This window comes from Shewanella frigidimarina (assembly GCF_003797125.1).
Lineage (GTDB): Bacteria > Pseudomonadota > Gammaproteobacteria > Enterobacterales > Shewanellaceae > Shewanella > Shewanella frigidimarina.
The window spans coordinates 115,343-230,685 of the sequence record NZ_RKKE01000003.1 but is presented as its reverse complement, the minus strand read 5'-3'; the positions used below and the strand labels follow the sequence as shown (position 1 = coordinate 230,685).

Annotated in this window: 98 protein-coding genes, 2 tRNA genes and 4 pseudogenes (2 of these 104 running past the window's edge); 52 read left to right on the top strand and 52 right to left on the bottom strand. The window is 41.5% G+C overall.

Annotation, left to right across the window (positions count from 1 at the left end; genetic code table 11):
* From EGC86_RS10540 to EGC86_RS10505, 8 genes are all read left to right on the top strand, one after another.
* On the top strand, positions 1-321 hold the 3' portion of the coding sequence (locus EGC86_RS10540; RefSeq protein WP_123777519.1) for a patatin-like phospholipase family protein. 744 nt of this gene lie to the left of the window's left edge; the window shows 321 of its 1,065 coding nt (coding positions 745-1,065); its start codon lies off the left edge, out of view; its stop codon occupies positions 319-321.
* An 84-nt stretch (positions 322-405) separates the two neighbouring features.
* Positions 406-1,404, top strand: a complete 999-nt coding sequence (locus EGC86_RS10535) for an NADP-dependent oxidoreductase (RefSeq protein ID WP_123777518.1) — start codon at positions 406-408, stop codon at positions 1,402-1,404.
* 83 nt (positions 1,405-1,487) lie between these two features.
* A complete protein-coding gene (locus tag EGC86_RS10530; RefSeq protein WP_123777517.1) occupies positions 1,488-2,108 on the top strand; it encodes a hypothetical protein in 621 nt (206 codons plus the stop codon).
* Between the two features lie 41 nt (positions 2,109-2,149).
* Positions 2,150-4,264, top strand: a complete 2,115-nt coding sequence (locus tag EGC86_RS10525; protein ID WP_123777515.1) for a molybdopterin-dependent oxidoreductase — start codon at positions 2,150-2,152, stop codon at positions 4,262-4,264.
* A 73-nt stretch (positions 4,265-4,337) separates the two neighbouring features.
* The gene (locus tag EGC86_RS10520) at positions 4,338-5,171 is read left to right on the top strand and encodes an AAA family ATPase (protein WP_123777513.1); all 834 of its coding nucleotides are present in this window, start codon (positions 4,338-4,340) and stop codon (positions 5,169-5,171) included.
* A 6-nt stretch (positions 5,172-5,177) separates the two neighbouring features.
* The gene (locus EGC86_RS10515) at positions 5,178-6,350 is read left to right on the top strand and encodes a vWA domain-containing protein (RefSeq protein WP_123777511.1); all 1,173 of its coding nucleotides are present in this window, start codon (positions 5,178-5,180) and stop codon (positions 6,348-6,350) included.
* Between the two features lie 141 nt (positions 6,351-6,491).
* Positions 6,492-7,400, top strand: a complete 909-nt coding sequence (locus EGC86_RS10510; RefSeq protein WP_123777509.1) for a haloalkane dehalogenase — start codon at positions 6,492-6,494, stop codon at positions 7,398-7,400.
* Between the two features lie 87 nt (positions 7,401-7,487).
* Positions 7,488-8,282, top strand: coding sequence for an SGNH/GDSL hydrolase family protein (locus EGC86_RS10505; protein ID WP_123777508.1), 795 nt, complete (start codon positions 7,488-7,490; stop codon positions 8,280-8,282).
* Between the two features lie 678 nt (positions 8,283-8,960).
* Here the strand turns inward: EGC86_RS10505 and EGC86_RS10500 are convergent.
* On the bottom strand, positions 8,961-9,299 hold the full coding sequence (locus EGC86_RS10500; RefSeq protein WP_123777506.1) for a cytosolic protein: 339 nt from the start codon (positions 9,297-9,299) through the stop codon (positions 8,961-8,963).
* Between the two features lie 624 nt (positions 9,300-9,923).
* On the opposite strand from EGC86_RS10500, the gene EGC86_RS10495 reads away from it, so the two are divergent.
* Entirely contained in the window at positions 9,924-10,889 is a 966-nt protein-coding gene (locus EGC86_RS10495) for an acyltransferase family protein (RefSeq protein ID WP_123777505.1), read from the top strand.
* A 170-nt stretch (positions 10,890-11,059) separates the two neighbouring features.
* Positions 11,060-11,884, top strand: a complete 825-nt coding sequence (locus EGC86_RS10490) for a DUF2971 domain-containing protein (protein WP_123777503.1) — start codon at positions 11,060-11,062, stop codon at positions 11,882-11,884.
* Between the two features lie 519 nt (positions 11,885-12,403).
* On the opposite strand, the gene EGC86_RS10485 is transcribed toward EGC86_RS10490, so the two are convergent.
* The 9 genes from EGC86_RS10485 to EGC86_RS10445 all read right to left on the bottom strand — a co-directional run bounded on the left by EGC86_RS10485 (position 12,404) and on the right by EGC86_RS10445 (position 22,642).
* A complete protein-coding gene (locus EGC86_RS10485) occupies positions 12,404-13,501 on the bottom strand; it encodes a PQQ-dependent sugar dehydrogenase (protein ID WP_123777501.1) in 1,098 nt (365 codons plus the stop codon).
* Positions 13,502-13,572: 71 nt separating this feature from the next.
* Complete coding sequence (locus EGC86_RS10480; protein WP_123777500.1) at positions 13,573-14,358, bottom strand: alpha/beta fold hydrolase; 786 nt, start codon at positions 14,356-14,358, stop codon at positions 13,573-13,575.
* Positions 14,359-14,448: 90 nt separating this feature from the next.
* Positions 14,449-15,303: a crotonase/enoyl-CoA hydratase family protein gene (locus EGC86_RS10475; protein ID WP_123777499.1), complete on the bottom strand. Its 855-nt coding sequence runs from the start codon at positions 15,301-15,303 to the stop codon at positions 14,449-14,451.
* A 10-nt stretch (positions 15,304-15,313) separates the two neighbouring features.
* A complete protein-coding gene (locus EGC86_RS10470; RefSeq protein WP_123777498.1) occupies positions 15,314-16,006 on the bottom strand; it encodes a crotonase/enoyl-CoA hydratase family protein in 693 nt (230 codons plus the stop codon).
* Between the two features lie 35 nt (positions 16,007-16,041).
* Complete coding sequence (locus EGC86_RS10465) at positions 16,042-16,953, bottom strand: bile acid:sodium symporter family protein (RefSeq protein ID WP_123777497.1); 912 nt, start codon at positions 16,951-16,953, stop codon at positions 16,042-16,044.
* Positions 16,954-17,040: 87 nt separating this feature from the next.
* Positions 17,041-18,231 (bottom strand): DUF2855 family protein, encoded by a 1,191-nt coding sequence (locus tag EGC86_RS10460; protein ID WP_123777496.1) that lies wholly within the window; start codon positions 18,229-18,231, stop codon positions 17,041-17,043.
* 144 nt (positions 18,232-18,375) lie between these two features.
* Positions 18,376-19,362 (bottom strand): alpha/beta fold hydrolase, encoded by a 987-nt coding sequence (locus EGC86_RS10455; RefSeq protein WP_245423138.1) that lies wholly within the window; start codon positions 19,360-19,362, stop codon positions 18,376-18,378.
* A 25-nt stretch (positions 19,363-19,387) separates the two neighbouring features.
* Positions 19,388-20,050, bottom strand: coding sequence for a nitroreductase (locus EGC86_RS10450; protein ID WP_123777494.1), 663 nt, complete (start codon positions 20,048-20,050; stop codon positions 19,388-19,390).
* Between the two features lie 141 nt (positions 20,051-20,191).
* Positions 20,192-22,642 carry a TonB-dependent receptor gene (locus EGC86_RS10445; protein WP_123777493.1) on the bottom strand — a complete coding sequence of 817 codons (2,451 nt, stop codon included), beginning with the start codon at positions 22,640-22,642 and terminating at the stop codon, positions 20,192-20,194.
* A 576-nt stretch (positions 22,643-23,218) separates the two neighbouring features.
* Between EGC86_RS10445 and EGC86_RS10440 the strand changes: the two genes are divergently transcribed.
* Positions 23,219-25,015 carry an acyl-CoA dehydrogenase C-terminal domain-containing protein gene (locus EGC86_RS10440; RefSeq protein WP_123777492.1) on the top strand — a complete coding sequence of 599 codons (1,797 nt, stop codon included), beginning with the start codon at positions 23,219-23,221 and terminating at the stop codon, positions 25,013-25,015.
* Between the two features lie 270 nt (positions 25,016-25,285).
* Complete coding sequence (locus EGC86_RS10435) at positions 25,286-27,025, top strand: DUF885 domain-containing protein (protein WP_123777491.1); 1,740 nt, start codon at positions 25,286-25,288, stop codon at positions 27,023-27,025.
* Between the two features lie 127 nt (positions 27,026-27,152).
* On the opposite strand, the gene EGC86_RS10430 is transcribed toward EGC86_RS10435, so the two are convergent.
* The gene (locus EGC86_RS10430; protein ID WP_123777490.1) at positions 27,153-27,761 is read right to left on the bottom strand and encodes a flavin reductase family protein; all 609 of its coding nucleotides are present in this window, start codon (positions 27,759-27,761) and stop codon (positions 27,153-27,155) included.
* A gap of 555 nt (positions 27,762-28,316) precedes the next feature.
* Here EGC86_RS10430 and EGC86_RS10425 point away from each other — a divergent pair.
* Together EGC86_RS10425 and EGC86_RS10420 are read left to right on the top strand one after the other, a co-directional pair.
* Positions 28,317-28,604, top strand: coding sequence for a sll1863 family stress response protein (locus tag EGC86_RS10425; protein WP_011637496.1), 288 nt, complete (start codon positions 28,317-28,319; stop codon positions 28,602-28,604).
* Positions 28,605-29,396: 792 nt separating this feature from the next.
* Positions 29,397-29,867: a hypothetical protein gene (locus EGC86_RS10420; protein ID WP_011637495.1), complete on the top strand. Its 471-nt coding sequence runs from the start codon at positions 29,397-29,399 to the stop codon at positions 29,865-29,867.
* A 132-nt stretch (positions 29,868-29,999) separates the two neighbouring features.
* On the opposite strand, the gene EGC86_RS10415 is transcribed toward EGC86_RS10420, so the two are convergent.
* Positions 30,000-30,212, bottom strand: a complete 213-nt coding sequence (locus EGC86_RS10415; protein ID WP_011637494.1) for a hypothetical protein — start codon at positions 30,210-30,212, stop codon at positions 30,000-30,002.
* 1,238 nt (positions 30,213-31,450) lie between these two features.
* Here EGC86_RS10415 and EGC86_RS10410 point away from each other — a divergent pair.
* The 9 genes from EGC86_RS10410 (at position 31,451) to nhaA (ending at position 47,703) form a co-directional block, all read left to right on the top strand.
* Positions 31,451-32,608, top strand: coding sequence for an iron-containing alcohol dehydrogenase (locus tag EGC86_RS10410; RefSeq protein ID WP_123777489.1), 1,158 nt, complete (start codon positions 31,451-31,453; stop codon positions 32,606-32,608).
* 256 nt (positions 32,609-32,864) lie between these two features.
* Positions 32,865-34,247, top strand: coding sequence for an NAD-dependent succinate-semialdehyde dehydrogenase (locus EGC86_RS10405; protein WP_123777488.1), 1,383 nt, complete (start codon positions 32,865-32,867; stop codon positions 34,245-34,247).
* Positions 34,248-34,984: 737 nt separating this feature from the next.
* Entirely contained in the window at positions 34,985-35,443 is a 459-nt protein-coding gene (locus tag EGC86_RS10400) for a hypothetical protein (RefSeq protein WP_101088299.1), read from the top strand.
* Between the two features lie 514 nt (positions 35,444-35,957).
* Positions 35,958-39,791: a bifunctional proline dehydrogenase/L-glutamate gamma-semialdehyde dehydrogenase PutA gene (gene putA, locus EGC86_RS10395; protein ID WP_123777487.1), complete on the top strand. Its 3,834-nt coding sequence runs from the start codon at positions 35,958-35,960 to the stop codon at positions 39,789-39,791.
* Between the two features lie 677 nt (positions 39,792-40,468).
* Positions 40,469-40,939, top strand: coding sequence for a Dps family protein (locus tag EGC86_RS10390; protein WP_123777486.1), 471 nt, complete (start codon positions 40,469-40,471; stop codon positions 40,937-40,939).
* 96 nt (positions 40,940-41,035) lie between these two features.
* Positions 41,036-42,142, top strand: a complete 1,107-nt coding sequence (locus EGC86_RS10385) for an efflux RND transporter periplasmic adaptor subunit (RefSeq protein ID WP_123777485.1) — start codon at positions 41,036-41,038, stop codon at positions 42,140-42,142.
* 2 nt (positions 42,143-42,144) lie between these two features.
* On the top strand, positions 42,145-45,231 hold the full coding sequence (locus EGC86_RS10380) for an efflux RND transporter permease subunit (protein WP_123777484.1): 3,087 nt from the start codon (positions 42,145-42,147) through the stop codon (positions 45,229-45,231).
* Between the two features lie 296 nt (positions 45,232-45,527).
* Positions 45,528-45,776 (top strand): DUF2171 domain-containing protein, encoded by a 249-nt coding sequence (locus EGC86_RS10375; RefSeq protein ID WP_123777483.1) that lies wholly within the window; start codon positions 45,528-45,530, stop codon positions 45,774-45,776.
* Positions 45,777-46,356: 580 nt separating this feature from the next.
* On the top strand, positions 46,357-47,703 hold the full coding sequence (nhaA, locus tag EGC86_RS10370) for a Na+/H+ antiporter NhaA (RefSeq protein WP_123777482.1): 1,347 nt from the start codon (positions 46,357-46,359) through the stop codon (positions 47,701-47,703).
* A 226-nt stretch (positions 47,704-47,929) separates the two neighbouring features.
* Here the strand turns inward: nhaA and EGC86_RS10365 are convergent.
* A pseudogene (locus tag EGC86_RS10365) lies at positions 47,930-48,900 on the bottom strand (patatin-like phospholipase family protein).
* 236 nt (positions 48,901-49,136) lie between these two features.
* A complete protein-coding gene (locus EGC86_RS10360) occupies positions 49,137-49,331 on the bottom strand; it encodes a YgaP family membrane protein (protein WP_101088290.1) in 195 nt (64 codons plus the stop codon).
* Positions 49,332-49,801: 470 nt separating this feature from the next.
* Here EGC86_RS10360 and EGC86_RS10355 point away from each other — a divergent pair, with 470 nt between their 5' ends.
* Both EGC86_RS10355 and EGC86_RS10350 read left to right on the top strand, forming a co-directional pair.
* Positions 49,802-51,496 carry a thiamine pyrophosphate-dependent enzyme gene (locus EGC86_RS10355; RefSeq protein ID WP_123777481.1) on the top strand — a complete coding sequence of 565 codons (1,695 nt, stop codon included), beginning with the start codon at positions 49,802-49,804 and terminating at the stop codon, positions 51,494-51,496.
* 490 nt (positions 51,497-51,986) lie between these two features.
* Entirely contained in the window at positions 51,987-54,533 is a 2,547-nt protein-coding gene (locus EGC86_RS10350) for an excinuclease ABC subunit UvrA (RefSeq protein ID WP_123777480.1), read from the top strand.
* Here EGC86_RS10350 and EGC86_RS21225 read toward each other — a convergent pair.
* Both EGC86_RS21225 and EGC86_RS10340 read right to left on the bottom strand, forming a co-directional pair.
* Complete coding sequence (locus EGC86_RS21225; RefSeq protein WP_425376038.1) at positions 54,523-54,735, bottom strand: zeta toxin family protein; 213 nt, start codon at positions 54,733-54,735, stop codon at positions 54,523-54,525. The two genes, EGC86_RS10350 and EGC86_RS21225, sit on opposite strands and share 11 nt — an antisense overlap.
* 192 nt (positions 54,736-54,927) lie before the next feature.
* Positions 54,928-55,233 (bottom strand): hypothetical protein, encoded by a 306-nt coding sequence (locus tag EGC86_RS10340; protein WP_123777479.1) that lies wholly within the window; start codon positions 55,231-55,233, stop codon positions 54,928-54,930.
* A 236-nt stretch (positions 55,234-55,469) separates the two neighbouring features.
* Between EGC86_RS10340 and EGC86_RS10335 the strand changes: the two genes are divergently transcribed.
* The 8 genes from EGC86_RS10335 (at position 55,470) to EGC86_RS10300 (ending at position 62,685) form a co-directional block, all read left to right on the top strand.
* A complete protein-coding gene (locus EGC86_RS10335) occupies positions 55,470-56,129 on the top strand; it encodes a DsbA family oxidoreductase (RefSeq protein WP_123777478.1) in 660 nt (219 codons plus the stop codon).
* A 352-nt stretch (positions 56,130-56,481) separates the two neighbouring features.
* Positions 56,482-56,916 carry an OsmC family peroxiredoxin gene (locus EGC86_RS10330; RefSeq protein WP_123777477.1) on the top strand — a complete coding sequence of 145 codons (435 nt, stop codon included), beginning with the start codon at positions 56,482-56,484 and terminating at the stop codon, positions 56,914-56,916.
* Between the two features lie 374 nt (positions 56,917-57,290).
* Positions 57,291-57,431, top strand: a complete 141-nt coding sequence (locus tag EGC86_RS10325; protein ID WP_242445210.1) for a PRC-barrel domain-containing protein — start codon at positions 57,291-57,293, stop codon at positions 57,429-57,431.
* A gap of 45 nt (positions 57,432-57,476) precedes the next feature.
* On the top strand, positions 57,477-58,826 hold the full coding sequence (locus EGC86_RS10320) for an APC family permease (RefSeq protein ID WP_123777476.1): 1,350 nt from the start codon (positions 57,477-57,479) through the stop codon (positions 58,824-58,826).
* Between the two features lie 105 nt (positions 58,827-58,931).
* A complete protein-coding gene (locus EGC86_RS10315) occupies positions 58,932-60,575 on the top strand; it encodes an FAD-dependent oxidoreductase (protein ID WP_123777475.1) in 1,644 nt (547 codons plus the stop codon).
* A 109-nt stretch (positions 60,576-60,684) separates the two neighbouring features.
* A complete protein-coding gene (locus tag EGC86_RS10310) occupies positions 60,685-60,972 on the top strand; it encodes a sll1863 family stress response protein (protein ID WP_123777474.1) in 288 nt (95 codons plus the stop codon).
* Between the two features lie 55 nt (positions 60,973-61,027).
* On the top strand, positions 61,028-61,282 hold the full coding sequence (locus tag EGC86_RS10305) for a GlsB/YeaQ/YmgE family stress response membrane protein (RefSeq protein ID WP_123777473.1): 255 nt from the start codon (positions 61,028-61,030) through the stop codon (positions 61,280-61,282).
* Between the two features lie 50 nt (positions 61,283-61,332).
* Positions 61,333-62,685, top strand: coding sequence for a DUF2254 domain-containing protein (locus EGC86_RS10300; RefSeq protein ID WP_123777472.1), 1,353 nt, complete (start codon positions 61,333-61,335; stop codon positions 62,683-62,685).
* A gap of 422 nt (positions 62,686-63,107) precedes the next feature.
* On the opposite strand, the gene EGC86_RS21065 is transcribed toward EGC86_RS10300, so the two are convergent.
* A complete protein-coding gene (locus EGC86_RS21065; RefSeq protein WP_245423137.1) occupies positions 63,108-63,419 on the bottom strand; it encodes a hypothetical protein in 312 nt (103 codons plus the stop codon).
* Positions 63,420-64,027: 608 nt separating this feature from the next.
* Here EGC86_RS21065 and EGC86_RS10290 point away from each other — a divergent pair.
* Together EGC86_RS10290 and EGC86_RS10285 are read left to right on the top strand one after the other, a co-directional pair.
* Positions 64,028-65,116, top strand: a complete 1,089-nt coding sequence (locus EGC86_RS10290; RefSeq protein ID WP_123777470.1) for an alkene reductase — start codon at positions 64,028-64,030, stop codon at positions 65,114-65,116.
* Between the two features lie 81 nt (positions 65,117-65,197).
* Complete coding sequence (locus EGC86_RS10285) at positions 65,198-66,580, top strand: NAD-dependent succinate-semialdehyde dehydrogenase (protein WP_123777469.1); 1,383 nt, start codon at positions 65,198-65,200, stop codon at positions 66,578-66,580.
* Positions 66,581-66,957: 377 nt separating this feature from the next.
* Here EGC86_RS10285 and EGC86_RS10280 read toward each other — a convergent pair whose 3' ends face one another.
* On the bottom strand, positions 66,958-67,656 hold the full coding sequence (locus EGC86_RS10280; RefSeq protein WP_123777468.1) for a Crp/Fnr family transcriptional regulator: 699 nt from the start codon (positions 67,654-67,656) through the stop codon (positions 66,958-66,960).
* A 583-nt stretch (positions 67,657-68,239) separates the two neighbouring features.
* Positions 68,240-68,425, bottom strand: coding sequence for a hypothetical protein (locus EGC86_RS10275; RefSeq protein ID WP_123777467.1), 186 nt, complete (start codon positions 68,423-68,425; stop codon positions 68,240-68,242).
* Between the two features lie 172 nt (positions 68,426-68,597).
* On the opposite strand from EGC86_RS10275, the gene EGC86_RS10270 reads away from it, so the two are divergent.
* The 3 genes and pseudogenes from EGC86_RS10270 to EGC86_RS21220 form a co-directional block, all read left to right on the top strand.
* A complete protein-coding gene (locus EGC86_RS10270; protein WP_123777466.1) occupies positions 68,598-69,383 on the top strand; it encodes a PRC-barrel domain-containing protein in 786 nt (261 codons plus the stop codon).
* Positions 69,384-69,640: 257 nt separating this feature from the next.
* On the top strand, positions 69,641-70,150 hold the full coding sequence (locus EGC86_RS10265) for a hypothetical protein (protein ID WP_123777465.1): 510 nt from the start codon (positions 69,641-69,643) through the stop codon (positions 70,148-70,150).
* A gap of 52 nt (positions 70,151-70,202) precedes the next feature.
* Positions 70,203-70,486, top strand: a pseudogene (locus EGC86_RS21220) (YgjP-like metallopeptidase domain-containing protein); the annotation flags it as partial.
* A gap of 451 nt (positions 70,487-70,937) precedes the next feature.
* Here EGC86_RS21220 and EGC86_RS10255 read toward each other — a convergent pair.
* From EGC86_RS10255 to EGC86_RS10245, 3 genes are all read right to left on the bottom strand, one after another.
* Positions 70,938-71,014 (bottom strand) — tRNA-Val (locus EGC86_RS10255).
* Between the two features lie 49 nt (positions 71,015-71,063).
* Positions 71,064-71,140 (bottom strand) — tRNA-Val (locus EGC86_RS10250).
* 165 nt (positions 71,141-71,305) lie between these two features.
* Entirely contained in the window at positions 71,306-72,676 is a 1,371-nt protein-coding gene (locus EGC86_RS10245; RefSeq protein WP_123777464.1) for an MATE family efflux transporter, read from the bottom strand.
* Between the two features lie 29 nt (positions 72,677-72,705).
* Here EGC86_RS10245 and EGC86_RS10240 point away from each other — a divergent pair, with 29 nt between their 5' ends.
* Positions 72,706-73,320, top strand: a complete 615-nt coding sequence (locus EGC86_RS10240) for a riboflavin synthase (protein WP_011637490.1) — start codon at positions 72,706-72,708, stop codon at positions 73,318-73,320.
* Positions 73,321-73,383: 63 nt separating this feature from the next.
* Here the strand turns inward: EGC86_RS10240 and EGC86_RS10235 are convergent, their stop codons facing one another.
* Positions 73,384-73,584, bottom strand: a complete 201-nt coding sequence (locus tag EGC86_RS10235; RefSeq protein ID WP_123777463.1) for a CPXCG motif-containing cysteine-rich protein — start codon at positions 73,582-73,584, stop codon at positions 73,384-73,386.
* Positions 73,585-74,077: 493 nt separating this feature from the next.
* Here EGC86_RS10235 and thrS point away from each other — a divergent pair, with 493 nt between their 5' ends.
* The 5 genes from thrS (at position 74,078) to EGC86_RS10210 (ending at position 78,949) form a co-directional block, all read left to right on the top strand.
* The gene (gene thrS / locus EGC86_RS10230) at positions 74,078-76,006 is read left to right on the top strand and encodes a threonine--tRNA ligase (RefSeq protein WP_123777462.1); all 1,929 of its coding nucleotides are present in this window, start codon (positions 74,078-74,080) and stop codon (positions 76,004-76,006) included.
* A 3-nt stretch (positions 76,007-76,009) separates the two neighbouring features.
* Positions 76,010-76,552, top strand: a complete 543-nt coding sequence (gene infC, locus EGC86_RS10225) for a translation initiation factor IF-3 (RefSeq protein ID WP_081430133.1) — start codon at positions 76,010-76,012, stop codon at positions 76,550-76,552.
* Positions 76,553-76,635: 83 nt separating this feature from the next.
* Complete coding sequence (rpmI, locus tag EGC86_RS10220) at positions 76,636-76,830, top strand: 50S ribosomal protein L35 (RefSeq protein ID WP_011496149.1); 195 nt, start codon at positions 76,636-76,638, stop codon at positions 76,828-76,830.
* Between the two features lie 16 nt (positions 76,831-76,846).
* A complete protein-coding gene (gene rplT, locus EGC86_RS10215; RefSeq protein ID WP_011637486.1) occupies positions 76,847-77,206 on the top strand; it encodes a 50S ribosomal protein L20 in 360 nt (119 codons plus the stop codon).
* A gap of 549 nt (positions 77,207-77,755) precedes the next feature.
* Entirely contained in the window at positions 77,756-78,949 is a 1,194-nt protein-coding gene (locus EGC86_RS10210) for an amino acid aminotransferase (protein ID WP_123777461.1), read from the top strand.
* Positions 78,950-79,148: 199 nt separating this feature from the next.
* Here the strand turns inward: EGC86_RS10210 and yvcK are convergent, their stop codons facing one another.
* Positions 79,149-80,105, bottom strand: a complete 957-nt coding sequence (gene yvcK, locus EGC86_RS10205; protein WP_123777460.1) for a uridine diphosphate-N-acetylglucosamine-binding protein YvcK — start codon at positions 80,103-80,105, stop codon at positions 79,149-79,151.
* A gap of 269 nt (positions 80,106-80,374) precedes the next feature.
* Here yvcK and EGC86_RS10200 point away from each other — a divergent pair, with 269 nt between their 5' ends.
* Both EGC86_RS10200 and EGC86_RS10195 read left to right on the top strand, forming a co-directional pair.
* Positions 80,375-81,193, top strand: coding sequence for a glucosaminidase domain-containing protein (locus tag EGC86_RS10200; protein WP_011637483.1), 819 nt, complete (start codon positions 80,375-80,377; stop codon positions 81,191-81,193).
* Positions 81,186-81,839, top strand: a complete 654-nt coding sequence (locus EGC86_RS10195) for a DUF2987 domain-containing protein (RefSeq protein ID WP_123777459.1) — start codon at positions 81,186-81,188, stop codon at positions 81,837-81,839. The genes EGC86_RS10200 and EGC86_RS10195 overlap by 8 nt, the downstream gene beginning before the upstream one ends.
* A gap of 79 nt (positions 81,840-81,918) precedes the next feature.
* On the opposite strand, the gene ttcA is transcribed toward EGC86_RS10195, so the two are convergent.
* The 11 genes and pseudogenes from ttcA to ccoN all read right to left on the bottom strand — a co-directional run bounded on the left by ttcA (position 81,919) and on the right by ccoN (position 92,337).
* The gene (ttcA, locus tag EGC86_RS10190) at positions 81,919-82,857 is read right to left on the bottom strand and encodes a tRNA 2-thiocytidine(32) synthetase TtcA (RefSeq protein ID WP_123777458.1); all 939 of its coding nucleotides are present in this window, start codon (positions 82,855-82,857) and stop codon (positions 81,919-81,921) included.
* A 90-nt stretch (positions 82,858-82,947) separates the two neighbouring features.
* Positions 82,948-83,877 (bottom strand): universal stress protein UspE, encoded by a 930-nt coding sequence (gene uspE / locus EGC86_RS10185; protein ID WP_011637480.1) that lies wholly within the window; start codon positions 83,875-83,877, stop codon positions 82,948-82,950.
* Positions 83,878-83,975: 98 nt separating this feature from the next.
* Positions 83,976-84,728 (bottom strand): electron transport transcriptional regulator EtrA, encoded by a 753-nt coding sequence (gene etrA / locus EGC86_RS10180; protein ID WP_041412942.1) that lies wholly within the window; start codon positions 84,726-84,728, stop codon positions 83,976-83,978.
* A 329-nt stretch (positions 84,729-85,057) separates the two neighbouring features.
* Positions 85,058-85,747 (bottom strand): sulfite exporter TauE/SafE family protein, encoded by a 690-nt coding sequence (locus tag EGC86_RS10175; RefSeq protein WP_123777457.1) that lies wholly within the window; start codon positions 85,745-85,747, stop codon positions 85,058-85,060.
* 155 nt (positions 85,748-85,902) lie between these two features.
* Positions 85,903-86,067: pseudogene (gene ccoS / locus EGC86_RS10170) on the bottom strand (cbb3-type cytochrome oxidase assembly protein CcoS); the annotation flags it as partial.
* On the bottom strand, positions 86,064-88,457 hold the full coding sequence (locus EGC86_RS10165) for a heavy metal translocating P-type ATPase (protein ID WP_123777456.1): 2,394 nt from the start codon (positions 88,455-88,457) through the stop codon (positions 86,064-86,066). The gene EGC86_RS10165 and the pseudogene ccoS, both read right to left, overlap by 4 nt.
* A 57-nt stretch (positions 88,458-88,514) precedes the next feature.
* Positions 88,515-88,994 carry a FixH family protein gene (locus tag EGC86_RS10160; RefSeq protein WP_123777455.1) on the bottom strand — a complete coding sequence of 160 codons (480 nt, stop codon included), beginning with the start codon at positions 88,992-88,994 and terminating at the stop codon, positions 88,515-88,517.
* A gap of 116 nt (positions 88,995-89,110) precedes the next feature.
* Positions 89,111-90,079, bottom strand: a complete 969-nt coding sequence (gene ccoP, locus EGC86_RS10155; RefSeq protein WP_123777919.1) for a cytochrome-c oxidase, cbb3-type subunit III — start codon at positions 90,077-90,079, stop codon at positions 89,111-89,113.
* A 5-nt stretch (positions 90,080-90,084) separates the two neighbouring features.
* Positions 90,085-90,261, bottom strand: a complete 177-nt coding sequence (locus EGC86_RS10150) for a cbb3-type cytochrome oxidase subunit 3 (RefSeq protein ID WP_011637473.1) — start codon at positions 90,259-90,261, stop codon at positions 90,085-90,087.
* Between the two features lie 9 nt (positions 90,262-90,270).
* Positions 90,271-90,897, bottom strand: a complete 627-nt coding sequence (gene ccoO / locus EGC86_RS10145) for a cytochrome-c oxidase, cbb3-type subunit II (RefSeq protein WP_011637472.1) — start codon at positions 90,895-90,897, stop codon at positions 90,271-90,273.
* A 12-nt stretch (positions 90,898-90,909) separates the two neighbouring features.
* Positions 90,910-92,337: a cytochrome-c oxidase, cbb3-type subunit I gene (ccoN, locus tag EGC86_RS10140; RefSeq protein ID WP_059743407.1), complete on the bottom strand. Its 1,428-nt coding sequence runs from the start codon at positions 92,335-92,337 to the stop codon at positions 90,910-90,912.
* Positions 92,338-92,607: 270 nt separating this feature from the next.
* Here ccoN and EGC86_RS10135 point away from each other — a divergent pair, with 270 nt between their 5' ends.
* From EGC86_RS10135 to EGC86_RS10125, 3 genes are all read left to right on the top strand, one after another.
* A complete protein-coding gene (locus tag EGC86_RS10135) occupies positions 92,608-93,060 on the top strand; it encodes a hypothetical protein (protein WP_123777454.1) in 453 nt (150 codons plus the stop codon).
* A 441-nt stretch (positions 93,061-93,501) separates the two neighbouring features.
* Entirely contained in the window at positions 93,502-93,789 is a 288-nt protein-coding gene (locus EGC86_RS10130) for a hypothetical protein (protein ID WP_123777453.1), read from the top strand.
* 79 nt (positions 93,790-93,868) lie between these two features.
* Complete coding sequence (locus EGC86_RS10125) at positions 93,869-95,176, top strand: tyrosine-type recombinase/integrase (protein WP_123777452.1); 1,308 nt, start codon at positions 93,869-93,871, stop codon at positions 95,174-95,176.
* A gap of 429 nt (positions 95,177-95,605) precedes the next feature.
* Here EGC86_RS10125 and EGC86_RS10120 read toward each other — a convergent pair whose 3' ends face one another.
* Complete coding sequence (locus EGC86_RS10120) at positions 95,606-95,986, bottom strand: hypothetical protein (RefSeq protein WP_123777451.1); 381 nt, start codon at positions 95,984-95,986, stop codon at positions 95,606-95,608.
* A 41-nt stretch (positions 95,987-96,027) separates the two neighbouring features.
* Positions 96,028-96,485, bottom strand: a pseudogene (locus tag EGC86_RS21215) (IS91 family transposase); the annotation flags it as partial.
* Positions 96,486-96,746: 261 nt separating this feature from the next.
* Between EGC86_RS21215 and EGC86_RS20875 the strand changes: the two are divergent.
* Both EGC86_RS20875 and EGC86_RS10110 read left to right on the top strand, forming a co-directional pair.
* Entirely contained in the window at positions 96,747-96,935 is a 189-nt protein-coding gene (locus EGC86_RS20875; RefSeq protein ID WP_165872400.1) for a hypothetical protein, read from the top strand.
* A 185-nt stretch (positions 96,936-97,120) separates the two neighbouring features.
* Positions 97,121-97,849: a HEPN domain-containing protein gene (locus EGC86_RS10110; RefSeq protein WP_059743494.1), complete on the top strand. Its 729-nt coding sequence runs from the start codon at positions 97,121-97,123 to the stop codon at positions 97,847-97,849.
* Positions 97,850-98,281: 432 nt separating this feature from the next.
* Here the strand turns inward: EGC86_RS10110 and EGC86_RS20870 are convergent, their stop codons facing one another.
* The 9 genes from EGC86_RS20870 to EGC86_RS10070 form a co-directional block, all read right to left on the bottom strand.
* The gene (locus EGC86_RS20870; RefSeq protein ID WP_160327542.1) at positions 98,282-98,431 is read right to left on the bottom strand and encodes a hypothetical protein; all 150 of its coding nucleotides are present in this window, start codon (positions 98,429-98,431) and stop codon (positions 98,282-98,284) included.
* 7 nt (positions 98,432-98,438) lie between these two features.
* Positions 98,439-100,376 (bottom strand): helicase C-terminal domain-containing protein, encoded by a 1,938-nt coding sequence (locus tag EGC86_RS10105; RefSeq protein WP_123777450.1) that lies wholly within the window; start codon positions 100,374-100,376, stop codon positions 98,439-98,441.
* 23 nt (positions 100,377-100,399) lie between these two features.
* Positions 100,400-101,053, bottom strand: a complete 654-nt coding sequence (locus EGC86_RS10100) for a DUF6361 family protein (protein WP_123777449.1) — start codon at positions 101,051-101,053, stop codon at positions 100,400-100,402.
* A 389-nt stretch (positions 101,054-101,442) separates the two neighbouring features.
* Positions 101,443-102,156 carry a hypothetical protein gene (locus EGC86_RS10095; protein ID WP_123777448.1) on the bottom strand — a complete coding sequence of 238 codons (714 nt, stop codon included), beginning with the start codon at positions 102,154-102,156 and terminating at the stop codon, positions 101,443-101,445.
* A 166-nt stretch (positions 102,157-102,322) separates the two neighbouring features.
* On the bottom strand, positions 102,323-103,348 hold the full coding sequence (locus tag EGC86_RS10090; protein ID WP_123777447.1) for a helix-turn-helix transcriptional regulator: 1,026 nt from the start codon (positions 103,346-103,348) through the stop codon (positions 102,323-102,325).
* 43 nt (positions 103,349-103,391) lie between these two features.
* A complete protein-coding gene (locus tag EGC86_RS10085; RefSeq protein WP_123777446.1) occupies positions 103,392-104,381 on the bottom strand; it encodes a hypothetical protein in 990 nt (329 codons plus the stop codon).
* Entirely contained in the window at positions 104,368-105,300 is a 933-nt protein-coding gene (locus tag EGC86_RS10080; protein ID WP_123777445.1) for a hypothetical protein, read from the bottom strand. The genes EGC86_RS10085 and EGC86_RS10080 overlap by 14 nt, the downstream gene beginning before the upstream one ends.
* Before the next feature lie 476 nt (positions 105,301-105,776).
* The gene (locus tag EGC86_RS10075) at positions 105,777-106,268 is read right to left on the bottom strand and encodes a GNAT family N-acetyltransferase (protein WP_245423136.1); all 492 of its coding nucleotides are present in this window, start codon (positions 106,266-106,268) and stop codon (positions 105,777-105,779) included.
* A 301-nt stretch (positions 106,269-106,569) separates the two neighbouring features.
* The gene (locus EGC86_RS10070; protein WP_011637465.1) at positions 106,570-106,839 is read right to left on the bottom strand and encodes a hypothetical protein; all 270 of its coding nucleotides are present in this window, start codon (positions 106,837-106,839) and stop codon (positions 106,570-106,572) included.
* Positions 106,840-107,172: 333 nt separating this feature from the next.
* Here EGC86_RS10070 and EGC86_RS10065 point away from each other — a divergent pair, with 333 nt between their 5' ends.
* Positions 107,173-107,415 carry a hypothetical protein gene (locus EGC86_RS10065; RefSeq protein WP_123777443.1) on the top strand — a complete coding sequence of 81 codons (243 nt, stop codon included), beginning with the start codon at positions 107,173-107,175 and terminating at the stop codon, positions 107,413-107,415.
* Between the two features lie 423 nt (positions 107,416-107,838).
* Here EGC86_RS10065 and rnk read toward each other — a convergent pair whose 3' ends face one another.
* The 6 genes from rnk to EGC86_RS10035 form a co-directional block, all read right to left on the bottom strand.
* On the bottom strand, positions 107,839-108,252 hold the full coding sequence (gene rnk, locus EGC86_RS10060; RefSeq protein WP_011637464.1) for a nucleoside diphosphate kinase regulator: 414 nt from the start codon (positions 108,250-108,252) through the stop codon (positions 107,839-107,841).
* Between the two features lie 429 nt (positions 108,253-108,681).
* Positions 108,682-108,942 (bottom strand): hypothetical protein, encoded by a 261-nt coding sequence (locus EGC86_RS10055; RefSeq protein WP_123777442.1) that lies wholly within the window; start codon positions 108,940-108,942, stop codon positions 108,682-108,684.
* A gap of 1,057 nt (positions 108,943-109,999) precedes the next feature.
* Entirely contained in the window at positions 110,000-110,941 is a 942-nt protein-coding gene (nrfD, locus tag EGC86_RS10050; protein ID WP_123777441.1) for an NrfD/PsrC family molybdoenzyme membrane anchor subunit, read from the bottom strand.
* Positions 110,938-111,510 carry a 4Fe-4S dicluster domain-containing protein gene (locus tag EGC86_RS10045; protein WP_102036995.1) on the bottom strand — a complete coding sequence of 191 codons (573 nt, stop codon included), beginning with the start codon at positions 111,508-111,510 and terminating at the stop codon, positions 110,938-110,940. The genes nrfD and EGC86_RS10045 overlap by 4 nt, the downstream gene beginning before the upstream one ends.
* Positions 111,511-111,538: 28 nt before the next feature.
* A complete protein-coding gene (phsA, locus tag EGC86_RS10040; protein ID WP_123777440.1) occupies positions 111,539-113,821 on the bottom strand; it encodes a thiosulfate reductase PhsA in 2,283 nt (760 codons plus the stop codon).
* A gap of 253 nt (positions 113,822-114,074) precedes the next feature.
* Positions 114,075-115,343, bottom strand: partial view of a sensor histidine kinase gene (locus EGC86_RS10035; protein WP_123777439.1) — the 3' portion only. 585 nt of this gene lie beyond the right edge of the window; only the last 1,269 of its 1,854 coding nucleotides appear in the window; its start codon lies off the right edge, out of view — the gene reads right to left on this strand; its stop codon occupies positions 114,075-114,077.

Sequence of the window (115,343 nt, the reverse complement as noted above, 5' to 3'; positions counted from 1 at the left end):
CAAAATGAAGGGTTAACTCTGTATCCACATTTCAGTTCTACATTAAAGCCTGGTTGGTTTGATAAAAACCTGTCTCGTAAAGCGCGTGTACAACACTACAACAAAACCGTGCTTTTATGTCCATCTGCTGAGTTTGTTGCATCACTGCCGTTTAATAAAATTCCAGACCGTAGCGATTTTGTCGAAATGAAACCGGAGCAGCGCTTACAGTATTGGCAACAGGTATTTGTTGAAAGTGAAAAGTTAGCTGAACATTTTAAAGGTTTTTATCAACAGCAGAATATCCACAGCATTAAAAGCATCGAGCCGTTACTCGCTTAAAGACAACAATGTTTCATTTTGAGTATCAATTAAAAAGTCGTCATCACTGTGTTGACGTTAACTCATTAAAAAAAGGATTTGAACATGACAACATACAAAGCAATTAACTTAATCGCCCGTCCAACCGGTGGCCCAGTCGGTCCTGAATTATTCGAAGTGGTCCAAAAAGTGATGCCAAAAGTGGCAGAAGGGCAATTTTTGGTAAAACAAACACACATGTCACTCGATCCAGCCATGTTTGGTTGGATGAGCCCAGATACCGAAAGCTATATTCCACCTGTTGAATTAGGTGATGTGATGCGCAGCTCAGGCATTGGTGAAATTGTTGAAAGTAATCACCCTGATTTTAAAGTGGGCGACCGCGTAATGGGCATGATGGGCTGGCAAGAATACTTTTTAAGTAATGGTGCAGGGTTAAATAAAGTCACCGCGCCATTACCAGACGAAGCTATTTTATCGGTATTCGCCTTACCGGGCTTAACTGCAACACAAGGTCTTTTCAACGTAGGTAAACCACAAAAAGGTGAAACTATTGTGGTTTCTGGCGCGGCAGGTTCAGTTGGCTCTATTGTCGGTCAACTTGCTAAAGCGGATGGCCTAAGAGTAATTGGCGTTGTCGGCAGCGACGAAAAAGCAGATTGGATAGTAAACGAGCTTGGTTTTGACGGCGCAGTTAATTATAAAACCGATGATATTGCAGCAAAGCTTGCCGAGTTAACCCCAGATGGTGTTGATGTGTATTTTGAAAATACCGGCGGCCCAATTCAACATCATGTATTTGCCAGAATGAATGCCCATGGGCGTATTGTGGTGTGCGGCATGATTGCGGATTATCCGAAAGCGGTACCTGATTTAGGCCCAAGTTGGATCCAAGTGATTAAAAAACGTCTGATTATTCAAGGTTTCACCATGCCAGATCATTTCGGTGATGTGCCTGCATTACTCGAAAAATTAACCCCTTATGTGATGAAAGGGCAAATTAAGCATCGTGCTCACGTATTAAATGGACTTGAGTCTGCAATGACCGGCTTGAATTTGTTTTTCAGTGGTAAAAACAAAGGCAAGTTAATCGTCAAATTATAAAACAACCCATTCAATACCACGATGGTTCAAATAATCTGGTGGTGACAAGTTAATCACCACCAGACTGCTAAAGGGAATTCACCATGAACAAGAGAAATAAACTGATTGTTATTGGCATTAGCTCGGTGCTATTTACGGCCTCAGCATTTTCAATTAATGCTGCGACCAATGCCGTCAATATTGATGACAACAGCTTTAATTGCATCAGAGACATGACACCAGTTCGCCATTTTTATGTCGATAATCTCCTTGGTAATATTGAAGGTACTTTAGCAGTAGCTGATAACCCAGAGGGATCGGTTTATCCTGAGGGATCTGTGGTTCAGTTAGTGCCAACTGAAGTGATGGTAAAGCGCGAAGCTGGAACATTTCCAGCTACAGGAGACTGGGAGTTTTTTGAATTAGTCGTCGATGAAAAAGGCTCAACTATCGCTAAACGTGGTTTCACTGATGTGAATAACCGCTTTGGTGGTAATTGCTTCACTTGTCATTTACCTGCGCGTGAAAAGTGGGATTTTATTTGTGAATCAGATCATGGCTGCGAGCCTATCCCAATTGATCACAGTATGACAGGTGCATTACAACGCTCTGATCCTCGGTGCGGTGAACCAGAATTGCAAGATGGCGATACATTTGCCTTGTTTAAACTTAAATCAATGGTTGTACTTGGCAGTGCCAAGAAATGGCTTGAAGACTTATTTTAATCTTTAACATTCTTTTTACTAATCCAAGTCAGGCGATATATATGAGCGACATAAAAACCCATTATAGAAATTGTAATATTTGTGAAGCCATGTGTGGCTTGGAAATCAGCTATCAAGACAAACAGATTTTGTCGATCAAAGGCGATCAACTCGATCCCTTTAGCCAAGGTTACAACTGCCCTAAAGCATTGGCGCTGGAAGATTTTTATACTGATAAAGATCGCTTAAAAACCCCAATCAAACGTACCGATTCAGGTTGGCAAGCCATTAGTTGGGATGACGCATTTAGTGAAATCACCGCTAAGTTTAAAAGTATTCAACAGCAACATGGCAAAAATGCATTAGCGGTGTATTTAGGTAACCCTAACGCCCACAGCTTAGGCAATGCGTTAGTGCTTAAACCTTTTATGAAGTCATTGGGCACGGTCAATCGCTTTAGCTCAGCCTCTGCGGATCAATTACCCCATCATGTCGCGTCTAACTTTATGTTTGGCGCGGGTATGTTAATTCCGGTCCCGGATATTGATAGAACTGACTTTATGTTGATCATTGGCGCTAATCCGGTGGTATCAAACGGCAGCATGATGTCCGCGCCCAATGTGATAGGGCGAATGAAATCGATTCAAAAACGCGGTGGAAAAATTGTCGTAGTCGATCCGCGTAAAACCCGCACCGCTAAAATTGCCGACCAGCATTTATTTATTCGACCTGAAAAAGATGCACTGTTGTTACTGGCATTAATTCATTGTGTATTTGCCAATGATAAGGTCAATTTACGTCATTTAGATAACATGGTTGAAGGACTTGATGAGGTAGCCAATCTTGCCAAGGCCTATTCGCCAGAAGCCATAGCAGAATTTGTCGGTATTGATGCTGTGAGTATTCGCACGTTGGCTAATGACATGGCAGCTGCAGACTCTGCGGTGTGTTATAGCCGCATGGGCGCGTCAACTCAATCATTTGGCGGCTTATGTTTATGGCTCACCAATGTGCTCAATATTATTACCGGCAATTTTGACCGTGCCGGTGGGGCGATGTTTCCACAACCTGCGTTTGATTTATTACGCAATCATAAACGTGGCCATAAAAGCTCATTTGGTCAACATCAAACTCGTGTTCGTCAATTGCCATTCTTTAATGGCGAGTTTCCGGTAGCAACCTTAGCAGAAGAAATACAAACCGAGGGTGAAGGGCAAATTAAAAGCCTCATCACTGTCGCGGGCAATCCGGTGTTGTCAGCGCCCAGTGGCCATAAATTGGCACAAGCTTTTGCAGGCCTTGAATACATGGTGTCGGTTGATATCTATTTAAATGAAACCACTAAATACGCAGACATTATTTTACCTGGCACAACAGGAGTAGAGAACTCCCACTTTGATATTTTCTTTAATTCATTTTCGGTGCGCAACACGGTGAAGTACTCAGCACCATTATTTGAAAAAGAGCCTGACCAACGTAGCGATTGGCAAATATTAAAAGAGATATCAGCCAGAATGCTAAACCTGCCTGCCGATGACCCAATGCAAAACGTTACCCCAGAAATGATACTGGATATGGAACTTAAAAAGGGCCCGTATGGCGAGCAAGGCATCAGCTTGCAAGCGTTAATTGATAATCCACATGGTATTGATCTTGGCCCATTAATGCCTTGTATCGAACAACGCATTAAAACCGAAAATGGTAAGGTTAATTTATTCCCACAAGTGTATGTTGATGACTTGCCACGCTTAAATGCCGTGATGACTCAAGCTGCTCGTGATAACACATATCCATTTGATTTAATTGGTCGCCGATTAGTGAAAAGCCATAATACTTGGACACAAAACTCTGAGCGGTTAACTAAGGGTAAAAATCCGTGTACTTTAGAAGTGCATTCTGAAGATGCTAAACAGCTTGGGATAACACAGGGGCAAATCGTGTCAGTCAGTTCTGCCGTTGGCCAAATCAAAATCGAAGTGACAATTACCGACGATATTCAACAAGGTGTTGTGAGTATGCCGCAAGGGTGGGGCCATAATCAGCAAGGCATCAATATGTCGGTGGCTTCTGCCCAACCTGGTGTGAGCATTAATGATTTAACGGATGCGGCTAGAGTTGATATGCTAACGGGAAATGCAGCATTTAATGGCACTCCAGTGGCCATTCACGTGGCTTAAAGCCTAATATTTGCACAAGCTAATACATAACAAGCTTTGCGACGACAAAGTGACATAAATGAAAAGGTTGACCATGTTTAAAAGTACAGATAACTACATTGCCTCAAACGAGCTTACTTTAGCGGTAAATGCGGCCATAGCCTTAGAAAAACCGTTATTAATTAAGGGCGAACCGGGCACGGGCAAAACACAGTTAGCAGAAGAACTGGCTCGGTCACTTAATTGTAAACTGTATCAATGGCACATTAAGTCGACTACCAAGGCGCAACAAGGCTTATACGAATACGATGCAGTATCACGCCTACGCGACAGCCAGTTAGGTGATGTCCGCGTGCACGACATTGGTAACTACATCGTTAAAGGTAAATTGTGGCAGGCGTTTGAAGAAGATCAGAGATCGATTTTATTGATTGATGAAATTGACAAAGCCGACATCGAGTTTCCTAACGATTTATTGCAAGAACTCGATAAAATGGAGTTTTATGTGTATGAAACTCAACAGGTTATCAAGGCTAAACAACGTCCTATTATCATCATTACCTCTAACAACGAAAAAGAGCTGCCAGATGCATTTTTAAGACGCTGTTTTTTCCACTACATTAAGTTTCCAACCAAAGATGAAATGGCTAAGATCATCGACGTGCATCATCCTAATGTTAAGCAGGACTTGTTACAGCAAGCATTAGAAGTGTTTTTCGATTTACGTGACGTCAATGGGATTAAGAAAAAACCCTCGACATCAGAATTGATCGACTGGCTTAAGCTACTGATATCAGACGATATTTCTCAAGACACTTTGCTCGATAAAAAATCAGACATTATTCCTTTGTTTGGTGCATTGCTTAAAAATGAACAAGACGTTTCATTAATTGAAAAGCTGGCTTTCATGAGCCGCAGAAACAGGTAGAACATTGTGTTTATTGATTTTTTTCTGACCCTAAAAAAGCACAAAGTACCGTGTAGCTTACGTGAGCTACTCGACTTAATTGCGTTATTAAAATCTGGGGTTGTGTTTGCAGATGTGGAAGAGTTTTATAACCTTGCGAAAATTGTCATGGTTAAAGATGAAATCCACTACGATAAATACGACAACGCCTTTGCTGAGTATTTTAAAGGCATCGAAAGTATTGATATTTTTGATAAAATTCTACCTGAAGATTGGCTAAGAAAGGAGTTTGAAAAGCATCTTTCTCAAGAAGAAAAAGACAAGCTTAAATCCTTAGGTGGGCTTGAAGCATTAATGAAGGCGTTAAAAGAACGTCTAGAAGAACAGAAAAAACGCCATGCTGGCGGTAACAAGTGGGTTGGTACGGGTGGCACTTCGCCCTTTGGTGCCTACGGCTATAACCCTGAAGGGATTAGAGTCGGCCAAGATAAAAACCGTAACAACAGTGCTGTGAAAGTATGGGATAAACGCGAGTTTAAAAACTTTGACCAAGACCGTGAACTCGGTACCCGAAATATTAAATTAGCACTTAAAAAGCTGAGAAAATTTGCCCGCACTGGCGCCAGCGAAAAGCTTGATATCAATACGACTATCCGTTCCACTGCACAAAATGGCGGCATGTTAGATGTGCACATGGAACCGGAACGTCACAACGCCGTTAAAGTGTTGATGTTTTTCGATATCGGCGGCTCTATGGATGATTATATTCACACATGTGAAGAGCTCTTTTCTGCGGCACACAGCGAGTTTAAACATTTAAAATTCTTTTATTTTCATAACTGTGTGTACGACAAAGTCTGGCAAGACAATAACCGCCGCTTTGATAAAGTGATTGATTTAGAAGAAGTCACCAGAACATTTGGTGCAGATTACAAAGTCATATTTGTCGGCGATGCGACCATGGGACCTTACGAGATAATCGCTAAAGGTGGCAGTGTTGAACATTGGAATGAAAAGCCCGGCATTGAATACATGAATCGATTGCTGGTACATTTCAATAAAATCGCCTGGCTCAATCCACAACCTGAAAGTCGCTGGCCAATACATCACTCTATTTCCATTATTCAGCAGTTAGTGAACAACAAAATGTACCCGCTGACAGTTGATGGCATAGGCCGAGCGATTAAAGATCTTAGTTAATAGCAGTTCGTTTTATTGATGACCGATCCAGTGAGGTAAACACTCACTGGATCAGTGACCGTAAGCCATGTGGTTTAGTTCGCGTGAGGTTAAATTACTCAGACAATATTGATAGAAAACATAATAAGGAAGAGCAGTAATATGGAATTTTTACGCACCGACGACAGTTGTTTTGCCAATTTGCCTGACTACCACTTTACAGCGCATTACTTAAATGTTGATGACACAGAAGGTGGTGAACTGAGAGTTTATTATCTTGATGAAGGCCCTAAGGATGCCGCACCAATATTGTTATTACATGGTGAGCCGACTTGGAGCTTTTTGTATCGCAAAATGATCCCAATTCTTGTTAACGCTGGTCATCGTGTTATTGCCCCTGATCTTATTGGTTTTGGCCGTTCAGATAAGCCGACTAAACGTCTCGATTATACCTATCAACGTCATGTTAATTGGATGAAGTCATTTATGCTGCAACTTAATCTCACCGACATTACCTTGGTTTGCCAAGATTGGGGCGGGTTAATTGGTTTACGTTTAGCCGCCGAAGAAAGTGAGCGTTTTGCACGAATTGTGTGCGCTAACACCATGTTGCCTACCGGTGACCATCCGCCGGGTGAAGCCTTTACAAAATGGCGTCAGTTTTCACAAGACGTTGAAATATTCCCAACGGGCAACTTAATTAACAGTGCCTGTGTATCGACTTTAACGGCTGAGATTATTGCCGCATACGATGCGCCGTTTCCAGACGAGCGTTACAAAGAGGGCGCGCGTCAATTTCCGTTATTAGTGCCAATCACCCCTGACGATCCTGCAGCTGCTAAAAACCGCGCAGCATGGAAAGTATTGTGCCAATGGCAAAAGCCATTTTTAACAGCCTCTAGTGATTCAGACCCGATTACTGCGGGCGGCGATGCCTTGATGCAAAAACTCATTCCTGGAACAAAAGGGCAAAAGCACTCCACTATCGTTGCTGCAGGGCACTTTTTACAAGAGGACAAAGGCGAAGTATTAGCGGATGTTGTAGTGAATTTTATTGCTGATAATCGTTAATGGTCGATTTTGCATTTAATGAACATCTAGTGTTGAGCAAGTCGAAATTAGGGTTCGATTAATCGTCATTGGTATTAAGGATAAACAATGTTGTATCAGGGAGTGTCACTCATTTTAGCCCCGTTGTTGGTGTTTCAGGGGCTTAAAGTTCGCCGCACTACGCCAAGATTACCGGAACCTGAAGGCGAACGAGTGGGGCAAACTGGCGCTAATCCTGCTCTTAGCTTATTAATTTTAGGTGACTCAGCGGCGGCTGGCGTTGGAGTGGCATTTCAACAGCATGCATTGTTAGGGCAGGTTATTGAGCAATTAAGTCCTCAGCTCGAGTTTAGTTATGGCTTGTTTGCTAAAACAGGCTCGACTACATCGACCACTTTGCATGCCTTACAAGAGCAGATTGATAACGCACATCCCATACTCGGGCAAAGGCATTTTGACGTCATCGTGACATCGTTAGGGGTGAATGACATTACCTCATCTATCAGTTGCGAGAAGTGGTTGCTGCAACAAAAAACGTTATTTGAACTGATTACAAAGCGATACAGACCCAAATTGATATTGGTCACAGCGTTACCGCCTTTGGGGCTATTTCCTGCATTGCCACATCCACTTCGTTGGAGTTTAGGCCAGCGAGCAAATCAATTTAATCGCCAATTACAGCAATTACTTATTAAGTTAAATCATCAAGTCGACCAATCCACAGATTTCAGATTAATTAAATTACCATTAGAAAACCCACAACCCGACATCACTATGCTCGAGTTTATGCGACAAGTAATGGCCACCGATGGGTTTCACCCAGGAGCACCGATTTATAATGCATGGGCAAAGTTAGTGGTAGAACAGATAGTTGGTGGTATTAAATCTGCAGCTATTGAATGAAATAGCTGTTTGTCATGCGTTGCTACCTATTATAAGTCGTATATATGGCCTGCGGCCACTAACGTCGTGGCGCTTCACCCACACCAGACCAAAAGGAAACCAACGGCTGTTCCCTCTTTACTCTTTATAAAAGAATTGGCCCAGCCGCCCCGCAACATTTCCTCTATTTACAAAACAACAGCTGCGAAAAGATCGCCATGGGATTTATCTAGCTTTGGACTTCGTTTGTAGACTGCTTTGGCCCATCTTGTAATAAGGAGTGAAAATGCTAACGCTTCCGATGGTACATCTGATGTGAATGGATTCACGAATGTCGTGATGGCAAGGTCAATGATGTTCCCGACATCATAATGACATTCCCCATATCCATATGGGTCAGATGCCAAAGAACGACCTGTACCTCGAAAGCTAAGCTCACATCTGATAGGCAGGATGCCTGAATGCCTTGTAGCACATGGTCAATGATGTTCCCTACATCCTAATGACATTTCCAATATCCTTATCGGTCAGATGTGCGAGGAAGGCCATGTGAGCATCACGCATTCTTGTATAAAGAGTCTTCAACGCCCTCAAGTTGAGAGTTGATTCACACCCTTTGAAAGTAAAGTATTTAACTTATTTATGCCCCATTCCTTGCTAGGGATGCCAATTCGCCAATTTCAACTTACTGAATAATTTTCAGTCTATTCGGGTAATAAAGGTTTGCTCGTCATCCACAAAAGCTACAAAGCCGCCGTGATAGATAAATACCCGACCATGCCCCTCAACTAAGCAGGCAAGCTGTGGGTCCAAATCTTCTTCGTTACCCTGTCTTTGATATGTACCGATATCGGTGATTACGCCGCTGAGAGTAGGCAAATATCTATAAGTTCGCTTTGCCTGATCAACTAGGTTCAATTCGCTGGCGGTAGAGAAGCAAGAGGGTATCGTACCTGCTTCTTCGATAAACATAGTTTTCAGTTCTTCAAAAGCTGTGATAACTAGCCAGTCGATGCCGTTAACATGATGGATAAACATTGAGTTTCTCGGTAATTCTGATGCGGAGATTTTAACATGATCAGGGGCAGAACGTAGTAGAGATTTAGTAATTCAGTGCAATTTACGGTCATTCACTAGGCCACCTTGAAACACGTCTTTGCCCCAAAGTTTGTTTCAAATATGAACCTTTGGCCACATCATCCCAGACGAAAAATGCTAAAAAGTCCATAATTTTCGATGGGGATCGTACTGCTTAACACTTCATCAGTATCTGGCTTATAAATATCGGATAAGTATCCTGTGTAAGCCATATTTCCCACCTTTATGTTGTGTGTACTGTATACAAAAACAGTTGTAATGGTTTTTAGTGTTTTTTTAAGTTAAATCGGCTAATAAGTAAACTAAAGTAGTACGATAAATAATTTGTATATTTTGTAATACATTGAAATAAATGTGTTTTTTTCCTGTTGAATATTGAGTCCACTTTTAACGTGCAACCTCGCTTTTATTTGTCAGTGGAGTTAAATAAAACTGCTTTACATCAAGAAGATAGTAAATGTAGGATGAAATTAATCAATAACTTAAAAGGGCGACTTTAATTTTTTTTGCCCTTCAATAAGCTGTTAGTTGCCTATTTATCATCTTTCTTTGGAGTCTTAAATTTTGAGTAGAAACATATCATTAGATCTTTTAAAACTATTAATGGCATTAATGGCATTAATGGTTGTCGGTCTTCATGCTGGATTTTTAAGCGAATTTAGTGAGTTAGGTTCATTTTTGTTTTCACAGGGAGTCTTTAGGATTGCTGTTCCTGTGTTTTTCATAATTAATGGGTATTATTTTTACTCTGCTTTGCTCAAGAACTCTCAACTTTTGTGGCTTAAAAGGGTTACTATATTATATTTAGTCTGGATGGCTTTTTATTCGTTCTTTTGGTTTTCGCTACCAGATATGTCTGCAATAAGTTTTTTGAAATTATTCATCAAATTTCTAATTGGATACCATCATTTATGGTATATATCCGGAATGATTGGAGCCGCCATTGTGGTCATTATATTACGTAAGCAAGGACCGAAATTTACAATAGCTTGCGTTGGAATAACATTTATATCTGGCGTATTGATCCAATATATTGGAAATTATCATCTATTTCCTGGAACTATATTTGATAAAGCCTTCAACATTACTTGGATCCACCGTAACTTTTTATTCTTCTCATTTCCATTTTTCTGTATTGGGTTTCTAATCCATAAGTATTCATTCGAAAAAGAAATATCGGTTAAGGTCGCATTGTTCGCCACTATTTTGGGGATCTTCTTGCTATGCATAGAGTCTTATTTAAATTTTATTCAGCCTCAAAGGGATGTAGGCTTCGATAATTATTTAAGCTTAATCTTAGTTTGCCCTGCAATATTCATACTGTTTTTAAATCAAAAAGTAAGCGGTAGTAGTAAAAATATTGCACTTTACTCCTCTGCAATATATTTCATACATTCTTTTGTTTTAAGTGTGTTGAGAAAGTTTACCGAATTTGAGGGAACTAATTTAACACTTGTAGCAATAATTACGTCAGCTATAGTTTCTATATTTATAATTAGTTTAAATAAAAGAATTAAGTTTATCCTGTAAGCAACTAACAAGGCATTTAAACGCAACAAAAAACAGTTGGTTACGTTTCGCCTCGCTACACATTTTAACCCACTATTTTTGTCCGCTTAATGCGGCGTTATATTTTACTCTAAATTTGTCGTAACCTGATAGAAAAAAACGTCAAAGTTAACTTTCAATAAGGGAATACATTGATTTTATATAAGTATGTTAGCTTTGAAAATGCTTTAAAAATTATAGAAAGTGCAAGCATATCTTTTACCAAAGCAAATCAATTTAATGACCCTTTTGAAATGCAAGCGATTAGTAATTATTCTTATATTATTGATGACAGTGATCCTTCGCTAACTCTGTTAGAAACAGCCCCATCTAAATTAAAAACAGGAGTAAATATGTCCTATGGCGTTTTATCCCTTACCCGTGCACCTCTCAATAATTTAATGTGGAGTCATTACGGAGATGAACATAGAGGCGTTGTTCTTGGGTTTGATGTTAATGAAGCTGGACTTTGCAATAAAGAGACAAATGTTATCCCAGCAAATTTTGGGGATATTATTTATACAAAAACATTTCCTACACATTTAAAAAATGAATCGAACTCTCAACGGTTTGATGAACTTCGCTCTACAGCCAGCTATTCACAACATTCTTTTGATTTCTTTAAATATGCTTATTTATTTAAAGGAATAGATTGGGCATATGAAGAAGAAGTGAGAGTAGTGAAAAATGTAGGTTTTCATTTATATGACAGGGAAGACAATAGAAAAAATTATTATACTAATTCTAATGGTAAATGGCAGCACATGAAAATTTCAGAACACAAGGATTTGAATTTATTTTCATTTCCTTTAAGTTCAATAAAGGAAATATATTTGGGTTCAAATGTGCACAAAATTAAAGAAATCAAATCATTATTAGAAATGCTTCCGGAAGACATTAAGGTGAAAAGTTGTGCTTTAAACTCAAACTCTTATGATATTGTGGCTTTAAATTATTTTGGTGAAAATAAAACATAACAAGAAATAAAATTTAGTGGGGTCAAATTTAGTGGGGTCAGGGTAAACTTTTATAAAAAGTAAATTGAAACACTGGCTTTTCTAAAACGCTTTTGTCCATAAATGAGTCAGAAGACATGATTGGGAATGGATAAATTCAACTCTGAACTTGAGGCCGTTGAAGAAAATAGCGTGAGCCTGACAGGACGTCAGGCTAGCTTTCGCGGTACAGGATGTACCATCGAAAGCGTTAGCATTTTCGAGTAAGGCCGAGGCCGATTACAAACGAGATTCAAAGATGGATCAATCCCCATGGCGACCTTTTCGCAGCTCTTGTTTTGTAAATAGCGAAAATGTTGCGGGGCGGCTGGGAGTTCCAAGAGGGAACAGCCGTTGGTTTCCACTTGGTCTGGTGTGGGCGAAGCGCCACGACGTTAGTGGCCGCTGGCCATATCTTAAATACACTTTTGTCCAAGGGTTAGTTTCAAACTGATCGAACTTTATTATGGTCGTACAGCTAAAGCTTAACGTTTGGCTTTTTTACTTGGTATAACTAATCCGATACACGGCATTGGCAAAGTCATCTGATACCAAGAAAGAGCCATCTGCCAGGGTCATCACATCAACAGGGCGGCCCCAGCTTTGTTCGCCTTCAAGCCAACCTGTGGCAAAGGGTTTGTAGTCAACCACCTTATTCCCCTCAAGTGCCACCTGCATAATGCGATAACCCACTTTGTTAGTGCGATTCCACGAACCATGTTGGGCAATCAAAATAGAATGCTTATATGTTGCTGGAAACTGATTACCTTGATAAAACTCCATGCCTAATGCAGCAACATGAGCACCTAAGGTTAATACCGGAGGCGTGTTGAGTTTAGCTATTTTGGGGTTAGTAAAATCTGCATCGGCAATATCTGTGTTGTGAATATAAGGAAAACCAAAGTGTTGGCCTTTTTTGCTCACACGATTAAGCTCATCATCGGGTAAATCATCGCCCATCATGTCGCGGCCATTATCGGTAAACCATAACTCACCTGTTTGTGGGTGGAAATCAAATCCGACACTGTTGCGTACACCTTGAGCGACGATAGTGGTTTGTTTTGTTTCAAGATCTAATTGTAAAATACTGGCAAAGGGCTGCTCACTTTCACACACATTGCAAGGTGCGCCGACGGGAATGTACAGCTTTCCATCTGGGCCAAAAGCGATAAATTTCCAGCCGTGATGGGATTTGTTAGGTAACTTGTCGTACACCAATTCTGGTTTAGGGATCTTGGGTAATGATTGTTCAATATCAGGATAACGCCAGATTTTATCGACTTCAGCGACATACAAACTGCCATTATGGTAAGCAAGACCGGATGGCATAAACAAATCCGTTGCGATAATGATTTTCTTGTCAGCTTTAAAATCATTATCACTGTCTATAAGCGCATAAACATTGCCTGCTTTACGACTGCCTACAAAAACAGTTCCGTTGTCACCAAGTGCCATCTGGCGTGCATTTTCTAAGTTTTCGGCATACACATCGATGGTAAACCCTTCTGGTAGTTGGATGTTATTTAACGGCAGTGCATAGACTGAATAAGATAAGCCCAAAAGCGCGAGGGTAGATAGCAAACTGATTGGTTTAATCATATTGGGCCTCTTATGTAGATTGTTTATCTTTTTGAGTTATTTGAGTTATTTTCCAAGTGTAAGGGTAATTATCACCAGTCTTTAATGATCTGTTTGACCATATTGGCGGTGTTTTCTGGTTGTTCTAATGGAAACATGTGTCCGCCATTGGGGAGTGTCATTAACTCAATGTTATTCAGCTTTGCAAATCGAACAAAATGTTTAATCGGGAATATCTGAGTCTTTTCACCGTAAATCAGTTTTGCTGGCACGGTCAGTTTGTTTTTGTACTTAACAAGGTTGGTCGGTAAATGCCTGAAAATGTCGGCTTCGACGGCAGGAGAGAAGCTGAGCTCTAAACGTTTATTGCGTAGCACCACACTTGATGATGCATAGTCTTGTAAGCAACGTGAATCGAAATTTTTAAACAAGGTTTTCTGTGAAAAATAATCAACCAAGTTAGTGTTTTCTGGCCATAGATTCTGGCGTGTTTTCGCTTTACCGGCGGGTGAAAGCTTATCAATGTAAGGTGTGCGCTTAATAAAACTCAGCAAATGTGAGAATGCGCCGGTGACGACAGGTGGATCGAGCATCACTAAACCTCGAAAAAGTTCAGGATGTTGGCAGGCAGCGATAAACGATATAACACCGCCGAATGAATGCCCAACACAAATGACCTTTTCATCTTGCTTCTTAATAAATTCAACAAGTTCCGTGACTAGGTGTTGCCAGTTATTGTGTATTGGGTAAAGTACATTATGGCCAAACTGGTTGTGGGCTATGGTTCTAAAATCGTTATCAAATTCTTGTAGGAACGTTTTATAGCTGCCCGCGGGGAAGCCGTTGGCATGCACTAGGTTAATTACTGGTTTTGTCATAGTTTGCTCTAAAGGGTTAGCGCTATTAATGATTAAATTAATTCAGTCATGAGTTAAGTTAATTGGCAATAACGCGGGTGTACCCAATGCTTAGAATATTTTTAAAGGATCGATTTGTGTTAACTCTTCAAATTCAGGCGCACGGTTTTGCGCTTTCGCTTTAAATATTTCCATCATGTCGTTTTGAGGTTGGAACATGCCGCTTTGCCATACCGACATGTAATGTAAACTGTCGGCGACACTGTGGTCACGTGCATAGTTAATCATCTCTTTACAGCCGGTAACGGCTAAAGGCGATCGGGCGGCAATGTCTGCAGCAATGCCTAATACAGCAGTTAGCATTGATGCTTTGTCTTCATACACGTGATTGACTAATCCAGCTGCTTTGGCTTCTGCCGCAGGCATTCTTCGGCCTGTGTAGGCTAACTCTTTAACTAATCCGATTGAAATCAATTTAGGTAAACGCTGCAAGGTCCCTACATCAGCGGTCATGCCGAGTTTGGTTTCTTCGATGCTAAAAAAAGCGTCGCTGGTGCAATAACGGCAATCTGCCGCGGTGACCATATCGACAGCACCACCAATACAGCCACCTTGAATGGCCATGAGTACAGGCATACGGGCAGTTTCAAGCACATTAAAGCAATCTTGCAATTTGAGCACTAAACGGCGTAAGTGGTCGTGTTTACGGCCTAATTCGATATTATCGTCGCTGTTACTCGCACTGAATACCGCTAAGTCCATACCGGCACTGAAATGCTTGCCTGTAGAGGAGATAACAATCGCGCGAGCCGCAGATTGATTATTAATCTCGTGTATTACGCTTGGAAACTCATGCCAAAAGTCGACGTTCATTGAATTTAATGCGTCAGGTCGATTGAGGATGATGTGGGCCACTTTATCGTTAATGTCGACAGAGAGCGTTTGGTAGGTCTTTTGCGATATCATATTTATATCCTTATAAATTCAATGTAATAAGCTTATCTTGTTCTATTGCTGCATCCAAAGAGGCGAGAATGGCCTGACGTTCCTTTAACTTGGTTCCCAAATGCGCAGGCATGTTCAGTGTTTGCATGTGTTTAGCCACGGCATGTGCAGTGTCCATGAGTTGTTCTGGCTCAACCACTTGATCAAGAAAACCTGCCAATACCGCTTGTTCTGGTGCAAATAATTCAGCATTGATTACCGCCCGCGACAGGTAGTTTTGCGGTATACGATTACGCGCGATTTCAATGCCAGCCTGATGCATTGTCATCCCGATTGCCACTTCGTTAAGGCCAATTTTAAATGGCCCTGTGCTGCCAATACGGTAGTCACAGCTGAGTAGTAAAAATGCACCTTTAGCAATGGCATGGCCTGAACAGGCACCAATAATCGGTGTTGGGAATGACAGTATTCTGCGAGCTAACGTTGAGCCCGCAGTGACCAAAGCAATTGCAGCTTGTGAACTTTGCTTCATGGTTTTAAGATCGTAACCGCCAGATAAAATACCAGGTTGGCCAGTTAATATGACAACCGCATTTTGTTGTTCTGCGTGGTCTAATGCACTGTTAATTTGAGCGATGACTTCAGGCGATATTGCATTCACTTTGCCATTGTTCAGAGTAATAACATGCACATTGTTTTCGATTACTACGGTGATCAGTTCCATTTTTTACCTTTTTTATTTTAATTATTAGTTTTCGTCTAGGCGTTATCGGCCATCACTTCACTATTACTTTTTGATTTAAAATACTTTGAATTTAACATACCCGCTAGAATCCCTGCGGTAAAGAGCATTGTGAGAGTGTAAATCGCGGGCGTGAAAGACATCTTGTAGTTAGCTAACAGTGTTAATGCCATAAACATTGATAAGGTACTGTTTTGTAAGCCGACTTCAATCGTAATCGAGGTGCGTTGCGCCAAATTTAATCCAAACAATTTACTTGAATAATATCCAAGTAGCATGGTTGAGATATTAAGAATAATCGATACTGGCCCTGCGGCGATAAGTGCTGGAATAACGATATCTTGCTGAATATACGTTAAAAATATAATCAACAACGTCAAAAACAATATGCCAAAACGTGACACATGAACTTGAGTACTTTCTGCTATTTTAGGTGCGTAACGTCTTATCATCATACCAATTACAATAGGCACAATAGTCAGCTTCATTAAGCTGAACATCGTTGCAAGTATTGGCAACTGAAATTCATTGCCTTGCCCCATAAAGTGGATTAACGAATAGTTAAGTACTACAGGAATAGTAAACACGGTAATTAAGCTGGCCACCGCAGTCATCGTGACCGACAGCGCCACATCACCTTTTGCTAAGTGAGAAAACATATTAGAAGTCGTGCCGCCAGGGCAAAGTACCAGTAACATAACGCCTACAGCGTATTCTGGTTCTAACGGCATAATGTTAGCTAATCCAAAACCAATAATAGGTAACAAAAGCAGCTGGTTAGTTAGTCCTATCGCGACTGCTTTAGGGTACTTAAGCACGCGTTTAAAATCATCTGTCACTAAAGACAACCCCATGCCCATCATAATTAAAAAGATGCATACCGGGATAACTTGCGTATTAACAAATGTTACTAATTCAATATCTTCCATAATAACCTCATTCAAATATGACCTTTATTGGGCCGATAACGTCCTTTTTTTATTTTTCTACTATGAGCGTGTTTATACTGGGTTTGTTTATGATGAACTTGTATCTAACGAGATGATTTGGCCAACCGCGGCATCAGCGGTGCCTGTTAATACTTGTTGGTAAATATCATTAACGTGGCGAAGATTATGGGTGTGGGATAGGGTGATGTTAGAACGACAAAACTCGATATAATTGAGTAACGATTGATTCATTTGTTTCATGGTTTCACCAACGCCCCATTCAAGGCTACGTTTTTTCAATTGCGTTGGTGCAAAGAAGAATGTTGGAGTCGCACCTGGTAGCAGACCATCACTTTGTGTGTCTGTTAAGTCAATATCGCCATGATGGGTTGCACCAATCCGGCATGAATAGCGCAGTTGTTGGTTAAAGTGGTGATGAATGGCGGCTAAGGTTTTTTTACCACCGGCCATGTCCACTAAGATGGATGCAACATTGGCATCTAGGGTGGTGATGTCGTTATAGCTAATAACGTGATCGTAACAACCTAATGATTTAACAAAACTTAAATTGGCCTCGGAGGTAATTCCAATCGCACTGCGTTGACCTCTTTGCTTAATGGCAAAGGCGAGGGCAATGCTGGTTTTACTGGATGCACTGGTTACCAGATACTGAGTCGCATAGAAATACTGATTGTCGAACATAAAGTCATCCACTAGCCAAGACGTGGTGAACAGTCCGCGTAATAAGATGTCGTAGTCTTCATTTTTTAGCTGATAAAAAGGATTAGCACTGACGCGATCAAAGCGCGCATAAACCGGAGATAGGCCTTCTCTGCATGGATTGATATCTGAAAATCCCGTAGGGTTCACTTTACCGCCAATGATTTTGAAATGAGTCGCCATCGGCATAAATCCCCATACTCGTTCACCAACGTTGATATCTTTATTATTTGATGACACAACATCGGCAAACCCCATCACAGGTAATCGTCCCCATTGAGTGTGTTGAACTGTATTAGCTTTAGACGTAATCGAATTTGAAGCAGTATCCAAAGGGGAATTGTTAACAGGAAAGAATTGCCAATAACCTAATGCATCCCCAGTGATGCCATAGCTGATGTTATTTGCGGTTAACGCGAATTTACTCACTTTAAGTAATACTTCATTTTCAGCCAATGGCAGCTCAATATTAAGCTCAACAACACGTGTTTGTGACAAGTCATTTTTAGCCACTTCAAATACGAGTGCCTGTTGAGTTTGTGATGTTAATGTCGTCATAAAATCCCTTTATCGTTATTATTATTTCGTTTGTTATTCAGCGCACTATATTGAGTTTGTTTTACAACAAGCCTTTAACCAAGATTATGATTAACGGTTTGACTTTAAGTGTATGTTTATAAGCATACTTTTATAAGCATATGTTTATGAATGCAAATCGTTTATGAAATTATTAATGGCGACATTCACTTCGTCTGGCCTTTCATGTTGTAGCCAATGACTGGTGTCTTGAAAACGTTTTATGATGCAGTTAGGCACATAATGATGGATGTCATCGAGATTCTCATTAACGAAGGCAAGGTCTTGTTCGCCCCATAAAATCAATGTTGGAACATTAATTCGTATATTGGGTACTTTAAGCTGCGATGCTTGTTTAACTGGACTCGATTTAGTTGTGCCATCCTGAGTAGCTGATGTGTCTAGAGATGATGCAGCTGTTGCCTTGCTACGTTGATTATCTGTGTCATTTTCCGCCAGTTGTGGCATAGCGCGATAATATTGCAACATGCCATTTATTGCACCTTGTTGACCCCAAACTTGTTTATAACGTGCTTTTACATCGGCGGTAAACACGCCTGGGTTTGTACTCACCATGATGTCTTCACTTAAATAGCGATAATCATCTTGCGTTAATAGTGACTCACCCGACACGCTAATTAGCTGATGAATATAAGCACTTTTTTTGCGTTGTAGTGGATTGTTCATCATCTCGCGAGTGAAAGTACTTGGGTGGGCAGCATTAACAATTATCAGCTTACTGATTAACTGAGCATGAAACGCCGCTAATGGAAAGGCGATAGCGCCGCCCCAATCATGTGCGACTAAAATAACAGGCTGAGTAGGGCTAATTGCAGCAATAAACTTGGCCATAAAGCCGATAAGATTGTGTACAGCATAAAAACTAACATCGTCGGGTTTGTCGCTTAAGTTGTATCCCGGTAAGTCAGGTGCGATCACACGATAATGTGGTGAAAAAAAATTCAGTTGGGCTGACCATGTTCCCCAGTATTCAGGAAATCCATGTAGAAAAATAATTGTCGATTTTAATGTCGTTTCATCAGTGGATTGTTCAGATTCAACGTAATGAATATTGACGTTATCCACTAAAATATTTTTATGCTCTAGCTTCATATTCAATCTCATTAGTCATGACTGGTTAATCGAAAAATGCCACTGCGTTTTCAATGGGTTCACGATCGGTACGGGTATTGTTTACCGCTGCACTGTCGTCAGCGTAACCAAATGACATCCCAAATAAAATACCACGCTCGGCTGGGAGATTTAGTATTTCTCGTACTGGGTCGGGGAATTGTCCTAATGCACCTTGCATACAATTAGATATGCCATGATCTGCCATAATTAATGACAAGGTTTGAGCATAAATGCCTAAATCAACAGCGCCCATAATGTCTAAGTATTTATCCATAGTGAAAAACACCGCATGTGGCGCATCAAAAAATTGCCAGTTGCGTACCATCGCCATTTGGCGGGCTTTTTTATCTTCACGTGCGACACCAATTGAACTGTATAAGGCATTTGCTGAGCCAAATTGGCGGTCACGATGTACACCTTGATATTGCGGTAACCAGTTAAAATCAGGATTAGGTGAAGCACCGCTCATGAGAGTTTGCATAAATTTTTGCTTTAATGTGTCTTTTGTCTGCCCCGAAACCACACAGGTTTGCCATGGTTGTACGTTGCAATTTGAAGGTGAAAGTTGCGCATGCGCAAAAATCAAATCCAAGGTTTCCTTGGCAACCGGTTTGTCGAGAAAGGCGCGTGCTGAGTAACGGTTTTTTAATATTGATTCTATAGACATATAGGACACTCTTATTGTTTTATTGATAGTGAGTTTATACCGTTATTGGCGATATAAATCAGTTGCTTAATCTTGATGTTAATAAAAAAGTCTGCAGAGGCAATAAAGCGGTATTACCGTCACAGCAGACTGTTTAGCTAGCTAAAATTGGTACGAAATATTGGCTCCAAAGGTACGCGGTTGATTTGGATAACCATTAAAGCTGCCCGCTTGAATTGGAGGTGGGAATGCTGACAACAGATACTCATCATTGGTTAAGTTTCGCACCCAAAGTTGTAAACTAACGCCATTATCAAACGCTAGTCCTGTACTTGCGTTAAAGGTGTTTACCTCGCGAGATAATAATTCAGGGGTATTTTCAGCCAGTTTAGTATCACTCTCGAAAAGGTAATCGGTACGAATGTAACCATCTGCACCGTTAAACACTTCAAAGTTATACACGATACCAGCAGTGATACTCACTTCATGGATACCGGCAGGTTTTTCACCAGATAAATCAACTGGACCGTCTAAACCCGATGCGCCAACAAATGAGTCGTATACAGGGTCAAGGAAGGTACCCGCTAAGGTAAATGACCAATCATCAGTGAGGTTATAGTTAGAGTCGAACTCAAGACCTTGAGTACTTTGTTTACCCGCATTGGCAAGTACATAGCCTGTGCCAATGAAAATAGATGATTGAAACCCTTCAATGGTTTGATCAAATATCGTTGCGCTAAATGATCCATGTTCGAATTGGGTTTTAATACCCAACTCATACACCATCGCTTCTTCGGGAGAGGCATATCGGCCACCATAAACCTGATTGGGAAGTGCTATGCCTGCTGTTTCTAATGCTGATTGATCTGATACGAAAGGACTTGAATAGCGCGATAAATTCCAAGATGTGGCTTTAAAACCTGTAGCTGCAGTAGCGAAAATATTGACATTGTCGGTGATCTCGTACGATAAGCGCAGCGACCACGTGGTTTTACTGTCATCAGACTTATTGTTTTCTACAGCATTAGGCAATCCCAGCATTGGCGGTAAAAACTGTAAACTTTCAATAACCGGTACAGCAGGTGCAAGCTGAGGAATACTGCCAATCGGCACACCATATAATGTTGGCACTGTGGCTAAATCAAGCGCTGAAAGTACATCGGAATGTTGTTGGCTAATGTTGATTTCTTTTTGATCGTTGGTGTAACTCACACCAAATATCGCGGTAAAATCGTCGTTGATATGGTAATCAAAGCTGGCAAAGATCGAGTAAGCATCATTTTCTTGTTCAAACTCAGAACTTACGGCCGAATCACCTGAGAAAAATGTACCTGGATCTAAGCCATAAGCACCTTCTACTCCGGCTAATAAACCTGGAGCGCCACCAGCAGCCATCAATACATCAAAGTAATTTCTAATGTCGTTACCATAATATAAGGTATCGCCAGTGGTGACCTCTTCATGAAAAACGAAGGCGCCAAACATCCATTCTAGCTGACGATCTCCGGTAGACGTTAAACGAAACTCTTGAGTAATCGTTTCGATATCGGTGTAACCGCCTTCATTTAAAATATCGAGAGAGGTGTAATCGACATCATTCATAAAATCAGAATCATTGGTGCGAAGTGCACTAATGGATGTAAATGAATAACCATCAAAATCAACATCAAGTTGCAGTGATACACCACTGTCTTTTACGTTATTGTCTGGATCAGAGTTAAGGGTAGATTGATAAGCAAATGATCCGGTTTCATCAAGGTCCATACCACCGAGCGCACGAACTGCAGCGGTAGTAGGGCCATTAATTGAGTTTTCGACAGAACAACAGGCTTCTTCAATTTTGCTATAGTCTGCAATTAAGCGAAGTTTTACATCTTCAGTTGGTTCGTACAGTGCCTGACCTCGAATATTCCAACGGTCACGGTCGTTAATATCATCTAATCCCACCACACTTTCAGTAAAACCATCACGGGTGTTTACACCACCAGAAACACTGAATGCCAAATTATCCGTTATACCATTGGTGTAATAACCTTTAATTTCTTTTTGGTTGAAATTGCCTACGCCAACTTCAATCTTGCCTTCTTGATAATAAGCCGGTTCTCGAGTGGTAACGCTAATGACTCCAGCGGAAGCATTTTTACCAAATAAAGTACTTTGCGGGCCACTTAAGACTTCAATTTGCTGCAGCCTTGGTAAATCACCTATTTGAGAGGCCGCTCGAGAGCGATACACACCATCGATAAATACCCCAACAGAAGGCTCAATACCCGTATTGTTAGTGCCATTACCAAAGCCACGAATAGAGAAGTTAGTGTTAGTAGAACGTTGCAATGGGGTGACGCGTAGCGTCGGAACGAGGGTTTGTAAATCTGTTATGTCCATTACTTTAGCTTGTTCTATTGCTTTGCTACTTACTACCGTAATGGCAACAGGTGATTCCTGTAATCCTTTGGCACGTTTAGATGCCGTTACGACGATTCTTTCTATATCGTCTGCACTTTTTTGTGGTTTTGGTTTTTCATCTTCAGCATTTGCAGCTGAACTCATTACTCCCATAATCGCAAATGCGAGTAAAGAATGCTTAAAATATGTTGATTTATTATTATTCATTTATTTCCCCAGACGATGACTAATCGTTATTAAACAAGCTTGCCAATACATTGATTTACAAAAGATATGTATGACGCTTAAGCGTTCTTATTTGTAACCTGTAAATATATAGCGTTGTAAAATTAGCGTTATTCAATAACATCAAGGGGGGATCAATCAGCTTCATATTCAATACCAAAAACATGTCCTGAAAATACGTCATTACCACTTATAGTGAACAATTAACCGCCAAATCATGCTAGGGGGTGTTTTATAATTAAACAAATCAATTATTTTAATACGCTACTATTCATATAAAGAATAATGCATTAATCAATAGCGCACTCTTACTGTTTTGAAGCATGCACAGGATGAATAATTGCTTAAAGAAGTGTGAATTTTATGACGTAGTGATTGATATCAGTCGAATAATGGTCGTAAACTATAATTCAAACGAATGTATACATATTATTAATATGCATTTGGATAATACTTACAGTTAACTTAGCATCAGTAGTACAAACATTATTGGTATGAAAGGTTTCATCCAAATAATCACTAACTAGATATCGATTGATAATGACATGGAGAGTAACAATGCCTGAATATAAAGCCCCCATTCGTGACGTAAAATTTGTTATGCAAGAGCTGTTAGATTGTGAAGGGCACTATCAGCGTTTGGGTTACCAAGATGCCAGTATCGACATGGTTGATGCCATTATTGCTGAAGCGGCAAAATTAACTGAACAAGTTGTTGCACCATTAAATCAAATTGGCGATCAACAAGGTTGTACCTGGAAAGACGGCGTTGTAACCACACCAGACGGATTTAAAGAGGCGTATGCGCAATATGTAGAAGGCGGCTGGCCAACGTTATCTCAGTCTGAAGAGTTTGGTGGCCAAGGTTTACCTCATTCATTAAATATCAGTATTGCTGAGTTGTTTTCCAGCGCGAACCACAGCTTTGCTATGTACCCAGGCCTTAGCCATGGCGCATTAGCCACAATTGAAGCCCACGGTACAGATGCTCAAAAACAGCAGTTTATGCCAAGCCTAGTAGAAGGTAAGTGGACTGGCACAATGTGTTTAACAGAGCCACATTGTGGTACTGACTTAGGCATGTTGCGCACCAAAGCTGAACTGCAAGCTGACGGCACTTATTCATTGAGTGGCACTAAAATCTTTATTTCAGCTGGCGAGCATGATCTGTCTGACAACATTGTGCATATTGTTATTGCCCGTATTCCTGGTGCGCCAGAAGGCAACAAAGGTATCTCGCTATTTATCGTACCTAAGTTCAACGTTAATGAAGATGGCACAATTTCAGATAGAAACGGCGTGAGTTGTGGTTCTATTGAACACAAAATGGGCATTAATGGTAACGCTACCTGTGTGATTAATTTTGATGGTGCAACTGGGCATTTGATTGGTGAACCTAATCGCGGCCTTAAGTGCATGTTTACCTTTATGAATGCTGCACGTATTGGTGTGGCAAGTGAAGGTGTTGCAGCTGCTGAAGCGTCATTCCAGGGGGCATTAGCCTACGCAAAAGATCGCCTACAAATGCGTTCAATTAGTGGTGTTAAAAACCCTAATGGCCCAGCAGACCCAATCATTGTTCATCCAGATGTGCGTAGAATGCTATTGACCCAAAAGTCGATTGCTGAAGGTGGCCGAGCGTTAATTTCGTATCTTGCCCAGCTAGTGGATATTGGCCATGCAGAAAAAGACGAAGCCATTAAAGCTGATGCTGAAACTAAGCTAGCCTTACTAACACCGATTGCTAAAGCATTTTTATCCGAGCTTGGTTTTGAATGTACCAGCCACGGAGTACAAATATTCGGTGGCCACGGCTTTATTAAAGAGTGGGGCATGGAACAGTTAATGCGCGACACCAAGATTAGCTGCTTATATGAAGGTACTACCGGTATTCAAGCACTTGATTTATTGGCAAGAAAAATCATCGGCACTAACGGTGAAGTATTAAAGCCATTTTCGAAAGACGTTACCGTGTTCTGCCAGCAAAACATGGACAACCCAGCGATGGCTGAGTTTATTAAACCGATTATGTCTTATGCCAAAGAGTGGCATGAACTGACCGTGTTAATTGGTGGCAAGGCGATGAAGAACCCGGATGAAATCGGCGGGGCGTCTGTGGATTACTTGATGTATGCCGGTTACGTAACACTCGCTTTCTTCTGGGCAAAAATGGCTAAAGTGGCACAAGACAAATTGGCTGCAGGCACCACTGAAACAGCGTTTTATGAAGCTAAAATAAAAACAGCCCAGTTCTTTATGCAGCGTATGTTACCAAGAGCCAAAGGCCATGCGGCATGTATTGCCAATGGTGTTGATTCAATGATGGCACTTGATAGCGAAGACTTTGCGTTTTAAATGAGCAATCATCTAATCCGCTAAAATCGATTATATTCTCGATAGAACAAGCCGCAGCGTCAATCGCTGCGGTTTTTTATTGGGAGCGATTTAGCGATATGTCGACATGTTCATACTGAGGGTTTTTATCATCATGACGTTAACTAAAATGGCTTTATCCATAATGGCTGATGATCACTATTCGTTACAGATTAGTTAATTCTGTGCCCATCACTTTAGTGGTCTATTCGGTTATAGTAATGACTTCATAATAAAAAAAGGATTAAACCGATGTCAGGCAAAATACTCACGTCTGTGATTCCACTACTTGTTCTTATTCCGTTCACATCATCAGCGGATTCCTGGGTTGATGTCAGTAATGCATACACCAATAAACAAATCAAAATCACTAGCCAATTCCAACCGGAAATGGCGAGCTCGATTGGTATAACAGAGGCTGACGGTCAGTGCAGTAGCATTACTAAGGCACAACAAGATAAGTATATTCGCACGCTAGAAGCCAGTAAAAAGACCTTACTACAAGCGCTTAAGACAGAAAAGTCATTGCCTGTTCGTCAAGATCTCAACATTATTATCAATAATATTGATCAGACTATTGCCTCTGGTAAGTTAGAAGACAAATACATGCTGCCTTGGGTAGATGTGCCGTTAATTGTCTTTAGAGGTGTTTCAGCATTATTAGATGATCAAATGTCTGATACGCGTAAACAAGCGGCTAATACTCGTTTAGCGTGTTATGTCGGTAAAACGGGTCAACCTGCATTAACTGAACAAGCCAAAACCTTATATGAAGCTGCATTAGCCAATAAAAAGTTAATGGGGCCAACAAAAGAAGAAGTTAACCAAGCGCTGGCAAGAACCGATACCTTATTGCAAGGTTTGCAGCAGTTGTTTGAGAAAAATGAATTCATAAAAGCCGATGAGAATCTGTCGTTACTAAAACAGCAAATTGCTGATTACCGCCAGTGGGCAGAAAAAACTGTAATTCCGACTAGCCGAGATGACTTTCGTTTACCTTCAGAGATTTATGCTTTAAAACTCAAAACGGTTGGCATTGATATCGAACCTGAGCTGTTGATTGAACGTGCTAAAGCCAGTTACATGATTACCAAGGCGAATATGCAGGCGTTAGCCCCCTTGGTGGCACAAAAATTTAATATGCCATCAAGTGATTATCGCGATGTGATTAAAACACTGAAAAAAGACTCTTTAGCCAACGATAAAATTGAAGATCATTACAGAGCTATTAATAAGAAACTTGAAGGATTAATCACTCAGCAAAATGTGGTGAATTTACCTAAACGCGACATGATTATGCGATTGGCGAGTGAAGCAGAAGCGGCGGGCAGCCCAGCACCTCATATGCTGCCACCACCGTTTATTGGTAACACAGGTGAACAAGGCCAATTTGTACTAACAACAGGTAACCCGGCATTAACCGGTGACGCTGCTTATGATGACTTTAATTTTAATGCCGTTGCTTATACATTAAGTGCCCACGAAGGCAGACCCGGTCATGAATTACAATTTGCGGTCATGTTAGAGCAGGGCGTGTCATTGGCCCGAGTGTATTATGCTTTTAACAGTGTCAACGTTGAAGGTTGGGCACTGTACGCCGAGGCAGAAATGTTGCCGTATTTACCTATAGAAGCACAGCTTATAGCGCTTCAACACCGATTATTACGTAATGCCCGCGCGATGTTAGACCCGATGTTAAACCTAGGTCTAACAACAAAAGAAAACGCCTATACATTGTTACGCAATGACGTGGTGTTTTCAGAAGCGGCAGTGAAACAAGAAGTAGATCGATACACTATGAGAATGCCTGGGCAGGCTGGTAGTTACTTTTATGGCTTATCACGATTATTAGAGATCCGAGCCGATGTAGAAATTGCCCTCGGTGATAAATTTGACCGCTTAGCGTTTAATAACTTTGTGTTAGAGCAAGGGTTAATTCCACCAAACCTAATGGCTGAAGCCGTTAAAGAACGCTTTTTAACTAAAAAGTAAAATACGTTGATATTGATAAAATCCCATTTAGTTAAATGGGATTTTATCAAATACGACTCGTATTCTGGCTATTTTATGTAGCCGCATCGCTATAAATGACCTTAAACACTAGAAAATTATGTCACAGCTATTTTTTAGCATAAGGCAAACGAGCCAGTTTATCGCCTGTGTAGTAACAATCGAGCCCGCTAATCGCTACCGTATCAATGGCTTGTAAATCTATAAAACCATCCGTTTGCACCGCATTATCGTCTACATACACATCTACTATTTCACCAATAACAAACTCAGTACCATTGATAGCTAAATGTTGATGCTCTACTAGTTTAACTGAATATTTTAGGCGGCTTTCTTTTACAAAAGGGGCGCTAAAGTCTGATAGATATTCAGGCGTTAATCCCGTTGCTTCAAACTCTGATTCATCTTTATCATAACGAGCAGAAGTTTGATGAGCTTGCTCATAAATGGATTGATTGACGTGATTAATGGTATACAAGCCGGTTTGCAAAATATTTTCAAAGGTATGACGTGGCACACTATTAGGCCGGATTATCATACCCATTAGGGGGGGATTTGCACCGAGATGAATGACCGAGCTCACAATAGATAAATTAGTATTACCTTGTCGATCTTGTGTGCCGATGAGATTGGCGCTTTTAAATCCAGACAACGAATTAATAAAATGTGCGCGAGTACGAGTTTCAAGTGCGTTTATGTGCTCTTTAGAAAAATGCATTAAATGTCCTTAACACTTAGTAGTGCAACCTTATCAACCAAATTCGTAGGTTCACCAACTAGATCTACATGTGGGATATTGCACGTAAATGTGTATTCTGTGGAATCTAGACCATAAATCATTTCATCTGATTACGTTTTTGCCTGTAAATAACTCATTGCTTTTGTGGTAGTTATCCATTGATATTAAATAGTAAAATCAATCGCATCATGATGTCTATAGTTAAAGTATTGTTAATCTCAGTGTGTTACATCTTCTTTATTAAGATACGGCATATTGGTGAATTGCTTTCGTAAAAACGATCATGTAATTAATTTGATTAGTCTATAGTTAGTTTTTACGAGCAAAAGTTGCAAATAGATCCATTAAAATCTCTTCATAACGATATTACATGAACAAGGAATAATGAGGCATAAGTGAGTAATATGCCGCGTTGCGTGGTAACGTAAATTTATGCTGGTAAATAATCAAATATGCTTAGGCCCAGTGATTCAAATAAAGTAGGAAAACTTAAAGATTTATAATGTAACTCATTTATTTAAAAGGACAATCATTATGAGCAAGAAACAAGCATACGAAAAAAAATTGCAGGCGCAACTTGACGAGTGGAGCGCAGATATCGACAAACTGAAAGCAAAAGCTGACGCTGCAACTGCTGATAAACAGCTTGAATACTACAAAAAAATAGAGGAACTTCAGTCTATGCAGGACAATGCCAATAAAAAGCTTACTGAGCTTAAAAAGGCCGGGGACGATGCTTGGGAAGACATAAAAGTCGGTATTGATAGCGCATGGGATTCACTTGGCTCTGCATTTAAGTCTGCGACGTCAAGATTCAAATAAAATGCTAGATAATGGCTATTCGAGTTAAAAGTCATCCAACATTATGGCGACCAATCATTAATGTGTTTATACATTAAATGATACAAGCAAGTATTAAAATTGGTCGGCATAGCACCGATAAATAGAGACTTAAAGTAAGCTTATAATTACCGATTTGGCAGATAATTTGGTTTCTCCATTTGATTACCCTAAACAGGTTACCGTAGGCATTCACTCTCTAGCACTATAAATATTTCTACTACGCTTGAAGAAACCAGCGTAAGTGGCTTTCTCGATGCGGTCGAATTAATCGGCCATTAATACTCCCTAGTGTGTTACCCTTCAATTAGTAACAGCGTAGATAAGCGCTGTTGAGTGACTTCTTCAAGTTCCATTTATTTTCATTTAGTAGGCGAGTTTAATATTGATCATGTTCAGCTAAATTGATATTTAAAAACAAGATCAATACGGGTTGATGACAATCAACTTGTTAACTAAATAAAAATATTAACTTTATTTCGCTACTGCATCATTTTGGCGGTAGTGATATCGCATCACTTCATTGTGCCCCATTCAATTTTTTAAGACATTAACAGTCAAATTAACCCTCGCATGAGCTTCAAATGATGTTTTATCATCTGTTGCCATTATCGCTACCTTATCTACATTAACCTCTGGGGTGATAAGCCTGTGACAATCAAGAGTTGTTAAAAATAATCAGCATTACATTGAATGAAGACCAATACCTAATTGTGTGTACAACTTAATAGCTGAATGAGCGACGTTATTTTATAAAATATTAAAGGCAAAAATATGAAAAAACTGTTTAACAAAATTTTCGCTGGAGTTCATCTGTTCGCAGCTGTAATTCTTATCATATTATCCTTGATAATTATGCTGTGGTCTATTTATGAAGTCATTTCCGGCATTCAGTATGACTCTGGATTTATCCCATTAATGCTTCAATCTGTCGCAGCTATAATCATAGCCGCAGCCATTATTGATGTTGCACAATATATGATGGAAGAAGAGGTTTTTAAGGACAAAGAGCTTCGGGATCCCAAAGAGGCAAGACGAACAATCACAAAAATCATTGTCATTATTACCATAGCAGTCAGTATTGAAGGACTGGTTTTTATATTTAAAGCCGGAACGAAAGACCTTAGCCTTTTACTCTATCCAGCTTTACTTATTATGGTATCAGCGATTTTGATTGTTTCGCTTGGCGTATATCAAAAATTAAGCGCTACTATAGAAAAAAGAGAAGAGGAAAGTGAATTGTAACAGTATCAAAAATGATACTTAGTTATTACGGCTTATATGAACATTTTTCGCCGCTATATGCGGCGATTCTCTTAAGCGAAAAATGGTCATCTAAATAGAGGTGACATCAACACACTATATTCTTCTGTTTAGCTATTTTTCAGGGATATCTTCAAGTAATTTGATGATAGTACGATTATTGTTTAGATGGGCTAGGTCAAGTAGGTAGCTTTTCTCAAGCTCTTGCATCGGTTCATCTGCCAATAATTCCTTTACTAACTGCTCTTCATCATTTGCAATGGCCGTTTTCAAGGCTGCAAAAGTCGCGATACTGTGTTTATGTTGATCAGTATTGTTAGATCCCATTAGTTCGCTCCGTTAATTGTTCGATAGTTATGTTATAGCGGGTTACTCACACTAACAATATAACCGTGTATGTTGCAATCAAAGTGATAGTAAATTCATATCCAATCTGACCCGATGACATACTCAGCCGATTAAACGATTTGGTGTTAGTTACACACATTAAGTAAACCGTAGCGGGGTATTTTGAGCCTGCGCAATGAGTAGAAAGCGTTACAGAAAACGCCGCTTTTGCTATTGACCAAGTTTGGAGACATTTGCACTCTCTCTAGTCTATATCCTAGCAATATTATTGCTGGCGCGGGGGTTATGTTGGTCATTCCCATTATGTTTGTCTGCATAATTTTTCACATTGTGAACAATTCATACTGGTAAAAGTATCATTGTTAACATGCCACAGAGATGCCTACTACTTACTCTTACACGTCAGCTTACATTCATCAAAATAAGCTTGCACAACTTATGCAGTATTTAACCTGTTTATTTTCACGCACGTTAGGGCTTATTTAAAAACGTAGATGCTTTTCTATCTATGTATAAACTTCAGAGTTGTTACCAAGCGAATTTTATGTTGCTAATAACATACGTTGATTATTGTGAGTCCCTATCATCATGTCGATACTTAAACAAACCTTAATCCCAATGGTTAGTATTGTTAACCGTATGTACTCAATTACATATTTTTATTCTGAACTGTTTACAATTATTAATATTTATTGTCCTAATTGGAAAGACTATCATTGGTATGCTAGTGTAACTAAACAGTAAAATATGATTTTATTTATTTAAACACAGCACTAATGGTGATGGTGAACACCGTTTTTAATATGGTTAGCGTCATGCAGAAAATATATTAAATATTATATCTAAATATAAAATCCCTTAAATCACAGATAATAAAAAATTTTATATTTAAATCTCGTATTGACATATTCTAGTGGTTACTTTAGGTAATTCACTCGTTTAATTATAGTTGACCATTTAGGAAAAAATAACAGTGTAGATATCAAGTAAGTGGATATGATCAATGCATTTTATTCCATCTAGGCAATTGCCATGAACGGCAAAATAGCGATATTGGCAATGCTGTTGCTAAGTCTCTTTTTTATCGCCGGAGTTACAAGCTGTTGCAGTATATGTGTTCATCAGGTCTGCTTATACTCGAATACTAGACACAGAAAAATCGACGTATGTCAGCATAAACGTACGCCTTCACATTGAAACAGAAGGAAACATAGAATATGAACAACTTTGACTTTCACAACCCGACAAAAATTATCTTTGGTAAAGGCCGAATCGAAGACCTTAACGATCATATTCCAGTAGATGCAAAAGTATTGATTATCTATGGCGGTGGTAGCGCGGAACGAACCGGTGTATTAGAACAAGTTAGAACAGCACTTTCTGGTCGCACATTGGTCGAGTTTGGTGGCATAGAACCAAATCCTCGTTATGCCACGACCCTTAATGCCGTCAAAGTAATCGCTGATAACAACATCACCTTTTTGCTTGCCGTTGGTGGTGGATCTGTCATTGATGCGACTAAATTTATCGCGATGGCGTCACTTTATGCAGGTGATCCCTGGGAGATCCTTACTGCCGGCACTGCAAAAGTGACCGCGGCGATGCCGTTTGGAACTGTGCTTACATTGCCTGCAACAGGATCTGAAATGAACAATGGTGGGGTGATAACCTACCCTGAGAAGATAGCCAAGCTTCCTTTTAGAAGTCCACATTGCTACCCAATTTTTTCGGTCCTCGATCCTGAACTCACCTATACGCTGCCTGCGCGTCAGATTGCCAATGGCGCTGCAGATGCCTTTGTCCATATTATCGAGCAGTATCTGACTTACCCCAGTGGCGCACACGTGCAGGATGGTTTTGCCGAGTCTCTGCTACGCACCATTATTGAGCTTGGCCCTAAAGCGCTAGAGACACCAGAAGATTATGACATTCGTGCAAGTCTGATGTGGACAGCCACACTGGCTTTGAATGGATTAATCGGTGCCGGAGTGTCACAAGATTGGGCTTCTCACATGATCGGACATGAAATCACCGCGCTCAATGATACAGACCACGCCCGTACTCTTGCCGTCGTGTTACCGTCACTATTGAATGATCAGCGTGGTCACAAGCACGAAAAATTACTGCAATATGCTAGCAATGTTTGGGGGATCACCGAAGGCACAGATGCTGTGAGAATTGACGCAGCAATAGACGCTACACGTGCATTTTTCGAGCAATTAGGGATCAAGACTCGATTGAGCGACTACGGTATTGCCGCAGCAGAAATTGAACTTATCGTTAGCGCCTTGCAGGAACATGGCATGACAGCCCTTGGCGAACACAAAGACATCACCCCAACTGATGTCCGTCGCATTCTTGAAGCGTCACTTTAAAGGAGATTGAATATGACACAAACAAACTCGACGAAGGTTGGGCTAAAAATACTCTTGATGGACTCATTGGTCTTATGAACTGGGGAGGGACGTCGGCAAGCTAATGAGCTATGTTGCTAAAAAATAAAAGATAAATACAGTACCATCTTGATGGTACTGAGTTAGCTCTAAGGCGATAGCTTTTGCAAAACAAGACCGGGGGGCGGTTGTTAATACACGTCTCCTGTTGGTACATTACCCAAAAAAGGTAAATATTATGACATATGAAACACGCAATCCTTACACTGGTGATCTTCTGGTAACGTTCCCAGATGCAAGCGACTCAGAGGTAAAGCAAGCAATTGAAAATGCGCATGATGCTTTTTTACTTTGGAAAAATACTGGGTTTACTGAGCGTGCGCGCGTAATGCACGCCGCCTCCGAATTATTACGACGTGACATTGATTATTATGCCAATCTGCTCACCATTGAGATGGGTAAACTTATATCCGAAGCCAAAGCCGAAATAGCGTTGTCAGCAGATATCTTCGACTACTATGCAGATAACGCACAGACATTGCTGGCACCACAAAAGCTACCGGTTGCCGACGCTGATGCGGAAATTTTGTGTGAGCCGCTGGGTGTATTATTGGCGATTGAACCATGGAACTTTCCTTTCTATCAGGTTGTGCGTATTGCTGCACCGCAAATATCTGCTGGTAATACCTTGTTGCTCAAGCACGCTTCTAACGTTCCGCAGGCTGCTGCCGCATTCGAAAAATTAATGCTCGATGCTGGTTTGCCTCAAGGTGTGTTTAAGAATCTGTATGCTACACGGTCACAGATAGAAACTATCATTAACGATCCGCGTGTTCAGGGCGTAGCATTAACGGGGTCTGAAGGGGCTGGTGCAGTTGTTGCCGCACAGGCAGGCAAGGCTTTGAAGAAATCGACCCTTGAACTTGGCGGTGCTGATGCATTCGTTGTTTTAGCCGATGCAGATATGCAAAAAACGATTAACTGGGCTGTTCTAGGTCGACATTGGAATGGAGGTCAGGTTTGCGTGTCATCAAAACGAATGATCATTGTTGATGAGGTGTATGATCGGTTCCTCGAAGGTTATATCGGTAGTGTTGTAAATCTTAAAGCGGGCGATCCGTTTGAACCAAGCACAACGCTAGCACCACTGTCATCTAAGGCGGCAGCCGATGAAATCAAAGACAAGATTCGCCAGGCGGTTTCTTGCGGGGCTACAGCAACTGAGGTTGGGCCAATTGTTCCCGATTCAGGCAATTTCGTTCAGCCGACCATATTGACTGACGTTGCAGAAGATAATCCTGCACGCTATTGGGAATTTTTCGGTCCTGTTTCTATGCTGTTTCGCGCCAAGGATGAAGATGACGCGGTTCATATAGCCAATGATTCACCGTTCGGTTTGGGCGGTTCGGTATTTACTGCCAACCCAATCCATGGTGCAGAAGTTGCGAAGCGAATATCCACAGGTATGGTCTTTGTCAATCATCCAACAATGGCTAAGGCGGATTTACCATTCGGTGGCGTTAAACGTTCAGGTTACGGCCGCGAGCTAGTCGGTCTTGGCATCAAGGAATTTGTTAACCACAAACTTATCTCAATTGTCGACATCGACGCTCCGTTTTAGGAAAAATAGCCAATCCGATGTCTAGTTGGATTGGCTTATCCTGTAAGGGCATAAATCGTGAGTTGTTTAGTGAAATGTAAAAGTTAACATTTTTAATTATGTAGAAATATCAGACTAGTTAATTAATTATGCTAGATGATTGTTTCCGGGGATCGTTGTGTTCTTTAGATAACCTCCCAATAGAGCAAATGAAATCTTTTATTTGATAAGAAGATTTCTAACATGCTTGCTCTAATTGCTAATAACAATCGAGGCTGAGAATACATTCGCCATGTAATATCCTGCACTCAGCTTTCAGCCCCTTAGAAATGTCTTTGGTTATTATTGCCCTGCACGGTTTCAGAAAACGGTATAAGTCTCCTAATGTGCTTATTTCAAGTACTTCTAGATCGATAAACTCAACTTTGGGACCGTCATTACACCGTGTTGTCTTCAGCCACATGAGGCTAAAATTAATAAGTCATCATCGTATTTATCAATAATTCCGTCAGTGCGACAACGAACAGAGTGAAAAGTAAAATACACGTATTATGACTATCAATATCATGAGTTAAATCGTGGTTGCTAATTTTTAATTATGTAGTAAATACATAATTTTGCATAGACTAAATGAGTTAAAAGCGATTGTAATTTACGCCACAGATGGTGATATTTTTTTACCTTTTTTTATTTTTATGCTAGGCAGGCGATTCACTTTCCACCCAGAGTGACCTAAAAGCTTCAATTTTGAGGATAATATGCAAATAGAAACACTTCACGATGTTATGCAATGGACTAAAAACATGCACCAAGAACTGCATTATTTTGCAGCCAATTGTGCACAAAAAAGCGATAGTGTAAGAGTTGGTTTGCTGCTTAAGTACATTTCAGAGCACGAAAAAAAAATGGCGCAGGTAATGAAAAAGTTTGAAGACAATGGTAATAGCAGTGCACTCAACACGTATAGCCGGCATTACTACGAAAAATTCACTATTTCTATTCACACTGAAGGTGAGCATCCGTTTGAGAAGATGGATACGGATGAAATAGCAATTGTCACTCTTGAATATCACAAAAATATTGTCGGACTATTTGAGTATCTGCAAAAATGCAGCTGTGCACCTTCGGTGACTGAATTTCTTGACAATATATTGTCGGTTCAAGAGGCCGAGGGGCGATTACTGGCACGTAACATGAAACAAATTGACGATTTGTAGCATAAATGCCTCACAAACAAAAAGTCACATAGCGTCATACTGAGTGATTTAGTACTAGAAACTTCTCAGAATGCACTCCTGTGGTAAGCAGAGCCTTATTCATGACTAACTTTATGCGTTATTTTAGCCACCAAAATAACGTTAAAGTCGGTAACAACCGCCAATTCATATCAAGCCATATATAGATAATGCAACCTTTCAACAAATCTAGGCTGAATTTATGGGTTGTATTACCTCAACGTAGGTAACACTCCACTTAAACTCAGCGATATTGGCAAAACCAAACGATAGTTTATCAACGGCATATAGCCTGATAAGTTTCTGAAAGTATGAGTTAACGTTAAGAGTTGGAACCACTGTTAACCGTGTTTTATAGAAAGTACGCTAACGCACAGAGTCTAAAACTAAAGAGCAGTATAATTTACTCGTTAGTTATCAAACCTTAGGTATCACTTAGATATCAAATGTCTCCAGTCATTGCAAAATACAATTTATTCATGCTGAGGTGAAGCACATGCTTTTTAATAATTCGAACATTACGGACTCTCCTATTCGTCAAAAAATTCGCGAGTTCTATCGTATTGATGAAAGTGTTGCGGTAGAGCATATTTTACCGTTAGCAGACGTTAAAGATGAAGCTGCCAGCAGAGCGTGGGAAAAGGCACGTAAAATATCATTAAAAATACGTAGAGACGAATCAGGTAACGGTGCTGTAGATGCCCTACTGGCAGAATACACATTATCCAGTGAAGAAGGTGTGGTGTTGATGTGTTTGGCAGAGGCCTTATTACGTGTACCAGATAAGCACACTCAAGATGCCCTCATTAGCGACAAAATTTCTCAAGGTGAGTGGCGAAGTCATTTGGGCAGCAGTGATTCACTGTTTGTTAATGCCTCATCGTGGGGGTTATTAGTTACCGGCACTATGGTTGATTATGCTGATGAACGCGAAAAAGATAGTTTTGATTTATTGAAAAAGATTATTGGTCGTTTAGGTGAGCCTGTCATTCGTAAAGCAATGAACTATGCCATGCAAATTATGGGTGAGCAGTTTGTTATGGGCGAAACGATTCAAGCTGCAACAGAGCATGCTACCAAACAAGATCGGCAAGGCTTCGTATATTCTTACGATATGCTAGGTGAGGGTGCGCGCACCATGGGTGATGCTGATAAATATTTTAAAGCTTATCAAGTTGCCATAGATGCTATTGGCGCGGTTTCACTCGCGTCAGGTAAGAACGATCCTCGTAGAGTTCCTGGTATCTCAGTTAAGCTTTCTGCTATTCATCCTCGTTACGAATTTGCGCAAAGACAACGGGTAATGACTGAAGCTGTTCCCAAACTTAAAGCGCTTTGTTTGCAAGCTAAAAAATACAATATTGGTTTAACGGTTGATGCGGAAGAATCTGAGCGATTAGATTTGTCCCTTGATGTTATTGAGGCGGTATTTAGTGATGACGAATTAGCGGGTTGGAATGGCTTTTCGATGGCTCTGCAAGCTTATCAAAAACGGGCTATTTTTATCATTGATTGGTTACATGAGCTAACCATTCGTGTTGGCCGAAAAATGATGGTGCGTTTAGTTAAAGGTGCTTATTGGGATACTCAGATTAAAAACACTCAAAAAGGTGGCTATGAGCATTTTCCGGTATTCACTCGCAAGGCTTCCACTGATGTTTCTTACCTCGCCTGTGCAAAAAAATTATTAGAATATAGAGATACTCTCTATCCACAGTTTGCGACACATAATGCTTACACAGTGACGACTATTCTTGAACTGGCGGGCAATGACAAAACAAGTTTTGAATTTCAATGTTTATATGGCATGGGTGGTTCTTTATATGATCAAGTTGTTGCCAGTGAAAATGTTCAATGTCGCGTCTATGCACCGGTTGGTCCTCATAAAGAGCTACTAGCCTATTTAGTCCGTCGTTTGTTAGAAAATGGCGCTAATTCTTCTTTTGTTAATGCCATTATTGATGAGTCTCAACCGGTCGAATCTTTACTTGAAGACCCGGTTAAAAAAATGCATCGCTTAACAGACAAATATAACGGCCAGATTATCAAACCTATTGCCTTGTACCATGATGAAAATGGTGTTGGTCGAGATAATTCCAAGGGCTTAGATTTAACCGACATAAATATGGTAACCCCGCTAAAAACATCACTAGACAACTGGGTTAAAAATAACCAGTTTTCTGAAAGTGATACACCAGAGGGGGCTGTAGCCATTAGAAACCCAGCAAAACAAAGTGACATCATTGGTTTCCAGCGACATCATAGCAAAGATGACATGCTCGCGATGATCGATACGGCTCAAACTGCATTTGCCTCATGGTCACAAAAGCCAGTATCTGAACGCGCAACCTTATTATGCAGTATCGCCGATATTCTCGAACATCATAGGGACGAGCTCATTGCCTTATGCATCAAAGAAGCGGGAAAAACGACTCAAGATGGTATAGATGAAGTCAGAGAGGCTGTTGATTTTTGTCGATATTATGCACAACAAGCGATAGTACTTGCAGAAGATGATCGTTTAGAAGCCCGAGGGGTGGTGTTATGTATCAGCCCTTGGAACTTCCCGTTAGCGATATTTATAGGGCAAGTGACAGCTGCCATTTCTACTGGTAATACGGTGCTGGCAAAACCAGCCGAGCAAACAAGTTTAATTGCATTGCGCGCTATTGAACTAATGACGTCTGCTGGATTACCTCATGGCGTTGTACAAGCGGTTATTGCCAAGGGTAGTGAAGTGGGAAGTATTATTATTCCTAATGCACATATTCAAACGGTCATTTTTACGGGTTCGATTAAAACAGCGACTATTATTTCGCAAACTTTGGCTGATAGAGACGGCGCAAAAGTCCCTTTTATTGCTGAAACAGGCGGTCAAAACTGTATGATAGTTGACTCCACAGCTTTGCCTGAGCAAGTGATTGATGATGTTATTTCTTCAGGATTTCAGTCTGCAGGTCAGCGTTGTTCTGCGCTCAGGGTATTATTTTTGCAAGAAGATATTGCCGATACTGTTATTACAATGCTTAAAGGCGCATTAGCAGAATTGCATGTGGGTAATCCAGAAAAACTCAGCACTGATGTAGGTCCCGTCATTGATCAAAAAGCGCTAGATTCACTCAATGCTCACAGTGACTATATGAAAACTCATGGTCAATTATTGTACCAATGCGCGATATCGAACGAGACAAATGAAATAGCAGAAAACGAACATTTCTTTTTTGCGCCGCGACTTTATGAAATAGACAATATTAGTGTGCTCAAGCATGAAGTATTTGGTCCCTGTGTTCATATTATTCGTTTTAAAGGCGATGAAATAGAAAAAGTCATTGATGATATTAATGGCACCGGTTTCGGTTTAACGATGGGTATTCATACGCGGATTGAACAGCGAGCTTTTCATTTGGCGACACTATCGCGTGCAGGTAATGTATATGTAAATCGCAATATGATTGGCGCTATTGTGGGGGTGCAACCTTTTGGGGGGCGTGGTCTTTCAGGTACAGGGCCAAAAGCGGGTGGGCCATATTATTTAACACGTCTAGTGAAAGAGAAAGCCACTCCCGATGCCGATAAATTTAACTTATTACCATCGCAAGTTGATGCTTTAGTGAGCGATTCGAGATCGAAAGCAGAAGCAGAATTAATGATGGATAGGGCGGATATAGCAGAAAAAACCTGGCGCTTGACCGAGTTAGATCAGCGTATTTCTTTTGTGAGTCAAATGTTAGCCGAAATGGCTGATATCGATATTGTTGATGATTTAGCCGATGACTTAAATAGTACTTTGACAGTGGCTAATTCACAATTAGTGTGTGTTGAAAAACATCTGCAAAAGCCAACAACGCTTCCAGGTCCAACAGGTGAGTCTAATATACTCTATTTGGAAAATCGCGGTAATATCATCTGCTTTGCTGATGAAAATGTGACTTTTCACTTTTGGATACTCTCAATTGTAACGGCTTTGGCAACCGGAAATACCGTTATCTCGGTCGTTTCTGATTTATTTTATGATCAGGCGCTCGCCATTAGAGATAAGTTCGTTACAACAGGCGCAGATGAGAATGTTTTTCAAATTACCCGCTTATGTCATTTAACCACTTTGTTGGCGCATCCTGCGTTATCAGGAGTCGTTATTGATAGTCATTGCGGCCGAAAAAATTATATCAGTGACAGATTAGCCGAACGTCAAGGGGCAATTTTACCAATGATCAGTTCAGAATATTTTGATAATCTCATTCAACGTTTATTAACAGAAAAAGCCATTAGCATTGATACTACCGCATCTGGTGGTAACACGTCGCTGATGACTTTGGATGAAGAGAACTAACTATTTTTGAATGTTATTTTTAAACAAAAATTCAAAATATTTATAAATCATCAACTGAAAAGTTGATGATTTATTCTCCTAATGTTTAGGTTTATTTGTCACAACTGATAAAAGGGCTAATGAGTGACAACAGATAATACTTTCGGTGCGAACCTAACTTGATGGGGTTTATATTGTTTTTTACATTTCATTTTGGCAAAAAATTAAGCCTGATTAAATGAGTGAACGACTCAACCAACAGGATTAAGCGACTACCCAGCTAAGGTCTATTCGCAGTAGGTTACGGTGATGAATCTATTCTTATTGCGATTAATAAATCTTTATTCAATATCCCCATTCCTCATGTTAATCCACTAGGCATTATTGTTGGTTCGATATCGCACAGAGCTTAAGTCCGTAATGGAGTAAAGTGTTGTTTGGTGTTACGGGAAAATACTTTTCTTACTCTGCTTTTATTTCAGTAAAGAATATTAATACTCGGCCATGTCATTTCGTCTTGGTTTAAGGAACGACGTTGAGCTTTATTACTGGGACAACGGTCAATCACCTACGCTATACAATATACAAATTAATACGTGTAAGGAATAAGTGCTAGCTGGATTTTTAAATTTTTTAAATTCAGCATTCAGAAAAATCAGTATGAATATATCCATTAATAAACTAAAAGGAAATTTAATATGAGCAACATTAATATTGGCATTGATAAAAAAGATAGAAGCGAAATCGCTGAAGGGTTAAAGAAGTTATTAGCCGATACTTATACGCTTTATTTACAGACGCATAACTTTCACTGGAATGTGACTGGGGTGAGGTTTAGGGAGCTGCACTTGATGTTTGAAGAGCAGTATATGGAATTGGCCATTGCTGTAGACGATATAGCTGAACGTGTTCGAACTCTCGATGTTGCTGCGCCAGGTACTTATAAAGAATTTTCCAGGTTAAGTTCAATCCATGAGGTAGATGGTGTTCCGAATGCAACGGAAATGATTGAAGTATTACTCGTTGGTCACGAAAAAATTATACAGACCGCTCGTGATGTTTTAAAAGTGGCCCATCAATCAGACGACGAATCAACGGTATCTCTTGTATCTGATCGAATGCGAATACATGAAAAAACATCGTGGATGTTGAGAGCTTCAAATAAGTAAATTGAGCGTTTCAAACTACCAAGTTTTTGAAATTAAATGGGCAGATTATTAACGTTATTTACTTATTATATATTAACTAAAAAGGATACTGATTGAATGGGCACTTTCTCACGCTTCGCAATTGCTATCGTTCTGCTCCTTGTCGTCATCGGCAGCATCTTCGGTTACAAGTTCTATCAAATAAACCAAATGCAGGCCAAATTCTCTCAGCCACGCCCCGCAACCGTCGTTGAAACTACAGAGGTCTCTAGAGTATCTTGGCAACCGAGTATCCAATCAATCGGTGGCATCAGAGCTATCAATGGCGTCATGATAGCCAATGAATTGCCCGGTGTGGTGACAAAAGTTTTGTTCAAATCGGGTCAATCCGTCAAAAAAGGCGATATCCTGATCCGCCTAAACAGCGATATAGAGCAAGCCGCTCTTACAACACGTCTAGCTGAGGCACAGCTTGCTTCGAAAGCATTTCAACATAACTCAGACTTGATTTCCAAACGGGCTGTGTCACAGTTCGCCTTAGACGAAACAAAGGCTGCGCTAGATGTAGCCAGAGCACGAGTAAAAGAAGCCGAGGCCCAGTTTGGTAAAAAAATACTCACGGCTCCCTTCGACGGCATAGTAGGGCTACGTCTAGCGGATATAGGTGAATACTTAGCTGTGGGTACACCTGTCGTTGAAATCAATATGCTTAATCCAATTCTGGTCGAATATACTCTGTCTGAACAGGAACTGGCCAGCGTTGATATTGGTGATCTCGTTGAAGTCACCGTGGCGGCAACTGGCTCAGAGGTATTCAAGGGAACAATTACCGCAATTAATAGCTCTATCACGCCAGAGACACGCACAGTAAAGCTGCGCGCCCAACTTCTAAACCCCCAACAAAGCCTCAAACCGGGGATGTTCGCTACCATTAGAACCATAGCAAAGGGTGAAAGGCAGGTCATTGCAATTCCAAACATAGCACTGTCTTTCAACACCTACGGCGATTTCGCCTATGCATTAACTAAAAATGAAAAAGGCCAGCTGGTGACTGAGCAGCGGACTTTGGAAACAGGCGTTACACGGGATGGCATGACTGAAATTAACAAAGGGTTAGAACCCGGTGAACGTATCATTGCCTCTGGTTTGCTGCGCTTGAGGGCTGGTCAGCGAGTGAAAATAAAGCAAAAAGACAAGATTGCAGACAGTACAGGAGTTAAATAAACATGCGTTTTACAGACATTTTTATACAACGGCCTGTTCTGTCCATTGTTGTTAGTCTACTAATATTACTGGTTGGGATTCGCTCTATTATGGAGATGGAGATCCGCGAATACCCTGTATTGGAAAACACTAAAGTCACCGTTACTACTGCATATCCAGGCGCCAGCAGTGAATTGATCCAGGGATTCATTACCCAACCTTTGCAGCAGGCTATTGCCGAAGCAAAGGGCATAGACTTTCTGAGCTCATCGAGCATACAAGGTTTTTCAACCATCGAGGCACAGATGGAACTCAACTACGATGCTAATGACGCACTAGCGGAGATTCAATCTAAAGTTGCCAGTCAGCGTAACGAGTTACCTGACGAGGCTCAGGACCCTGTTATCAACTCGACGACGGGAGAAGGTCGCGCGCTCATGTACATCGCTTTCTTTAGCGATACCATGCAAGTCCCACAGATCTCAGATTATCTTGCCCGAGAAGTACAGCCTAAACTACAAGCCCTATCCGGTGTAGCCAAGGCCGAACTGCTGGGGCGTCGCTTTGCGCTGAGAGTCTGGCTCGATCCTCAAAGACTTGCAGCGGTTAATCTCACCTCGACAGATATTGCTCAAACCCTGCGTCAGAACAACTATATTTCTGCGGTTGGGCAAACCAAAGATGAATTCATCAAGATCAATCTCACTACGAATACTGACGTTGCAAACACCAAACAGTTCGAGAATCTGATAATTAAATCGACCGAAGATACTGTCGTTCGTCTCAAGGATATCGCCAGGGTAGAGCTCGGATCACAAACCTACGAGAACATAGCACTGTATAAGGGTAAACCTTCAACCTACGTAGCCATTAATCTATCTCCGGGATCTAATCCACTGTCTGTGGCAGAACGTGTTAAAGAACTCCTGCCGGATATAAAGTCCCAGCTGCCCTCGGGTCTGCAGGTTGAACTCCCCTACGATGCATCAGCATTTATTGATGATTCAATTAATGAGGTGATCAAGACGCTTATCGAGGCTGTGGGTATCGTTCTTGTCATCGTATTTCTATGCCTAGGATCTCTGCGAGCGGCAATCATTCCCTCAATAGCAGTACCGCTCTCGCTCATCGGTGGAGCTTTCATCATGCTTGTGCTGGGTTTCTCGCTCAATTTGCTGACGCTGCTCTCACTTGTGCTGGCTATAGGCTTGGTTGTCGACGATGCTATCATCATTGTCGAGAACATACACCGGCATATCGTTGATGGTAAATCAAAGAAGGACGCGGCGCTGATCGGTGCTCGAGAAATGGCCAATCCAGTTATCGCCATGACGATAACCTTGGTTGCAGTCTACGCGCCTATTGGCTTCATGGGTGGGCTGGTTGGTTCGCTTTTTACCGAGTTTGCTTTCACGCTCGCTGGTGCCGTCGTCATTTCAGGCATCATTGCCTTGACGTTATCGCCTATGCTGGCCAGTAAGGTTCTCAAACCACATGGAGAGTCGACCCGCTTCGAGAGTGCAATCGAAAGTTTGTTCGACCGACTCGCCAATACTTATCAGCGCTCGCTGGCTATCATGGTCAAGGCCGTCTCGCCTGTAATCATGTTTGCGCTAGTCGTACTAGTGTCGATCTTTTTTATGATGATGCTAAGCCAGAAAGAGCTTGCACCGACTGAGGACCGTGGCATCATTCTGTTTCAGGGTAAAGGACCGCAGACAGCCACACTCGAATACCTGCAGAAGTATGGCACAGAAATGCAGACAGCCTTCGAGCAGGTACCAGGCTACGACGAGACGTTCATGCTGGTTGGTATGACGAGTCCCAATGCGGTGTTTGGCGGTTTTAAAATGAAGCCTTGGAGCGAACGAGATATATCGCAGTTTGATATCATGCCTCAACTGCAGTCTTCTGTGGCAGGGATTACTGGTTTGAAAACAGCTTTATTCCCAATTCCATCCTTGCCTGGCTCGAGTGGCGGTCTACCCTTTCAGTTTGTGTTAACTTCGGGCAGTGATTTTACTCAACTCGATCAAATAGCAGATGAATTCGTAGGGGCTGCCATGCAGAGCGGCAACTTCACATTCGTGCAGAAATCGATCGACATCGATAAGCCCGTCACCCGAGTAAAGGTCGACCGCGAACGCGTAGCCGATCTCGGTTTGTCGATGCAGGAAATCGGTCAGGCGCTTGGCGGTATGCTTGGCGGCGGGTTTATTAGTCGTTTTAACATGGAGGGGCGCTCGTATGAGGTTATTCCCCAGGTTGAGCGCTACGCGCGCCAAACAGCAACGGCGCTCAACGATTATTTCATCCGCGCCGACTCTGGCGATTTAGTTCCGCTCGGCTCGGTCGTTAGCTTCGAGCATGATGTAGAACCCTCATCCAGAACACAATTCAATCAGCTGAATTCGGTCACGATCGAAGGCATTCCAGCGCCATCAGTGTCGATGGGAGATGCCATCAGTTTCATGAAAACCAAGGCGGTCGATATACTACCTCGGGGTTTCAGCTATGATTTTAAGGGCGAGTCTAGACAGTTCGAAAATTCTGGCAGTGCGTTAATCGTGACTATCTTTTTATCGCTACTCGTTATCTATCTGGTGCTTGCTGCGCAATTTGAGAGCTGGCGTGATCCTCTTATCATTTTAATATCGGTGCCGATGTCAATTGCAGGGGCAATGGCCTTCATTATGCTTGGTTTTGCGTCGATGAACATCTACACACAGGTTGGTCTGATAACATTGATTGGCGTGGTAGCGAAGAACGGTATTCTTATCGTGGAATTTGCCAACACACTTCAGGAAAGGGGACGCAACAAGCGCGATGCGGTAATCGAAGCTGCAGCGATCCGACTTCGCCCTATTATCATGACTTCGCTGGCGCTTATCGTCGCCATGATCCCGCTGTTAATTGCAGCGGGCCCCGGAGCACAGTCGCGTTTTGCGATTGGTATAACCATTGCTACAGGACTCGGTATCGGTACTTTGTTAACTATGTATGTGTTGCCTGCTTTCTATATCGTCCTGGCGAAGAAGATTGATACTTCAGATCTTGAGGGGCAGGATAATACCGCTGATCAAACTCCGACTAAAACAACGAACATGTGATTGTCGTACTCATATTTTCGTAGCGTTCAGTTTTGATTGATTGGCCGAGTCACCCAAGATTTGGCTAATCTTATTGATTCAAAAACATTGTATAAGAGGACTTGGAAATGCAGTCTGTTCGTTGCCGAACAGACTGCATTTAGTTTTATGGGTATGATTTTACTGTGCGATTGGGAACATTAAGTAACCAACAATTTCAGTTAAAGTCCAAGACAATTCCGCTTTCTGAAGTTTGTCAGATGACTGATTGCTCATTTATAAATAGAAGAGCTTGTACTGAGCTCTGAGGGGAAACTATGATTCAAACCAACCAAATTAAACCTGATATGCCTGTTGTCTGCTCCGAAGATGGTCAATTTGCTACTGTAGATCATATGGAGGGCACTGATACCCTCAAGCTTAAAAAAGACAAGAGCGGTCAACACCATTACATTCCATTAAGCTGGGTAACCTCAACTGAGGGCGATAAAGTTAAAGTTGATCGTCCAGGAGACCAAGCTATGCAGGAATGGTCTCAAACTCCGCCAACAGGTACAGGACACTAAAGTCTTGTTGTAGCGCTAAACAAAGATGGCATTCTACTCATGCCATCTTAAGACTTGAGCGGGAACCACGGTTTTTATTTCCCGCCTTTTATTTTTCTCCAAGAATTCACGTGAAAATGATAGACATCAAAAACAGTGTTCAAGTTTCAGCTTTCGCGCCGTTCAAAATAGCAGGAGACTTGCCTAATGAGTTTCGCATTCAGCCACCTACATGATAATGGCCGATCTCCGCGACGACATGCCCCGTCCTTCATGGCCAAGAAGCATAGCGAAAACCGCAGCACGGTTTAATGTGGTCTATTTTACTGCTCAATATGCTGTTTACAGTATTGATAGGCGCAGCCCCTACGTTTACAGCAATGTAGCTTGGCTCCATAACGCATTTTTCATGTATGCGGGCTCTATGAGTTCAGGGTCTTGCAGTTTTATTTTCCGTAAAGCGTTTTTGTTCAATAAAGTAGTTATAAAACAATCGAACAAACGCAATTTATAGTATTTGTTCGAACTCCTAAAGCCTAAAAATATTTTCTACTCTGAAGATAAATATACTTCTTAGGCGAGATGATGACAGGTGATTAATATGGCAAACGAATCTAAAAATATATTGCAGCGTGGTTTGGAATATATGCACGAACCATTTTCGGGTTTTATTCGAGCTCAGACTACCTCCAGTCTGTTTCTTCTGTTATCGACAATCTTGGCCCTATGGTGGGCAAATTCAGCCTATTCTTCTACCTACTTAGATCTTGTGCACACCCCGATTGGAATATTTTTGGGTGATGTTGAGTTACGATCTTCACTTAAACACATTATTAATGATGGTTTAATGGTGATATTTTTCTTATTGATTGGTCTCGAAATCAAACGCGAGGTGTTAGCCGGAGACCTCGCTAAACCGGAAAATCGACGCATGTTGATTATTTGTGCCATAGGCGGAATGATTTTACCGGCTACGATCTATACCTTGTTCAATTGGGGACTTGATTCACAGATCGGTTGGGGTATCCCAATGGCAACTGATACCGCGTTTGCGCTAGGTGTACTTACCATTGTGCGAAAATACATACCTGCCAGTCTTTTGGCTTTCATAGTTGGGCTCGCCATCGTTGATGATGTTGGGGCTATACTCGTTATTGCACTATTTTATACCCAGGAAATATCCGTAATATATCTGTTTAGCGCATGTTCACTTATTACTTTTTTGGCAGTAGCTAACTACGCGGGCGTAAGACAGCCAATTTTCTATATTATCATCGGAATTGCAACCTGGTGGATGATGCTCATGTCTGGTGTTCATGCCACTGTTGCTGGCGTTGCAATCGCATTGACGGTACCAGCACGGCCGAAGTTGGCGCCGGCACAATCGCTTGATAAGGCTAAAACAACAATCAGCTCTCTTCAGCAAGAAATAGAAGAGGTGGACGTTCTTGGTAGTCAGGAGGACCATAAACAGGTACTGGAAGTGCGCGATTTAGCAGAACATGCGGGGACTCCTCTGCGTCGTTGGGAAGATGTACTGCATATACCTGTAGCACTCTTCATCTTACCGCTGTTTGCGTTGACTAATGCTGGCGTAGTGTTTAGTTTTAGTTCGTTTATCGACAGCCTCCAATACCCAGTTGGATTAGGGATTATTTTTGGCCTCGTAGTAGGTAAATTTATTGGCATTTCCGGCGCGTGCTGGTTGGGCCTGCACTACAAAATAGGTAAATTACCCAAGGGAGTTAATATTCAACACATTATTGGTGCTTCACTGATAGCCGGGATAGGCTTCACCATGTCCACATTTATTGCGACACTGGGGTTTGACGGGCAACCTGAACATCTCCATAACGCAAAAACATCCATCTTGGTCGCATCGGTTATGTCTGCATTTTTGGGGGCGTTATATCTTAGATTCATTGGTTCAAACAAACGAAAAAAATGACTCAATGAGACATCACAAGTCGGTTAACATGAATGTCACCGATATTGCAGCATCGTTTACGTTAATAGAAGAGTATTATGTGGTACTTGAAGTGGTTAACACTTTTAGTTTAATGCATCGCTGTTATGGCATTAAAAAATGTTTTTTATTGCCTAGTAAGATTCATTCTACTGGTTTACAAAACAGGTATAAATTAATTTGATTATGCTTAGATTATGCTTAGTGTTTACAGCACAAAACGTTTTTGAGTCTCCAAAAAAACATTACCCGCAGTGATACCGGCAAGATAATCATGTTGTAAATCCATATCAGTACTCCCTAACAATTTACTTTGAAGATTGTCTTCCGCAAAAATTTGAATAATTTCGACATCTTCAGGAGGGTTAGTGATAAAGGCGAGTTCTTTTTGATAAGCTTGCTCATGCTGTACCAAATAATCAATCATTTTTGGGCAATACCCGGACACGTAAATCCATGACTTAAGTTTACGTACCCAAGCAGCCTGAGTATGACAGTCGGCATTCACCGTTCGAATAACCACAATTTTTTTAGCACCACGGCGATAGGATTCTCTCACAGGTAAAGGCTCAGCAAGTCCACCGTCAAGGTAGATGTCTGTTTTATGGTCATCAACGTTTGCTTTGGCCTTATTTGTTGAGCTAAAGGCCTGCCTAGGTGTGAGTTTGACCCCTTGTTTATACAAAAAAGGAAATGCACTCGAGGCTTTAAGTAATTGGCGCCAGTGACTTGTATGACCGTTTGGGCTTAAGAAATAGCCTTGTCTATCGCGTGAATTCGTTGCGCTGAACAATAATTCTCGTTGACCCAATGATTTAGTTGCTGTCGTAAAGTCTAATGCAAAATTACCTTGAATGGTTTTATCAAAGTACCAATCCAAATCAATAGCATTGCCACCTGCTAATCCACGGCCTAGTTTGTAAAAATTATTACGACGTGTTAATTCACCAATTAATCTCTTGGCTAACCTTTCTGACGAGATAAAAAGCTTGTAATATTTTGTGAGCCTGCAGACGCCCCTATAAATAAATCGAAAGGATCAAAATCATTCTCTAACCACGCATCTAATACACCGGCTGTGAATATTCCTCGTTGCCCACCACCTTCTGCAATAAGTGCCATTTTAACACATGACTCTTCACAAGGATTAATTGGGGGGGGTGATGCAATGACTTTCATAGCAGGCCTTTTTATAAAAAATGCTGAATAAAATAACGTCGTAGAACTTGCGATTAGATATCTGTTGGCAGTAACAATGACCTCGGGTGTTTAAGCAGTACAGTTCCGAGATCGCTAACTTAACCGCGCGAACAGAACTTAACCTCGCGAACAGAAGAGTCGTACCATGAACGCGAGTCCTGTTAGGATTTTTACATGGTGTTTCACGATAGCAGGGCATTCGCTGTGGATCAGATTCAGCGCTTACTCACCGAACAGGAGTTTATGCCTAGGAGCGAATATAGAGGACACAAGCCTACCGCTCCTGTAAGCAGCGGCACAACGCCAATATAGCCCCATATGCCAATTGTGTCGGTGGCAGCAAGTCCAATAAGAACTAGCCCGGCGGTAACGCGGAGCGAGCGATCGAGCATACCTTCATTCGTCTTCATCGTATTTCTCCTTTGTCGAGTCACTGGGCCACTCTGCTAAGTTACAGATAAGATCGAATATCGTCCCAGCCTTACGCGAATCGATTAGATGTCTCTAAGCATAAATCGTAACTGTTCCCGGCGTCTGTTCGCCAGCGCACGCGAGATAATTTTCAAGAATGGTTAAATCGAGCGACATGGCGAATAGGCTAAATTATTTTCTGCTAGGGTTTATCATTTGAGATAACGTTACTTTAAAAAACGGTCAATTGTATTTAACTTGTCAACATTCGTGAGAAAGCAAAAGCCAGAGGGTACGGTGACGCACAGAGTCAAAGTTCATAGCACAGTATGATGTGTTATTGGATCTTAAATAAATAGTTAACCATTAATAAAATGCTATTAAAATAATGCTATTAAATTCAGTAACCTATTAATTTGCTTAATTAAGTGTGTTTCGTAAAGCTTATTTTAAACGGAGAGAGATATTTATGGCTGCAATAAAAAAACGCAAAGTGGTCGATCACATCGTAGAGACGATTTATCAATACGGAGTCCGTCATGTCTTTGGTATTCCTGGGGATGCTATTAATGATTTGATGGACGCCATACGCCGCCATGGAGAAATCGAATTTATACAAGTTCGCCATGAAGAAAGCGGGGCATTCGCCGCATCAGCCCAAGCAAAATTAACCGGTAAACTTGCCGTTTGTGTTGGTACTGCTGGAGGTGGGGCCATACATTTGCTCAATGGTCTGTATGACGCTAAGCTCGACCATGCCCCCGTTCTTGCAATAACCGGACAGTTACCACGCAGTGAAATGGGTAATCACTCGCATCAAGAAATTAATTCATCAGTTCTGTTTTCTGATGTGGCTGTGTTTAATCAAACCTTATTTGCCTCAGATCGTGTTCCCGAGATTATTCAGCAAGCGTGTAATAGCGCGCTGATTGAAAAAGGGGTTGCTCATATTGCACTGCCTGCTGATGTTGCCACTGAGCAAGTTGAAGCTGACATTACGGGTCATCCAATAGCGGGCGCTGAAACGGGACCAACTAAACCTTTAGCATCAGCATTAAACAGTGCAATTAGCTTAATTGAGCAAGCTGAAAAAATTGTTGTTCTAGCGGGTGTTGGGGCTATACCAGCACGTCAACAGGTACTTATTTTGTTGAAAAAATGCAACGCCCCACTTATCAGAACACTAAAAGCCAAAGTACTACTTCCGGATGAGCATGAATATTCCTTAGGAGGGCTTGGCCTACTTGGTACGCGGCCATCTGTTGATGCAATGAATAATTGTGATTTACTTGTGATGCTGGGTACTGATTTTCCCTACAAAGAATATTATCCAGGAAAAGCCAAAGTTATTCAGGTGGATAAAGAAATTCGACATATTGGTCGACGTTGCCCTGTGGATGTATCGATAGTTGGAGATGTAAGTGAAGTACTAGACCAATTAATCGTTGATTTACCTCAAAAAGAAAACGACAACTTTCTTACTGAATGTCGGCGTCAGAAAAGGAGTTGGTCAGAAGAGCAAAGCGAAGCAGAAAGCTCGCAAGATATGCCAATAAAACCCCAGTGCCTGGCTCGAACCGTCGGCGAGCTTGCGAACAAAGATGCCATTTTTCTCTGTGACACGGGTACAGTGACCGCATGGGTCGCACGACATCTACCCGTTACTGAACAACAATTATTTACCCTATCAGGCAACTTGGCCACAATGGCATTTAGCATGGCTGGTGCGATAGGCGCACAATTGAAATTTCCTGAGCGGCAGGTGGTAGTCCTTATTGGTGACGGTGGTTTTAGCATGTTAATGCAAGAGTTTATTACTGCAGTCAATCTAACATTACCCATAAAGGTTATTATTTTTAACAACGCCAAGCTAGGGTTAATTCAACTAGAGCAAGAAAGCAGCGGTTACCCTAATTATAAAACAGCATTAAAAAATCCAGACTTTTCAGAGTTTGCTCGCTTATGCGGTGGTGAAGGTTGGAGTGTAGATCGCCCTGAGCTGCTAGTAAAAGCGTTGGGAGAAGCATTTGCTAGCAAAAATGCCTGTGTGATCGATGTCCATATCGATCCTAATGAACTCGTCATGCCGCCAAAGCTCGAATTGGCTCAAGCGGTAAATTATTCGATTGCTAAAGCTAAGGAGTTTTTAAATTCAAATGACTGATTTAAAAATATGTGGGAAAGATTCCAAAATGCTATTACCTCAGTTTCTGAGTTGTGCAGGCTAGTAGAAATATATAATCCTCAAGGTGAATATGCCGAAATAGGTTGCCTTGGTTTTAACTAATGAGTCATTTTGTGGCCATTGAGTAAACATTTTTCAAATCACTCGGTTGAATCTGTACGTTAAGAAAACATAGCAGGTGTTGGCAACTCAAAAACGAAAGGCGTTATGTGTTATCTTAAAAATGGGTGGCATATTTTAATTGAGATAGTGATCTTATGCTCTTGGTTAAGAGCATACCATGAACTCTGTTCATCCTGACTGAGTAAACTAGCCATTTATGGCTTGATTATTGTTATTATTGTGCCATGAAATAAATGGCAACATAGGCTGAGAATTCCGCATTAATGCCAGTAGAAGCAATCATATTCTGCAAGTCCCATCATATCCTGCACATCTAGACAAGAATTAACCTAAGGGGTCTTTAAGCATGAATAAAGCAAAGAATAGTGGCAGTCTTGATTTGCCAGTTGACACTTCCCCAACACCAACATCAGTTTCGCACTCCATACCCAAGGGGTTCGTGCGCGTGCGCGGCGCCCGAGAGAATAACCTACAGAACGTCGACGTGGATCTACCCCGGGACTCGATAGTTGCCTTCACAGGGGTGTCCGGCTCCGGCAAATCCTCGCTAGCTTTTGGCACCATTTTCGCAGAGGCCCAGCGACGTTTCTTCGAGTCCGTTGCGCCGTACGCCCGGCGTCTGATCCAGCAAGGCCATACGCCTCAGGTGGACGAAATTACTGGATTGCCGCCAGCCGTCGCACTCCAGCAGCGCCGAGGTACACCCAACTCACGCTCAAGTGTAGGCACAGTCACTACTCTCTCGAATTCTCTGCGGATGCTTTATTCCCGTACAGGTATTTACCCTGATGGGGCTTTGCGCCTCGAGTCGGACTCCTTTTCACCCAACACCGCCATGGGCGCTTGCCCTAAATGCCAGGGACTCGGAACCGCGCACACAGTCACCGAGGCATCGCTGGTGCTCGACCCTTCACTGAGCATCCGCGAAGGCGCCGTCACGGCTTGGCCTGGGGCGTGGCAGGGTAAGAACTTGCGCGACATCCTCACTGCGCTTGGCCATGATGTGGACATACCTTGGGAACAGCTGTCCCGCGCCGATCGCGATTGGATCTTGTTCACCGAGGAACAACCTGTTGTCGACATCATGCCGGAGCGAGAACGGCCCCGGCCTTACAAGGGGAAGTTCTGGAGCGCGCAGAGTTATGTGATGCACACGCTCGCCGATTCAAAAAGCGCTTCGGTGCGTAACCGTGTACTGAAATATGTTGAATCAGGGCCATGCCTAATATGCGCGGGTAGCGGACTGCGCAGCGAAGCACTCGCCGTTACCTTTAACGGCCGCACCATAGCCGAGCTCAACAGCTTGTCGCTCACTGAGCTCCGCCACGTGCTTGACCGTCCGGCGGCCGCCAATACCCCGGGTGCGACTATCACCAAGGATCTCACTCGCCGCCTCGACGTGTTGCTCGATCTCGGCCTCGGATACCTAAGTCTAGGCCGCGCAACACCCACGCTCTCTCCTGGTGAAATGCAGCGGCTGCGCATTGCCACCCAGCTGCGCTCTGGGCTTTTTGGCGTAATCTACGTACTCGACGAGCCTTCCGCTGGGCTTCACCCGGCCGATGCCGAGCCGCTCCTAGCCGTACTCGACGAGCTCAAATCTAGTGGTAACTCAGTTTTTATCGTGGAACACAATATGGACGTGGTACGCCGCGCCGACTGGGTCATCGACGTCGGCCCACATGCGGGAGAGCAGGGCGGAGTGGTCCTCTACAGTGGACCTACGGCTGGACTCAAAGATGTACCGGCCTCGATCACGCGAAAATTTCTCTTTGCAAGCGAGCGTCCAGTCCCGGCTGCACGCGAGCTGCGACAACCGCTCGGTTGGCTTGGCCTGACGGGTATCACCCGCCATAACCTACGCGGACTCGACGCTGAGTTTCCGCTCGGCATACTGACCGCGGTCACGGGTGTATCGGGCTCAGGCAAGTCCACTCTAGTGAGCCAGGTGCTTGCCGAGACTGTTGGCCTGCACCTTCATCCTGATCTGGATCCCAGTGACGGGAACGCATCCACAGCCTCGGTGGCCGGGGAGAAGGATGAACAACCCGAGCCTAAACCCGTCGAAATCACCACCGTTGAAGCGATCAACGGCGCGGATCTGATCGATCGACTGGTGCGCGTTGACCAGAAACCAATCGGTCGCACACCGAGATCTAACCTCGCCACCTATACAGGCCTGTTCGATGCCGTGCGCACCACATTCGCCGCTACCCCCGAGGCTCGGAGCCGAAAGTTCGGCGCTAGCCGGTTCTCGTTCAACGTGCCGGGTGGCCGCTGCGAGACCTGCCTTGGCGAGGGATTTGTGGCGGTCGGTCTGCTTTTTTTACCTGGCAGTTACTCGCCCTGTCCCGACTGCGATGGCACGCGGTACAACCCTGAGACCCTCGAAGTGACATACTGTAACAAGAATATAGCCGAGGTGCTTGGGCTTACAGTGGATGCGGCAATGGTGTTTCTCGCCGATGTACCCTCGGCATTGCGCAGCCTTAAAACCCTTAGTGAGGTGGGGCTCGGCTACCTACGACTCGGCCAACCCGCCACCGAGCTTTCCGGAGGAGAGGCGCAACGCATCAAACTCGCGACCGAGCTGCAGCGGGCACGCCGCGGCCATACGCTGTACATTCTCGACGAGCCCACAACAGGGTTGCATCCTGCCGACGTGCTATTGCTGCTCGCCCAGCTCAACCGGCTCGTCGATGCCGGCAATACCGTGATCGTGGTCGAACACGACATGGACGTGGTTGCTGCCGCCGACTGGGTTATTGACATCGGCCCTGAAGGCGGTGATAAGGGAGGCTGTATAGTGGTCGCTGGCACGCCCCATGCAGTGGCCGCCCACCCGGCGAGCCGAACGGCGCCTTACTTGGCCCAGTGCATCTCTACCACCTGAGCGACTGCCTGTCGTGGCAAACTAGGGGTCGCTCAATAATAAAGCTGGCAGCTTTCTGAAATAGGCATGAATTTTCACCAGTGTACTCTTGAAAAAAGAACCTTAGCTGATCTGGGGCCAGCCTAATAGTTCCCGTATCATCAAACATGTCAATAAACGTTTTTGAAGCTTTTGTTTTGCCGGCCCCAGGCGATCCGTACATAAAAATAGACACCGACTGTAGATCCGTAGGAAACGTGTTTAAATTGGTCTGTTCACGTGCTATCTGAGTGCGATTTGCTTTCGCATAAATGATGCCTTGGTTTCAATTTCAGTTTTTTGCTCTGTCATAGGTTGTGATAGCGTTACCCAATTAAAACAACAAGATACTAGCCAATACAAGGTGAGTATAAATTTACCATAGTTTGTATGTATCTACATGAACGGTTGGGTGTAATAACATCACGATAACATGGCACAATCTATTAATTATGATTACGGCAGCCAATATCGCTATGAAAACACCAATAAAACGGCGTTTTACCGCTAGGGAAATCGCTGATTTATTAAGCCATTGAATGGCTTTTTTATGCTCTCCGCCCGTTAACTTCGTTGCTAATCGCACTAATCGAGGGCATCGCTCACTTTGTTTGCTGTTTACCACCTCATTGGTTTTACGGCGGTTGATACTTCGAGTATTGATGCCTGTAAGGACAAACATAGTTGTATTCGTTTGGTTGAACTTGCTAACAAGTTTATCGACAGTCACGACAAAAACACTTCCTTTTCAGCACTATGTCTACATGCCTGTGTACATACAATGGCGTAGAAATGCCTGTAAATAAGTATATGTACGCAGTCGCACAGACAGTCAGATTGGCTGATGACATGATTTGAAGTTCTGATGTTATCGTACCGTGCGATTAAAGATCCTCAGATGAAGGAGTGACATGCCAAATGGATAAAACCTTAATCATAGATTATTACACTGACATTCTTTGTGTCTGGGCTTGGATTGCTCAGAAACGTGTTGATGAACTTAATAAAAAATTGGGACACAAAATCGAACTTAAATGTTACTACGTTGACGTTTTTGGTGATGTACCGACAAAAATAAACACTCAATGGCAATCAAAAGGCGGGTTTATTGGCTTTGCTGAGCACATACAACAGTCAGCATCTGCCTTTGATTATGCTTATATAAACCCAAAAGTATGGACGCAAGTTAGACCCACCACTTCAGCCAATGCGCATTTGATGCTTAAAGCGGTAGAGATTACTTATGATAAAAAGACAAGTATCGATATGGCGCTAACATTTCGAACCGCATTTTTTGTTGATGGCTTGGATATAGGCAACCTTGAAGTCCTCTGTGATTTAGTTAACGCCAATGGACTAGACCTAAACACCATCAATACCAGCATTGGTGATGGCTCTGCTATGGCATCTTTAATGGGTGATTATCAAAAATCAAAGAGTCAAGGCATTAACGGTAGTCCTTCATATGTCCTTGATGGTGGGCGTCAAACATTGTATGGCAACATAGGTTTCGGCGTAATTCTTGCTAATATTGAAGAGCTTTTGAAGCATCCAACAGATGAGGCAAGTTGGTGCTGAAACGAAAGTGTACAGAGGTGAAGTTGAGAAGCATGTCTTCGATTGGAACATGAGGTTCTGCAACGCCCCAGCGCTATTTCACGTAATCAGATTAGTGCCTTCGAGCCGTCACATCTGTTGGATATCGCACAGACGGATACCTATGGTCAAGTCCAGACTGACATACATTGAAAGTATAAGTCGTCTCAGTTTACCCAATCCTTAGCGCCGGAACTGACCAGCTTACATCTGTTTGTGACAACCGGCTTATAGTAATCAGATAAGCTATAAATGCTTTAATAACAAGGGAATAATTACCACTACTGTCAAAAAGTGACCCTTCTTGAGAAATTTGATATTTAGGAGACAGACCATGATTGAAAAAATAGCAACTATCCAGTGGCAAGGTCAAGGTAAGAAAGGCCAAGGTAAAATAAGTACCGAGACAGGTGCACTGAAGCAATATCCTTACGGCTTCGGTAGTCGCTTCGAGGATGACCGAAGTGGCACTAACCCTGAAGAGATACTAGCCGCAGCCCATGCCGCGTGTTTTACTATGGCGTTTTCATTCGCCTGTGATAAGGCAGGGTTTGCCACCGCCAATATCGACACTAAGGCCAGCGTACGTCTAGCTAAACAAGGCGAAGGTTTTGTTATAGACCGCATCGCGTTGACGATGAGCGCAGAGGTTGCGGGCATCGACGAGGCGAAATTTCAGGAGATTGCGGCTGCGGCAAAGTGTGACTGCCCGGTATCGAAGGCTCTTGCCGGTGTTGAGGATATTACCCTGCAAGCGACACTGAAATAGGTCATCTCCTGAGACACGCTGTCAGCCCACGCCATTCCACTACGCGGCAGCAACGCCAAAGTCAGACCGAACGCTAAAACTAAGGTTTAATGGCTGTATTCATATCCTCTTCCAGCATTTTTCTAACCGTCGGCAAGATCGCCGACGATTCTTCTACGGTGAATAGCTTTCGGTCTGGTGTCCGTGCGTTAACACATTCATCAATAGTCCTGATTTGGCAACTAACTCGGATACATAGACACAGAGCCGTTCGTCAATCGCATGAAAATGACACCAACGTTTGATAACGTACAGACAGCGTTGCCGCTTTTACCTTTTAATAGTTCCGTATCACTCTATGTTGGGACATTTAACATTCGAAGGAGACGGTACCTATGTTACGCACCGTTAACAATATAGAGGATTATGTCATCAGTGCTACAGATGGCAATATTGGTCATATCAAAGACGTTTATTTCGATGATGAAACTTGGTGTGTTCGCTTTCTCGTTGTTGAAACAGGCACTTTAGGATAGCAGGATAAAAAGTTGCTTATATAAAAGAAAAATCACGGAGGGCGTATGCATGACCATGAAGATAAAAAGTCACATTATCAAAAAGATAGTCTGACATTAGTTGGTGCGGTTGCGCTTGGCACCGGCGTTATGATTGGTGCTGGCATATTTGCTTTGACAGGGCAAATGGCCCAGATGACCGGAAGTCTTTTCCCGCTGGCCTTTCTTTCGGCTGCGGTGGTTGTGTTATTCAGCGCATACTCTTACGTCAAATTGTCCAATGCTTATCCTTCCGCCGGTGGGATTGCCATGTACCTAAAAAAGGCCTATGGCAGCACGGTGACAACCGCCTTTCATTCCCTGTTGATGTATTTTTCTATGGTGATTGCCCAGAGTTTTCTGGCGCGTACCTTTGGGACTTATACATTACAGCTGTTTGGTATCGATGATAGCAGCGTGTTAGTGCCGACACTGGGTGCTGGATTATTGCTGATGGCGTTTCTGATCAATTTATCCGCCAACAAGATGATCGAAGGTGTCGCGTCGGTGCTCGGCTTTATTAAGATTGGCGGTATCGTTTTGTTCGGTATCGTTGGTGTAATGGTAGCTGGCACGGTGGAAGTCGATTTCTCAACAGTCAGTCCAGACGCCTCAACTTCTGGTGCAACAATAGCTGGTTTTATTGGTGCAACCGCGCTGGGTATTTTGGCCTTTAAGGGCTTTACCACCATTACCAATAGTGGTTCAGAGCTTACTGACCCTCACAGAAATGTGGGCCGAGCTATCATGATCTCCATCGGTCTTTGTGTTGTAATTTATACGCTAGTCGGTTTTGGGGTCGCAAGTAACTTATCACTCGAGCAAATCATCGAAACAAGAAATTACTCGTTGGCTGCAGCCGCAAGGCCTGCACTGGGCGAATACGCTGTCTGGTTTACGGTTGTTTTGGCCATGATAGCAACAGCAGGCGGTGTTATTGCCAGTATATTTGCGGTTTCGCGGATGTTGGCAATGCTGACTGATATGAAACTCGTTCCCCACAGCCATTTTGGCATGCCCGGTAGCATCCAAAAGCACACCCTGGTTTATACCGTCATTTTAGGTTTGCTGTTGACAATATTTTTTGACCTGACGCGGATTGCGGCCATGGGCATCATCTTTTATTTGATTATGGACATGGCGATCCACTGGGGGGTTTTACGTCACCTGCGAGACGAAGTGGGTGCTAAAAGCGCATTCCCTATGGTCGCGATTATTCTTGACTTGATCGTTCTAGCTGGTTTTGTCTGGATCAAGATAAACAGCGATCCATTGGTGGTAGGTGTCGCTGGTGTTGTCATGTTGGTTATTCTGCTTGTTGAGATCCTATTTTTACGACATAACCCTATCGAGCCAAAAAACCACAACCACGGATGAAAATAACCAAATACTACCTTCTAGTGCTAACTGCCCGAGACAGCCTGAATGCACCTGTGTAGGGGCTCACTCCCTAGGACGAACTTTAATCATGGAGATAAATAAATGAAATCTGTCGTTATATTTGGGGCTGGCATTGCCGGATTAAGCGCCGCACATGAGCTGGCCGAACTGGGGTATCTTGTTTCAGTTTATGAAACGGCTGATGAGCCGGGGGGATTCTTCAGAAGTTCACGCCTTAGTCACGACAATATACCGACCGAGTATTCTTGGCATGGCATGGGACCTTGGTACCATAATGTTTTTGATTTGATGAAAAAAATTCCATTCAATGAAGAGGGCAGCGTTTATGATTTGGCCCTGTCTCGGCCCATTGATTTTGGCATATTCCCTGATGCTGGTCAGGCGCAATTTTACGATGAGGGATTTAAAAGTATTAACAAGATGTTTGGCATGAGCAATTGGGAGTTTACCAGAGCGTGCTATTTAATGTTAAAGACTTGGACCTCAAATCATCGAAGCCATGTGGTATATGCCAAGGTGAATGCGGCTCAAGCTTGGAAACCTATGCTTAGCGTGCAAAGTTATAACGCGTGGCGTTCTTGTTTCGGTCCTTGGATTGGCTCTGATTGGTCCAACGTGTCACTGCACACCGCAGGGGATTTTTTTAGAAAGCAATTTACGACAAAGCCCGCGCACCAGCATAAATCTGATCAAGATGGACCCGCATGGCAGCAAGGTGCCGGAGACGGTTGGCTGCTCCTAAAAGGGCCCAGTAGTGAATACTGGTTCAATCCCTGGGTTAAATACCTTGAACACAAGGGCGTGAAATTCTATTGGCAGAAACCGCTCACCAAATTAGTGTTCGACGGCAGCAAAATAGTCTCCGCTTTTGTCGGTAATGAGGAGATCAAAGGCGATATTTATGTTGTGGCCATCAATCCTTACTTGATGGTTGATATTTTAAGTAAAACTCCCGCGCTTGAGCGTCAAGAAGAATTAAAATTGTTTACACCGCTTGTTCAAGACGGCCCACACACTCAAGTCTCTTTTCGGTTAGCATTTTCAGACGAAATCAAACTTCCTCGAAAGCGGACTGCAGCGGTGATCAGTGATTCAGAATTTAATTTGACCGTGTTCGCCGAAGAACAAGTTTGGGACAAGGAAGTGGATTTGGGGCAAAACATCAAATCTCTTTGGACTGGCACGTCTTGTATTGGCGGCTTCCCTGGGAGGATATTCCATAAGCCCGTCAGTCTCTGCACCAAAGAAGAATTTATCGAAGAAGTGAAGGCTCAAATCTTGAGTTGCGGCGCACTAAATCAATTGATTAAACAAGCGAATGACGGCAAAGAGTTGAAAGATTTTACAATTGAAAAAGTTGAAGTGTGGCATGAATGGCACTTTTCCCGTGATGGAATAACGCCGCTACAGCCAAAGTGGGTAAACACCACCAACACTCAAGCATTTATGCCATCTCAAAAAACTCCAGTTTTTAATCTATTCTTGGCCGGAGCCCACACTAAGACTCAGGCTCAAGTCTGGAGTATTGAAGGTGCTGTTGAAAGTGGCAGAAGAGCGGCCAAAGCGATAGATAAACGAGTTAACGTATTGGATCAATATCGACCTAGATGGATTAAATTGTTATCGAAAATCGATGACATCTTGTATCTAATTAAAGCACCGCAGCTTCTAGATTCTGTGGTTTTATGTATCGTTTTATTGCTTATTTTGTGGTTTTTGATCTGATCATATCTTGATTGATCTTAGCGCTATCCAGAAGGGATGAGCGACATTAAAAGTGCCATAACATCAATATCGGCCCTAATAGGTCTCACAACGACAAAGGAGTTTAACCATGAACAAGAAAGAAGCTTACCAAAAAAAACTACAGGCACAATTAGACCAGTGGAGCGCAGAGATCGATAAGCTCAAGGCCAAAGCTGATCACGCGGAGGCCGATGCACAAATTGAGTACTACAAACAAATCGAGGAACTGCGAACGATGCAAAAATCGGCCAACAGCAAACTTACCGAACTTAAGGAATCCAGTGACGGTGCATGGGAGGAGCTCAAAGCAGGTATGGATGGTGCGTGGAACTCGCTTGGCAATTCGCTGAAGTTGGCTACCTCCAGATTCAAATAAACAGCATGGTCATTGCGCCAAATAGGCGCACTATAAATTAGCACAGGAGTGCAACATGGACATTATTAGTTTACTCATATTTTTGGGAATAGGCGCCTTGGCAGGGTGGCTTGCAGGCAACATAATAAAGGGCGGAGGATTTGGTGTCATAGGCAATATTATTGTAGGAGTTGTTGGTGCTGTAGTAGGTGGTTTTATATTTAGCTTACTCGGCATATCAACAGGCGGTTTATTAGGCTCTATCATTATGGCTACTATAGGCGCTGTTATTTTGTTATTCATAATTAGTTTGGTTAAGAAGAAAGCCTAGTTCCTTAAACACGACGATACATGTTGAAAATTCAAATTAGGAGTGGCCACATGATTAAGTTAAGACAGTTTTGGGGGAATCTGCAATCGAGCTTTTGGTTCATGCCTTCACTGATGGTCGCTGTCAGTATGACCTTAGCGGTTGTGTTGATCGAAGTAGAGTCTGCCGGTTTAAACCAATGGCTAATTCAGTGGCCACGACTGTTTGGGGTCGGTGCAGAAGGCGCTCGCCAAATGTTGTCCACCTTGGCAGGTTCGATGATGACTGTCATGGGGATCACTTTCTCCATGACACTGCTGGCCCTGGTGCTAGCATCGGGCCAGTACACCTCTCGCATTTTGAGGAACTTTATGCGTAACAGTGTCACGCAAGCAACACTGGGGGTTTTTGCGAGCATTTTCGCTTACTGTCTTATCGTATTACGCACCATTCGTGGTAGCGGTGTTGGTGATGAATTTGTGCCCAGTCTAGCAGTGTTTTTTGCCTTTGTGATGTCGCTTGGTGGAGTGGGGGTCCTTATCTATTTTATTCATCATATTGCCTTGTCAATCCAGGCATCAAGTATCATCGCTTCGGTCGCTCAGGAAACCAATGCTGCCATAGATAGGTTGCTGCCGATAAAACCGGATGAGGAACTTGATGAAGATGAAATGCGACACCCGATACTAAAGTCTCTGGATGAGCGGGTCTGGTATCCAGTGCCTGCAGCTCGCAGTGGTTACGTTTTAGGCGTAAATAACAAAAGACTAATATGTTTGGCGAGCGACCACAGAACTATAGTACGGATGGAGCAGGGCATCGGCTCGTTTATTGTCCAAGATACGGCTCTGGTGTCGCTAGCTCTTACTTATCCGCCAGAGCAGAAACTAATTGATGCTTTGAATGCTGCTTACAGTATTGGCCGCCATCGCACAGTGGATCAGGACCCTGCTTTCGGTATTCGACAGATTGTGGATATGGCCATAAAAGCGCTGTCCCCCGGGGTTAATGACACTTCAACTGCAGTGATGTGCGTGGACTATTTAACCTCGATTATGGCTCGATTGGCCAGTCGGCAATTTCCGCCATTGTATCGTTTTGAGGAAGACACTCTGCGGATGGTAGCGATTGTTCCGAGCTTTGAGGGTCTATTGGCCGATGCTTTCGACCAGATCCGAAGTTGCGCAGAGGAGAATCTTGCGATACTAGTACGCATGCTTGGTGCCATTGAGACCATCGGAAGTCTAACTACCTGCCCGAACCGCTTGAGAGCACTCGACCAACAGCTTCAGTGGATTGAAGAGTTGACCGCTCGTTGTTTTGAATCTAGTCATGATCGCGCGCAGCTTGAAATGCGGCAGTCCAAGGTGCGTGAATCGTTGGACGGTCAGTCTGCATTGCGCGCATTAGTTGGGAAAGATTAGTTTTATGCAAATTAGACGGATACTAGGGTCTGTTGATCTTTCAACGCTGCCCGAAGGGTTCGGCTAAAAACGTTTTACTCTTTGTTGAGCGAATCTTTATTAAGCGAGTAGTGCTTAGATTGCTAGGCAGCAATCCACTCGCCTCGATTAAAACGTTTTTATCTTGAACGAAATTTAACCAGCAAAGATCAACAGACCCGAGCATACAACATTCATTTTTTTGTTGACCAATTCGCTAGCTTTTCCTGGGTGTATATTCAACGCACCCTATTCACAACCTCATCGTTCACTATAACTCGTATAATTTTGCTATCCGCAAACGCAAAACATTCTTTCAAAACTCGATAACGATACATAGAAGCCCGACCAATATGATATTGGCAAAGCGATATTACAGTGATAATTGACGGCGACGGAGGCGGTTAGTCACTAGTCAGGCTCTGCAAGGCATTGGTGACCTCACTCATCCGCGCCGCCGTGACTTTACCATGAACCTGCGATATCAGATTACCGTTCTTATCCAAAACAACAATGACGGCCTCTTCGCTATCGGAGGGCACACCCAACGCGCTTTCCATGATCTGTGAGTTGAGAATCCAGGTTTGATCGTGATAGCGCTGCGGCACTTGTTCTTTGGCTCGGCCAATGACATCTTCTTCCGACATAAAGAAGGGTAAATTGACAGCCAGTACGTCGCGAACCCGATATTTACTATGATCTATCTCTGAGCGCAATGTGTTAACCCACTCCCGAGTGGATATTGCGGCATTGCGAGACGGCGTAAGTATGAGCAGTGTCGGTTGACCTATCAGTTTGTTACTGTCAACTTTTTCGCCGCTAAGCGCCGTCGCTGTAAATGACGGCCATGGTCCATCGCCTGCGATAGCAGACGGCCCACATAGGGTTAGTATGGCAAGTAGGGTCAGCTCAGTAACGCGTCGGGATGTTGAGCCCCAGAGTGTTGTCGGTATCATTGGTCTGGTTAGCATAGTATTCCTCCGCTCAGTAGTAGGGGGGCGAACAAGCAGGCCAAGCCAGATCCAAATACAGAAGTCGCAGCATTCAGTGAAACTCCTTCATAAATCATCTTGGCTCTCATGTCTGACGAGTAAGCATCACACATACAATATGCAATTGACGATATTTCATCTGTTCGCTAGCGAACTTTCTGCCAGCCAATGACCCTATTAGATCTGTAGGCGTCATTTGTGGGTATGTGTTCTAACGAACAGACCAGCTAAATGCCAGCGCGCAAGCTGTAGTTCTCAGGACTTGCCGCAATGATCTTTTCTTCGGGTTCGGCAGGATTCATCCTCATCATACATAACAGGATATCTAGCTTATGCTTTTCGAAACGTTTTCTAATCGCTCGCTGCAGCTATCCAATCGCATGGTAATGGCGCCGTTAACACGCAGTCGGGCTACGCCTGAGCACACGCCTAATGCGCTGATGGCAACGTACTACGGCCAACGTGCGACGGCTGGACTGATTATTACCGAGGGCACTTCGCCCAGCCCCAACGGACTGGGCTACCCACGCATCCCCGGTCTTTTCGATAGCACGCAGATGAATGCATGGAAGGCAAGCACATCAGCGGTACACGCCAAAGGCGGTAAAATCTTCTTACAGTTGATGCACTGCGGTCGAGTCGCGCATGTCGACAACTTGCCAACAGGTGCCGAAATACTCGGGCCAGATGCAGCGATATGCCCCGGCGAGATGTATACCGACACCCTAGGGATGCAGCCCCACAGTACGCCCCGCAAAATGACCGAGGCCGACATCGCTCATGTGGTAAAAGAGTATGAGACGTCAGCGAAGCTCGCGCTGGAGGCTGGTTTCGACGGTGTCGAAATACACGGCGCCAACGGCTACTTAATCGAGCAGTTTTTGAATCCGCTGATCAACCTGCGCACTGACGGTTACGGCGGCAGCATTGAAGGCCGCAACCGACTCGCGCTGGAGATTGTGCGTGCGACAGTGGCAGCCATCGGCAACGATCGGGTTGGTATCCGGCTCTCTCCTTACGGTGTGTTCAATGGCACCGGCGCATTCCCCGACATAGAGACGCAGTACCTGGCATTGACTAAGGCACTTTCCTCACAGGGGCTTCTCTACATCCACTTGGTTGATCATTCATCCATGGGGGCACCAACGGTACCCGCAGACTTTAAGCTTAAGCTGCGCGCTGGTTTCGATGGTCTGTTCATTCTGTCCGGAGGGTTTGATCATCAAAGCGCTGAACAGGCGTTACGCGATAAACATGGCGACCTGGTCGCCTTTGGCCGTCCGTTTTTTGCTAACCCTGATCTCGTCGCTCGGATGAGCCAAGATGCCGAGCTCAACACTCCAGACGAAGCGACTTTTTACGTACCTAGCGCCAAGGGCTATACCGACTATCCAACTCTGGCGACGTCACAAGAGCGTTAACGCCAAAAGTCATCGCCGAGGTAGCACAATTCAGTAGAAGCTTGCGGCGTCCATAAGACCAAATTAAAACAGGATTTCACTATGACCTACAAAAGCATTAATCCCAATAACGGAACAATCTTGAAGACCTTTGATGAAATCAGTGATGAACAGCTTGAGATCAAGCTTGCCGCTGCGCATGCCTGTTACCAAACATGGAAAAATACCAGCTATAAGCAACGCGCCGCTATTATGGCCAAGGCTGCGGAACTTCTGCATGCGCATACTGATGACTATCCCAAGCTGGCAACACTAGAGATGGGGAAGCGAATTGATGAAGCCCGTGGCGAAGTGAATTTCAGTGGCAAAATCCTCAGCTATTATGCAGAGCACGCGGAAGCGTTTTTAGCTCCAGAGAAACTTGACCCGGAAAATGGCGAAGCCCATATGGAAAGCAGCCCGATAGGCGTGATTTTCTGCGTCGAGCCATGGAACTTTCCCTTTTATCAACTTGCTCGTGTCGCAGGCCCGCAACTGATGGCGGGCAATGTTTTGGTGGTGAAACATGCCAGCAATGTGCCCCAGTGTGCTATTGCCTTTGAGCAGTTGCTGATTGATGCGGGCGCACCAGAAGGTTTGTACACCAATCTGCTGGTTTCGCACCAACAGTCTAACCAGATTATCGACGACCCGCGCGTCAAGGGCGTGGCACTGACCGGTGGTTTAGCCGCTGGCAGAAGCGTTGCCGCCCGAGCAGGGCAAAACCTCAAACCCTCGTCGATGGAGCTCGGTGGCAGTGATGCCTTTATCGTGCTTGATGACGCTGATCTCGTCAACACGATTCCTTGGGCTGTTTGGGGGCGTATGTACAACCAGGGACAAACCTGCTGTGCTGCTAAACGCTTTATTGTGCTCGATTCGATTGCTGACAAATTCATCGAAAAGTTTCAAACCGCGCTTGAACTTCAGCAACCTGGCGATCCGATGGATGAAAAAACCACCAAGGGACCGATGTCGCAAGAAGCCGCTCTGGTTAATATTTTGAAGCAGGTCGATGATGCTGTAGCCCATGGTGCTAAGGTGTTAATGGGCGGCAAGCGTATCGACTGCCCGGGCTCTTTCATGCAGACCACGATACTGACCAACATTGAGCCAGGCAACCCTGCTTATCGCACTGAGTTCTTCGGCCCAGTTGCGTTGATTTTTCGGGTTAAGGACGAAGCCGCGGCCATAGCGCTTGCCAACGATTCTGACTTCGGACTTGGTGGATCTGTGTTTACCGAAGATGCCGCTCGTGGCAAACGCGTCGCCAGTCAGATTGATACCGGTATGATGTTCATGAACAATATTGATTGGACCGATGCAGCGCTTCCATTCGGCGGCGTCAAAGATTCCGGTTATGGCCGCGAACTCGGCGAAATGGGCATTCAGCAGTTCGTTAATAAGAAGCTGGTTCGCATCATTTCGATGGCAGCACCGGTGTAACGGTTGCACAGCTAGGGGCTAGCAAGCTGATAAAAGTAATATTTCACAAGCAATACCTTATATGGCAATGACATAACATGGCGAAGGAGCATAGTTATCTAAGATAGCGACATAGTTATCGAGAGTTTAACTAAATCGATGGGTTAGGTGGCTGTGGTTTCACAACACTGAGTTTGAATGAAATCAATTCATTTCACCTTAAGCGTCTAGCTGTGAAGCCGATTAATCTTGCTCGGGAGGATATAGAAAGGGCATGACGTTATTGTTTTTAATGTTTGGGATGATTTGTTATAAACGACAAGATAGCCACAGATACCATGGCAAGCTACCAATGAGGGGTAGCTTGGCATAGATAATTTAGTTAATAGATATTTTAGTTAATAGGTTTCTAGTCTATCGGTTTCAGCTTTTACCACTGCATAACATTCGCAGCACAGCGTTTCGAGTTTTTGTCTGTTGGTCACGGTAATTTGACCGCGCTTATAGTTGATTACCCCAAGTTTTTGCAGTTTACCGGCGGCTTCAGTTACGCCTTCTCGTCTGACGCCTAACATGTTGGCGATCAACTCTTGGGTCATTGTGAGATTGTTGCTAGCCAGTCTATCAAGCGACAGCAGCAGCCAACGACAAAGTTGCTGGTCGATAGAATGATGCCTGTTACATATTGCCGTCTGCGCCATTTGTGCCATCAGTGCTTGAGTGTAACGTAATAACAGTTCGCGAAGGCTTTGATTGTCATTAAATTCATCGAACAATATCGACGCGGACAATTTATAGGCTCGGCCTGCGCTTTGTACTATGGCGCGATTTATGGTGCTTTCTCCCCCCATAAACACGGCAATGCCCACTAAACCTTCATTGCCGACAACAGATATTTCTGCCGATGCGCCATCTTCGAGAACATTCAGTAAAGAGACAATACTATCAATGGGAAAATAGACATTTTCAAGGTTTTGACCAGCTTCATAAATAACTTTACCTAAGGGCAGTTTTATTATCTTTAACTGTGGAAATAAGCGCAGTTTTGTTGCTTCAGGTAATGCTTTAAGTAATGCGTTCTCATTTGGGTCAATCATTGATAACCTTTCAATATATTAAAGTGAGACATTCACTACTAGCTATGATCTTTCTTATGTTATTGATTTTATTCAATATCACATAATACTTAAGTAATCTTGTTATCAATATAACAGAGTTTGTTGAATCGAGAGGGTTAAAATGACTTGTTTAGCGTGATTTGCGATCACAGCAGGCGAGTGGAACCATTATTTTTCGTTCAAAAGGCATTGCATGTTGAGTAGTATTTAACTCATCGACAGGATATTTAGTTGGGGGGAGGAGATAGTAAAAAAGACCTTTGCAAAGCTGCGTTTCGCTCATAGGAAAGAGACTAAACAACGGCCTACAGCGATTACGTTTAGGCAGCAAGTCAGCTACTAAGGCTGCTGTTTTGTGAAGATGAATGGCATAAAAGGGCAGAGCAGCAAAGTGATTGCAAAAGCCATTTTTCTAGTGGCTATACATTCGGCTTTTGCCGCTGGAGTTAGTTAAGTTTATGTGCTTTAAGATTATGTGCAGTCTGATGCAAGATGCATTTAACATCTGATTTTTCGTTGACCTAAACTCACATGTTGAAGCGCTTTGACTGATATTTACAATTTATTCATTTTGAATATCATCAAGCGCCTGACGAACTTCATTCAAAATTAATCTGTTTGCCACTTTTTCATCGATATCGGGTACATCCCATCCAAAAATAGCGCGATATTTCTCAATCAAATTGTTGACGTCTTCGATGATATCGCTGCGATGGGCCGCTAACTCTAATTTTTCTATGTCAGTCATGCTAGTTCACCTTAAAAATTTATAGATAACTCTAGATTAGGCTAGTATTCATGCTCCATCGGTGCGACACCGAACAGATTGAATAGAAAATTTGGTGCAAGCTGATAGATATTCACTCTATTAGCAAGCAATGATTTATTGTTTGCCATCTTTAATCTGGAGCAAATACATTATGTTATATACACTGAAGGATTTAAAAAGTTTAGCCATTCACGCCTCTGATGGCGATATTGGATTAACCAAAGATTTTTATTTTGATGATAAGCATTGGGTGATCCGATATTTGGTAGTCGAAACGGGATCTTGGTTATCAAGCAAAAAAATATTGCTTTCACCCATATCAATCAAAGAGTTTAATCAGGAGCATAAGACGCTTACTGTCACAATCTCAAGAGAACAGGTAAAAAACAGCCCTGACATCGATAGCGAAAAACCAGTCTCTAGACAGCATGAGGTCGATCATATGGAATATTATGGTTACTCACAATACTGGGGTAACACTGGTATTTGGGGAAGTGAGCCCAGTCCTAACATGATGGCACCTGGTTATTATAGTGTCGCGCCAAAGCCAGATAACGTAGAAAACCCAGAGATGTCCGCAGACATTGAGGCTGCAGTATCACGGGATAATGATCATCATCTACGCAGCAGTCATGCCGTGGCGGGTTATCACCTTGATGCCATAGACGGTGAATTGGGTCATTTGCACGGTATGTTGATAGATATCGACACTTGGGCTATTCGTTATTTGATTATTAACACCAGTAATTGGTGGTTGGGTCATCTGGTTTTGATTGCGCCCAAATGGATTAAAGAGGTGAGTTGGCCTACCTCTAAAATTTATGTTGATATGACGCAGCAGCAAGTGAAAGATGCACCCACGTACGATCCATCAGAGCCTTTCGATCTTGAACATGAGCAAAATCTGAATACTCATTATGGCCATAATGATGGATAACATTATTACCTCTCTATGAGGTGTTTGGCTGTCGAGTTTACGTTGTTTGTTTAAAATGTGTTCTTGGAGTTAGTTACCTATTTCAATATGCAAATATAATCAATCTAAGTTAACAATTTCATTTTTTTCTTTTGGAAATTGCTGTAACTAATTGAATAAAAATATTATCTAAAGTTCTGTGTTGTAAAGTAAGGCTTATCGATGCGTTTCATATCAGCTATCAACTGCTATTTGATACCTTGTCGGGTTTAATTGTCATGCTTAGCGTATACGAACTGATCATCATTGATATCAGTGACTTTAAAACGCTCATTTACACTCAAGGCTTTGCTCCAGTTGGCATGGCTAAAGCCAAAATTCCAGCGATATCGAAATGGCAGTTAATAGATTATAAGCTAATCGATTGGTTGAACATATCGATATCAGCTCGGCTAATGGCGCGCTATTTAACATTGGATACCAACAAGTACTCGCACTATTTACCTATTAGCCAAAAAGTGGTTAACCCAAGTAATAACAGAAGTTCAACGTATTCAAGTTCCGTTGATTCTACTGCGAAACAGGCGCTTTATGATAATCTTGGTATTGATGAAACGCTTACCGCCGAAATTGATAGCGTTATCCGCGAGACAAAAAAAGCAGAATGGTTAGATGATAGATTTAATGAACGTGAAATCGCTAATGCGGTTAGACAAGAAACTGCTGGTTATGATGTAGCTATAGAAACGGTTATGGCGCTTATTAAGGCACAAATCGAATGCTATTAATGTTATCTACTGAGGTCATTAATATAGTTGGCAATAGAGGCTTAATGTTGAATTATCATCAGTAGATATTGAGAAAATGAAAACCAAATGGGGCAGCTGCAATATTGAAGAAAAAAGCCTATGGATTATTTTGGAGTTAGCAAAAAATCAGCGGAATGCATAGCGTTTATTCTAGTCCATGAATTCGTGCATTTAATTGAACGTCATCATAATGAGCAGTTCAAATGTATTATGGATAAGAATCTTCCTAATTGGAGAGAAAGACGCAGCTTATTGAACAGTTTGCCATTAACGTATGAAGATTGGAGTTATCGAATAAACATGGTTCTAGTGTGAGTTTAAGCTAGCATTGGTCATTAAGTTAAGCAGATTAAACCATACAAATACACAGATAACATATCACGAGATTTAAGAAAGTCAGTAGCTCAAAAATAATTCTTTAATCCTATTAATTGAATATAGTATTAACGTAAATTAGATTTTTCGGTTTAAATTCATCCTTCGGGCCAGCAAGTATGGTGGTCATACTTTTGAGGTTCAAAAATCACTTGTGCCAACATGTTTGACACTAAATGGGCACAAAACGCCTTTTTGGTGTTTTTTGTCTATTTTTGTGAGTTTTATTTATTTTATAAACTGATTTTAACAAGAATAAAATTGTATGACTTATAGATTCGAAAAATAACTGGTTAGCACGAGGTTAATACGATTTGGCGCAGATAAATTTTTACTGTAGAGAATTTGGCAATACAAAAAGGCTTTTAAAACGAGGGGTTACAGCAAAAAATGGTACACCCGAGTGGACTCGAACCACCGACCCCTACCATGTCAAGGTAGTGCTCTAACCAGCTGAGCTACGGGTGTATTGTTTACTTTTTAATAAAATCTCAATATTTAAACTCTTTGAGAAGAGTGGTACACCCGAGTGGACTCGAACCACCGACCCCTACCATGTCAAGGTAGTGCTCTAACCAGCTGAGCTACGGGTGTATTGTTAACGCTTGCTTTAAATACTTTTGCTTCAAAGCGGACGCTATCTTAAGGGGGATAGGCTATTGCATGCAAGCAAAAAAAACATTTTTATGACTAAACGGTGATTTGCTGTGCAACTTGATTCAAGCTTAAGCAATGTGAGTCGCTTAAGCTTGTAAAAAATCAATTAGAATAGCCAATCTGTTGAAACTCAAATCCTTTCTTTTGAATGTATCTCAATCTAATAGCAAACAAAATTGCTGCAGAGGTTAAACCTGCAATTAAGCCAATCCAAAAACCGTGTGCGCCCATAGGTTCAACAAGTAAATTCGTATACCCTAAAATATAACCCGTTGTCATGCCGATCACCCAATACGAGAACAAGGTAATGTAAAATGCACTACGAGTATCTTTATAGCCGCGTAATGCACCAGCAGCGACAACTTGAATAGAATCTGATATCTGATAGAACGCAGCTAACATCATTAGGCTGCCAGCTAATGCAACCACTTCAGGGTTGTCATTATATAGCAGTGCGATTTGGTGCTTAAAGGTGACGGTTAGTATCGCGGTAAAAATGGCTAGCGTTAATGATAACCCTAAACCTACTTTTGCAACTAAGGCCGATATTTCTGGTTGCCCACGGCCAAGGTAGTAACCAATTCGGATCGATACTGCTATACCAATTGATAAGGGCAACATAAATATAATTGATGAGAAGTTGAGGGCGATCTGATGGCTTGCAACGACGTTAGCACCTAATGGCGCTAAAAATAATGCGATGACAGCAAACAGGCTTACCTCAAAAAATAATGCCATCGCAATCGGCATACCCAATTTGGTCATGGACCACATACTGGCTAAATGAGGACGAAAAAACTGTTTGAATGGCGCGAGCTCTTTAAATGTTTTATCCACTAACATGTATATAATCATGGCGGCTAACATAGCCCAAAACACTAATGCAGTTGCAACACCACAACCAGCACCGCCCATAGCGGGAATACCAAAACCACCATAAATAAACACGTAATTGGCGGGTATGTTGACGGCTAACCCGATAAATCCAATGACCATTGTCGGCATGGTATAAGAAATCCCTTCACTGCAACCGCGTAATACCTGATACAAAACGAAAGCTGGTGCTCCCCACAAGATTGCATCTATATAACCCACGGTTAATGCATGCAGTTTTGGTTCTAAATGCATAAAGTCGAGTAAATATGTTGAAGATGCGAGAAACAACATCACCCCAATACCGCCAATTATGGCAATATAACCCGCCTGAAAAATGAGTGATGGAATGATTTGTTGATTATTCGCCCCGTGATGTTGCGAAAACACCGGGGTAAAGGACATTAATAAGCCTTGAACAAATAATATAGCAGGTAGCCACAAACTGGTCCCAACGGCGACGGCTGCCATATCCACTGCACTCACACGGCCAGCCATCACAGTGTCAATAAAACCCATCATGGTTTGTGTCACTTGCGCTATCAGCACTGGAAGCGCCAATTTTATCAAGCGTGAAATCTGAAAACCTGTATTATTCATTAAAAAACCTATAATGGAACGAGAGAAATATGTTTACTGGTATAGTCCAAGCCACGTGTGAAGTGGTATCGATTAACAATGCAGCTGGTCTTAAAACCTTTGAAGTCGCAATGACGCCAGAGTTAACACAAGGATTAGTGACTGGCGCTAGCGTAGCCAATAATGGCGTTTGTCTTACCGTAACCAAGATACTAAATGATAAGGTTTTTTTTGATGTAATGGAAGAAACATTAGCCGTAACTAACCTAGGTAATACCAGTGTCGGCGACAAGGTCAATATTGAGCGTTCATTAACGTTTGGGACTGAGATTGGTGGGCATATATTATCTGGTCATGTACATACTCTGGCAACTGTTAAGGCCGTCAGTGACACCAACGAACATTACAATATAGAACTGCAGGTTGAGCCACAGTGGATGAACTACATCTTTTATAAAGGATTTGTGGGAATAAACGGTTGCAGCTTAACAGTAGGAAAAGTCAGTGACAGTGGTTTTTTGCTGCATTTAATACCTGAAACCTTGAAGTTGACCAATTTGAATCATTACAGTGTTGGTGACAAAATTAATATCGAAATAGACAGTCAAACACAAGTGATCGTTGATACTGTTGAGCGAATTTTAGCTAAAAAGCAGCTCGCCTAATCACCCAACTGAATATTGATTATTAACTTGCCTGCTTTGAATTTTAAGCAGGCGAGCTAGAAATTAATAAATTTGTTCGTCGTCAGAACCGATATGAAGTTCAATTGTACGTCGGTTATCATCTAGGTGCATTCTAATGTGTATCGGATTGCAACAAATACGACAGTCGTCGTAATACTCTTGATCTCCAGAACTTGCATCTAAAGTGACGTATTGATGATGTCCGCAATGTGGGCAATAAATGGCACGCGAAAGTAATCTCATAGCTAATACTCCTCACTGACTCCTTTTAAATAAGTATAGTGAGCATTTTATATTTTGGATCATCCCTAAGAATGATTCTATTTGTGGCGAATATAATTCACTCAAAAAAGTTAATGCGTAACGATTTTTAAGTTTATCAATATTAATCAACGCCTTAACTTGATTGTTTAAATCATTCAATGAAACTGGTATCGTTAAATCAAAATCGTTAGAACCTACATAGCATTGTCAATACAGTCTCCGCCTAAAATCATCACTCACTAATACAGTCAACTCACGTGATTAATTTGACTTAAACATGCTATTTCTGGCAGTTATTGACCGCATGATGGTTGCGCAATAATCCGCTTATCACATAGAATAGAGACTTACGTTTTTGGGTAACTAAGACTCCTGTACTGTCTTGATTTCATTAACGTGCTCTCGTTCAAAAAGAACATACTTAATTACCATGTGGCCCTACGTGTGGGTCACCACTGGAAAAGGAAATTTCATGCCTATTATTACATTGCCTGATGGCAGCAAACGTGAGTTTGCCAATCCTGTATCGACTCTTGATGTTGCATTAGACATCGGCCCTGGTTTAGCAAAAGCGTGTATTGCTGGCCGTGTAAACGGTGAATTAAAAGATGCAACTGACTTAATCACTGCAGACTCAGAATTAGCTATCATCACGGCCAAAGACGAAGAGGGTGTTAAAATCCTTCGCCATTCTTGTGCGCATTTATTAGGTCACGCGATCAAGCAAATGTGGCCAGAAACCAAAATGGCAATCGGCCCGGTTATCGACAACGGTTTTTATTACGACATCGACTTAGACCATAAGCTGACGCATGAAGACATCGAAGCCCTAGAAAAGCGTATGCTTGCATTAGCCAAAACTAACTACGATGTGGTTAAAAAGGTTGTATCTTGGCAAGAGGCCCGCGATGCATTTGATGGTCGTGGTGAAGAATACAAAATTGCTATTTTAGATGAAAACATCAGTAAAGACGCAACACCAGCGCTTTATCACCACGAAGAATACATCGATATGTGTCGTGGTCCTCATGTGCCAAACATGCGTTTTTGTCAGAACTTTAAGTTAATGAGCGTTGCTGGTGCATATTGGCGCGGTAACTCTGATAACAAAATGCTGCAACGTGTATACGGAACAGCATGGGCCGATAAAAAAGCCCTTAAAACTCATTTAGTGCGTTTAGAAGAAGCGGCTAAGCGTGATCACCGTAAAATTGGTAAACAATTAGATTTGTACCATATGCAAGAAGAAGCACCAGGAATGGTGTTTTGGCATAACGATGGTTGGAGCATATTTTTAGAACTTGAGAAATTCATTCGTCAAAAGCTAGGTCAATACACTTATCAAGAAGTGAAAGGCCCACTAATGATGGATCGCGTGTTATGGGAACGTTCTGGTCACTGGGATAAATACGCAGAAGCCATGTTCACTACTAATAGCGAAAACCGTGAATACGCGATCAAGCCAATGAACTGTCCTGGTCATGTACAGATTTTCAACCAAGGGTTAAAATCTTATCGTGACTTACCATTACGTATGGCAGAGTTTGGTTGTTGTCATCGTAACGAACCATCTGGTTCACTTCACGGTTTAATGCGCGTACGTGGTTTTACTCAAGACGACGCTCATGTTTTCTGTACTGATGATCAAGTACAAGAAGAAGTCAGTGCATGTATCCAAATGGTATATGACACATACGCTACATTTGGTTTCGATAATATCGTGGTTAAGCTGTCAACTCGTCCTGAAAAGCGTATTGGCGACGACGATATGTGGGACCGAGCTGAAGACGCTTTAAAGCAAGCTCTTGCCAATAATAATATTAAATATGAAATATTACCGGGTGAAGGCGCGTTTTATGGTCCAAAAATCGAATTTACTTTGCATGACTGTTTAGATCGTGCATGGCAATGTGGTACAGTACAACTCGATTATGCATTACCGACTCGTTTGGGTGCCACTTATGTCGCAGAAGACAACAGTCGCCAGACGCCAGTAATGATCCATCGTGCTATTTTAGGTTCTTTAGAACGTTTCATAGGTATATTGATAGAAGAATACGCCGGTAAATTCCCAACTTGGCTTGCTCCAATGCAAGTAGTTGTAATGAACATTACCGACAAACAAGCTGATTATGTTGAAGAAATCGTTAAATTCTTCAAAGAACAGGGTATTCGAGCATCTTTTGACTTGAGGAATGAGAAAATAGGCTTTAAAATACGCGAACACACCCTAAGACGTGTGCCTTATTTATTGGTCGTTGGTGATCAAGAAATGGAAAATAAGGAAGTAGCGGTGCGTACACGTGACGGTATCGATTTAGGCAAGTTAAAACTAGAAGATTTCGCCGCGATGATACGTCAACAGATTTCGCTCCGTAGTCTCAAATTGTTGGAGGAATAGGTCATAAAGATCAAAAGAACAGCAGGGCGACAGCCAGCCCCTAATAGAATCAATGATGAAATCACTGGTGTACCTGAAGTCCGTTTATCAGGTTTAGATGGTGAGCCAATTGGTATATTAAGTATAAAAGAAGCTCAGAACGTTGCAGATGAAGCCGGAGTTGATCTTGTAGAGATCAGTCCCAATGCTGAGCCTCCTGTCTGTCGCATAATGGACTACGGTAAGTTCCTTTTTGATAAAGCGAAAGCTCAAAAAGAACAAAAGAAGAAGCAGAAACAGGTCCAGGTTAAGGAAATTAAATTCCGTCCTGGCACTGATGAAAACGACTATCAGGTAAAACTACGCAACCTGATTCGTTTTCTAGAAGATGGGGACAAAGCGAAAATTACGCTGCGTTTCCGTGGTCGCGAAATGGCACACCAAAACCTAGGTATGGATCTTTTGAACCGTATCAAGGCTGATTTGGAAGAGTATGCGGTTGTTGAATCTTTCCCGAAAATGGAAGGTCGACAAGCAATTATGGTGCTAGCACCTAAAAAGAAATAGTAGGGCAACCCTAAAGTAGCAAAAGTCTCTTGAGGCTTTTGCTCGCCTTACGTTTATTAACGTCCCAATGCGGAGTTTTAGAAATGCCTAAAATGAAAACAGACAAGGGTGTAGCGAAGCGTTTTAAGAAAACCGCTAATGGTTTCAAGCGCAAGCAAGCACACTTACGTCACATTTTGACCAAGAAAAGCACTAAGCGTAAGCGTCACTTACGTGCTAAATGTTTAGTTGCTAAATCTGACGTTCCAGCAATCGCGCGTCAACTACCATACGCTTAATTTAGGAGTTTAGAAAATGCCAAGAGTTAAGCGTGGTGTAACCGCACGTGCTCGTCACAAGAAAGTTTTAAAATTAGCTAAAGGTTATTATGGCGCTCGTAGCCGTACTTACCGTGTTGCTGTTCAGGCAGTAACTAAAGCTGGTCAATATGCTTACCGTGACCGTCGTCAGAAAAAACGTCAATTCCGTCAGTTATGGATTGCACGTATTAATGCAGCGTCTCGTCAAAATGGTCTGTCTTACAGCCGTTTCATTAACGGCTTGAAAAAGGCGTCTATTGAAATCGATCGTAAGATTTTGGCTGACATCGCTGTTTTCGACAAAGTTGTTTTTGCAACTTTAGTTGAGAAAGCAAAAGAAGCGTTAACTAAGTAATTAGTTTGTCGCTTTAAAAAGAGGAACCTTCGGGTTCCTTTTTTTATACTTATTTTTTATACCACCTGTATTATTAATAAATTGAGTTATCCTGTTTACTCCCAATAAACTGTCTTCATTTGAGCACTTTCACTGTGTTCAAAATATTGATGATGATTAGGGCCTGTTTATCTTTAAAGATAAACGTTGCTGTGGTTGCCAATGTTATACAAGACTGAGTTTATGATATAAACATTCAATACGAGTAAGCGGCAATGCAGTTGAATGAAGCTATGAACGTAGCACTGAATAGTGCAACTAAACGACATATCATTTTTTGAAAGATTATTAATGATTAGGTGTTACCCAATTCGGCACACTTAGTACAAGTAATCTGTTTATTCAAATGTATTTTGACCATAAGAATGCCCAGAACATTAAAATATTTTGCGTTGTTTTTATCAATTTTGTATTTTTATCTCAACAATCAAAAAACTCACTACTCACAAGGGACATAGAGTGGTATAACTAAGCAAAATTTGTCTATTCACCTCACTTAGGATAGTTGTAATGATCTTTTCTCAAGTAACACTTGCTCCAGCAGATCCCATCTTAGGCTTAACAGATGCTTTCAAAGCAGATACTCGCTCTCACAAAGTCAACTTAGGTGTTGGCATTTATAAAGATGAAGCTGGGCAAACGCCGGTATTATCTTCAGTAAAAAAAGCTGAAGCTATTTTACTTGAAACCGAAAAGACCAAAAATTACCTCGGTATTGAAGGTGTACAAGCTTACAACCAAGTGGTTCAAGAATTACTCTTTGGCGCTGATAGCCAAATTATATCGGATAAACGAGCGGTAACAGCGCAAGCACCCGGCGGAACGGGTGCATTACGGGTAGCGTCAGAGTTTCTCGTCCGAAATACTAAATCAACAACTATTTGGGTTAGTAATCCTACTTGGGCCAATCACCAGAATATTTTTGAAACAGCAGGATTAACCGTTAAAGAATACCGCTACTACAAAGCTGAAACACATGACATGGATTTCGATTCAATGTTGGTTGATTTAGCCAATGCGAATGCCGGTGATGTTGTTTTACTTCATGGCTGCAGTCATAACCCAACGGGTATTGATTTATCGATTGAACAATGGAAATTAGTTGCCAAGGTTTGTTCGGAAAAATCATTGTTGCCATTATTTGATTTTGCTTACCAAGGTTTTGGTGCCGGCATTGATGAAGATGCGCAAGGTTTACGAGCGGTTGCAGCTTTGGTACCAGAGTTATTGATTGCAAATTCATTTTCTAAAAACTTTGGTTTATACAACGAACGTATTGGTGCGGTAACCATCGTCGCTGAAAATCAAGATGATGCAGTAAAAAGCTTTAGCCAAATTAAAAAAACTATTCGCGCAAACTATTCCAATCCTCCGGCACATGGTGGATTAATTGTTAGTACCATTTTAGCTGATGCTACACTGCGTCAAGAATGGGAAACAGAATTAACACTAATGCGAGAACGTATTGCTGAGATGCGCAGTTTATTTGTTGAAAGCCTAAAAGCTGAAGGTGTTGAACAAGATTTCAGTTTTATCTCTCGTCAAAATGGTATGTTCAGCTTTTCTGGTTTGAACAAAAGCCAAGTTGCACGTTTAAAAGATGAGTTCGCAATTTATATTGTCGGCTCGGGTCGTATTAGCGTTGCAGGCTTAACGAAAAATAATATTCCAGCGGTTTGTAAAGCTATAGCTCAAGTGATTTAGTTTTACTATTGTGATACAAAAATGGCTGCAATATGCAGCCATTTTTGTTTGCCATTTCAATATTCACACCTAAGAAATCACAACGATAGCCAAGTGTTCATCAAATCAAAAATCATTTCAGTGAGCAGTCTGTCTATAAACCAAATCAATAACGAATGTTAAACGCTTTGAGCGTCGATATAACCCAACATCGATAAACTTATTTAATATTGCAATGACGGTATTGTGCCATATCAATTGGCGTGTGGTATAAGTCACAAACTTGGCTAATCGCATCTGCTAATGCGGTTTTATCATGTAATCCCGGATGGTGTTGACTGACTAATGGAAAGTGATTAAAACGAACACCATTAATGTTGGAGTAAGACAGCTTAATTTCATCTGCATGCTGAATAACATCAGCAATAACTTCTTTGCCTATTACCTGGTTAAACCAAGCAATTTTATCTTCAATACTAAAAGTGCTTGCAGGGGAGTACTCAGCCGTTAAGTTATCAATTAACATGACATGTACGTTTGAGTCACGAATGCTCTTGGCAATTTGTGGCAGTAATAAAGGTGGCAGTATGCTGGTTAAAAAACTGCCCGGACCGATAATAATCAAATCAGCTTTTGCTAATGCATCGCATGCCTCTGATGTCGCCTCAACTTCAGGTTCCAAAGATAACGCGATCGGTGCTTCCTTCATGCCATCAACATTGAGTTCACCAAACACTTTATTACCACAGTGGGTAAGTGCTACAAGATGAGTCGAAGCCTCTGACATCGGAATAATTTGTGTTTCAATTTTAAGTAAGCCACGAATTAGATTAACCGCTTCAAGTGGTCTTACACAAAGTTGATCAAGTGCGTGTAATACGACATTACCTAAATTATGCCCAGAAAGTTCATTATCACCGGTAAAACGATGATCAAATAACATTGAACCTAACGATGGTCGATGTGCAAGATGAGAAAGACAATTACGTAAATCCCCCCATGCAATAGTTTGCTGATCTTGCCTAAGTCGACCGGTAGAACCGCCATTATCCGTAGTTGCAACAATGCCCGTTAATCTTGGGCCTAAAAAAGATAATGAAGCAAGAATTCTGCCCAACCCATGTCCGCCACCGATGGCTACCACATGGTGATAATTATTGAGTTTATGATTCAACATAATCTGTGCTCAAGTCCTTGAGTTGTTGAATAAGACGATAAGCAGCCAATACAAGACCGCACCGTAATCACATATAATCAATTTTAACTGGATATAGTCTTTAAAGTGTAATTAATTTTTGTTTTTGTGGATGATGACTTAACATAGCGTGATCCATTACGGGTAAGTACGCAATCTACAAAAGGGGTTTACTGTATCCCATCGTTTTTTAAGGTTATAATTAGTAAGATTAATAAGTTGAAAATCAATTTTTGATAAGGCAGGTAATATTGAAGATAGGCAATGTAGGTCAGGTGACATTTGCATTAGGTTTAGCCGTTGTTGCTTTGTTAGCGATGCGACTGTTCATTTTTCCTAATACTAGTCAAGTATCAGTATCATCTGGTGCGCGTCAGCTGAATAATATTGACCTAGGTAAAGTGCCAATGTTTGCTGAAATAGAAGATGTTGCCACTAAAAAACAAACATTTTTTGATTTTTTACGTCCTGCCATTGAAGCACAAAATCAGATAATTATTCACGATCGTCAATTTTTACTGGCCGTTATTGAGCAAATTGATAATGGTTTAGGGTTAAGTGAACATGACAATGATAGATTGACATCTATTATTGCTAAATATCAATATGATGTTCAAGCATTTACTCGCATAACGTTAACGCCATTATTAAAGCGTATCGATATTATTCCAGTAGATATGGTATTAGTACAAGCGGCCAATGAAAGCGGTTGGGGCAGTTCACGTTTTGCTGTCGACGGGTTTAACTTTTTTGGCCAGTGGTGTTTTATTGAGGGCTGTGGTTTAGTGCCATTAGCAAGAGCTGATGGCAAAATCCATGAAGTTGCAGTATTCGATTCACCCAAAGATTCCATTATTGCTTACATGATCAATTTAAACACCAATTCCGCGTATCGTTTATTTCGTTCTATTCGTGCCGATTTACGGGCTCAAAAAGTTAAACCAACAGCCGAGAAATTGGTTTATGGGTTAATGAATTATTCAGAACGAAAAGATGAGTACATTGATGAACTCCTCGAAATGCTTAAACACAATAAGCCTTATTTACAAGGGAACAAAGCTAATGCGTAATCGTACGCTACTTAACGGATTTATTTTTATATCGACTATTTTTATAGTGAATAGCAGTTTTGCTGAAACTGTTTCTTTAGAGTACAACGGCTTTTATGATCGATTAAAGCAAGTCAACAAGCAAAACTATCCACTAGTTGAGCTAGCTTTTAGTGTTCCTATAACACCTGATTGCACCATAGTATCAGGCAGTATTACCACCGAAAAAGAACAGTTTCCGTTAACATATACCAAGCAACAACGTTTATTTATTCCTTACGATCCACAGCTTAAATCTGACCGCGGCTTGGTGAATATTAATGTGGTGGGTGATGCTGCTCAATGTGGAATTGCCATGCAAGTTCGCGCTAAAGAAACTAAACAAAGTTTCACTCAAACAGAACTATTAGCATTAACTAACGATATGAATAAACTGCTTGATGGCTTACAGGGTTTTCCAATGAAGTATTTTAGAAAACCGATTAATGGACTCACGTTTGAGTTTGCTGAAATACAAGCTGATGACAAAACAATTAAAGTTGTTATAGATGATGTTGAATCAATTGTTAACGAGAAATTCACTTTAACACTCGAACAAATCACTCAGCTGAAAAACATTTCATTTACTCACAAACCCAGTGTTGTCAGTCCTTTCGTTTCTCAGTAACCTAAACTCGGGATAAATAATAGTAAAAAGGCGTTGATATCAACGCCTTTTGTTTATCTATTAACATCTAATATATTGATTATGGCTTAAACGTTGCTACCACATCGATTCTATTAATAATGTCTAAATTGATATGACCATTATTACTGATATCAACAAAATCAAAAGCAGGTAAGTCAGCGTCGGCTACATCACCGGTGTTAACAGCATCGGGATTACGCTTTAATGATATAAAATCAAAATTATCGCGATCAACACCTTGTGAAGGTGAGGTGTTCTGCATTGCAGTAAAAATAGTTTCAATACGACCAGGGTGTTGCTTATCCCACATTTGTAACATGTCTTTAACTGCGCCACGTTTTAAGTTTTCTTGTGAGCCGCATAAGTTGCAAGGAATAATAGGAAATGATTTTAGAGTTGAATATTCTTCAATATCTTTTTCACGGCAATAGGCCAATGGACGAATGACCATATTAGCGCCGTCATCAGACAATAGTTTAGGCGGCATTGCTTTTTGTTTGCCAGCGTAGAACATATTCAAAAACATGGTTTCAATAATATCGTCACGATGATGACCTAAAGCAATTTTTGTTGCGCCAATATGTTGGGCAAATCCATAAAGAGTGCCGCGACGTAAGCGAGAGCAAAGTGAACATGTCGTTTTGCCTTCAGGGATCTTTTCTTTAACGATAGAATACGTATCTTTTTCGAGAATATGATAAGCCACGCCTAACTTATCTAAATAAGCAGGTAAAACGTGCTCAGGAAAACCTGGTTGCTTTTGGTCTAGGTTAACAGCCACAATTTCAAATTTGATTGGGGCACGTTGTTGAAGGGTTAATAAAATATCCAGCATGGTGTAGCTGTCTTTGCCGCCGGAAAGGCAGCACATAACACGATCACCGTCTTCGATCATATTGTAGTCTGCAATGGCTGAACCGACTTCATGTCGTAGACGCTTTTGCAGTTTATTCATACGAGTAATATTTTGTTTAGCGATTGTATCAACTTCAGACATAAAAATGCGCCCAGTAACCAAGTGTTTCAGGGCGCGTATTATTCCAGTATTCGAGGTCAGGGTAAAGTAGTTAACCTATTCTATTGGAGACTAATCTTCTAAAGGTGATTTATAGCCATCAGGTTTAATCGCTAACAAATCACAATTAATGCTGTCGATGACATGTTCAGCAGTATTACCAATTAATGCAGCTGAAAAACCAGTGCGACCAACTGTACCCAGTACCACTAGTTCGGCATCTAATTTCGCCGCCATTTCTGGAATCACATCTTCAGGCAAACCTTCTTCAACATGACAATTTTCAAGTGGAATATTATATGCTTGCGCTAAATATTGTACTCGTTGTTCATGTTGCATCCGCACTGTGTTGTTATACACATTGGCATCAAAGTCGGGCAGTTCAATAGCCAAATTGACTGGCGTACCAGGGTATCCATTAACTAAGTGAACACTGGCAGAGAATTTTTTGGCCAAATCGAGAGCGTGATTAATAATTTTGCCATTAAGAGTTTGATGATCTTCATCTTCAGTCACTACATTAACCGCACAAATAATTTTTCCAGCCACTGGCCAATCGTGTTCTTTGACTAATAAAACAGGAACAGGAGATTTACGCATTAAATGCCAATCAGTCGGTGTAAAAATAACGGCTTTTAATTTGTCATGTACGTGGGTGCTTTTAACAATTAAATCATAATTGCCTTTCATCGCATGGTTAATCACACTTTCGAAAGGGCGGTTATGCCAAACAACTTCGGTATTAATTTTTATATTGAGTTTACTGAAACCATCAATGGCATTTTCTAACCAAGCGACTCGTTGATCAATAACACCTTGGCGCATTGCTTCACGTTCTTGACTAGACAAAATTGAGGTCATTTCATAAGAGAAGTCAAAAATAGATAAAAATGCAGTTATCTCTGCCTGACTTTTTGACGCTAATTCAACAGCACGTGCCAATGCGGGTTGATGATCCGTTGTAGGATTAATCACCACTAATATCTTTTTATAATCCTTCATATAACCTCCAAAGCTGTTGAGTTTTTATTTACATTACCTGTTGATAGTATTACCGTTTGCTAATAAATAAACTTTGAGATAGATCATATATATCAAATTTAAGTGGCGATGCGAGCATTTCCTGCAAGGGTACTTAATGCCGAGTGATCGATAATAGAAATATACTTACCTTTGACCTCAATTAAACCTGATTTTTGAAACCGCCCTAATAAGCGGCTAATAGTCTCAACTGTTAGGCCTAAATAGTTGCCGATATCACCACGAGTCATTGTCAGACGGAATTCATGAGGCGAGAAACCTCTATTACCAAAGCGATTAGCCAGGTTATTGATAAATGCAGCTAAACGTTCTTCGGCATTTTTCTTTGAAAGCAGGAGGATCATCTCTTGATCACTCATAATTTCATTACTCATTAAACGCATAATTTGCTGGCGCAGCTTAGGCATCGATCCAGATAAATCATCTAATGTGTCATAGGGGATTTCACAGACCATTGAGGTTTCTAGCGCTTGGGCAAAGCTTTGATGGCGTTGTGCATGAATACCATCAAAACCAATGACGTCACCGGCCAAATGGAATCCAGTAATTTGCTCATCACCTTGCTCAGTGATGGTATAGCTTTTGATTGTACCGGAGCGAATTGCATAGAGGGACTTAAGCACGTCACCAGACTTAAAGATAAGGTCACCTTTTTGAATGGGTTTTTTACGTTCAATAATGCTGTCGAGTTTATCAAGCTCATCATTGTTTAACGTGAAAGGGATACACAGGGCTTCCATACTGCAGTCGTGACAATGAATGGCGCAACCGCTAGTTGATGGACGACGAGGTTTAATCAAATCTGAAGACATACCCATTCTCAATTTATGAAGACGTTATCATGTTATACCATTTTGCCTTAATAAGGTACTCTTCGACACCAGAGTCTTACCTACTAAATAAAGAGAACAGACACTGTAATAATGACATTTTAAAGCGCAATTGTAACTCGCTTCGCTTCGACGCATTGCAGATATAATTGCTTATAACTAATACCTATCTAAAAAACATTCTACATACTTAACGGCTTAACTCATAAGCATTGATTTTAATGATAAAATTCATTAATAAAAACCTGTGTAAGGTAGTTTTAAATCTGCTCTAGCTTAAAATTAATATAGGCATATTTAAAAGTAATTGACTAGGTGAGTTGATTCAAAGCAATGTAAAGCGTTTGCAATCCAAACAACACCAAAAGTCCGCCACTGAATAATCTCACTGCTCGTTTTTGTACCCATTGGGCCAAGGTTTTAGCTGCTAATCCCGCCGCAAATAAAGCGGGTAAAGTTCCTAAACCAAAAGCGAACATAATCAAGCCACCTTGTAATGCACTACCAGATGCAACAGACCAAGTTAATGTACTGTACACCAGGCCGCAGGGGAGCCAGCCCCATACCATACCCGCCATAACGGCTTGGAATGGATGAGTAATGGGGATAAATTTACGCGTTAAAGGTTGTAAGTATCGCCACAACACTTTGCCAACTTTTTCAATATGAACGATTCCAAACCATATCTGAGCAATATAAAGGCCGGTAAGAATCATCATGGTGCCCGCAAAAATGCGAAGAAAAATTAAATAACCATCAACATCAAATAAATGACCAAGAGCGGAGACACTACCACCGACAATGGCCCCAGCCACCGTGTAACTAAAGATACGTCCAAAATTGTAGCCACACAGAAATGTCAGTTGCGTGCCTAAACGTGTCTGTCCATTGGTGGGTATGTTTGCCGAAAAAGCCCCAATTAATCCGCCACACATGCCAAAACAATGTGCAGCGCCCATTAAACCAACAATAAATGCACCACCAACATTATATTCAATCACTGGGTTTACTCTGGTTTAGTGTGAGTAGTAGATGAAGCAGCAGAACCAACTGTATTTTGTTGGGCAACATCGGTAGTAGCAGAACGGTTAATTGGAGAGCTGTTAGTTGGAAAATCATTAGTTGCAGAGCTGTCGTTGGAAGAGTCGGCATTAGCACTGCTGTTTTTGTTCATGCTGTTTTCGTCTTCATCGAATAAAATAGACACGCTTTGTCTATCTAAATCATCAAATTGCTCAGACTTTACTGCCCAAAAGAAAATAGAGACTGCTATCAATACAAACAACATCGCAATAGGTATTAATACGTAAATGATACTCATAATTTTATCCTAAGAAGGCGTAAACTATTGCTCACCACAATCAGTGAACTAACCGACATGCCAATCGCGGCAATATACGGGGCTACATGTCCGGTAACTGCTAATGGCAAAATAACCATATTATAAGCAAAAGCCCATAACAAATTTTGATGAATAATGCGCTGTGTTTGCTTAGCGACATCAATAGCATCATTAAAACGTGACAAGTGATCGCCTAGTAATATTAGGTCAGCACTATTTTTGGCAATAGCACTGCCGCTTCCCATAGCAACAGACAAGTTTGCTCCGGCAAGTACTGGCGCATCATTAATGCCATCTCCAAACATAGCCACATTGGCTTGTTGTTGTAATTGATTCACTAACGCTAACTTATCTTGCGGCGATAAACCTGAATGTACATCTGAAATACCGAGTTTACTTGCCAAAAACTCAACATGTCCCGAATTATCACCACTGGCAATACTGAGTTTTATATTGGCCGCCTTTAACGCATTCACGGTGGCTAAACTGTCGACTCTTAACTCATCAAGCATTTCAATTTTAGCGATTAATTTGTTATCGACAGACAGATATATCCACTGGGTTTCAATTGCCTGTGAAGCCGCTACATTTGCGTCTGGGGTAACAAATTGAGCCGTACCAATACAAACTTGCCGTTGACCGATACTCGCGCGAATACCTAAACCTATATGATGATCAACATTTTCGACAAGGTGTTTATTATCATAAAAAGGTTTAAATGCTAGTGCGATGGGATGTAAAGAGCCTTGCTCAATTGCTGCGGCCAACGATAACACTTGCTCTGATGAGTATTCGCCAAAGGTTTGCACTTCACCAATCGATAATTGACCGCAGGTTAAGGTTCCTGTTTTATCAAACACCACATGATCAATTTTAGTCAGTTTCTCAAAAATGCCGGCTTTGCGCGGAATAACGCCTAACTTGGTAAAAATTGCCGTTGCACATGTCACAGCTGTCGGCGTAGCAAGGGCGAGGGCACATGGACAAGTGGCAACTAATACCGACAAGGTAATCCAAAAAGCATCATCGGGAGAAATAAACAACCAAACAATATAGGTTAGCGCTGCAATCGATAATATGGTTGCGGAAAAATAACGTGCTAAACGGTCAGCCACCAAAGCAATAGCCGGTTTGTTGTTTGATGCAAGTTCTTGTAAGCGAATAATTTCAGCCACGAGTTGATCTTGGCCTAACGCAGTGACTTTAACTTGCAGAGGTTGTTCGACATTAATGGTTCCAGCATAAACGGTATCATTAATCTGTTTACCTATTGGCATTTGTTCGCCGGTTAGCATGGCTTCATTGACACTTGATAAGCCATTAACCACCTCAGCATCTGCTGCAATGACTTCACCTGGTTTGACCAAAATAATATCGCCAATGACGAGTTGTTTAGCAGCAATCTCAGTAATCTCGCCGTCACTGTATAAATGTGCGGTTAAAGGAACCAGTTTATGTAAATTACTCGAACTAACAGAGGCTTTTTGTCTGGCTGTTTGCTCAAAATAGCGACCAAGTAATAAGAAGAAGGTAAACATGGAAACAGATTCAAAATACACTTCGCCATTGGCTTGAATCGTCGCGACACAACTGGCGATATAAGCACCTAAAATAGCGATGGAGACAGAGACATCCATATTAAGCTTGCCACTTAATAAACTACGAAGCGCACTGAAATAAAAGGGTTGAGCAGAATACAACACCACTGGAGCTGCAAAAATTAAACTCACCCAGCGGAAATAATCGCGAAACTCGACATCTAGGTCGGTAAAGTATCCAGTATATAAGGCGAGGGCAAACATCATCACCTGCATGGTGGCAAAGCCTGCAAGTCCTAAACGAAGTAAAAATTTACGACTGTCTGCTTTTGATTGTTTTTCTTGTTCATCAACTTGATAAGGTGCTGCTTGATAGCCAATTTTACTGATAATCTGCAAAATTTCACTGAGCTGAATAATTTGACTATCCCAACTTACCAATGCGCGTTGTGTAGTTGAGTTAACCAATACATTGGTGACACCAGCAATGGGTTTTAGTTTATGCTCAATTAACCATGCACAAGCGGCGCAGGTAATGCCGTCGATAGACAAAGAGGTCGAATCAATAGCCCCTTGTTTATGTACAAAGTCTTGCTGTACTTCAGGTAGATCATAAGCACTGTATTGCGACAATTGCTCAGGTATCAAAGCAGTTTGACGATTGCCCGGCTCACTACGAAATTGATAATAGCTGCTTAAGCCAGCATCCATAATCGCTTGCGAAACCGCTTGGCAACCTGGGCAGCACATAGGTTGTGGTTGCCCATTAATCACGGTTGTAAACTGTTCACCCGTTAGCACCGGCTCATTGCAATGAAAGCAAGATGTCATCTATTTATACCAGCTTAATTAAATATGTCATCATTCAAAGACTTAATCGATTTACTATTAATTTAGCCAATATTCAACGTCATCTTTAATATCAATACGTTGTTGTATACGCCACTTAGCATCAAATCCTTCTATGCGCACTTCCCAAGGGCCGGTAATCGCAGCATCTAATGGGATGTGATAAACATAATTAGCATCGGCCGTTGCATTGAGGCTGAAATCTTTAGCTTCAATAGTCGGATGATAAAAACGTACATTCAGCGCAGCGCGATATTCAGGGCCACCGTGTTGAGTGATAGTTAACTCTTGATCATCGACAGTCACTAAAAATTTCATTCCAATCTGCTGAGCATACTTAATTTTGCGCAAATCCATGTTAATCGCTTTGCCTTGCTTATAATAATCTTCGGCAACTAATGAATCAGAATTATCTAGAGCAATTTTTAGTGTGGTTAAACTGGCAATAACGGCACACATTGGCAAGATGATTAAAAACCAAGGCCAAAACTGCTTATACCAAGGGAGTTGATCCAACATAATACGTCCTAAAATGGTGTTAATAATTCGGGGGCTATTTTACCCCGTAATGGCTTAATAATCACTTAAAAAAAAGGCCTCGATAATCTCGAGGCCTTGTTGTTACTCATATGTAACTATTTGTTTGATAAGCTATAAACATAAGCAGCTACGACATGGACTTTCTCTTCACCAAGAATGTCTTTCCATGCTGGCATGACGCCTGCGCGGCCATTAGTGATAGATTCTGCAATCACACCACGGCTACCGCCATACAACCATACGTTATCAGTTAGGTTAGGCGAACCCATGAATTTGTTGCCTTTTGCATCCATACCATGACACGCAAAACAACCTTTCATAAATGAACCTTGACCTTGAGCGGCTAACGCTTCGTCATGTTCACCACCAGAAAGTTTAACTACGTATTCAGCAAGACCTTTAATCTCGCTGTCTTCGATAGGTAAACCACCTTTTGGCGGCATCATGCCGTTGCGACCGTTCATGATAGTGGTTTTAATAGTGGCTAGTTCGCCGCCATATAACCAATCACTGTCGGTAAGGTTAGGGAAGCCCTTAGAGCCACGAGCATCAGAACCATGACATTGTGAACAGTTTTGTAAAAACAAACGACCGCCCACTTTTAATGCTTCAGGGTCTTTTACTAGCTCTTCTAACGGTGTCGCTAAATATGCCGCAAAAATTGGACCGTATTTTTCGTCAGCATGGGCCACTTCGCGGTCATATTGAGATAAACGGTTTTCAGCTTTTGCTGCTTCAAGCGCTGCAGCTGAGTCAGCTTTAATGCCTTTTTCAGTACCAATACTTTGGTTCGAACTTGTCCAACCAAACAGACCTTTGTAGTTACCTAGGCCTGGATATAGAGCTAAATAGATCACACCGAATACGATGGTTAAATAGAACATGTACGCCCACCACTTTGGTAGTGGGTTGTTCAGTTCTTCAATACCATCAAAACTGTGGCCCATTGATTTACCTTCTTCAACACCGGTGTAATTATTATTAACCAGTTTTAGAAGGATAAAACAACCAGCAATGACCACAATCGTCAGTACAGAAATCCAAATGCTCCAGAAGTTACTCATAATCATTACTTCTGATCTCCCGAGTCTTTTGACATTTTTGCAAGTTCATCTTCTGTAAACACCAAGTTAGCCGCTTCGTCAAATTTTGACTTGCTATGCTTACTGTATGCCCAAAAGAAAATGCCTACAAAGGTCACCATAACAACTATGGTTAAAATACCTTGAAAAGTACCATAATCCATTATTGCCTCCTATTTGAGTGCGTGACCCAAAGATTGCAAATAAGCGATCAGCGCCTGCATTTCTGTCTTGCCTTCAACCGCTTTTTTAGCGCCAGCAACTTCTTCATCAGTGTAAAGATCATTACCTTTGTAACCGCCTTTATGCAGGTTACGCAGAATAGTCATCTTGTCACCAGTGAGTTCGCCGTCTAGCTTATTTTCAGCTAACCAAGGGAAACCAGGCATGTTTGACTGTGGTACAACGTCACGAGGATTAATTAAATGCACTTCGTGCCACTTATCACTGTAACGTCCACCAACACGGGCTAAATCAGGACCAGTACGCTTAGAACCCCATTGGAAAGGGTGGTCCCAAACAGACTCGCCAGCAACAGAATAATGACCATAACGTTCTGTTTCAGCACGTAAAGGACGGATCATTTGGCTGTGACAGTTGTAACAACCTTCACGAACATAAATGTCACGACCTTCAATCTGTAAAGCAGTATAAGGAATAAGACCTTCAACAGCTTCGGTAGTGTCCTTCTGAAATATCAGTGGAGTAATCTGCACCAAACCACCAAAACTAATGGCGATAACAGTGAAGATAGCAAGCAGGCCGACATTCTTTTCAATTAATTCATGATTAAATTTCATCGAATCTGCTCCTTAAGCTTCTGCAATAGCAGGTAATGAATCTTTAGACGCTTTAACGGTTTTGATAACGTTATAGGCCATAATAAACATACCGGTTAAGAAGAAACAACCACCAATAAAGCGTACAAAGTAGAATGGGTACGAGGCTTCTAAACTCTCAACGAAACTATACGTTAGTGTTCCATCAGAGTTAACCGCACGCCACATAAGACCTTGCATAACACCAGAAATCCACATACTCACGATATATAAAACAGTACCGATAGTCGCTAACCAGAAATGGACATTAACCAGCTTCATGCTGTACATACGACCATGACCAAATAGCACTGGAATCAAGTGATATAAAGAACCAATAGACACCATTGCAACCCAGCCTAGCGCGCCAGAGTGAACGTGACCAATAGTCCAGTCAGTATAATGAGATAAAGCATTAACTGTTTTGATTGCCATCATTGGGCCTTCGAAGGTAGACATACCGTAGAAAGACAATGAAACAACTAAGAAACGTAATACAGGGTCTGTACGAAGCTTATGCCACGCACCAGACAAGGTCATAATACCGTTAATCATACCGCCCCAAGAAGGTGCGAATAGAATTAATGACATTACCATGCCTAATGACTGAGTCCAGTCAGGAAGGGCAGTGTAATGTAAGTGGTGAGGACCGGCCCAAATGTATAACGCAATCAACGCCCAAAAATGGACAATTGATAAACGGTATGAATACACTGGACGACCAGCTTGCTTAGGCACGAAGTAATACATCATCCCCAAGAAACCAGCAGTAAGTAAGAAGCCTACCGCATTATGACCGTACCACCACTGAACCATCGCATCGACTGCACCGGAGTACAGAGAGTAAGACTTAAACAAGCTTACTGGTACTGCCATTGAGTTAACAATGTGAAGTACTGCAACAGTAATGATAAAGGCACCAAAGAACCAGTTTGCCACATAAATGTGGGACGTCGTTCGTTTAGCGATTGTGCCAAAGAATACAATTGCATAGCTAACCCAAATAATCGCAATCGCGATATCGATAGGCCATTCTAATTCTGCATATTCTTTGCCTTGGGTAAATCCCATTGGTAAAGTGATAGCAGCTGCAATAATAACGGCTTGCCAACCCCAGAACGTAAATGCGGCCAATTTGGGCGCAAAGAGACGGATTTGACAAGTGCGTTGCACAACATAGTAGGATGTAGCGAAAAGAGCTGATGTTCCGAACGCGAATATCACCGCATTGGTGTGTAATGGTCGTAAACGACTATACGTTAACCAAGGAGTGTCGAAGTTCAGTTGTGGCCAGATTAACTGAGCCGCAATCAATACACCCACTGACATACCAACGATTCCCCACAAAACTGTGGTTAGTGCGAATTGGCGGACAATAGTGTAGTTGTAATCAGCGCCTGTAGACTGGGAATGGTTCATCATAATGCTTCCACGGCTTATTACTTATACTTTTAATATTTAGTAAAGCGAGCTTTACCAGTTAGATTAACAAGTGGTCATAAAACAAACTAATTAATGCTGTTTTTAATGCCATTTGTCAAGGTGTTACCTCATGTTAATTCTCTCTAGCATGAGGCGGTGTAATGATACTTGAGCTAAGTCAAAAAAGATACTTAGCAAAAGGTATCAAAGTTGATCTAGATCAATCTGTGAAAGATAATGTTACTCACTCAACCATAAAGGTTAATAATTGTGCATAAACTTGTCCGAATTATCATTTTAAATTTTTTGTTAATGTTTTTAGTGGCCTGTGACAACCCACAAACACAAGAACACGCTAATTTAGCCATCGATAAAACGTTATGTCAGTTTTCTGTTGGAGAATGTTACAAAAAGGTAGCCGACTTGCAAGTCGGTTTATTGATTAATCCCGTCAATACCCCCAGCGAAAAACCATTAATAGTTACGCTTAGCAGCAATCAAGCGATCACTAACATTTCAATTAGAATTGAAGGGCGCGACATGTTCATGGGTATTATCCCAGTTTCATTGTCCGAAATAAAAGATAATGTCTATCAAGGACCATTGATTTTTGGCTCATGCAGCAGTGATTATATGGTATGGCGAGTATTTGTTTCATTTGATTACCAACAACAGCCACGGACATTAATGTACGACTTCTTAGCCGATAACGATAACAACTAACGTTATCGCTAACTTATATATGCAGATGACTATACCTTTGTGGGCTAGGGCAGAGGTAATTTAATCGCTATAGGCATTTCATTTCACTATAGCAAAGGTCTTCAATAGGCCTATTTTATTGTCATTATGGTTAGTTTCAGTTTCATCCCGTCAAAAACTTCACTCTTACAGTTCATTTCTCATTTCACATCGAATCTTATGTCTAGTACTGGCATCATATTGCATTAACGGTTATCAGCACTTGTCGATTAAACATTTCAAGTGAGCCTTTATATGCGCTTATATATGATCAACAGCACAGAAGTGGTTAGAACAGTCATAATGCAATTGATAACTATTCTCATTAATGTATTATTAAGCTACAGCATTCATCTTTCCAGGGTGAGTAGGGAATAGAGCAATAACGTTATGAAAAAGAGTAGCGTGAAATAAGGAGCACACATGAACAGAATAAATGTGTCTATCGATGCAGATAAAGTGGCCCAATTAATTAAAGCAGGTCATTTATGTGCTGCAGACTTACAATGCATAGACAGGGCAAGCAAGCAAACCGTTTGGCAATTGTGTTTATGGAGCTGCCAAAAAAGGTCGACATGTCACAATAAGCAGTGTCAGCAAGCATGTATGCCATCAACTGCAGTAGAGCTTTGCATGCAACAATTGATAACAGACAAAGATATTGCAGTATCAACATATCCAAAACTCATCGTTAAGAATCAGTACGATTGATGCCGATAAATAACATTATCGGCATCAGGCAAAAAATAGTATAATAAGGTAATACAATCAATAACCTATATTTAATCATATGACCAAAAATATCACTGATGAACTGCCACCAGTATTACCACTATTTGATGCTGCAGAGTATGTATTACAAGGTAATGCGTCCGTTAATCAGTACATTACCCGAATTTCAATAGATAAAGTTGCCGATGCAGGACTCATTATAGAGCACTGTGCCGATTGGTTATTTGAGCAAAAGCAGTCAGAAAACAACTATAAAGCCTACCGCAGTGAGTTAACCACATTTCTGCATTGGTGTTTTGACGTAGTCGCATTATCGCCAATTGCGGTAACGCGTAAAGACATCGCCAAATACATTGATTACTGCCAATCGCCGCCACAAACACTAATAGGCTATTTCAATGTAGCGCAATTCAAACTCAATAAAGCCACTGGGGAGCGTTCACCAAACCCACAATGGCGGCCATTTATTGGTAAAAAGCACCTGGGGAAATGCCTACCATATCAACTGAGTGATAATGCGCTGAAGACTAAAATAGCAATATTATCATCATTTTATGGCTACCTAATTAGTGAAGAATATACCGAGCGTAACCCGGCTCAGTTATGGTTAAAACACAGTCGTTTTGCTATTAAACGTAAATTTACCATCGACGAAGACAACAACCATCATGCCTTTACAGAGTTACAATGGTCTTATGTTATAAGCACCGTAAGCCAGCTTGCAGACACTCAACCAGAGCAGCATCAACGCAGTTTATTCCTCATTACACTATTATATAGCTGTTACTTACGAATCTCCGAGATCAGTGCACGTGCAGGTTACGCGCCCATCATGAGCCAGTTTAGACAAGATCCACATTCTGGTGTCTGGTATTTTCACGTGCCATTTTCTAAAAGCGGCAAAGCACGTAATATTGCCATATCAAAAGCATTGCTGGCTGGACTAGTTGATTATCGACGTTATCTGCGTCTCAGTGATTTACCCAACATCAACGATCAACATCCTATATTTGTCCGTCACAAAGCAGCAGCCCATGGACGTGAATCTGGAGTCATCAATGCCAATCTTGGTATTCGACACATACGTGACGAAATAGACAAACTGATTAACTTAGCTGCAGACAATGCAGCTAAAGATGGTTTTGAACACGACAGCCAACTTATGCGAAAACTCAGTGCGCATAATATTCGCCACACTGGGATCACGCATGACATCAATATCAATCGTCGACCATTGTCACATGTCCAGGCCGATGCCGGTCATGAGAGCATCGACACAACATCACAGTATTTACACACCACACAAACTGAACGACATCAAAGCGCATTCAATAAACCGTTAAATCATCTTGCTGAGATTAAATAATTGGCAGGCACAAGCCGTAAATAGTTAAAGCATGCAATCTCAGCACGATGATAAAAAGCACATAAAGCTACATTAGGCTGTTAATGAGCAATCAATGCCTACAAAGACTTAGTATTGAACATAACGTCTAATGTACGCATATATATGCGCACAATGTATATTATGTTAAATAGAGTTTGAGAGTCTTATTAAAGAACATCTAGATTACGGCACCTTACCACCACATCTTTGCTTGCGCCTATTGATGCCTGTCATCTTCCAAACGGCCATGTATTGCATTAAAAAATAAACAAGCCAGTTGATATCGTGCGCTACGCTCATGCTTTTGATTATTGCCGCTACTGCTAGCCAAGTATTCACATAGCGACGTGGTTACGTTAGTTACTAACCGAGAATTATTCGCTATTAAATACGACTAGGCGTTATCAATTAAATCCAATTTTGTTGTGCTAATTGAACCCAAGCGGCATTTACATGTTGCTGTGTCATCAATTGTTTTTTACGCTCATTCCACTGCTGGATCAAATAGAATGCTTGCTCTGGTGTTTGCGCACCTTCATTTTTAATAACCCAATGCACAGTTGACAGTAACTCAACACCATAGGGAGATTGATAGCCATCAATTAAATTAGCAACCCGCTGAATATGTGAATTGATTGCTGAGTCAGCATGTTGTAGAAATTGCTTTGCTTGTTGCAGCGCTTCTTCATCGGGCTTAATTTCAGCTTCAACAACACCATCACCGACACCTTGAATAAAATGACCATCCATACGCTCTAGTGCATTCCTTAATGCATCGGCATTTAACACTTTTATAGGTTTCCAACAGTACAAGTATGGCTGCCCTCTGCTTAACCCGATAATCTCAACTGCCCTTCACGTGCTAATGTCTTCAGTAATGGCACTAATCCCATGAACACTAACCGCCCGTGAATGACTCTGCCAATGTTGTTTATTTTGCTGCTTGTGTGGTCAACTGCTCACGGATTTGAATTAACTTTTTACTCCGACAACTGTTGGCTAAAAAACCAAAGTGCCGAGGTATTCAACTACGGTTTCGGCCTAGTACAAACAGGGTTTGCTGTAGACACACCAGGCCTTTTTCATCAGGATATCCACTAGGGATAGTCAGTTCACGGTGACGCAGTACCGCCAACATATTTGCTTTAAATACGGTTGATACTGCTTTTACAGGAAATAAATAGTCTGATTTGACACCACACCATTGGCATTGTAAGTGTTTGCGGCTCATGCCGAATTGACTTAACGTCAACCACACCGCTTCAAATAGGGCGCTGTAGAGCTGTTTTTCCTGCTCGTCCCTTTGGTTTTTAAAGCTGCGCTTAGTGTCAGCTGGTAAAGAAATGTTTGAGTTTTGGGCTAAATGCGCCTTTGCATGGACAAATGCCGCCGTAGTGGCGGAAGAAACCGCAGACGTAGCGAGCCCAAGCAAAGCCCCACCAAACTGGGGGCCGTTGATACGCCGCGGCCGCGCCAGAGGCTTGGTGCCATTTTTCCACTAACCCAGCGCCCCGCCGAATCTGATAAAACCGACATAGGTAACGCTACATTGATTAGAGTTGGTCGCATGGCAAGGGATGCTGACCGCAAGATGATGGCAAGGGAATTAGACATTGACCACAGGATTTTGACGAGTTTATTGCCGCTAGATTTTGTCGAGCGCAACATGGCAACTAATGAAGTCAGGCGTGGAAATCTGACCAAACGTAAAATTGAACAAGTCGAAACGCTAGCCTAATCAGTGGGTTTCCCTCAATAATTCAGGCTAAAACTCATAAGGTTTGAGATGATTGATATGAATACCAATATGGTTTTGAAAAGTAATGCTACTCACAATATAACCAAATCACTTGCACTTAATTTATAGGCGTTCTTACCCTTACTCTGCTAAAGTTTTACAACTTTCATAAGTGGAGCTATAAAATGGGATCAATGAGCGAACTATACTTGGATGTTCAAGAGGAAAAAATGAGGGAATGGATTTATGAACAATGTGATAGTGCTAACATAGATGAAACTAGTGATGAATGGTATGAATTTGTGGAGGAGTGGCATAATCAACAGGAGCATTTTGAAGAAATAAGTTGGTATGAGTCTCAAAACACTTCAGAATTATATTCTCACTTCATGTTGGACATTGAAAAAATACAAGAAATATTAAAATTAGAAACATCGGCTCATACTGAACCAATGATATTTAAAATGACCCACGCACACATAGTGACTCTTCTAGAATCTTTTCTGGCCAGTAGTTTTATTGCTTTAATATCAAATAATAAGCAGTATCTATCGAATATCATAACTGTTTATTCGGATAGAAATAACCCAAAACACTTCACTTTGAAACAAATGGAGCGTCACGAAAATCCAGTGAAAGATTTAGTTACATTTTCAATAGCTAATATTTCATTCCATAGTAGAGAAAGTATACAAAAAACATACCGTGACATTTTTAGTAAGCCGTTTAAATATGACTTTAAAGCACTAGATAAAGTTTTTAAGATAAGGCATGACATAGTGCATCGAAATGGTGTAAGCACGCGGGGTGACAACTCCACTCCAACTCGTGAAGGTGTTATTAACACAATAGAAATTGTAAAAAATTTCGTGCAACATTTTGAATCCTGCATAACCGATAACGGTACCCGTTAACGGGTACGCTTTCCCTCCGCAACAAATCCCCATATACCTATAAGCGCAATCTTTTTTGCCGTGAGGCAATACAGCCCCAAGGGGAATTCCATGCTTAAAAAATACCTTCCTATACTCGCCATTAGTGCGTTAATGGTTTATGCCGCTAACCGTATCCCTACAATCCGTCGTGTGATTGGCTAATATTGCCCTCCCCTTCACCCAACAAGGTCAGGACTCTTAAGTTTTGATTTCGGATCTCAATACTCGGCCTATGGGCTCCCCTGTCAACGCTAACTCGACAACTTACGATGCAAAGCCCATGACTCGGGATCTTAGCTGCCTGCTAGGCATTACCAAGCAGAGGACTGTCACCTCCAATCTTCTACCGATTTATCTCGGCGCACTGGATGTCCTGACTTTCAATGCGCAAAACTTCTGCCACTCGCCATCCTACGTCTCGCGCACAAAACCAAACATATTCACAGGGTAGACCGCCAACTCGTGATTGTAGTGATAGGTTTGACTGAGCGGCCAACCGTGCACAATCAGCTGGGTGATGATATCGTTTTGAAAAGTTAACTCGTTTGCTTTATCAGACATACATACTCTAAGAAATTGTCTCGTTTACTTGATGCATTAGTGGTGACAAATTGATCACCAAAGCTTCTTTTATTAAATTTATTTGCTCATCATTAAATTCACGGTGCAACACATTGTTCAGCAACTCTTCCTGCCTTGGTTGGCCAAAAGCAAGCCGATAATGAACGAGCACTTTTAATGCATTTTCAAGTTTAGCGACCTCCTTACTCATCGGCATCATAGGTACATAGCGCTCGATGGTTGAGTCACCGTCGGGGTAGTGCCAGTAAGGAACTAAGTCACTTTGTCGCCCTCTCTTCGTTTCATTATCTGCAGTTTCAAATAGCTCACTCCAAGGATCACTAGATGCCGTAAGAGTTTGATGGCCATACGCTTGAGCAATTCGATTACGGACGACAAGTGATTTGTATCTATTCACTCGCCCTTCGCGTTGCTCGATGTCAATCGGATTACTGGGTAAATTCCAGTGCACGATTTGCCTGCAATACCAATGAAAATCCAGCCCTTCTTGGCCAATAGAGGTGGAATTCAACATGAAGGGCCTAAAAGGTGAGTTAAAGGCATCACGTACATCGCTAATACGACTTAGTCCATCCTCATTAGTTAGAGCTTGATTACCCAAGGGGACGGCATAGTGACAGCGCAGGCTATGTCTAGCTGTTTGTTTCTGATTGCCGGATGTTTTAGTACCGTCCTTCAACTTATCTTCTTCAAACTGGCAATTAATTTGTGTTGTACTAAATCCCAACACACTGGCTAGCTTATTGGTCGCTATACCAATTTCAAGTTCAGCGAGCATGTGCCCGTACTCATCTACTACAGCCTGAAAATCACCTTCCGCGCAGTAGTGGGCAACAGCACTAAAGTATTTCCTTTTTCCATAAAGCGAATGAAGAATAGCTTCAGATTCTGCTTTATTAAAAAGCGAGATAGCCGATACGGAGGCCTTGGTAGATGCTTGTAAAATATCTTGTTCGTCAGCTTCTGGCCAAAGCCTTTTCCAGCTACGTGCAATGCAAATTGCAGGTCCTGCTACTGATAAATAAGCAAGATACTCAGGCAGATCTGCTGGCATAGGGCCTAACTTTAAATCATGGCCCATATCTAAATAACGGATTATTTCTACGCCCTGGGCGCTGCCAGAATGGACACTACCTTCATTTGGAAGTTTCTCAAGCCATGTTTTTAATACGCCATCAAATCCATTTTCGCGATCAAGTAACATGGGAGCAAGGGCATACCATCGATCTCCGCTACTTCGACCGTCAGCAAAAACAGTCAGCATTTTTAATTGTTCTGTAAAGTACTGGCTTTGAGTCTTTAAAATAGCTGGCAGCGATTGTTGCTTAGACTTTTCTACATAGTTGAGGTCAAATTTAATTAAGGTCTGAGCTGGATAAATTAACGACCAGCCGGATAAGCTTCCCGACTGATCAAATTTAATTTTTGGTGAGTGAGTCCGATAATAATCGCGCTTAGCCTTTCTAGTTTGCATTGCAAGTCGACGCTCGGCCTCGTATGAAATTAGTCCACTTAACGCACGAGGTACCACAGCCCAAGATGAAAACAGTAGCGTTTTACTAAACCGTTCTTGGCCTTCAAAACAACCCTGCAATGAGTAATGCGTTAACGATGGCGGCACCCATAGCAATTGCTCACTTTTTGTATTAAACAAACGCTCTGTGAGCGCTTTAATTTTGGCATGGGGTGCATCGCTAAGTTTAAGGCTGTAGTCCGAGATGGCTTTTCTAGACAACCAAGCAGCAGAAGAACCTCTGAGCGCTTTTCTGACAATTAGATCTTGTCCGTGATAATCTAATTGTTTTTTAAATTGATAGCCGCTTAAAAAAGAAAGGGCCCAAGGCGTCGCCTTATAAAACTCCATCAACTGGCCCCGATAGTGCCCTTTGCTGATTTCTTGTAATGCTGTACCAACAGTATCCATTGCCTTAAAAGCATGAATATCTTTTACCGAAAAACTATGATCACAAACGCCCTTGATCGTTGTAAAAACAGCTTCATAGCCATCGAAATTTTTAAGTTGTCATCGGCCTGCCAGTTATCAATCTGATCAGGCAACTCTATCCACCGCTTGGTCAAATGAACATCATCATCATCATCTTTGCCTTCTTGATGGTCTGAGTTTGCGATATAAGGCATATGTTCGTTTTTGGCCAACGCAGTGCAAAATTCATGCAATGACAATGTGGATTTAACAATGCCAAAAGTTTTTAAGCCATTCCAATAAATACTCGATGGCCGCCGACCAACACCTCCATTTGCAATACTTTCGGCACCAATAATCCCGTTCTCTACGCCACCGTGAATTCTGACCAAGGCCTCGGCAAGCAAATGCTCCTGCTGCTCCAACCAGAGGTGCGGGTTTCTGGGCTTCTTGGCTTTACCGTTTTGGATGTCACGCAGTAATCGAGCAATAGTAATAAAATATTTTGCCCGTGTTTGAATGGTTGAAAGGCCTGGAAATAGACGATTAGCAAAAGCATCACGGATCTGCCCAATACCCAACTCATCCAGCGTACCAGGCTCATTCAAAGCGGCTAAGACCAACTTGACTTTATTGCGTTCATCCGATGAAAAATCGACCCATCCTAATTGACTCATTTTAAAAACCTTCTTTGAGCGATAATGTCGTTTTGAAATGCAAGTTTTGCAGCTAGATTGGTCATGGTTTTTTATCGCAATGAGTTGGTGTTAGGTATATCAATATAAGCATTGATTAATAATAGCTTGGTCGATATATCTGTTTATTATTGTATTGAACGAAGCCGCTTTGCGGCATTTACTTTATGAACAGCATCTTATAAACTTAACCATTACAATCAATTAGTAAATACAGTCTGATCAAAATATTCAGGTCTGTTAACGTCCTATTGGATCATGGTAACCCAATAGGACAAACTAGCCGTCAAAACCAAGGTGCTGGCATGTGGTAGAACAGGGATACCCTAATGGTACATTGTTGTTATCTATTAATTAGAGATGAACATAGTTTAGTTATTGTCTAACATACGGCGGGATAATGCTGGAGCATCAAGTTTTATAGGGCCTTCATGCATCGTAAATTTAGATTCAATTTCACCGTCTTCACTTTCGTGTTTAATACAAACGCTGGTATATGAGTTTAACCAAAGTTTCTTTTTACCTGCGGTGAAAGATAGTCCACTGTGATTTTTGCCCTCAATTTCTGTTGGAAAGGCCCAGCCGCTCTTTTTCAATTCGGTAACGGTAAAAATTAAGTGAGCCATCAGCGGTTGTTTTGAAACAATTTGCTCATGAATATGAGGCCAATGTTCTCGATCGCCTTCAGAAGCTCGCCATCCTTTGACTTCTTTTACATCATTAAGTGATTCATAAGGATGTGAATGAAAGGTACCGACTAATTCTAGATGAGGCCAATACTGTTCAATTAGCTCTTTTTTTGCTTCAACACTTTCTAAATTTGGCTGGACCCAATCCTGATGACGAACAGCAGAAGTCTCAATTGTCGCAGTTGTGACAATAATTTTGCTCGCGCTATCTTCACTTTTTGAGGGAATAACGTAACCCCAAAGTAATCCATATGTTTCAAGCCCAGAAGAGGCTTTCCCTCTAGGCGTTTTATGCTCATGATCAAAAGCTTCGATAGCTGATGACATGAGTACAGGAAGAACTTGATCTTCGACAATAATTCTAATTGGATTGCTTGCAGTATAATTTTTAATCAACTATCTCCTTGTTATACATATAAAAATATAAACCTTGTTAAGAATAACTTAAGTCACTTTTATGCCCTAATTTTTTGACACAAATTTAGGGAAATTCTGATATGTCCGCATCTAACCATTCATTAGATACAAATGAGTATTTGGAGTAATACTAAGATCACTAATTTTATGAAGGCCCGTAAATTTCCATCGTTTTACGTAAATTGTCACGCATTCGAGCTCGAAGCTCTTGTGGCTCTAGTACCTCAATGTTTGCGCCTTGCCCCCTTAGCCACCAGTTTAGTTGCCAACCATTATTGACTGTGGCACTGAGTTGATATGTTTCATCCTCTGATTGGATAATCTTCATATCATCTGACATAGGGCTTTCGTTCAAAATAAAGGCCAGTTCTTCGGTCACTTTTGCTTTGAGTGCGAATTTGTCACCATTGCCAAATTGCATTGCACCATCTTGTAAATATTGTTGAAGATTAAAATTTTGCGGACGGATCCCTTGTTCGTGAATGCGGGTTACCGTTTGAAAACGGTGCATGGCAAATCGTTTGATTTGTGCGGTAGTTGCACCCTTAGTGATATCTTGAGCAATAACATAAAGCACGTGGCCTCGCTGCACTAAGGCCAGTGGCATAAGCAAATATTCAGCTGCTGTTGTGTTTTTTGCTGCAAGATAACTAACTACAATGGTTTGGTCTTTTAATAATGCTTCCTGTATGTCAGTTAATAAACTCTCATCGATTGATGGCGGTTTAAAACCAATATCTGGCATTACACTGGCAACTTTTTCAAACCATTGGGCATTATCATCATCTTTTAAGGTGTTTAACAGCTGCCGCGAATGCTCAAAATTATGTTGTAAATGGCGTTGCATCGCCGGAGGCAATAGTTGCTGTAGCGACTTTTCTACCAACATTAACGACAATGCATCCGTTAAACTTATGCTGTCGATATGTGTTCTATTGATACCAAGACCAGACCAACGCCATAGATAGGGTTTTGTGTCTGTTTCTGAATAAATAGAAAAGTACTGCGACAGCACTTCGAGATCTCTCTGCAATGTGCGTTGAGTGACCTCAAACCCTTCACTTTTAAGCTTGTTGAGCAGATCAGCACTTTTTATTCCCGCATTAGCAGGAATAAATTTAAGTAATGTTTGCTGCCTTAGAAGCGTATTAGCATTTTTATTCTTAGACATAGTAGACCTTTAATCTAATGATGAACCATGACACGACAAAGACTTAGTGATTAAGCAGATAACCTACCTGAAAATATTTCTCAAAGTAATCCATATATTCTGATTTATCTCGGTACCAATATTTTGTTCTTTCTTGAGTATCTTCATCATAATATTCTTCAAATACGTCGATTAGTGTGTCACATTCATTGGCGCTAACGGGGACTCGGCTCATTAAATACATTAATTCCTCAGGTGCGAACCTTGGCATGTTCATCAACAGAAATAACCAACCTTGCTGCATGGCACAGTGTTTTTGCAAGGTTCTGCGAAACCAGTATTCATAGCCCCATTCTCCAACTGAGTAATGTTCTGGCGCAAGCGCTAAGGCTTGCAGTAAGCTACTTTGGGGATGAAAATGCATGACTATTTTTGCCGCCAGCATTATAGGCACAAAATCCCGATTGAAGGCTTTATTTGACCTACTTGCCTTTGTTTTACTCTTCCCTACCGGCAAGGGTAATTTTGATTTAAACCATTTATGTTCAGTACAACTGCGGGGATCTCCGCCATAGCAACGATTTAACCTTTGAATCGTCAGATAATGCGCATCAAGTAATAATTCTGCTTGTTCGAGTAAGACACTCGGTTGCAAAGCGGGATCGCTGCTTTTTGACATTAAATCCATCAATGATTCATTTCTATTGAGAAATAGTGTCCATAAGCTGTAAAAAGGTGAATCTTCTTCCATGGCGAATTTTCCTGAGCGCGAACCGCAAAGGGCTTTTACATTTCTAGCTGGGTTTGGAAGCTTACTTTCCCAGCAATCTAATGCGAGACGAACCAATAATGTCATATCATATTCTTCGGCCCACGGGTTGTTGTCGTCATCTCTCAGAAAATTATCAATCCAATCAAACTCCTGAGATTCTTGGATCCATACGCGCGCTGTCAGACTTGGACGCTCTGAATAACCAATGCCAAATTTATTCTCATCATCAAGGAGAGACAATAACGATTCAGTTTCTTTTTTAAATAATTTAAAGATGATCATTTATCAGCCTCTTAGATTTTCGGTTAATGATTAACGTAAAAAAGTCATCGTAAACTTGGAGAGAACAATTGGCGCCAGGGTAATAACCTTGTGCAGAAAATGTATCAGTAAAGGCCTTTTTCATAATGATGCAGTCAGAAGCTGACGATTGAGCCAATAAAAACAATAAATGCTCCGGCATTATGTGCTCAACATTAGCGAGTAGAAATTCAACGCCTTCGTTTTTATAACAATGTGCTAGCAACTTACGGATAAAAAATAATTCTCCTGTACTTGAGCTCAATACATAGGGTGGCCAACAAAGTGCAACCTGCTTGAGTACAGCGCTATTAGGTTTTAACTGTATAAGTAATTCAGCGGCAAGGATCAAATGATTAAAGTAACTCGAAAAAAATAATTCACAATTATCCTTTATCGCTTCGGCCATTTGCTGATAATTTTCCCAATCGAGTGATTCAATATTTGGTTGTTGCACAGAAAACGCCACTAATAACGACTGGAGTAATGATTCAGCTTCTTCAATTAAGAAACTATTTACATCAGCAATCGCACTAAAATTACGTTTAAAACCGTCTTCATTGCGATAAAAGATATCCAACACTTGCGATAAGGCAGGATAGTCTTGATAAGCCTCATAAGTATTACGTGAAACGATTAACTGTTTAATAGCTAATATATCGGAATTCGGAGCTTGTGAAGCTTCATCTTGCAATACTCGAGCAACTAGTAAATGATCGTACCACCCCTCAGCGGTTTGCTGTGCATGATAATATAATCCGTTCCAATCATCGGTTAAGGTTAACCATTGCTCTGGAAATAGTCGCGCCATATCTTCAGGCTTTAATTGCTCATAATCTGGTACTTTCCCTAACTCTAGAAAAGTAAGTAAATTGACAGACTCTGTTACCAAACCATCCATAAAAACCTCGATTAACTTCTTGTTGGTTATTATTATACCGAATAACACGACAACTTGTGTCGTATCATTGTTAATTATTGAAATTTAACATTAAAAATAACACATTGATTATTATAAGCTTTTATATAGACTGCTTGCTATAAATATAAGCAACATACTTATAAATAGGTTTGGAATTAAATGCTATAGCGGTTGTTAATAAAAAGACTTCAATAGTACTTTTATTGTTTGGTCGAAAGTTAATCCGACTTTGAGATTGGCGTATGAACTGATACGTTGTTGGATAATATTGCCTATTCGATGATAGGTATCTAGAGCGAGTTCTTATTGGGGACGATATAATTATCGCTCCATTAACCGAGTGGATATCAATGTTGATGAGTCCTGTTACGCTTGATAACCCACTTCTAGACCAAATTGTGTTGGTGTCTGAGCTCTAACACTCACAATTAGAACAATCATAAGTATGCTTTAGATTAACTTGTTAGCTGTTTATTTGAAATTTCACAAGCAACTGCATTCAATGCATTTTGTTCTTGTTTTCTTAGGTAATTTACTACTTTCTCTTTAAACGATATATCAGAATAGAATTGCTTGATTAGGTATTTTGAAGGGATATCAGTCCGTTCCATTAATGGGACCGCTCGACCAGTCGCAATGACGTAAACATTAAAATCATTATAACGTGCCAACATAGGTTCAATAATATTTTTAAGCAACGCATTAGCCAACAACGTAGCATAACCTTTATTACGATGCTCTATGACTGTTACAAAATGAATAATACCCAATTCTTTATAGTTCACACCTTGATGACAAGTGACTTTGTCTGCACGGGCTTCAAAGTTTTCAAAAAGACTGTACCCTACCAATTTATCATTTACATAAAGTTTAATTATTTCTGCTTGAGTCCCATTTTGTAATTCCTCGTGCTTATCTAACCACTCAAAAATGTACCACATTTTCATGTCGGCCTGACCCAAGGCGAGTAATTCATTAGTACACGTTTTGACATTACAGTGTTCGAATCTAAGCATTAATAAACCCTGTGAATCTTCGTAAGTTAGTTAACATTGACCTGTGAACTTACTTTTATATAAGTAGAGAGCGAACAGCATAATAAAGACTAAGTTTGCGATTACGAGTTCTAAACAGGCTCCAACACTACTCATCGAAGGTGCAAATCCAACATCTTACTTTAGACTTTTCAATTAACCCCCGATAATGTCACTTATCGGGATTAACAAAACACGAATTTATGAGCTGCTATTAATCTTCCATCCAATCCATATTCGGTAGTGCATTCAAATGCTGGCCATAACGTATTTCGTTAAAAGAGCAACCATTTTTCATGACATCGAAAACTTCGATAGCCAACGCGCAAGCCATCATTTGAATAGCTTCGTCACGCGGTGTTCCTGTCATGACTAAGCGCATCAAGGTTTCTTTTACCTTTTTGGGCTCACCGTCGGCGATTTGATTTTCGACTACTTCAATGAGTGTTTCTTCAGTCATGTAACTGTCTTGCTGCTTATCCATTATAACGACTCTGTTAAATATTTGACGCCATTATGCCGCAAGCATAGTGCAAGCAATAGAGTAAACTCTGAAATATTCGAGCGTTGCAGTCAATATCGTAACGTAAAGGTAGAGTATGATTTATCTGTGTTGATAATCTGAATGAATTTTGTGCGCCGTAACGAATTTTTTGAGATGACAATATCATCGACTAACACTTAAAGGAGCACAAATGAGTTAAGCCCCTAACCCATTTGTGCTCCTTTACAAGCTAAGGCATCTACTCATATATGAACAGATGATTGCTAATAGCCTTCTTGTCGCCCCCAACTCCCACGTCGTCCCGGTAATACTTTGAGCCAGGACCAGATGTTTTTTGTTTTGTACTTATGGCCTGCGGCCACTAACGTCGTGGCGCGTCGCCCACACCAGAGCAAAGGGGTAAAGCGCATTCTTGGTTATGAATCAGCCTTTGCAAACCGTCAGCATTCCGGCAATTTTTTTTGCTTTTTAACCAAACAACAGCAGAGAAAAATTACGATGAAAATCAATCCAGTTTTGGACTTCGTTTATAACCGTCTTCAGCCCCTCTGGTAATAAAGAGTGAAAATGCTAACGCTTCAGATGGGAGTCTGATGTGAATGGATTCACGAATGTCGTGGTGGCAAGGTCAATGATGTTCCCTACATCATAATGACATTCCCCATATCCATATGGGTCAGATGCCAATGAACGACCCTTCCCCTCCAAAGCTAGCCTGACGTCCTATCAAACTTACGCATTCTTTTATAAAGAGTCTTCAACGGCCTCAGTTCAGAGTTGAGTTAAAACATTTTTAATCAAGGCATCTAGATCAGTTTTCGACATAAACGTTAGAGTTATCAAATCAATGTAGACTCAAAATATGAGAAAATGTAGCTCTAAGGTCTAACGGTCTAGCCAATATTTCTTAACCAGTTCAATAGTGTGACTTCATTGAGCTGGTTTAGATCCTTATCAATCTATTGAATAGATGATGTATCAACGATGGTATTCACCAGCCCTTTCTGGTTGATAAAAAATTTCATTAATAGTTATTTTTATTAACCCTCCACCAGGCTTTGGCCATTCAATTTGATCTCCCTGAGCCAACCCAAGTAAGGCACTCCCAACCGGCGCTAGAATAGAAATTTTATCGCCTTTCAAATCGAGATCTTTGGGATAAACAAGCGTCATTAAAAACTCTTCTCGAGACGCCTCGACAGTAAATTTAACCGTTGAATTCATGGTGACAATCGTAGTGGGTATTTCTTTTGGATCTACGATAATGGCTCGAGCGAGTTCTTCTTCAAGCTCACTTATACCTACCATTTTCTTTGTAGGTAAGGACTCGATTAGCGTAAATAATCTCTGTGCATCAAGTGATGAGATCGTTATTTCAGGTCTGTTATTCATTTTTTCCTCCAAAATCTAATAATCATGCTTTGAATATTTTACCTAACGATCAAACTTTGATTTTAGAAAGTTCAATGAGGTAAAATAACATTATTAATCTAGTGACATTAATTTAAGAAATTACATGCGGTTGTAAATATTATTCCTAGTTTATTAAAAATAACTGAGTAACTGAGTAACTGAGTGTCAGTACCTTAAAAAATGGCGGAAGGTGCAAGTTACTACAATGTAAACATCCACGTTTTTACTTTCAATCGTTATTATATTGCTCTGTGGCTGAATTTATAACACCAAAAAATACACATGAATTTAACAAATAAACCAATAAGCTGTGCAGTGCCTTTAAGATAGGGGGATTATCTCTGGAATTAAATTTTAATCTGGTGTCTTTTTGTGTACTAATAGTTTAATAAATTTTTAGCATGAAGTCTATTTAGAAATTAATGCTTTAAAGATGATCTCTTGAGCCTTATGTTGTATAGAGTTTACTAACACTTTTTCAGACTCCACCTGAACCTTGTGTCCATTAACCATTGTAAGTTCATCCAAATAGTTAACTAACTGCTTAACTAGACCAATGTAATTTTCAGGTATCCTTATGGCCACTTTTTTTGGTCGCTGAGTTGTTTGAGCTCTAATGATACCTACTCCAACATGATGCGGCTTAACCTCACTATTTTTTGCTGACATCTCTAGACTCCTGCACTCTTTTTCTTAGAGAAAGTTAACATCATTATCAATTTTAAAAAATCATTACTGCAACAAAAAAACCAATAAGTCTTTAATTACAAATGGTTAATGCGCATAAGCTGCCTGTAACGTTAATGAGCAAAAGTCTTGTATGTTAAAAAATAGGCTGAATATAAAAAACACCTTCAGCCTATATATATACAATTCTACACTGTTGTGACCTAGCCCCCACAAAATGGTGTTTTTACTGACAAATTTAATCCAAAAATTGTTCAGTTAATTAAGGGGGAAGTACTACATATTTAGTGTACTAGCCTTTTTTCTTCCTTACCTTGACTACCTCTGTAGCATTTGATTCTTTTTTCAACTTACGCTTTTCTTTTAGCGACAACAATGGTTTTTTCATTTCATGCTTAGACATATCATTACCTTATAAACTAAATATTAATCACGTTTATTTAATGCAACAAACTCGTTTTTTGAAGTAAATAATCCACCGTCCTCCTTTTAGAACTTTTTTGGTTTATTTGTATTATATTAAAATTAATTGTCATTACAGACTTTTAAAAATAACTAATTATTATCTGTAGATAAAGCAAAGGTTGAGTTAATCCTATTGACGAAAAATAGTTTAACAAAATCTAAGCCTCAACATATAAATGTAAGCTGTTTTTAAAATGTTAATTTTAATTGTAGATTCTGTCAGAAACAGATGGGCGCAAATGTACGCCCGCTTAATCGGGGAATTTTAGGGCGAAGCTCCCTAAAAAAATAATTGAATAGAATGTGAATATTGATGTTTTCATAAAGCCAATATAGCAGCTTAAATAATAACTTCAAGTATAGGTTAGCGGTAAAGTTGAATATTCTACGTTTGTCGTTTCGAAACGTATGGGTATGACAGTGAATGCGGTCGACCTTAGTGTTTGCTCACAAACCAAAGACCAACGTTAATTGTTGTTACAACTGAATACTGCAGCCAATGGCCTAATTTTTACCCTCCAATCAACTTTAGTCAACTGGAGGGTAAAAGATTACTTATTTACTTATTTCTTGGTTAACTTATATAACCTTGTCCAGCATAGATGATGAAGTGGCGTAATGCTAAAACCCCCGTCAAACTACAACAGGCAACTGATATCATGATGGCTTTAGTGTGACGAGCATTGGCAGGTAAAAACATAGACAGAATAGGAACGATAAACCCGATTCCGACTACGCCTATCCAAAACACGCTAGCCCAAATGTCGGTACTTAACGATGCTAATGCTTCAGCAGCTGCGCCTCCTGTGAAATAAAGAGTACTAAACAGCATCACTAAAAACATCATTTCAGACACGATTACCGGTAAATCCAGGCTGTGCATTTTTGCCACATCGTTATCATGGGGGCTGCTATTAAAACAGGTTAACGCAACAATTAAGTTACCCGCTGCTCCCGCTGATAAACCAGATGCTAAAAACAATGCCGGTAATACTGCAGTATTGAGCATTGGGTAGGCATTCATGGCCGAGATTAAAAAGCCAGTATACGCACCAACACCTATAGCAAGTACAAACAGTAGGATTTCGATGACTTTACGCATTGGCAATAGCATATGCCCTATTGGGGCTAAAAGTCCTAACTTCCACTTTGGTAAATCATCTCGCAATACAATCAATGCATAAGCAATACCTAACGGTGAATAAGCCAATAAGGCCAACACACCAATCGCCATTACAGAGGTAAAATTATAATTGACTAAGATGAGCCAGAAATGAAATGGTTTGGTTAAATCAAACACTAAACAGGCCAAACCTAAGCTTATGGCTACAGGCCCAATAATGGCAGAGGCTTTTAATATCGAAGTTTCAATATTGCCCCCTTTACTATACCAACGCATACCAATACCAATGAGTACGCTACCTGCCGATAAACCGGCCATAAATAAATAAACGGCGATAACCCAGTTCCATGTCACTGGATCATATTGCGCCATGTCGCCCCATATATTGTTCATGACTCTATCCCTCCTCGTTTAGTCGGAACACGGTACACTCGTGGTTTGGTACCTAAATGCGTTTTGTCTTGATAGGTTATTTTTGTATTCAGTAATTGAGCAACCTCACTTTTGCTGTCGTTAGCATCACCAAAATACAATGCATCTGTTGGGCATGCTGTAACGCAAGCGGGTTGTTCACCTCTGGCTAGGCGCGTGTCTTTACAGAAATTACATTTGTCTGCAGCCTTGGTTATGGGATTCATAAAGCGCACTTTGTATGGACATGCCGCGACACAATACATACAGCCAACGCACTTATCGTTATGAATAGACACTAAGCCATTTTCGTCTATGTAAGCAGCACCTGTAGGGCAAACACTGACACAAGGTGCGTCTTCGCATTGCTGACAGGACACGCGGTGATATTTAAAATGTAAGTTTGGTGCTTCACCAAAAGGACCTTCCACCCTAACTTGCAGGCGTGTTACCCCTTCAGGGACTTCGTTTTCACTACGACAAGCTATATTGCAAGCTTGGCAGCCGATGCATTTATTTTCATCATGCACCATGACATATCGTTTGCTCATAGGAGACTCCAAATCAATTAGTTACCGGCTAAATTTTTACCAACTTGACACCCGTGGTATGTAAATTCATGCCACAGATGGGGGCGATGACATTAGGAAGTAGGTTGCCGCAATGGATACCTTTTCCTGTGGCTCGCACCAGTTCTTTATTTTTGGAGCCAAAGCCCATGTATGCAAACACAGTATCTTGACGAATCCCCGGGGTGACTAAGGCGGTTCCTTCCTCACTGCCCACACTGCTGGTTAATCTAATTGCATCACCGCTATGGATATCGAGTCGCCCAGCCGTTATTGGATGGATCCAAATCGCATTTTTCGACATAAGATTGGCTAGCATTGGAATATTATGGGTGGCGCCATTGGTGTGTACCGCGACCTTCCCTTGTATAAAGTACAACTCATCAACTTGTTTTAGTTGTACATCGCGATGCTTAATCACACCTCGACCTGGTGCCATGCCTTCTATTTTGGGTGACGTTAACTCAATCTTGCCGCTGGGTGTTTTAAAGCTCATTGAGCTTGCATAAGTACCGTCTGCATCAACACTTTTGGCATTGGGATAAGCCTTAACGAATTCGGTAACCATTTCAGGTTCACGCAACATCAATGGCTTACCGTAGCTGACGTAACCCATTTTTTTGATGTGTTCCAATAAGCTATGATCGCGATTCAGCTGCATTAATTGCAATGTTTGTATATTGTCCCAAGGGTAAAATTGTTCAAGCCCTAAAGCTTGACCTAATTCTTTAAATATTTGCCAGCTTGGGCGAGTATTACCAATGGTTTCAACCACACGTTGACGAACATAATAGGCCGGATTTTTACCTGATTTATCTTGTATCTCTTCATCGCGTTCAAGATAAGTCGATTCTGGCAAAATATAATCTGCGTATGCGGCGGTTTCACTGATATACAGGTCACATGACACCACTAAATCTAGCTTTTTAAGCGATTGCTCTACTTTGGCTCGGTCTGTAAGGGTTTGCATTGGGTTAGTACGGCTCATTACCCATGCTTTTAATTGATAGGGTTTGGCGTCTAATGTTGCATCTAAAATGGTTTGATAAATGCCACCATTTGACCACATCATTGCATACTGCTTTTCAACCTGGTCAATGCGGATTGCCGTTGGCTTAGGCATGCCTTTAACACCCGGTTTGGCTAGCGCAGGGGCAACATTTTCACCGGCAAACTTATTGTAGCCAGGTGCTTTCTGGCCCATGTAAATGCCCCCTTTTCGTTCGATGTTGCCAATCAATATGTTGGCTGCATATAGCGCACGGCGCATGTCGAACTCTTCTGGTGTAAAGGTAGCGCGATGGCCAAAATCAACAACGGCGTGTGGAGCGTGGCTTGCGTATTCATGTGCAATACGTCGAATGGCAGTGGCAGATACATCTGAAATAGTTTCGGCCCATTCTGGGGTATACTTTTGTACTTCAGCGGCGAACTCATCAAAACCAACAACATATTTTTCAATGAAGTCATGGTCATATAAATTGTCATTAATCAACACATGACATAACGCTAACGCGACCGCGACGTCGGTACCTGGACGTATTGCATGCCACTCATCAGCCTTATCTGCCACAATCGAGAATCTAGGTTCAAATACAACTAACTTGGCTCCTCTATCCATTTGAGCTTGCATCAAGCCTCTGGTTTCAGACATGTTGATGCCTTCATACAGGTTATGCCCAAAGTTGATGATGTATTTGGCATTGCTTAAATCACGCTTCATTTTGGTGCCAAATATTGCCTTAGCAGCAACAACATAACTGCCTGGGCACGTTGAGGCATGAGTAAATGTATTGGGCGATCCAAAAGCCTCAGCAAGATGAAATATATGACCTGAAAGTGAACCAGACTTTGATGAGAACGCTATGGTTTCTGCACCATATTGTTGTTTTATTTGGTTCATTTTGGTGGCGATTTCTTTATAAGCATCAGCCCATGAAATCTCAGCCCATTCACCTGCGCCGCGTTCACCCACACGCTTAAGTGGATTAACGATACGCTGTGGATCGTAAAGTAAGCTATGGCCAGCTCCACCTCGGGCGCAGACTTTGCCACCAAACGATTTAGCTTCTTTATTACCAGTAATAAATACGTTTTTGCCATCTACAATGCGTGCCTTAATAGGACACCGCGTTGAACACATTTCACAAATACTGGCAACTTCAGAAGCAACACCTTTTAAGGGTGATTTTTCTAACGCTGCTAGCGAACCAGGAAGCGTGCTTGCTAAAGCACATGTGGCACCACTGGCACCCGCTCCCTTTAAAAAATGACGTCGATTTAACTCAATCATGATTGCCCCCCTTCATCTTCAACGAAGCACGAAGTTTTTCTCTGTTTACTTATTATTAATGGTACTAACCAGACCCAAACTGTAGTCAGCATCATCGCTAACACCATTGTTAATCCATATGTAAACTAAGGGTATTGTGGTAAACCACATTGAGGGGCGTGATTTGATTGATGTCACGGTTTAACATCTCAATAAAATGAGATAAGCCAAAAAAGACAGGTTGGAATAAAAGTAACTAGGGGTATTTGATTGATTAATCGGGCATAGCATTTAATGGGATAACAATGAGAACCCTACATCCATATCGCCAAGGTGGGCTTGGGTCATCTTTGCATTTTGATAAGTTTATCTGACCACCAAAAAGCGCAATAACATCACTACAAATAGCCAGTCCTAGCCCTAAGCCATTGGCTTTGGTAGAAAAGAAACTTGTTTTAAAATCATCGTTGGCACAAGTTAACCCAATACCATTATCATAAATTTTCAGCTGTAAACTTTGATCAACAATGTGTAAATCTATCAATATCCGTTTGCGGCTATGAAGTGGAAACTCTTTTTCAGACACTGCATCAATGGCATTTTTTAACACGTTAATCAACACCTGACAAAAACCAACTTTATCACCATTCAGCTTAATTTCAGTGGTAGTCAATTGAGTTTTGATGTTGATTTTTTCTTTTTCGAACTCATGCTCTAGTAAGTCTAGGCAAATCATTAATTGTTCTTGTACATCAAACTCAGTACTTGCAGTACCTTTTCGTTGCAGCAATTCTCTGATCCTATGAACGATTTCTCCTGCACGCATTGACTGCTGGTGTATTTTTTCAAGTAATTGGTATTGTACTGAGTTTGTACCAATATTTTTTGCCTGCTCAATCATACCGCCTTCACTATATTGTGTAATTGCCGCAATGGGTTGGTTGAGCTCGTGAGCTAAACCTGCTCCAATTTCACCTAAAATTGCTGCGCTTTGCATGCGTTCAAGCTGCAATGCTTTATTTTTCAATTGGCGCTCTGTATTGATTAAGAACTCGCTCTTTTGTCTAAATTTATATTCCAACCAAAGATGATAAATGGTCGCGATAACAAATAAACCCAATAAACTAAAGCCCCATTTTTGATTAAGCTTTATCCATTGCCACACCTGTAGATGCACAGGGCTATCATCTGCATTTAAGTTAAGGTCGTTAAACAATTTAACCACTTGAAACTGGCTAATGGGTGCTGCCCAGCCTCGGTTCTGTCCGATGATTGACGCTGGGTCATCCATACTTATCGACAGTAATGCCCGAGTGATCCCCGTTCTCACCATTAACGGCACCGCATCCGACGATGCAAACGACCAATTCGGATATAAAGGGGTGCTTACAGCACATTCATAATCAGCTGGAGTGACATCATTTATTACACGATAATCGCTAGCCTCGATATAACCCTCTGCAACCATCTGTTCTAAAGTACAAAATGGAGTAATGGCTATATCAGCTGTGCCATCGCGGACTTGATAAATAAGCGGTTCAAG

Coding starts and splice junctions, on each gene's coding strand:
- EGC86_RS10535 (WP_123777518.1), top strand. CDS start 406: ATGACAACATACAAAGCAATTAACTTAATCGCCCGTCCAACCGGTGGC.
- EGC86_RS10530 (WP_123777517.1), top strand. CDS start 1,488: ATGAACAAGAGAAATAAACTGATTGTTATTGGCATTAGCTCGGTGCTA.
- EGC86_RS10525 (WP_123777515.1), top strand. CDS start 2,150: ATGAGCGACATAAAAACCCATTATAGAAATTGTAATATTTGTGAAGCC.
- EGC86_RS10520 (WP_123777513.1), top strand. CDS start 4,338: ATGTTTAAAAGTACAGATAACTACATTGCCTCAAACGAGCTTACTTTA.
- EGC86_RS10510 (WP_123777509.1), top strand. CDS start 6,492: ATGGAATTTTTACGCACCGACGACAGTTGTTTTGCCAATTTGCCTGAC.
- EGC86_RS10505 (WP_123777508.1), top strand. CDS start 7,488: ATGTTGTATCAGGGAGTGTCACTCATTTTAGCCCCGTTGTTGGTGTTT.
- EGC86_RS10500 (WP_123777506.1), bottom strand. CDS start 9,299: ATGTTTATCCATCATGTTAACGGCATCGACTGGCTAGTTATCACAGCT.
- EGC86_RS10485 (WP_123777501.1), bottom strand. CDS start 13,501: ATGATTAAACCAATCAGTTTGCTATCTACCCTCGCGCTTTTGGGCTTA.
- EGC86_RS10480 (WP_123777500.1), bottom strand. CDS start 14,358: ATGACAAAACCAGTAATTAACCTAGTGCATGCCAACGGCTTCCCCGCG.
- EGC86_RS10475 (WP_123777499.1), bottom strand. CDS start 15,303: ATGATATCGCAAAAGACCTACCAAACGCTCTCTGTCGACATTAACGAT.
- EGC86_RS10470 (WP_123777498.1), bottom strand. CDS start 16,006: ATGGAACTGATCACCGTAGTAATCGAAAACAATGTGCATGTTATTACT.
- EGC86_RS10465 (WP_123777497.1), bottom strand. CDS start 16,953: ATGGAAGATATTGAATTAGTAACATTTGTTAATACGCAAGTTATCCCG.
- EGC86_RS10460 (WP_123777496.1), bottom strand. CDS start 18,231: ATGACGACATTAACATCACAAACTCAACAGGCACTCGTATTTGAAGTG.
- EGC86_RS10455 (WP_245423138.1), bottom strand. CDS start 19,362: ATGAAGCTAGAGCATAAAAATATTTTAGTGGATAACGTCAATATTCAT.
- EGC86_RS10450 (WP_123777494.1), bottom strand. CDS start 20,050: ATGTCTATAGAATCAATATTAAAAAACCGTTACTCAGCACGCGCCTTT.
- EGC86_RS10445 (WP_123777493.1), bottom strand. CDS start 22,642: ATGAATAATAATAAATCAACATATTTTAAGCATTCTTTACTCGCATTT.
- EGC86_RS10440 (WP_123777492.1), top strand. CDS start 23,219: ATGCCTGAATATAAAGCCCCCATTCGTGACGTAAAATTTGTTATGCAA.
- EGC86_RS10435 (WP_123777491.1), top strand. CDS start 25,286: ATGTCAGGCAAAATACTCACGTCTGTGATTCCACTACTTGTTCTTATT.
- EGC86_RS10430 (WP_123777490.1), bottom strand. CDS start 27,761: ATGCATTTTTCTAAAGAGCACATAAACGCACTTGAAACTCGTACTCGC.
- EGC86_RS10425 (WP_011637496.1), top strand. CDS start 28,317: ATGAGCAAGAAACAAGCATACGAAAAAAAATTGCAGGCGCAACTTGAC.
- EGC86_RS10420 (WP_011637495.1), top strand. CDS start 29,397: ATGAAAAAACTGTTTAACAAAATTTTCGCTGGAGTTCATCTGTTCGCA.
- EGC86_RS10415 (WP_011637494.1), bottom strand. CDS start 30,212: ATGGGATCTAACAATACTGATCAACATAAACACAGTATCGCGACTTTT.
- EGC86_RS10410 (WP_123777489.1), top strand. CDS start 31,451: ATGAACAACTTTGACTTTCACAACCCGACAAAAATTATCTTTGGTAAA.
- EGC86_RS10405 (WP_123777488.1), top strand. CDS start 32,865: ATGACATATGAAACACGCAATCCTTACACTGGTGATCTTCTGGTAACG.
- EGC86_RS10400 (WP_101088299.1), top strand. CDS start 34,985: ATGCAAATAGAAACACTTCACGATGTTATGCAATGGACTAAAAACATG.
- putA (WP_123777487.1), top strand. CDS start 35,958: ATGCTTTTTAATAATTCGAACATTACGGACTCTCCTATTCGTCAAAAA.
- EGC86_RS10390 (WP_123777486.1), top strand. CDS start 40,469: ATGAGCAACATTAATATTGGCATTGATAAAAAAGATAGAAGCGAAATC.
- EGC86_RS10385 (WP_123777485.1), top strand. CDS start 41,036: ATGGGCACTTTCTCACGCTTCGCAATTGCTATCGTTCTGCTCCTTGTC.
- EGC86_RS10380 (WP_123777484.1), top strand. CDS start 42,145: ATGCGTTTTACAGACATTTTTATACAACGGCCTGTTCTGTCCATTGTT.
- EGC86_RS10375 (WP_123777483.1), top strand. CDS start 45,528: ATGATTCAAACCAACCAAATTAAACCTGATATGCCTGTTGTCTGCTCC.
- nhaA (WP_123777482.1), top strand. CDS start 46,357: ATGGCAAACGAATCTAAAAATATATTGCAGCGTGGTTTGGAATATATG.
- EGC86_RS10360 (WP_101088290.1), bottom strand. CDS start 49,331: ATGAAGACGAATGAAGGTATGCTCGATCGCTCGCTCCGCGTTACCGCC.
- EGC86_RS10355 (WP_123777481.1), top strand. CDS start 49,802: ATGGCTGCAATAAAAAAACGCAAAGTGGTCGATCACATCGTAGAGACG.
- EGC86_RS10350 (WP_123777480.1), top strand. CDS start 51,987: ATGAATAAAGCAAAGAATAGTGGCAGTCTTGATTTGCCAGTTGACACT.
- EGC86_RS21225 (WP_425376038.1), bottom strand. CDS start 54,735: ATGTACGGATCGCCTGGGGCCGGCAAAACAAAAGCTTCAAAAACGTTT.
- EGC86_RS10340 (WP_123777479.1), bottom strand. CDS start 55,233: ATGTTTGTCCTTACAGGCATCAATACTCGAAGTATCAACCGCCGTAAA.
- EGC86_RS10335 (WP_123777478.1), top strand. CDS start 55,470: ATGGATAAAACCTTAATCATAGATTATTACACTGACATTCTTTGTGTC.
- EGC86_RS10330 (WP_123777477.1), top strand. CDS start 56,482: ATGATTGAAAAAATAGCAACTATCCAGTGGCAAGGTCAAGGTAAGAAA.
- EGC86_RS10325 (WP_242445210.1), top strand. CDS start 57,291: ATGTTACGCACCGTTAACAATATAGAGGATTATGTCATCAGTGCTACA.
- EGC86_RS10320 (WP_123777476.1), top strand. CDS start 57,477: ATGCATGACCATGAAGATAAAAAGTCACATTATCAAAAAGATAGTCTG.
- EGC86_RS10315 (WP_123777475.1), top strand. CDS start 58,932: ATGAAATCTGTCGTTATATTTGGGGCTGGCATTGCCGGATTAAGCGCC.
- EGC86_RS10310 (WP_123777474.1), top strand. CDS start 60,685: ATGAACAAGAAAGAAGCTTACCAAAAAAAACTACAGGCACAATTAGAC.
- EGC86_RS10305 (WP_123777473.1), top strand. CDS start 61,028: ATGGACATTATTAGTTTACTCATATTTTTGGGAATAGGCGCCTTGGCA.
- EGC86_RS10300 (WP_123777472.1), top strand. CDS start 61,333: ATGATTAAGTTAAGACAGTTTTGGGGGAATCTGCAATCGAGCTTTTGG.
- EGC86_RS10290 (WP_123777470.1), top strand. CDS start 64,028: ATGCTTTTCGAAACGTTTTCTAATCGCTCGCTGCAGCTATCCAATCGC.
- EGC86_RS10285 (WP_123777469.1), top strand. CDS start 65,198: ATGACCTACAAAAGCATTAATCCCAATAACGGAACAATCTTGAAGACC.
- EGC86_RS10280 (WP_123777468.1), bottom strand. CDS start 67,656: ATGATTGACCCAAATGAGAACGCATTACTTAAAGCATTACCTGAAGCA.
- EGC86_RS10275 (WP_123777467.1), bottom strand. CDS start 68,425: ATGACTGACATAGAAAAATTAGAGTTAGCGGCCCATCGCAGCGATATC.
- EGC86_RS10270 (WP_123777466.1), top strand. CDS start 68,598: ATGTTATATACACTGAAGGATTTAAAAAGTTTAGCCATTCACGCCTCT.
- EGC86_RS10265 (WP_123777465.1), top strand. CDS start 69,641: ATGCTTAGCGTATACGAACTGATCATCATTGATATCAGTGACTTTAAA.
- EGC86_RS10245 (WP_123777464.1), bottom strand. CDS start 72,676: ATGAATAATACAGGTTTTCAGATTTCACGCTTGATAAAATTGGCGCTT.
- EGC86_RS10240 (WP_011637490.1), top strand. CDS start 72,706: ATGTTTACTGGTATAGTCCAAGCCACGTGTGAAGTGGTATCGATTAAC.
- EGC86_RS10235 (WP_123777463.1), bottom strand. CDS start 73,584: ATGAGATTACTTTCGCGTGCCATTTATTGCCCACATTGCGGACATCAT.
- thrS (WP_123777462.1), top strand. CDS start 74,078: ATGCCTATTATTACATTGCCTGATGGCAGCAAACGTGAGTTTGCCAAT.
- rpmI (WP_011496149.1), top strand. CDS start 76,636: ATGCCTAAAATGAAAACAGACAAGGGTGTAGCGAAGCGTTTTAAGAAA.
- rplT (WP_011637486.1), top strand. CDS start 76,847: ATGCCAAGAGTTAAGCGTGGTGTAACCGCACGTGCTCGTCACAAGAAA.
- EGC86_RS10210 (WP_123777461.1), top strand. CDS start 77,756: ATGATCTTTTCTCAAGTAACACTTGCTCCAGCAGATCCCATCTTAGGC.
- yvcK (WP_123777460.1), bottom strand. CDS start 80,105: ATGTTGAATCATAAACTCAATAATTATCACCATGTGGTAGCCATCGGT.
- EGC86_RS10195 (WP_123777459.1), top strand. CDS start 81,186: ATGCGTAATCGTACGCTACTTAACGGATTTATTTTTATATCGACTATT.
- ttcA (WP_123777458.1), bottom strand. CDS start 82,857: ATGTCTGAAGTTGATACAATCGCTAAACAAAATATTACTCGTATGAAT.
- uspE (WP_011637480.1), bottom strand. CDS start 83,877: ATGAAGGATTATAAAAAGATATTAGTGGTGATTAATCCTACAACGGAT.
- etrA (WP_041412942.1), bottom strand. CDS start 84,728: ATGTCTTCAGATTTGATTAAACCTCGTCGTCCATCAACTAGCGGTTGC.
- EGC86_RS10165 (WP_123777456.1), bottom strand. CDS start 88,457: ATGACATCTTGCTTTCATTGCAATGAGCCGGTGCTAACGGGTGAACAG.
- EGC86_RS10160 (WP_123777455.1), bottom strand. CDS start 88,994: ATGTTGGATCAACTCCCTTGGTATAAGCAGTTTTGGCCTTGGTTTTTA.
- ccoP (WP_123777919.1), bottom strand. CDS start 90,079: ATGAGTAACTTCTGGAGCATTTGGATTTCTGTACTGACGATTGTGGTC.
- EGC86_RS10150 (WP_011637473.1), bottom strand. CDS start 90,261: ATGGATTATGGTACTTTTCAAGGTATTTTAACCATAGTTGTTATGGTG.
- ccoO (WP_011637472.1), bottom strand. CDS start 90,897: ATGAAATTTAATCATGAATTAATTGAAAAGAATGTCGGCCTGCTTGCT.
- ccoN (WP_059743407.1), bottom strand. CDS start 92,337: ATGATGAACCATTCCCAGTCTACAGGCGCTGATTACAACTACACTATT.
- EGC86_RS10130 (WP_123777453.1), top strand. CDS start 93,502: ATGAACAGAATAAATGTGTCTATCGATGCAGATAAAGTGGCCCAATTA.
- EGC86_RS10125 (WP_123777452.1), top strand. CDS start 93,869: ATGACCAAAAATATCACTGATGAACTGCCACCAGTATTACCACTATTT.
- EGC86_RS10110 (WP_059743494.1), top strand. CDS start 97,121: ATGGGATCAATGAGCGAACTATACTTGGATGTTCAAGAGGAAAAAATG.
- EGC86_RS20870 (WP_160327542.1), bottom strand. CDS start 98,431: ATGTCTGATAAAGCAAACGAGTTAACTTTTCAAAACGATATCATCACC.
- EGC86_RS10105 (WP_123777450.1), bottom strand. CDS start 100,376: ATGGATACTGTTGGTACAGCATTACAAGAAATCAGCAAAGGGCACTAT.
- EGC86_RS10100 (WP_123777449.1), bottom strand. CDS start 101,053: ATGAGTCAATTAGGATGGGTCGATTTTTCATCGGATGAACGCAATAAA.
- EGC86_RS10090 (WP_123777447.1), bottom strand. CDS start 103,348: ATGTCTAAGAATAAAAATGCTAATACGCTTCTAAGGCAGCAAACATTA.
- EGC86_RS10085 (WP_123777446.1), bottom strand. CDS start 104,381: ATGATCATCTTTAAATTATTTAAAAAAGAAACTGAATCGTTATTGTCT.
- EGC86_RS10080 (WP_123777445.1), bottom strand. CDS start 105,300: ATGGATGGTTTGGTAACAGAGTCTGTCAATTTACTTACTTTTCTAGAG.
- EGC86_RS10075 (WP_245423136.1), bottom strand. CDS start 106,268: ATGAAAATGTGGTACATTTTTGAGTGGTTAGATAAGCACGAGGAATTA.
- EGC86_RS10070 (WP_011637465.1), bottom strand. CDS start 106,839: ATGGATAAGCAGCAAGACAGTTACATGACTGAAGAAACACTCATTGAA.
- rnk (WP_011637464.1), bottom strand. CDS start 108,252: ATGAATAACAGACCTGAAATAACGATCTCATCACTTGATGCACAGAGA.
- EGC86_RS10055 (WP_123777442.1), bottom strand. CDS start 108,942: ATGTCAGCAAAAAATAGTGAGGTTAAGCCGCATCATGTTGGAGTAGGT.
- nrfD (WP_123777441.1), bottom strand. CDS start 110,941: ATGAACAATATATGGGGCGACATGGCGCAATATGATCCAGTGACATGG.
- EGC86_RS10045 (WP_102036995.1), bottom strand. CDS start 111,510: ATGAGCAAACGATATGTCATGGTGCATGATGAAAATAAATGCATCGGC.
- phsA (WP_123777440.1), bottom strand. CDS start 113,821: ATGATTGAGTTAAATCGACGTCATTTTTTAAAGGGAGCGGGTGCCAGT.